Annotated in this window: 64 protein-coding genes, 2 pseudogenes and 1 CRISPR repeat array; of the genes and pseudogenes, 37 read left to right on the top strand and 29 right to left on the bottom strand. The window is 69.4% G+C overall.

Annotation, left to right across the window (positions count from 1 at the left end; genetic code table 11):
* Window positions 1-502 (bottom strand): redox-sensitive transcriptional activator SoxR (soxR, locus tag ND747_RS11830; protein ID WP_251733568.1); only part of this gene is annotated, 502 nt, incomplete at its 3' end.
* A 502-nt stretch (window positions 503-1,004) separates the two neighbouring features.
* On the opposite strand from soxR, the gene galT reads away from it, so the two are divergent.
* Together galT and ND747_RS11820 are read left to right on the top strand one after the other, a co-directional pair.
* On the top strand, window positions 1,005-2,357 hold the full coding sequence (gene galT, locus ND747_RS11825; protein WP_251733567.1) for a galactose-1-phosphate uridylyltransferase: 1,353 nt from the start codon (window positions 1,005-1,007) through the stop codon (window positions 2,355-2,357).
* Window positions 2,358-3,326: 969 nt separating this feature from the next.
* Entirely contained in the window at window positions 3,327-4,511 is a 1,185-nt protein-coding gene (locus tag ND747_RS11820; protein ID WP_251733566.1) for an alpha/beta fold hydrolase, read from the top strand.
* 292 nt (window positions 4,512-4,803) lie between these two features.
* Here the strand turns inward: ND747_RS11820 and ND747_RS11815 are convergent, their stop codons facing one another.
* On the bottom strand, window positions 4,804-5,316 hold the full coding sequence (locus tag ND747_RS11815; RefSeq protein WP_251733565.1) for a toll/interleukin-1 receptor domain-containing protein: 513 nt from the start codon (window positions 5,314-5,316) through the stop codon (window positions 4,804-4,806).
* A gap of 267 nt (window positions 5,317-5,583) precedes the next feature.
* Window positions 5,584-9,837: a DUF3418 domain-containing protein gene (locus tag ND747_RS11810; RefSeq protein WP_251733569.1), complete on the bottom strand. Its 4,254-nt coding sequence runs from the start codon at window positions 9,835-9,837 to the stop codon at window positions 5,584-5,586.
* 436 nt (window positions 9,838-10,273) lie between these two features.
* Here ND747_RS11810 and ND747_RS11805 point away from each other — a divergent pair, with 436 nt between their 5' ends.
* Window positions 10,274-13,189 carry an ATP-binding protein gene (locus tag ND747_RS11805; RefSeq protein ID WP_251733564.1) on the top strand — a complete coding sequence of 972 codons (2,916 nt, stop codon included), beginning with the start codon at window positions 10,274-10,276 and terminating at the stop codon, window positions 13,187-13,189.
* A gap of 83 nt (window positions 13,190-13,272) precedes the next feature.
* Here ND747_RS11805 and ND747_RS11800 read toward each other — a convergent pair whose 3' ends face one another.
* The gene (locus ND747_RS11800; protein ID WP_251733563.1) at window positions 13,273-14,139 is read right to left on the bottom strand and encodes a helix-turn-helix transcriptional regulator; all 867 of its coding nucleotides are present in this window, start codon (window positions 14,137-14,139) and stop codon (window positions 13,273-13,275) included.
* 1,518 nt (window positions 14,140-15,657) lie between these two features.
* Here ND747_RS11800 and ND747_RS11795 point away from each other — a divergent pair.
* The 6 genes from ND747_RS11795 (at window position 15,658) to ND747_RS11770 (ending at window position 21,650) form a co-directional block, all read left to right on the top strand.
* Window positions 15,658-15,894, top strand: coding sequence for a DUF397 domain-containing protein (locus ND747_RS11795; protein WP_163547925.1), 237 nt, complete (start codon window positions 15,658-15,660; stop codon window positions 15,892-15,894).
* A 92-nt stretch (window positions 15,895-15,986) separates the two neighbouring features.
* Entirely contained in the window at window positions 15,987-16,766 is a 780-nt protein-coding gene (locus tag ND747_RS11790) for a hypothetical protein (protein ID WP_251733562.1), read from the top strand.
* A gap of 543 nt (window positions 16,767-17,309) precedes the next feature.
* Entirely contained in the window at window positions 17,310-17,876 is a 567-nt protein-coding gene (locus ND747_RS11785) for a heme-binding protein (protein WP_251733561.1), read from the top strand.
* A 61-nt stretch (window positions 17,877-17,937) separates the two neighbouring features.
* Window positions 17,938-19,236, top strand: a complete 1,299-nt coding sequence (locus ND747_RS11780; protein WP_251733560.1) for an ABC transporter substrate-binding protein — start codon at window positions 17,938-17,940, stop codon at window positions 19,234-19,236.
* Between the two features lie 185 nt (window positions 19,237-19,421).
* Window positions 19,422-20,411 (top strand): malate dehydrogenase, encoded by a 990-nt coding sequence (locus ND747_RS11775; protein WP_251733559.1) that lies wholly within the window; start codon window positions 19,422-19,424, stop codon window positions 20,409-20,411.
* Between the two features lie 147 nt (window positions 20,412-20,558).
* Window positions 20,559-21,650: an effector-associated domain EAD1-containing protein gene (locus ND747_RS11770; protein WP_251733558.1), complete on the top strand. Its 1,092-nt coding sequence runs from the start codon at window positions 20,559-20,561 to the stop codon at window positions 21,648-21,650.
* Window positions 21,651-21,664: 14 nt separating this feature from the next.
* Here ND747_RS11770 and ND747_RS11765 read toward each other — a convergent pair whose 3' ends face one another.
* Both ND747_RS11765 and ND747_RS11760 read right to left on the bottom strand, forming a co-directional pair.
* Window positions 21,665-23,782: a hypothetical protein gene (locus ND747_RS11765; RefSeq protein WP_251733557.1), complete on the bottom strand. Its 2,118-nt coding sequence runs from the start codon at window positions 23,780-23,782 to the stop codon at window positions 21,665-21,667.
* Between the two features lie 257 nt (window positions 23,783-24,039).
* Window positions 24,040-24,975: an aminotransferase class IV gene (locus ND747_RS11760; protein WP_251733556.1), complete on the bottom strand. Its 936-nt coding sequence runs from the start codon at window positions 24,973-24,975 to the stop codon at window positions 24,040-24,042.
* A gap of 171 nt (window positions 24,976-25,146) precedes the next feature.
* On the opposite strand from ND747_RS11760, the gene ND747_RS11755 reads away from it, so the two are divergent.
* Both ND747_RS11755 and ND747_RS11750 read left to right on the top strand, forming a co-directional pair.
* Entirely contained in the window at window positions 25,147-25,611 is a 465-nt protein-coding gene (locus ND747_RS11755; RefSeq protein WP_251733555.1) for an SCP2 sterol-binding domain-containing protein, read from the top strand.
* A 167-nt stretch (window positions 25,612-25,778) separates the two neighbouring features.
* On the top strand, window positions 25,779-25,997 hold the full coding sequence (locus tag ND747_RS11750) for a hypothetical protein (protein ID WP_251733554.1): 219 nt from the start codon (window positions 25,779-25,781) through the stop codon (window positions 25,995-25,997).
* Between the two features lie 40 nt (window positions 25,998-26,037).
* Here the strand turns inward: ND747_RS11750 and ND747_RS11745 are convergent, their stop codons facing one another.
* Window positions 26,038-26,940, bottom strand: coding sequence for a TerB family tellurite resistance protein (locus tag ND747_RS11745; RefSeq protein ID WP_251733553.1), 903 nt, complete (start codon window positions 26,938-26,940; stop codon window positions 26,038-26,040).
* Window positions 26,941-27,302: 362 nt separating this feature from the next.
* Between ND747_RS11745 and ND747_RS11740 the strand changes: the two genes are divergently transcribed.
* From ND747_RS11740 to ND747_RS11730, 3 genes are all read left to right on the top strand, one after another.
* Complete coding sequence (locus tag ND747_RS11740; RefSeq protein WP_251733552.1) at window positions 27,303-27,962, top strand: protease; 660 nt, start codon at window positions 27,303-27,305, stop codon at window positions 27,960-27,962.
* 190 nt (window positions 27,963-28,152) lie between these two features.
* On the top strand, window positions 28,153-28,572 hold the full coding sequence (locus ND747_RS11735; RefSeq protein WP_251733551.1) for an ester cyclase: 420 nt from the start codon (window positions 28,153-28,155) through the stop codon (window positions 28,570-28,572).
* A gap of 146 nt (window positions 28,573-28,718) precedes the next feature.
* Window positions 28,719-29,600: a neutral zinc metallopeptidase gene (locus tag ND747_RS11730; RefSeq protein ID WP_251733550.1), complete on the top strand. Its 882-nt coding sequence runs from the start codon at window positions 28,719-28,721 to the stop codon at window positions 29,598-29,600.
* A gap of 107 nt (window positions 29,601-29,707) precedes the next feature.
* Here the strand turns inward: ND747_RS11730 and ND747_RS11725 are convergent, their stop codons facing one another.
* The 8 genes from ND747_RS11725 to ND747_RS11690 all read right to left on the bottom strand — a co-directional run bounded on the left by ND747_RS11725 (window position 29,708) and on the right by ND747_RS11690 (window position 37,068).
* Window positions 29,708-30,178: an SAM-dependent methyltransferase gene (locus ND747_RS11725; RefSeq protein WP_251733549.1), complete on the bottom strand. Its 471-nt coding sequence runs from the start codon at window positions 30,176-30,178 to the stop codon at window positions 29,708-29,710.
* 127 nt (window positions 30,179-30,305) lie between these two features.
* The gene (locus ND747_RS11720; RefSeq protein WP_251733548.1) at window positions 30,306-30,482 is read right to left on the bottom strand and encodes a hypothetical protein; all 177 of its coding nucleotides are present in this window, start codon (window positions 30,480-30,482) and stop codon (window positions 30,306-30,308) included.
* A gap of 675 nt (window positions 30,483-31,157) precedes the next feature.
* The gene (locus tag ND747_RS11715; RefSeq protein ID WP_251733547.1) at window positions 31,158-32,195 is read right to left on the bottom strand and encodes an ATP/GTP-binding protein; all 1,038 of its coding nucleotides are present in this window, start codon (window positions 32,193-32,195) and stop codon (window positions 31,158-31,160) included.
* Window positions 32,189-32,803, bottom strand: coding sequence for a hypothetical protein (locus ND747_RS11710; RefSeq protein WP_251733546.1), 615 nt, complete (start codon window positions 32,801-32,803; stop codon window positions 32,189-32,191). The genes ND747_RS11715 and ND747_RS11710 overlap by 7 nt, the downstream gene beginning before the upstream one ends.
* A 460-nt stretch (window positions 32,804-33,263) precedes the next feature.
* Window positions 33,264-34,226: an ROK family protein gene (locus ND747_RS11705; RefSeq protein ID WP_251733545.1), complete on the bottom strand. Its 963-nt coding sequence runs from the start codon at window positions 34,224-34,226 to the stop codon at window positions 33,264-33,266.
* Window positions 34,227-34,639: 413 nt separating this feature from the next.
* Window positions 34,640-35,524 carry a PHP domain-containing protein gene (locus ND747_RS11700; RefSeq protein ID WP_251733544.1) on the bottom strand — a complete coding sequence of 295 codons (885 nt, stop codon included), beginning with the start codon at window positions 35,522-35,524 and terminating at the stop codon, window positions 34,640-34,642.
* A complete protein-coding gene (locus ND747_RS11695; RefSeq protein ID WP_251733543.1) occupies window positions 35,521-36,321 on the bottom strand; it encodes an SAM-dependent methyltransferase in 801 nt (266 codons plus the stop codon). Before ND747_RS11695 ends, ND747_RS11700 begins: the two co-directional genes overlap by 4 nt.
* 96 nt (window positions 36,322-36,417) lie before the next feature.
* Window positions 36,418-37,068 carry a hypothetical protein gene (locus ND747_RS11690; protein ID WP_251733542.1) on the bottom strand — a complete coding sequence of 217 codons (651 nt, stop codon included), beginning with the start codon at window positions 37,066-37,068 and terminating at the stop codon, window positions 36,418-36,420.
* 574 nt (window positions 37,069-37,642) lie between these two features.
* On the opposite strand from ND747_RS11690, the gene ND747_RS11685 reads away from it, so the two are divergent.
* Window positions 37,643-39,055 (top strand): helix-turn-helix transcriptional regulator, encoded by a 1,413-nt coding sequence (locus tag ND747_RS11685; protein ID WP_251733541.1) that lies wholly within the window; start codon window positions 37,643-37,645, stop codon window positions 39,053-39,055.
* A gap of 271 nt (window positions 39,056-39,326) precedes the next feature.
* Here the strand turns inward: ND747_RS11685 and ND747_RS11680 are convergent, their stop codons facing one another.
* Both ND747_RS11680 and ND747_RS11675 read right to left on the bottom strand, forming a co-directional pair.
* Window positions 39,327-39,539, bottom strand: a complete 213-nt coding sequence (locus ND747_RS11680) for a DUF397 domain-containing protein (protein ID WP_251733540.1) — start codon at window positions 39,537-39,539, stop codon at window positions 39,327-39,329.
* Complete coding sequence (locus tag ND747_RS11675; RefSeq protein WP_251733539.1) at window positions 39,536-40,405, bottom strand: helix-turn-helix transcriptional regulator; 870 nt, start codon at window positions 40,403-40,405, stop codon at window positions 39,536-39,538. The genes ND747_RS11680 and ND747_RS11675 overlap by 4 nt, the downstream gene beginning before the upstream one ends.
* A gap of 207 nt (window positions 40,406-40,612) precedes the next feature.
* Between ND747_RS11675 and ND747_RS11670 the strand changes: the two genes are divergently transcribed.
* Genes ND747_RS11670 through ND747_RS11660 form a run of 3 tightly spaced genes read left to right on the top strand, consistent with a single transcriptional unit; the run spans window position 40,613 to window position 41,924 of the window.
* Window positions 40,613-40,969, top strand: coding sequence for a hypothetical protein (locus tag ND747_RS11670; RefSeq protein ID WP_251733538.1), 357 nt, complete (start codon window positions 40,613-40,615; stop codon window positions 40,967-40,969).
* Window positions 40,966-41,610, top strand: a complete 645-nt coding sequence (locus ND747_RS11665) for an ATP-binding protein (protein WP_251733537.1) — start codon at window positions 40,966-40,968, stop codon at window positions 41,608-41,610. Before ND747_RS11670 ends, ND747_RS11665 begins: the two co-directional genes overlap by 4 nt.
* On the top strand, window positions 41,607-41,924 hold the full coding sequence (locus tag ND747_RS11660) for a hypothetical protein (RefSeq protein ID WP_251733536.1): 318 nt from the start codon (window positions 41,607-41,609) through the stop codon (window positions 41,922-41,924). Before ND747_RS11665 ends, ND747_RS11660 begins: the two co-directional genes overlap by 4 nt.
* 207 nt (window positions 41,925-42,131) lie before the next feature.
* Here the strand turns inward: ND747_RS11660 and ND747_RS11655 are convergent, their stop codons facing one another.
* The 3 genes from ND747_RS11655 to ND747_RS11645 form a co-directional block, all read right to left on the bottom strand.
* On the bottom strand, window positions 42,132-43,043 hold the full coding sequence (locus ND747_RS11655; protein ID WP_251733535.1) for a phosphotransferase enzyme family protein: 912 nt from the start codon (window positions 43,041-43,043) through the stop codon (window positions 42,132-42,134).
* Window positions 43,040-44,353: an XRE family transcriptional regulator gene (locus ND747_RS11650; protein WP_251733534.1), complete on the bottom strand. Its 1,314-nt coding sequence runs from the start codon at window positions 44,351-44,353 to the stop codon at window positions 43,040-43,042. Before ND747_RS11650 ends, ND747_RS11655 begins: the two co-directional genes overlap by 4 nt.
* Before the next feature lie 100 nt (window positions 44,354-44,453).
* A complete protein-coding gene (locus tag ND747_RS11645) occupies window positions 44,454-44,789 on the bottom strand; it encodes a hypothetical protein (RefSeq protein WP_251733533.1) in 336 nt (111 codons plus the stop codon).
* A 512-nt stretch (window positions 44,790-45,301) separates the two neighbouring features.
* On the opposite strand from ND747_RS11645, the gene ND747_RS11640 reads away from it, so the two are divergent.
* The 9 genes from ND747_RS11640 (at window position 45,302) to ND747_RS11600 (ending at window position 56,787) form a co-directional block, all read left to right on the top strand.
* Window positions 45,302-45,649 carry a recombinase family protein gene (locus ND747_RS11640; protein WP_251733532.1) on the top strand — a complete coding sequence of 116 codons (348 nt, stop codon included), beginning with the start codon at window positions 45,302-45,304 and terminating at the stop codon, window positions 45,647-45,649.
* A 236-nt stretch (window positions 45,650-45,885) separates the two neighbouring features.
* Complete coding sequence (gene fxlM, locus ND747_RS11635; RefSeq protein ID WP_251733531.1) at window positions 45,886-47,112, top strand: methyltransferase, FxLD system; 1,227 nt, start codon at window positions 45,886-45,888, stop codon at window positions 47,110-47,112.
* A gap of 72 nt (window positions 47,113-47,184) precedes the next feature.
* Complete coding sequence (locus ND747_RS11630; protein ID WP_251733530.1) at window positions 47,185-47,376, top strand: FxLD family lanthipeptide; 192 nt, start codon at window positions 47,185-47,187, stop codon at window positions 47,374-47,376.
* A gap of 96 nt (window positions 47,377-47,472) precedes the next feature.
* Window positions 47,473-50,574 carry a lantibiotic dehydratase gene (locus tag ND747_RS11625; RefSeq protein WP_251733529.1) on the top strand — a complete coding sequence of 1,034 codons (3,102 nt, stop codon included), beginning with the start codon at window positions 47,473-47,475 and terminating at the stop codon, window positions 50,572-50,574.
* Complete coding sequence (locus ND747_RS11620; protein WP_251733528.1) at window positions 50,571-51,806, top strand: lanthionine synthetase C family protein; 1,236 nt, start codon at window positions 50,571-50,573, stop codon at window positions 51,804-51,806. Before ND747_RS11625 ends, ND747_RS11620 begins: the two co-directional genes overlap by 4 nt.
* A 15-nt stretch (window positions 51,807-51,821) precedes the next feature.
* A complete protein-coding gene (locus ND747_RS11615) occupies window positions 51,822-52,637 on the top strand; it encodes a thiopeptide-type bacteriocin biosynthesis protein (protein WP_251733527.1) in 816 nt (271 codons plus the stop codon).
* A gap of 203 nt (window positions 52,638-52,840) precedes the next feature.
* Window positions 52,841-53,824, top strand: coding sequence for a hypothetical protein (locus ND747_RS11610; protein ID WP_251733526.1), 984 nt, complete (start codon window positions 52,841-52,843; stop codon window positions 53,822-53,824).
* Between the two features lie 1,090 nt (window positions 53,825-54,914).
* Window positions 54,915-55,961, top strand: coding sequence for a replication-relaxation family protein (locus ND747_RS11605; protein ID WP_251733525.1), 1,047 nt, complete (start codon window positions 54,915-54,917; stop codon window positions 55,959-55,961).
* A 310-nt stretch (window positions 55,962-56,271) separates the two neighbouring features.
* Window positions 56,272-56,787, top strand: coding sequence for a hypothetical protein (locus tag ND747_RS11600; RefSeq protein ID WP_251733524.1), 516 nt, complete (start codon window positions 56,272-56,274; stop codon window positions 56,785-56,787).
* Between the two features lie 188 nt (window positions 56,788-56,975).
* Here the strand turns inward: ND747_RS11600 and ND747_RS11595 are convergent, their stop codons facing one another.
* Window positions 56,976-57,524 carry a hypothetical protein gene (locus ND747_RS11595; protein ID WP_251733523.1) on the bottom strand — a complete coding sequence of 183 codons (549 nt, stop codon included), beginning with the start codon at window positions 57,522-57,524 and terminating at the stop codon, window positions 56,976-56,978.
* 148 nt (window positions 57,525-57,672) lie between these two features.
* Here ND747_RS11595 and ND747_RS11590 point away from each other — a divergent pair, with 148 nt between their 5' ends.
* Window positions 57,673-58,368, top strand: coding sequence for a hypothetical protein (locus ND747_RS11590; RefSeq protein ID WP_251733522.1), 696 nt, complete (start codon window positions 57,673-57,675; stop codon window positions 58,366-58,368).
* Between the two features lie 901 nt (window positions 58,369-59,269).
* The gene (locus ND747_RS11585; protein WP_251733521.1) at window positions 59,270-60,061 is read left to right on the top strand and encodes a hypothetical protein; all 792 of its coding nucleotides are present in this window, start codon (window positions 59,270-59,272) and stop codon (window positions 60,059-60,061) included.
* A 667-nt stretch (window positions 60,062-60,728) separates the two neighbouring features.
* On the opposite strand, the gene ND747_RS11580 is transcribed toward ND747_RS11585, so the two are convergent.
* Entirely contained in the window at window positions 60,729-62,240 is a 1,512-nt protein-coding gene (locus ND747_RS11580) for a recombinase family protein (protein ID WP_251733520.1), read from the bottom strand.
* 634 nt (window positions 62,241-62,874) lie between these two features.
* Window positions 62,875-63,246, bottom strand: a pseudogene (locus tag ND747_RS11575) (SAM-dependent methyltransferase); the annotation flags it as partial.
* A gap of 506 nt (window positions 63,247-63,752) precedes the next feature.
* Between ND747_RS11575 and ND747_RS11570 the strand changes: the two are divergent.
* Window positions 63,753-65,318: an amino acid permease gene (locus ND747_RS11570; protein WP_251733519.1), complete on the top strand. Its 1,566-nt coding sequence runs from the start codon at window positions 63,753-63,755 to the stop codon at window positions 65,316-65,318.
* A 167-nt stretch (window positions 65,319-65,485) separates the two neighbouring features.
* Window positions 65,486-66,778 carry an agmatinase family protein gene (locus ND747_RS11565; RefSeq protein WP_251733518.1) on the top strand — a complete coding sequence of 431 codons (1,293 nt, stop codon included), beginning with the start codon at window positions 65,486-65,488 and terminating at the stop codon, window positions 66,776-66,778.
* A 253-nt stretch (window positions 66,779-67,031) separates the two neighbouring features.
* A CRISPR array of direct repeats spans window positions 67,032-69,122; the repeat unit is 30 nt; unit sequence GTCGCTGATCATCCCTGGAGGGATCGCAAC.
* Between the two features lie 101 nt (window positions 69,123-69,223).
* Here the strand turns inward: ND747_RS11565 and ND747_RS11560 are convergent.
* Window positions 69,224-69,778, bottom strand: a complete 555-nt coding sequence (locus ND747_RS11560; protein ID WP_251733517.1) for an NADPH-dependent FMN reductase — start codon at window positions 69,776-69,778, stop codon at window positions 69,224-69,226.
* A 131-nt stretch (window positions 69,779-69,909) separates the two neighbouring features.
* Between ND747_RS11560 and ND747_RS11555 the strand changes: the two genes are divergently transcribed.
* Window positions 69,910-71,148 (top strand): phosphotransferase, encoded by a 1,239-nt coding sequence (locus ND747_RS11555; RefSeq protein ID WP_251733516.1) that lies wholly within the window; start codon window positions 69,910-69,912, stop codon window positions 71,146-71,148.
* Window positions 71,149-71,184: 36 nt separating this feature from the next.
* On the opposite strand, the gene ND747_RS11550 is transcribed toward ND747_RS11555, so the two are convergent.
* Window positions 71,185-72,141 (bottom strand): biosynthetic peptidoglycan transglycosylase, encoded by a 957-nt coding sequence (locus ND747_RS11550; RefSeq protein ID WP_251733515.1) that lies wholly within the window; start codon window positions 72,139-72,141, stop codon window positions 71,185-71,187.
* 291 nt (window positions 72,142-72,432) lie between these two features.
* Here ND747_RS11550 and ND747_RS11545 point away from each other — a divergent pair, with 291 nt between their 5' ends.
* A complete protein-coding gene (locus ND747_RS11545; protein WP_251733514.1) occupies window positions 72,433-72,837 on the top strand; it encodes a hypothetical protein in 405 nt (134 codons plus the stop codon).
* A gap of 111 nt (window positions 72,838-72,948) precedes the next feature.
* Here the strand turns inward: ND747_RS11545 and ND747_RS11540 are convergent, their stop codons facing one another.
* On the bottom strand, window positions 72,949-74,280 hold the full coding sequence (locus tag ND747_RS11540; protein WP_251733513.1) for an ABC transporter substrate-binding protein: 1,332 nt from the start codon (window positions 74,278-74,280) through the stop codon (window positions 72,949-72,951).
* Window positions 74,281-74,900: 620 nt separating this feature from the next.
* The gene (locus ND747_RS11535) at window positions 74,901-75,683 is read right to left on the bottom strand and encodes an enoyl-CoA hydratase/isomerase family protein (protein WP_251733512.1); all 783 of its coding nucleotides are present in this window, start codon (window positions 75,681-75,683) and stop codon (window positions 74,901-74,903) included.
* A 387-nt stretch (window positions 75,684-76,070) separates the two neighbouring features.
* On the opposite strand from ND747_RS11535, the gene ND747_RS11530 reads away from it, so the two are divergent.
* Entirely contained in the window at window positions 76,071-77,105 is a 1,035-nt protein-coding gene (locus tag ND747_RS11530; RefSeq protein WP_251733511.1) for a class I SAM-dependent methyltransferase, read from the top strand.
* A 49-nt stretch (window positions 77,106-77,154) separates the two neighbouring features.
* Here the strand turns inward: ND747_RS11530 and ND747_RS11525 are convergent, their stop codons facing one another.
* Window positions 77,155-78,315 (bottom strand): HAF repeat-containing protein, encoded by a 1,161-nt coding sequence (locus tag ND747_RS11525; RefSeq protein ID WP_251733510.1) that lies wholly within the window; start codon window positions 78,313-78,315, stop codon window positions 77,155-77,157.
* Between the two features lie 488 nt (window positions 78,316-78,803).
* Between ND747_RS11525 and ND747_RS11520 the strand changes: the two genes are divergently transcribed.
* Together ND747_RS11520 and ND747_RS11515 are read left to right on the top strand one after the other, a co-directional pair.
* Window positions 78,804-79,349, top strand: a complete 546-nt coding sequence (locus tag ND747_RS11520) for a sigma-70 family RNA polymerase sigma factor (RefSeq protein WP_251733509.1) — start codon at window positions 78,804-78,806, stop codon at window positions 79,347-79,349.
* A complete protein-coding gene (locus ND747_RS11515) occupies window positions 79,346-80,188 on the top strand; it encodes an anti-sigma factor (protein WP_251733508.1) in 843 nt (280 codons plus the stop codon). Before ND747_RS11520 ends, ND747_RS11515 begins: the two co-directional genes overlap by 4 nt.
* Window positions 80,189-80,247: 59 nt before the next feature.
* Here the strand turns inward: ND747_RS11515 and ND747_RS11510 are convergent, their stop codons facing one another.
* Window positions 80,248-80,883 carry a hypothetical protein gene (locus ND747_RS11510; protein ID WP_251733507.1) on the bottom strand — a complete coding sequence of 212 codons (636 nt, stop codon included), beginning with the start codon at window positions 80,881-80,883 and terminating at the stop codon, window positions 80,248-80,250.
* A 438-nt stretch (window positions 80,884-81,321) separates the two neighbouring features.
* On the opposite strand from ND747_RS11510, the pseudogene ND747_RS11505 reads away from it, so the two are divergent.
* A pseudogene (locus ND747_RS11505) lies at window positions 81,322-82,137 on the top strand (hypothetical protein); the annotation flags it as partial.

Below are 82,137 nucleotides of genomic sequence, written 5' to 3'. Positions count from 1 at the left end.
GGCGCACGCCCGGCTGAGGCGGGCGGTGGCCGCCGTGGTGGCCATGGCCGGTGCGGCGCAGCGCCGACGGGAAGGCGCGGGCGCCCGGGCCGAAGGCGCCGATCCGGTCCTCGGGATTGGAGATCCGACAGCGGCGCAGGGACAGACAGCCGCAGCCGATGCAGGCGTCGAGGCCGTCCCGCAGGGCGGAGAGCGCCTCGATCTCCTCGTCCAGTCGGGATCGCCAACGGCGCGAGATCACCGTCCAGTCCGCCTTGGTGGGGGTGCGGGACTCGGGTAGCGCGGCCAGTGCCGCGGCCACCTCCTCCAGGCTCAGGCCGACGGCGGTGGCCGCCCGGATGAACGCCAGCCGGCGCAGCACGTGCCGCTCGTATCGCCGCTGGCCACCGCTGGTGCGGGTGGCCGTCAGCAGGCCCTGACGTTCGTAGTACCGCAGGGCGGACGGGGCGAAGCCACTACGCGCGGACAGGTCGCCGACGGTCAACAGATCGGTCGGTAGCATGGCGTCCAGTGTAAAGAAATGAAGTTGAGTTCAGGTTTAGGTTTTCGCGGACCAGGCGACGTCGAACCCGCCGCCAGGACGGGCCGCCGCCGGGGCTGATCGTCTTCGCCGACGCCGACGCCGACGCCCGCCGGCCAACCCGACGCCCGCGGCCGATCCGGCCACCGTCGGCTCGACTGGTAGGTGGCTCCCCTGCGTGCCCCCAGCCGGGGGATGCGGCCAGGGAGTGGTCCACGGGACGGTCGCACTGTGATCCGCGTTGCAGGGTCCGCACCGCTTGGCCCCACCCGGGTCGCATGGCGTGTCGCATCGGGGTCGTTGTCTTCGCGGGCGGTCGCGACCGGCTGCTTCGTCGAGCCGCCTTCTGATCCCAGAGTTATCGGACGACTTCCTGGAGCGATCATTCGAGGATGCTGTCGGGCCCGGCTCAGGCGCGCAGAATCTCCGGGGTGGTCCGCTCAGGCCCGCGTGCCTGCGTCCACCATGGCAGGCTGTCCAAGCGATGGACGACACCACGCATCGGCGGTTCAATCCGCTCACTGGTCGCTGGGTTCTGGTCTCGCCGGGGCGCGTGCGCCGCCCGTGGCACGGCGGCCGGGAGGTACCCGCCCCGCCGTCGCCGGCCGCCCATGATCCGCACTGCGACCTGTGCCCCGGTAACCGACGTGCCGGTGGTGGCCGCAACCCCGACTACCGCGGGACGTACGTCTTCACCAACGACTTCCCCGCCCTGCAACCCGTCCCCGACCTCGCCGCAGAGGTTCCCTCCTCCGCAGAGGTTCCCTCCTCGACCTCCGTAGGGGTTCCCTCTTCGGTGCAGGCCGTCTCCTCCGCCCCGCAGGCCGCCCCCAGCGCCGCCGCCGACCTCACGTCCCCGGTAGACCGCGCCCCCGAGGCCGGCTGCGCTGCGGCGACGACCGCTACCGTCAGGACCGACACCACCGCCGAGGCGGGCAGCCTCGCCGAGGTCGAGCCCGCTGGTTCGGGGCTGTTGCGTAGCGCACCCGCGCACGGGACCTGCCGGGTCATCTGCTTCGGGCCCGACCACGGCCGGGGACTCGTCGACATGTCCCACGCCGAGGTGCGCGCCGTCGTCGACACCTGGGCAGAGCAGGACGCCGAGCTGTCCCGCCGGTGGCGCTGGGTGCAGATTTTCGAGAACCGCGGGACGGCGATGGGCGCGTCGAACCCGCATCCGCACGGCCAGGTCTGGGCCTGCGACGCCCTGCCCGACGAGGCCGCCGTCGAGGACACCCACCAGCGTGAGCACTTCGCCCAGGCCGGCAGGTCACTGTTGCTGGACTACGTCCGCGCCGAGACGACCGCGGACGAGCGGATCGTCCTGGACGAGGAGGACTGGCTGGTCGTCGTCCCCTACTGGGCGATGTGGCCGTTCGAGACGCTGCTGCTGCCGCGCCGCCCGGTCACCCGTCTCGCCGACCTGGACGACACCCAGCGCAGCGGCCTCGCCCATGTGCTCGGTCGGCTGCTCACCGGCTACGACGCCTTGTTCGACTATCCCTTCCCCTTCTCCATGGGATGGCACGGTGCCCCTGGCCCGCATCCCGCCCCGTCCCAGGTGGTCGGCGTGGCACGACCCGAGGCCGTGTGGCAGCTACACGCACACGTCTACCCGCCGCTGCTGCGCTCGCCGACCATCCGCAAGCATGTCGTCGGCTATGAGATGTTCGCCGAGCGCCAGCGCGACCTGACGCCTGAGGACGCCGCAGCCCGGTTGCGCACGGTGATGTCGGCCTCCTGGGACAGCGCCGTCACCCTCCCGCCGTCCGGTCTCACGATGGCGCAGGTCGCCGCGCTGTCGAATGCCACTCCCGGCCCCCTGCGCCTACCGTGACGCCGCACCCTCTCGTCGTCGCGTTCTGACCATTCTGGGGGATGGGGCGAACGGCACGACGGCCTGCTTCCGATGACCACACCACCGAGGAATCCCGCGCCGACGCCGGACCTGCCGAGGCCTGGTGAAGGATCCAGGGCCTCGTTTCTTCACCAGGCCTCGGCAAGATGCGATCAATTCTCGTCGGCGGTCGGCGGTCGGCGGTCGGCGGTCGGCGGTCGGCGGTCGGCGTTGGCAGGGCCGTCGGCGTCGGCGCGTGACGTCCGAAATCGGCTCGAGGTTTACTTCGGGACGCAGACCTCGAGGAACTTCGTGCGGTCTGTCCAAAACTGGCCGTCACGCCATCGGTGTGACACTCCTGGTCGGGTCAATGGACATCGAGTTGCTTTCCGGCCGTGTTCGGGGGCGGCGTTACGGAAAATCGCGGTTGCCGGGTCTTTCTCGGGGAGCTGTGGAGGGTTGTTCGGGAAACAGGCCTCTCGGCGTCCCGAACAAACCTTCACCTGAGGTCGATCGGCTTGGTTCCGTTACGTTTTTGGTTACCGGGCGTGAGTGTTGGCCCGGCTGGGGCTGGCATGGATTGGTGGGACGAGGCGGGACGGGTGGAGTTGAGATGACGCAGAGGTCGGGTTGGGTGGTCGGAGTGCTTGGGGTGCACCTGGAAGGTGGTCCTGGGGCGGGTGGGCGGGCGTCCGCGGGTGGAGCGCAGACGGCACGGATGGGCACGCTCGGTCGGGTGACCTGGAGGGGCGAGGCATCATGAATCGTCCTTCGGTGTGCTGTTCTAGCCCGTATAGGAGTTCTTGAGGCGAAGCGGCTAACATTGCCGCTCTGACCGGGCGGAGACGAGGAGTTGAGACGCCAGTGTCCGTGCGGGGTGGGGTGCGCGGCCGGGGCTGGGGTGGCAACTGGGGTCGAGGTGGCGACGGGGGTCGGCCTGGGCGGCGAGGCCGTCTTGCCCGGGGGATCGTGCTTGCCCTTGCGGTTGTGGCCAGCCTCGTCGGGGTCGTCATGGCGACCGTGTCGTCGGCCTCGTCCGCGTCGACCGGCTCGGCGCTGGTCGCCCCCGAGCCGCTCGACGCCGGCTCGTCGGCCGCCGTCGCAGCCACGCCGGTCGGCGCCGGTACCTCCGGCGCGTCCCCGGCAGTGCGTACCCCCGTCGCCGCATCGCGATCCACCCCCACCAGCCCGTCCGATTCCCGGACGGCTACCGGCTCCGGTGCGTCACCCGCCGCCGGGACGTCATCCGCCGCCGTGGCGCCGCCAGGAACCGGGTCGTCCTCATCCAGCGGAAAGCCGGCGAGCGCGACCCCGGGCGGCGCGTCCCCGGCAGGTGCGACCGCGGCAGGTGCGACCGCATACGGGCGGGACTCGGTGCACCGGTTGGCGTCCGGGCGGACGTACGAGCTGCACAGCGACATCAGGGTCACGCCGGCCTACCGGGGCAGCGCACGACCCTTGGTGATCATGTTGCACGGGCTGCTGAACAACGCCGATCTGCTGCGGCAGGCCTCGAGTGCCGACAGTTTCGCCGACGCCCACGACTTCGCGGTCGCGTACGGGGTCGGCGTCCATGAGGCGTGGAACGCCGGTGGATGCTGTGGGAATGTGACAACCGACGATGTCGCGTATGTCCGGCAGATCGTTGCCGATGTCGCCCGGTTCACCCCGGTTGACCGGTCCCGGGTCTACGTCTGGGGCTTTTCCAACGGCGGGATGCTCGCCGCCCGCATCGCCTGCGAGGCTCCGGATCTGGTCGCGGCAGTCGGGATGGTCGGCGGTCAGGCGCTGGTGTCCTGCCCCGACGTACCGGTGAACATGGTGCATATCCACGGGACGGCCGACGCGACCGTGCCCTGGCGTGGTGGCTGGTCCGACTATCTGACGATGTTCCTGCCCGACGGCGAGACCGAGGCCTCCCACTTCGCGCCGGGCTCGACGATCCGCCACGTCCTGTGGGACGGCGGGCACACCTGGCCCTGGTGGTCGGTCGGTGCCCTGTGGGACTTCTGCGCGCCGTTCTCCCTGGACGCCACGGCGGCCGCGACTGCCACGGCGCCATCTGCGGCTCCCCCCGCCGACGGCTCGGCCGTCGGCTCGGTGATCGGCTCGGCCGTCGGAGTCGAACCCGCCGGCAGGGCACCTGGCCGCTAGGCCGCGGTCTGTGGGCGTTTCCGGTTGCGGTCGGGTGCTGGGGGTGGTTGCGGGCACCTCGTCCGGGATGGTGGGCGGCCACCCGTCACCGGCCACCCGTCACCGGCGACCGGTATGACACACCGTGACCAAGATGACTCCGCAAGGCGGGGCAATCTCGGACGTGTCGATCAATGTGTTCCTTCAACCGGGGTGATCGCGCAATTTCGTCTGCTTCATCCTGGTAGAAGGAGCCATCCGCCGGCCACCGACCAGCCACAGCCACAGCCACCAGCACAGACAACGCACCAGGTCAGGTCGGTGGTTGGTGGGCAGTGCCAGCCACGGGGAAGGGCGGGGCGGTGAGGGGCTTGGCTCGGGCGCCGGTGACGGCGCGATGGGCGGCGGTGAGTACAGCGGCGCGGGCATCCGGGGCGGGAAGGTCGAACAGATCGACGGAAACGACCTGGCCGAGCAGGCCCGGACGTGGGCATTCCGCGACGCGGAGGACGAGCAGTTTCCGCAGCGCACCGGTCGGGTCGGCGCTCCAGGCGCCCTGCCATTCGGCCTGGCCGTAGACAGAACGGGTATAGGCGTCGGAGAGCACCGCGATGGTGCGGGTGGCCCGGCGCACGCCGTTGTGCATGCTGACCACCCAGTTTGACCCGGGGGTGAAGTCCCACGCCTGGACGAGAACCCGATAGCCGGTCTCCTCGAGCACCCAGGAGATCCACTCCGCCCACTGCCGATCCGCCTGGGTGTAGGAGACGAAGAAGTCCCACTGACCGCCGTTGTTCAGGCTGTTCCCGCCGCCCCCGATCGCCATCGTTTCAGTGTGCCATCCGTAGCCACCACTGCCATGTTTGTCTGCGGACACCTGACCCTGGATGCTGCCCGCGAACCCGGGCGACGGGCGGTCGGATATCGGAATGGGACCTCCTGTCGGGTTGCTGTGTCGACAACGGCCGATGATGCGCTCCACCCGCGGATCGTGGCCCGGGCTCACGCCTTCGCCGACCACCAGGCCGAGATCGAGCATGTCATTCCCGTCGTCGAGCTCGTCCGCACCTGAGGACGGTTCTCCGGGGGCAGGTCAGCCGAGCAGGGCGTCGATGGCGCGGTAGACGCGTTCCTCGGAGACGGGGTACGGGGTGCGCAGGTTCTGGGCGAACAGGCTCACCCGCAGTTCCTCGATCATCCAGCGGACCCGGCGGATCTCCTCGCTCGGCTCGCGCCCGGCGGGCACGGTGGCCAGCAGCTCCCGGTAGGCCTCGGTGGCCCGGCCCACCGTCGCGGTGTTGAGTCTGTCGCGGTTCGGGTCGCGGGGGAGCCGTTCGAGGCGACGTCCGATGGCGGTGAGATAGCGGGTGAGGTCGGGCAGGCGGTCGGCGCCGGTGTCGGTGACGAAACCGCGGTAGATCAGGCTGCCAAGGTGGGCGCGGATGTCCGCCACCGCGGGAGCGAACGTGCTGGCCCGCACCTCGCGCACGCTGACCTCGACCGTGTGCGCCAGGCCCAGCACCTCCTGCACCTCGCGGACCACGGTGAACGAGCCGTCCGGCAGGCCGGCGCGTACCGCGGTCAGCAGCGCGGTGAAACCGGCCTCGTCCCAGGCGGGGCCGCCGGCGGCGGCGATCAGCCGGTCGCAGGCGGCGCGCACACAGTCGTCGAGTAGATCGGCGGCGTCGCGGTGCGGGTTGTGGGACAGGGCGAGCTTCGCCGCGTTCGACAGCCGGCCGTTGAGCCCGCGGATCGGCGACGGCACACCGAGCAGCACCAGTCGCCGGGTGCCGGACCACATCGCGGTGCGCTGCTCGGACTCGGTGTCGGTGGCCCGGATGGCGACCGTGTCCCCCTCGTCGACCAGAGCGGGGAACCCGCGTACGACGTGGCCGCCGCGGTGGAGCTCCACCACTTTGGGCAGGGTGCCGATGCCGTCCCAGCTGCGCAAGCCACGGCGCTCGATGCCGTCGGCGGCCGCCGCCACCGCCGCCCGGGTCCGCGGGCGCAGCCGCGCCTTGATCGCGTCGAGGTCCTTGCCCTCGGCGAGCACCTCCCCGCGCGCGCCCTCCACGCGGAACGTCATCCGCAGATGGTCGGGGGCTGCGGTCAGCGTGAGCGCATCTCGCGGAATCTCCGGGCCACCCATCCGGCGCAGCTCGTGTTCGACGGCGACCGGCAGGGGCGTCCCGCTGGCCGGCGAGACGTGTTCGAGAATCGCCCGCGCGTAGTTCGGCGCCGGGACGAAACTGCGCCGCACCACCTTCGGCAGCGCCCGGATCAGCGCCGTCACCAGCTCCTCGCGCAGCCCTGGCACGCCCCAGCCGAACGGTTCGGCGTCGACCTGGTTGAGCACGGCGATCGGAATGTGCACGGTCACCCCGTCGGCGGCCGAGCCGGGCTCGAACTGGTAGGTCAGCGGCAGGGCGAGCGCGCCGATCTGCCAGACGTCCGGGTAGGCGTCCTCGGTGATGGTGCCGGCGCTGGCGGACACCAGCAGCGCCAACGTGAAGTCCAGCTGGCGCGGATCCTCCCGGCGGGCCCGGCGCCACCAGGCGTCGAAATGGCGCACGGAGACGATGTCGGCGGGGATCCGCTCGGCGTAGAAGGCGAACAGCGTCTCGTCGTCGACGACGATGCCGCGCCGACGGGCCCGATGCTCGAGTTCCTCGGCGTCGGCGAGCATCCGCTGGTTGTGCGCGAAGAACTCGTGCCGGGTCTGCCAGTCGCCCTCGACCAGCGCATGGCGGATGAACATCTCCCGGCACAGCACCGGGTCGATCTGGCTGTACCGTACCGGGCGGCCGGTGACGATCGGCACCCCGTACAGCGTCACCCGCTCGTCGGCGAGCACCGCCCCCTGCCGCCGGGACCAGTGCGGTTCGCCGTAGGTGCGGCGCACCAGATGCCCGGCCAGGGGCTCCACCCAGTCCGGGTCGATGCGCGCCGCGGTCCGTCCCCACAGTCGGGACGTCTCCACCAGCTCCGCCGCCATCACCCAGGTCGGCGGACCGGACGGCCGCTGCTGGCGGCCCTTCTCGCTCGACTGCCCCTTGTCGTCCGACTCCTGCTGCTGCGCCCCGACGGCGACGCGGGCGCCCCGGCGGGCCAGCGCCGAACCCGGCCACAGCATGAACCGTCCACCGCGGGCACCGGCGTAGTCGCGGCGCTCCGGGTCGTACCGGCCCAGATGCGAGAGCATGCCGGTGAGCAGCGCCCGGTGCACCGCCGCGGGATCGGCCGCCGGCCCGTCCGGATCCCCGAGGTTCAGTTTCAGCCCCCGGGCGACCGCGGCCAGCTGCCCGTGGACGTCCTGCCACTCGCGGACCCGCAGGTAGTTCAGGAACTCGGTGCGACACATCCGCCGGAACTGGTTCGCCGAGCGTTCCCCGCGGGCGTCACGCAGATAGCGCCACAGGTTCAGATAGGCGAGGAAGTCCGACGTGGGATCGGCGAAGCGGGCGTGCCGTTCGTCGGCCGCCTGCTGATGTTCCACCGGCCGTTCCCGCGGATCCTGGATGGCCAGGGCCGACGCGATCACCAGCACCTCGCGCAGGCAGCCCTGCTCGTCACCGGCCAGCACCATCCGGGCCAGCCGCGGATCCACCGGGATCTGCGCGAGGCGCCGCCCCACCGCGGTCAGCTGCCGCCGTCCCGGTGCTCCTGGCTCCGGCCGTCCCTGCGCCGCCGGCTCCTGTCGGGCTTCGGCCGCGACGGTGGTCTCGGGCCGGCCGGGCTCGCGTTCCGGGCCGGGTTCGGCGGTCGGGACGGCGAAGGCGCCGAGTTCGGTGAGCAGCAGCTCGCCGTCGTGGATCTGCCGGGAGTCCGGTGGGTCGAGGAAACCGAACGTGGCCACGTCACCGAGACCGAGATCGGCCATCCGCAGCAGCACCGATGCCAGGTTCGTCCGCAGGATCTCCGGGTCGGTGAACGCCGGGCGTGCCTCGAAGTCCGGCTCGCTGTACAACCGGATGCAGATGCCGTCCGCGGTGCGTCCGCAGCGGCCCTTGCGCTGGTTCGCCGACGCCTGCGACACCGGTTCGATCGGCAGTCGCTGGACCTTCGTACGCGCGCTGTACCGGGAGATCCGCGCGGTGCCGGGGTCGATGACGTACCTGATGCCGGGCACCGTCAACGAGGTCTCCGCGACGTTCGTCGCGAGCACCACCCGTCGTCCGGTGTGCGGCTCGAACACCCGATGCTGCTCGCCGGCGGACAACCGGGCATACAACGGCACGATCTCGGTGTGTGGACGGTCCTGCCGGGCGAGCGCCTCGGCCGTGTCGCGGATCTCCCGCTCCCCGGACAGGAACACCAGGATGTCGCCCGGACCCTCGGCGAACAGCTCGTCCACCGCGTCACAGATCGCCTGCGTCTGATCCCGTTCCGGTGCCTCCCGGCGGCCCGCCTCGGCCCCGCGACCCGCCTCGGCCCCGCGGCCCCCGTCGGAGCGGCGTCTGCCCACCGACGCGCGGACGCCGCGCTCGGCGGCATCGAGATCGTCCGGATCGTCGCCACCGGCGCCGTCGACGTCGGTCTCGCCGTCCGGGTCGAGATCTGGGAGCAGGGGGCGGTAGCGGACCTCGACCGGGAAGGTCCGCCCGGAGACCTCGATGACCGGGGCACCGCCGAAGTGGGCGGAGAACCGGTCCGTCTCGATCGTCGCCGACGTGATGATGATCTTCAGATCCGGCCGGCGCGGCAGCAGCGAGCGTAGATAACCGAGGATGAAGTCGATGTTGAGGCTGCGCTCGTGCGCCTCGTCGATGATGAGGGTGTCATAGCGGCGCAGGGCACGGTCCGAGGAGATCTCGGCGAGCAGGATGCCGTCCGTCATCAGCTTGACGAGGGTGTCGTCGTGGACCTGGTCGGTAAACCGGGTCTGGTAGCCGACGACCCCACTGCCGGCAGACGGTGCGGGGGTGCCGAGTTCCTCGGCGATCCGGTCGGCCACGGTACGCGCGGCGATCCGTCTCGGCTGGGTGTGCCCGATCATCCCGCGCACGCCGCGGCCGAGTTCCAGGCAGATCTTCGGCAGCTGGGTGGTCTTCCCCGAACCCGTCTCCCCGGCGACGATGACCACCTGATGGTCGCGGATCGCCGCGAGGATCTCGTCTCGGCGCTGTGTCACCGGCAGGGCCTCGGGGTAGCTGATCGCCGGCACGCGCTGCCGGCGACGCTCGACCCGGCTGGCGGCCTGTTCCGCCTCGGCGGCGATCGCGGCCAGCGCCCGCTTACGGGCCGCGGCATCCCGTGTGCGCCGGCTGTCGGCGAGGCGCCGGCCCAGCCGGTGCGCGTCCCGTGGCGCAAGCTCGGCCAACCGGGCCGTCAGCTCCACCACCCGCACCGGCGGCGGGGTGCCCGACGCCAGCCGATCGGACTCGGACGGTGCTGGACTCGCGGCTGCGGTCGCTGCCGAGCCGCTGGATGGGGGACCGGAGGACGAAGAATTCACGGACGGTCCCTCCTCACGCCCTCCAGCCTAGGGCATCACGGGCACCGGCCGGCCCACCGCGCGGCCGATCTCGCCGCCGACTCCGGGACCGTCCGCAGCTGTCCGCCTGCTCGTCCGACGGACCGGCCTTCGGCCTGGCTGTGGATGCCCGTCGAGCGGACCACAGCGGGAGCATGGTTGTCGCGAACGTATCCCCGCGGACGCCACCGGCTGCGGTCGGGTTGTAACCTCCGAGGAGATTTCCGGGTGGAAACCCCGGTCTGATGGTGTCGGAAGGTGACGAGACGGTCACGAATGTTTGGGGCTTCGGCCTCGTCGGGGGACAGTCGTGCGGCCGAGCCGTCCGTCGGCTTCGCTGACCTGCGCGGTCACCGGCCGGCTGCCCGATGCCGCCGGCGACCGGTCGGCCAGCCAGGGTTCCACCGGCGGGGCGTCCGGCCCGGGTCGCCACCGACATCCGAACCACGGCGGCGATGACCGCGGCGGCGAGGACCCTCGCGGCGATGACCATGGCGGGACAGGGCGCGGGGACGGCGTGGGCGGCGCCGTCGGCATGACCGAGACCGCGTTCGGCGCGGCAACGTTGGAGCTGGGGCGGGCGTCGGCCGAGGTCGGGCGGGCACACCGGGCGCTCGACCGGGTCATGACCAGCGTGCTGGTCGCACTGCGGGCCGTCGCGCTCGTGCTCACCGTGTTCTACCTGGTCGCCTGGGACTGGTATCGCGATCATCCGGTGGCCGCGGGTGTCCTGTGCCTCACCGCGGTCTGGCATGTGGTGTTCTGCCTGGTGGGGTTGCGACGCGGGGTCGGGCCGGTCCTGGCCGCGGTCGGTGCCGCGATCGCGCTGCCGCTCGGGGTCGCCGCCGGATCCCTGCTGCCGGACCAGTCGATCGGCGACAGCGGGAACTTCGTGTTCCTGGCCGTCGTCAACGCCTCCGTCGCCGCGGTCTGGGCCTTTCCGCGCCGGGTCGCCGGCGCGACGCTGCTGCTGCTCGCGGCCGGCGTCCTGATCGGTGGCTGGGGCCACAGCCCGCAGGTCTTCACACAGACGTTGCTGCTGCTCGCGGCGCCGGGGCTGCTGGGGATGTCGATCGGCCGGCTGCGCCAGATCGCCCGCACGGCCGACCGGCGCTGGGCGAACGTCGTCGCGCGCCATCGCGCCGAGGCGATCGTGTTCGCGGTCGCCCGGGATCGGCGCGAACGTGAGCGTGTCATCCATGACACGGTGCTCAACACGCTGACCGGTCTGGCCTGGGGCGGCGGGCGGGACGCGGCGCTCGCCCGGCGCCGCTGCGCGCACAGCCTCGCCGCCGTGCAGGATCTGCTGGACCCGGCCGCCGACGCCGGTCCGGCCCTGGCCGAGCGGCTCGCCGAGGTCGTTGCGGAGGCAACCGGGCGCGGCCTGGTGGTCGATGTCGTCGACCGGCTGCACCCCGCCGCCGCGGCTGAGGTCGACGGCGGGGCCGGAGGGCAGACATGGAACGAGCCACCAGGGGTGGTCGGCTCGGCGTTCGCCGGGGCGGTCCGGGAGGCGCTGGCGAACATCGAACGTCACTCCGGGTCCAGCCACGCCTGGGTGGTTCTGGACGGCGGCCCGGACGAGATCACCGTGCAGGTGCGCGACATCGGCCGGGGCTTCGAGCCGGACCTGGCCGACTCCGGGCGACTCGGACTGCGCCGTTCGGTCATCGGCCGGATCGAGGATGTCGCCGGCACCGCGGACATCACGTCGGCGCCCGGGCGCGGCACGACGGTCGAGCTGCGCTGGCGCACCCCGCGCATCGTGCCCACCGCGGACGGTGTGCCGTCCGCGCGCGTCGCCTGGCCCGCCGGCATCAAAACGGCCCTTGGCCGCTGGCCGGGTGCCGCCGGTGGGTCAGCGGCCACTGGTGGGCCGGATGCCGCCGGTGGGCGTCATGACGGGTTGGTGCCGGATCGGCGCAACGTGGCCGCGATCGCCGCCGACCTCGGGGCCGCGTACTCGGCAGGGCTACGCCGAGCGGTCGGACACGTCGCCGCCGCCTGGCTGATGCTCATGCTCGCGCCGCTGCTCGATACCCTGCACTGGGTCCGGGAACCGCTGGTCGCGGTGGTGCTGTGGGTGGCACTCGCGGTGGTCGTCGCCACCGCCGGGAGGCTGGTTCGCCGCCGGCCGCTGTCCGGACGCGAGGTGCTGCTGCTGCTTGCGATCGCCGCCGGGACCGTGGTGGTGGGTGCGCGCAACACCGTCGGCGCCGACATCGTGCGCATCGCCGACTGGCCGCTGCTGATGCTGGCGCTGCTGCTCGCGTTCGTCACCGCATCCCGTCCGGCCCGGGAATGGACCGCCGCGCTGGCCGGTGCGGTCGTGCTGGTCACCGGCCTGGTGCTGGCCCGTGACGGGGGCAATCCGCTGGTGGTCGCCCGGCTGGGCTCGATCATCTACGGCTGCTGCGCGGTGCAGATCATCACGGCGATGCTGGGTCCGCTCCTGCGCCGGACCGGCCTGGACACCGCGCACATCCTGGCCGCCGAGGCCGAGGTCGCCGCGAACGCCGACTCCTCGGCCATGATCCGTCGGGAGCGCCTCGCCTGGTTGGGCACGGTCGAACGGGACGTCCTGCCGCTGCTCGCCGACGTCGCCGACGGACGACGCGACCCGGCAACCGCCGGGGTACGCAGCGCCAGCGCGGCCCGCGCGGCGGGCATCCGCCGGATGCTCACCGGTGGCGGGCCGTCCTCGGCACTGGCCGATCTTGATCCGGTGCTCGCCGACGCCGAGAGCGCCGGAATCAGCGTCGAGATCCAGCGGTCAGGAGATCTTCGTACCGCTCCCGGGCCGGTGCGTGCGGCGCTGGCCGACCGGGTCGGCGAGGTACTCGCGACCGCCGGAAGCGGCCGGGCGATCGTCACGGTGATGTGGTCGCCCGCCGGTGGCAGCGTCTACGTCACCATGCCCTGGCCGGACGAGCTGGCCCTGCCCGACGCGGTCCTCGGCACCGCCGCGACCGCCCCCATCCCGACCAGTGACGACGCCCCCCTTCGGGCAGCCGATACGTCGGCGCGCGCTGCGGACGCGGCCACTCGCGAGGGGGACGCGACCGCTCGAGTGGGGGACGAGGCCCTGCGCGTCGGGGTGGAGGCGGAGGTGGATGACCACTGGTTGAGCCTCGAGCTCACCTGGCCCTGCGTGCCACCGGACGGTGGCGCGGCAGCTGGCCGGACTCCCCGGCGCCTGACGTCGGATCCCGGCCCGGGAGCCTGATCCCCGGTGCCCGGCTCGTGGACCCGCCCCCCGAGGTCGGATCCCGTGGCTCCCGAACCTCGCCTCGGGGGCGCGGCTGCGTCCTACAGGCTGGCGACGATCTGGCGCAGCAGGTCGGGCGTCTCGGCCGGAGTGGTGCTGTCGACGCTGAGGCGGTTGTAGACCTCCATGTACCGGTCGACCTCCTCGCGCTTGTCGAGGTAGGACGAACCGGTGAGCTGCTCGAGGTAGACGACGTCAGGCAGGTCCATCTCCGGGAAGCGCAGGATGGTGAAGGCGCCTCCTTCGGCCGCATGGCCGCCGAAGGAGAACGGCATGACCTGCAGCGTGAGGTTCGGCAGCTCACCGAGTTCGATCAGGTGCTCGATCTGGCCGCGCATCACCTTCGGACCGCCGATCGGCCGATGCAGCGCCGCCTCGTCGACCACCACCCACAACCGCGGGGGATTTGGGCGGTACAGCAGCTTCTGTCGGTTCATCCGTACACTGACTCGTCGCTCGACGACATCACTCGGCAGCCCACTGCTACCACTGGTGATGATGGCGCGGGCGTAGTCCTCGCTCTGCAGCAGGCCCGGAATGAACTGCACCTCGTACGTACGGATTAGCTGGGCCGACTCTTCGAGGCCGACGTACGGCTGGAACCAGTTCGGGAGCACGTCATTGAAGTTCTGCCACCAGCCGGCCGAGTTCGCTTCCCGGACGAGGGCGAGCAAGGGCGCGCGATCGGCTTCCTCCGTGACCTGATAGAAGGTCAGGAGGTCGGCAACGTCGCGTTCTTTGAAGCTGACGCGGCCCAGCTCCATACGGCTGATCTTCGACTCCGACGCCCGGATGTGGTACCCGGCCGTCTCCCGGCTGATGCCCTTCTCCTCGCGAAGTCGACGGAGCTGGGAGCCGAGCAGGATCCGACGTACCGTCGGTCCACTTCCCGGCTGAGCTGTCGTCACGGTCGGCCCCCTCGCCATCGGTCAACGCAAGAGTATGACATCTGATCTTCTTGATCCGGTTGCGTCTCTGGTTCTCATGCCTGATCGACGGTCGCTTGTTTAGCGTAGTGAGTGTTATTTGTATACTCGCTCACGGAGAGTATGTGAGACGGGTGTCCGTCGGCTGGGTCGGATGGCCCGATTGGTGCCGACGGGCGGGCGCGATCGTGGCGTGCTGTGATGCTGCCCATCCGTTCTGTTTCTCTGCAGCACATGAGCGCGGTGGAAGGCTGGCGTCCGGCCTGTTCATGCCACCGGAGTGGCCCCGCGTCGCCCGCCCTCACCTTCCGCCTCCGTTACTGTCCGAAACTGTCCGCGTACGTCTGTCTTTCGCGTCGCGTGCTTCCGCCTGGTCGTCCGCGTGTCGCCGCGGGTCCGTGTCCTGCCCGGTCGGGCTGGCGGCCCGCCGGGACTCCGCACGAGAGCGCGGCCCGCCGTCTGATTGCACCTGATGCCGCGGCGTAACGGGGATGCCCCCGGCACGCTCGGGTAGCCCGCCGCGGGCCGACTCCACGCCGCGATCGCCTCCGGCGGGCGCCTGGGAGGGCCGGCTCGGGTCGGAGTACCGCTCGCGGTGTGGTCCGTTGGACCTGTGGTGCAGGGTCGGCCGACCGGGGTGGTGGGTCAACCAGGTGCCTTGCAAGGGACGGTGTGGTGTGGCGCCGTTCTCCGTGGACCACTGGTGGGCGATCGTTGCGTTGACTGGCGTGATGTCGTGCCCGCGCTCGGTCCGATGCGCTGCCTGTGGGCGTCGAGCGGCGGTCGTGGATGGTCCAAACGTCCCGGTCTCCTGTGGGGCCCCCTGTTCGTGCCGTGCGCGGCCCGAATGCGGACATCCCCCGGCTGCATATACGCGTTTCCCCCAGCCGAAAGATCGGCTGCCCGGCTTCACCCCTTCTGGGGCGATACGAAGGGCTGGCGCGGTCGCGCGATTCCTCACTTTACGGATTTCGGTGGCGATTCGACGGCGGTTTGACCCACGGGCGCCCGCCTTCCGTCGCTCGTCGCCGTTCGCCGCTGCTCGTCGCCGTCCATCGCTGCTCGTCGCCGTCCGCGGCTCGCGGCGGTCCGCGGTCTGTGCCGCCCGGTGCGGCTCGACGGCTGTCGATGTCCTGCGCCCCCGATTCCCCATCTCTCTACGTAGTTCTTTGAGGTCATCTAGTAGTCATCTACCAATCTTCGTGGCTATCTGTGGTGATTTGGGATCCCGCCGTGTGGCATCTGCACGGCGCGATGCTTCCCGTCGATCGCACGTGAGGTTGTCGCACGCACACGCCTCCCGCATGATGCACGTGCACCCGACCGTGCTGTATCGTGAGCCGAAGTTCGTGCAGGCGCACACGCGGTGAGTTCGTGGGGTTGCAAGGGGGCATCCCGGCGCGGCGGCCGGCGGCCTGTCCGCAACAGCGGTGCGGCGGGGCGGACTGCGTGGGGTTAGGGCTCGCCGTCGTGCGCTGCCCTGGGCTTGGGGAGAAACGCATGAGCAAGATCTACAGCGGCATGCCGGCGACTGCGCTTGAGCGCGTGACCTGGCAGAAGAGCCGGCGGAGCAACTCCCAGGGCAACTGCGTCGAGATGGCGAAGCTGCCCGGCGACGAGGTGGCCGTGCGCAACTCCCGTCATCCCAACGGGCCCGCGCTCGTCTATACCCGGGCTGAGATCGAGGCTCTGATACTCGGGGCCAAGGACGGCGACTTCGACAACCTTCTCCAGTAGTCCGCGCCGCCATGTCCCTGCTGACTTCGGTTGTCCCCTCCAGACCGGCACGTGCCCACGCGGCCATGACGGCCCGTCCGAGCGGAGACAGCATGCCCCCGCCCGCCGCGGAACGGATCTTCAACTCCGGTGATCTTCCGTCGCTCTCGCTGCCCGGGGCGGACGGGCTGATTACCTGCCGGTGGCTGCGCGAGTCGCATGTCATCTCCGTCACCGGCGCCGTTACTGCCGTCACCGAGGCCGAGGGCCGGGCCACCGGCGTCCCGGCCAACCTCGGCCTCGGTGACGGTGATCTGAGCGCCGAACGCCGCCGTGCGCAGGTCGGCTTCATGCTCGTGGAGCCCGCGTGGCTGGTGCGGGCCGCGGCCGAGCGGGTCCGCGCGCCGGGGATCGACGCCGTCGTGCTGCACACCCACCCGAGCCCCCCGGGGCGCAGCGCCCTTGCACTTGCGTTCGCCTCGTACCTGCGCAACGTTCTGCGCCGACCGGCGACCGGAGTTGATCCGCGCCTGGCGAACAACGTCGTCACCTCCGGCCTGCGGCCGGACCTGCGCGGCTTCCACGACCTGGTCCGCGTACCCCATCTGGTGACGATCACGGACGGCACGGGCGCGGTGGCCGACACGATCGTCTGGGAGATCATGACCGGGTCCCAGTTCGACGCCTGGCTCGGCGGTGCCCCCCGGCCGGACCAGCAGGCCATCGAGGCGCATCTGCCCGGCCTGCTCCGGCTGCGCGGCCTGCAACGTCTGGGTCGCCTCGACCACCGGTTCGCCGGCGTGCTGGCGGACATTCCTGGCGGTGGCCCACTGACCACCCGGCTGATCCACTGCTTCCCTCGGCTGGTCCTTCCCCTGGCCGCCGCCGCCTGATCGGGCCGGGCCTGATCGGGCCGTCGTCGCGGGCCACCGGGCGGTGAGTCCACCCACACCGTCCCATCACCCGTCCGGGCCAGGGTCGGCCTGGTCGATCAGCTCGCGCCTGGGCCGATCGGGCCAGCCGGGTCCATCGGGGGGCCACCGTCCGTCGACGGACCCGGTGTCCGGCCTCGACGCAGCGGTGGCGGGGGCGTGCCGGTGGGGGCGCCCGAGCGGTGACCGCTGGCCCGTTGGAGCAGTACGGACCGTCCCGCGACCTGCCGGCGGAGCGGCCGCGGCGGACAGGTAACGATGTGATGGCATTATGTGATCGGGGTGGCGTGATCGTCCTGTGTGGACGCGGCGACGGCGTCCCGTCCGATCGGGCGGGGGCGGTGCGGCCGGTGCGGGGCTTTGTGTGTCCTTCCGTGTCTCGTCGCCCACAAGGGGAACCCGCGTACGCAACGGTTGTTGTGCGGCGCGCCTTCCACCACCGGACGGTCGTTGTGGGCCTATGGTCAGGCGCACCGGAACGCCGCTTTATGGGGAGAGTCGCGGATGACCGTATCGCTCGAGGACGCCCGTCGGATCATCGCCGCCGGGGAAAGGTATGCGATTCACCTCGGCCAACCGGTTAACATCGCCGTCGTCGATCACGCTGGGATTCTGGTGGCCCACGTACGGATGGACAACGCCCGGCTGCGGACCGCCGACATCTCGGTCGACCGGGCCTGTGCGGCGCGGGCGTCGGCGCTGCCAGCCGTGCCGGCGCGCCTGGTCCACCACGGCACTGACGAGGGCCCGGCCGAGTGGTCCGCGGGGGGCATGGACGCCGACCCGCCCGACACCGACTTCGAGGCCGATCTCGATTTCGACCGCGGCGGTGGCCACGGTCTGAGCGGTGCTCGCGGCGGTCATGATCGTGGCAGCCATGATCGCGGTGGGCGGGTGGTCGAGGGCGGGCTGGGCCGACACCGGGCGGTGTTCCCGCGGCCGGTCGGCTCCGGGCTCAACGGCGCCGTCCCGCTGTGGCGCGACGGCCTGGTCGTCGGGGCGGTGGGTGTCAGCGGCGGGCCGACCCCGCACGACGAGGCGATCGCCCGGGCGGCCGCCGCCGCGTTCTGAGCAATATCACACCTCACGAAATACCCGTCACCGCACCTGATCAGATGCATAGCGTCGGGCCGTGCCCGATATCACGGTCCGTTTCGCCGCAGCGATGCGGACCCCCCGACGCCGGTGGCGACGTCGGGGGACGGTGCGCGGCGCTCGCCTGGCCTGCGCGGCGCTGGCCTGCCTGAGCGTGGTGTCGGGGCTGGTGGCCTGCACGTCCGGCCAGTCGACAGGGACCCACGCGGCGAGCTGCGTGGGTCCGGGCATCAGCCGGGACGAGATCCACCTCGGCATGATCTACCCGGACACCGGCATCACGGCCTCCCTGTTCGCGACGTTCCGCGACGGCGTCGACGCCCGTCTGGGCGTGGCGAACGCGGCGGGTGGGGTGAACGGCCGTCGGATCGCCTACACCTGGCGGGATGACGCGTCGAGTCCGGCGGGCAACCAGGCCGCGGCCCACAGCCTCGTCGACAACAACGCGGTGTTCGGCCTGATCGAGTCGTCGTTGTCGGCCGGCGCCTCCGCCGATTTTCTGCATGGAGCCGGAATCCCGGTCACCGGCACCTCGCTGGATCCCGACTGGGCCGGGCACGACAACATGTTCAGCTACTCGAACCTGGTGGCGAAGGGCTCATCGGTCTCTACCTGGGGCAGGTTCGTCGCCGACCAGGGCGGGCACCGTGCCGTTCTCGTCCAGTCGGCCTTCTCGCGGACGTCTATGGTGCTCGCCGACGAGATGGAGCACAGCCTGCGCGCGGTCGGCATCCCCGTGGTGGACCGGGTCGACGCGACCAGCCTGATCGCGGTGGCGGCGCTCGGGCAGCAGGTGCGGGCCAGCAATGCGGACGTGATGATCGGCACGGTGACCGGCGCGGCGTTCGCCAGCCTGCTGCGGGCCACCCGCAGCCAACCCTCGAAGCTGCGGGTCATCCTCTCGCCGACGAACTACGACCAGCTGTTGCTGGATCGCTACCGCGACGCCCTGCCCGACGTCTACACGTTCACCGACTACCAGCCGTTCGAGCTGAACCTGCCCGCCCATCGTCGCTTCCTGCAGGGCATGCGGGCCCACGCACCGCAGGTGACACCGCCCACCCAGCAGGCCGCCCTGGCCGGGTGGATCTCGGCCGACATGTTCCTGCAGGGGCTGGCGGTGGCCGGCTCGTGCCCGAACCGGGCCTCGTTCCTGCACGGCCTGCGGGCGCTGCGGGGCTACACCGCGGATGGCCTGCTGCCCGCCGCCGTCGACTTCGTCGCGAACAGCGGGCAGGTGAGCCCGTGCTACACGTTTCTGCGGATCAACCACGACGCGAGCGGCTTCGACGTGCTGCACCCGGCCCCTCGCTGTGGGCAGGAACTCGCCGAATAGCGCGTTCGGGCCCACGGTGTGAGCCGCTAGGTGTCGGCGAGCCACCCGCGCGGACAGCGGTCGGACTAGCATCACTGGCGGCGCGACGGAAACAGCAGCGCAGCTCGGTGGTCCGGTCACGATCGCCCGTCGGTCCGGCCCGGCCCGCCGTCCGACCTCCGGATGACCTGCACCAGGAGATGCCAGTGAGTTCAACGCCCGTCAACGTCACCGTTACCGGCGCCGCCGGTCAGATCGGCTACGCGCTGCTTTTTCGCATCGCGTCAGGCCAGTTGCTGGGCGCGGACACGCCGGTGAAGCTTCGGCTGCTGGAGATCCCCCAGGCGGTACGGGCCGCGGAGGGCACCGCCCTCGAGCTCGAGGACAGCGCCTTCCCCCTGCTCGCCGGCGTGGACGTCTTCGATGACGCCAAGCGTGCCTTCGAGGGCACCAACGTCGCCCTGCTGGTCGGGGCCCGCCCGCGGACCAAGGGCATGGAGCGCGGCGACCTGCTGTCCGCCAACGGCGGCATCTTCAAGCCGCAGGGTGAAGCGATCAACAGCGGTGCCGCCTCGGACATCCGGGTGCTCGTCGTCGGCAACCCGGCGAACACGAACGCGCTGATCGCCCAGACCCACGCGCCGGACGTGCCGGCCGAGCGGTTCACCGCGATGACCCGCCTCGACCACAACCGGGCGATCGCCCAGCTGGCGAAGAAGCTCGGCGTCGCGAACACCGAGATCAAGAAGATCACCATCTGGGGTAACCACTCGGCGAGCCAGTACCCGGACATCTTCCACGCCGAGGTCGGCGGCCGTAGCGGTGCCGAGGCGGTCGGCGATCAGAAGTGGATCGAAGAGGAGTTCATCCCGCGGGTGGCCAAGCGCGGCGCGGAGATCATCGAGGTGCGCGGTGCCTCGTCGGCCGCCTCGGCCGCCTCGGCCGCGATCGACCACGTCTACTCCTGGGTGAACGGCACGCCCGAGGGTGACTGGACCTCCGTGGCGCTGCCCTCCGACGGCTCCTACGGCGTGCCCGCGGGCCTGATCTCCTCGTTCCCGGTCACCTCCTCCGGCGGCTCGTTCCAGATCGTGCAGGGGCTCGAGCTCGACGCCTTCTCCCGGGCGAAGATCGACGCCTCGGTGCAGGAGCTCGCCGAGGAGCGGGAGGCTGTGCGCGCTCTCGGCCTGATCTGACCGATCCAGGCTGATCGTCGTCGAACCGCTGCCCCGAGGGCGCCACGGTGTGGCCCTCGGGGCAGCGGCGTTCTGACCGTGTTTCGAACCCCGAGGCGGCGGACTACACTGATCTTCCGCAGGCCACACACCGGTTCGGGGGAACTCGTGACGCAGAGGCTGACCGAGGCGGAGATCGAGGCTTTGGCCACCATGTTCGACACCCGGACCGGGGCCGTGCAGGTGCTGGAGGGCGCCGGTCTTGGTCGGGAGCAGATCCCGGTTTTCGACGGCTCGCCCTTCCAGTTCTGGACCGAGATCGCCCACCTGCTGCGTAACGGCATCATCGAGGACGGCCGGGTCCGCCTGCTCGCTGCCGCGGCGAAGCGGTTCCCCGCGCTGCCCGCCTTTCAGGGACAGCCGCCGGCGGAGTCCGCTCAGCATGCCGGATCTGGCGGGCATGCGCGGGCCGCCGGCCCGGCGGGCTGGCGGGCACCCACGTGGGGTGCGGCGCCAGGTGCGTCGCGGCCCGCCAGCCTGTTCTGCGTGGACGCGCGCGGCTACAGCTCTCGTGACCTGCACGGCCAGGTCGATGTGCGGGTCGGGGTCCGCGAGGTCATCGACACGGCTCTCGACCGGGCCGACGTCTCCGGTGCCGTACTGCTGCGCCAGGAGAGCGGTGACGGTTGTCTGTGCGCTCTGGATGCCGCGGTTCCCAAGGACCTGCTGGCCAGCGACTTCGTGCGCGAACTGCGCATCGCGCAGCGCCAGTTCAATCGGGTGCGCCAGCCGGAGGCACGGGTGCGGCTGCGACTGGCGCTGCACCATGGCCAGATCCTCCCCGAGGGCGAGGGCGCTGCGGGCGACGCGGTGGTGGTCGTGTGCCGCCTGGCCGACGCGGCTGCGGTCCGCACCGCACTGGACAACCACCCGGAAGCCGAGCTCGTCCTCGCGCTGTCGCCGGACTTCTACCGGGACACGGTCGCCGAAGGGCTGCGTGACCTGGATCCCGCCGACTTCGCCCTGGTCCCGGCAGTGGTCGGCAGGAAGTTCGTCGGGGATGTCTGGGTGACGTTGCCCGGTCACCGGACGAATCCACCGGTGACCGAACAGCCATTGCGGCTCGTACCGCAGCCCGGGGCGCAAGCCGCCGTCCAGGTTGCGCCGCAGCCCGCTCAGCAGACGCCGCCGGCCGACCGGCCGGTGCGGGTGCAGGCCCCGGACGGGCCCCCACCGCCGTTTCCCGGTCGCGTGTTCTGACACCGCCCGGGCGGTCACCGCCGGCTCGGTTCGCCGAGCGTGGCGGTGACGGTGGCGAGCAGGCGACACAGCCCCCGGCCGTAACTGTCGCTTCCCTCGAGGCGGCTCCATTCCCGCAGCGCCGTCATCATGGCGTGCAGTTCGGGCCCCGCGGCCTCGCCGGAGTGCACCCGGTCGATCAGGTTGTGCACGCGGGCCGTCCAGGCCAGTGCCTCATCGCCGGCGGCCCGTGCTCGGCGGGAGGCCTCGTCGATACGAGCGCGCCGCAACATCGGGCGCCCGGTTGCCGTGGCAGCTTCGGCAAGCCTGATCAGCCCGGCAGCCCGCCCGGCGTTGGAGCTGATGTCACCGTAGACGCTCAGTGACCGTCGCCATAGCTCCTCGGCGCGATCCGGATCGGCCTGTCGCTGGGCGGGGAGCAGGGTGCCGTCCCCACGCCGGCCCAGGGTCTGCGCGCCGCCGTTCGGATAGCCGGCCCAGTCCCCGCGAACCAGCGCGATGTGCGCGCGGGTTGCGTCATCGCTCTCTCCGGCCAGCTCAAGGGCGTCCAGCGCCCGTCCGGCCTGGGCGGCCCGACCCACCCGGAAGAGCAGGTCGGCCCGAAGGACCGCACCATAGGCACTGGCCTGGCGGACCGGGAGATCGGCCAACCGGGCGACGAACACGTCCGCGATGACCAGCGCGTCCACTGCCTGCTCCCACAGCTCGCTGCCGCCCGGGCCGCGCAGCGCCCGGGCGGCGACGCCGACGCGCGGCTCCGGCGGTGCGCTCCACGGGGCGAGGTCGACACCGGTCGGCATGCCCGCCTGGACGCCCTGGCCGGGCACCACCGCGACCGGTAGCTCCGAGATGCCGACGTTCGCCGTCGGTGGCCCCTGAACCGTTGGGATGACAGCGGTACCGCCGGCCGATGGCTGTGCCCCCGTGGCGGTCGGGTCGGCGACGAACTCGGGGCCCGGCCTCGTGGAGTGCGGGCGGCCTGCCCCACTCGTGCGTGCGCGAGCCAACAGCCGTGGGCCACCCCGGGCCCGTCCGCGGGCAACCATCCGGTGTAGGCCGTGCGCAGGGCCCCCTGGGCGGGGTCGGCTGCCCGGGATCGCCCAGCCGAACATCAGCGGCGTGGGAAAGCTCCATGGCGCCATCGCGGACGTCGCGAGCGCCGGAAGGACTGCATCCACCGAGCCGGTGATGCCACTCGCCCTGCCTGCCCCAGGGTGATCCACTCCGTCCGGATGATCGACTCGGCCCAGGAGATCCGCGCTCTTCGGGGACGGCAATCCCTCTCTCGCGGCCGGAACGGACGGAGACTGAGCGGCCGGCGACGCCGCTGGCAGTGATGCTCCACCGGGAACCGGCGCAGCGGGAAGCACGCCAGCCTCGGTCAGCCGGGGTGGAGTGGCGGCCGTGGAGACGTCAACATCGGATGCGGCGACAGTCCGGCCGTCGACAGCCGGTGCGGAGAAGGCCGGGGCAGAGAAATACGGAGTGCTGGTGGCCGGGACAGTGTCGGCCGGGACAGTGCCGGTCGAGGTGGTGCCGGTCGGGGAGACGGCCGCGCAGGAGTGGGCGGCAGCGGTGGTGATGCTCGCGCGGAGCCGATGCGGGCGGTGTGCGCCATCCGGATCCCGGGCGGGCGGCGGGGCCGACAGCAGCCGGGCCCGGGCGATCCGGATGCCCGGGATCACCTCGGCGCCGAGTACACAGATGACCGCGGTCTGTGGATCGAGACGATCATGGCGCTGTTCTCGTACGGCCTGCGCCGTCCATGTGGACAGCAGATGATCAGCCGGCGCCGCACCCGAGGCTGTCGACCATCGTCCGGGTGGACGAGCGGCGCCGGCATGACGCAGGCCCGCGCCATCGGGCGCCCAGTTCCGATCGAGTGCCAGCGCCGCCAGCCACAACGCCTCGTGGACGGCGACATGATCGGGGTCGGCGCGATCGTGTTCGCTCAGGCGCAGCTCGCGCAGAGCTCCCTTGGGACGGCCGGCGGCGAGTGCCGCCGCGGCCCGGACGAAATGGCGTTCCGTTGCCGGTGGAAACGGGTGCTGCACGGCCACCTGGCTGGGTTCGACGCGGTGCTGTTCCAGGAGGAGAAGGGCGATCAGAAGCCGAGCTGAGGAGAGCGGCATCGGGCGGTTCCTTCACGGGACGCGGCCATGTGGGACACGGCGGGCGTGACGGGTTCGACCCCGGTAGGGGCCATGGCAAATCCCTGACGGTGGCCACGACGGTACCGGGCATTCCGTCCCGTGAACATGGGTTCCGGCCGATGCATGAAAAGTAGGGGCAACGGTGGATCTGTCTCGAGGAAATGGTTACGAAAAGCGGCCGAAGTGGGGAAGCTAAATTAGCTGACCAAGTGGTGGTCGCTCGCCTGGTGCATTTCCTAGATTGTGTCGTGTGGGATGGCGTGGTAGCGTCTGGACAGTTCTTCGGTAAAGGTCGATCCAGCGAACTGGTGGTCGTCAATGGCGGCCACAGGAGCCAGGCCGCGTGAGTTCGTCACGACCGCGCCGTCATATCGGGCAAGATCTTCCAGTCGCACGGGCGCGCGTGTGCTGTCGGTGGTCCGCTCCAGTAGCGCCATGGTCACACCGGTCAGGCATGGCGCGTCCGGCCAGGTGACGGTCTCGCCGGCCAGAAACCCGATGTTGGTCCTGGCGCCCTCCGCGATGGTCCCGTCGGGCCACGTGAGCAGGGCCTCGTCGAAGCCGCGCCGGTGGGCGAGCCGGGCGTGTTCCAGCTGGCCGAAGGTGCCCAGGTGTTTGATGTGCGGAAAGGGTCTGGTGTAATGCACGGACATCAGCCGCCGAGGCGTCGGCGGCGCGTCGGCCGGTGGCCCGACCACGACGATGATCTCTCCCGGACCGTCCCCGGCGGGATCGGTGGCGATGACGCGTACCGTGGCATCCATCGCAGCAGCGCCGACCGCGGCGGCGGTCACGCAACCATGGGCGGCTCCGACCGGTGCGGTGCCAGGCGATGATTCGGCGGGCAATGCGGTCTGCGGGGTGTCCAAAGCCAGCCCGCCGACGGGGAACCTGGGTGCGTCGCAGGTGTGCGGTGGGCCGGTGACCTGGAGAAAGGCGGCGAGCGCCTGGCGGATTCGCGCACGCACCCGCTCGCCACCCAACGGCTTGCCGTAAAGCTCGCGGTGAGCGGTGTCGAGGCGTTCGAGGTGGAAGGTCAGACCGCGACACCCACCGGCACGCACCTGCAGGACGGTGAAATGTCCGTGGGAGAGCAGGGCGAGCCGCCCCCAGGCCCCGGGAGCGACGGCCTGGCCGTCGACCTCGACGTAGGGCGGCGCGGCGGCGACCATCCCCAGACGATAGCCACCGACACGGCGCGACTTACGCCAAGGTGCCACCAGGCGAGGTACGCCACATGAGTGTTCGCTAGCGTGCAGACGTGCCCGCGAAGCCGGCGGGTGCCTATGTCGAAGGCCGGCACCCGTCAGGCGCCTGGCCTGCCGAAACGAATGGAGCGGTCAATGTCCGACCTTGCCGTCGATCCCACCGCCGACCCGGCCAAGCTCATCACGACGCTGGCTGCCATGTCGGAGCGGGAGGTTTCCGACCTGCTTGCGGGCCCGGCCGGAAACGACGTGCTGGACGAGATCTTCCGCCAGATGCAGGCCAACTTCCGCCCTGAGCTGGCCCAGGGTGAGAACGCGCTTGTGCGGTTCGCGCTCAGTGGCGGCCCGGACGGTGGGACCCGCACATACGAGCTGCGGATCAATGATGGTCAGTGCGCGCTGGCGCACGAGCCCTCTTCCTCCGCCGTCGAAGGCCGGCAGTTGACCATCATGACTGACCGGGTGCGCTTCGTTCGCGTGCTGACCGGCCAGGCCAACGGCGCCAAGCTGTTCCTCACCCGCAAGATCAAGGTGGACGGGGACATAAAGTTCGGCGGCAAGGTGGTCAGCTGGTTCGGTGTTCCGACCCAACAGGACTGACCAGCGCCGCCCCGGCCCCGCCGCATCGGACGCGCCGTCCCGGCCACTCTCGCATTCTGTGTACGGAGAGTATTAGCCTTCGGCTGTCAGGGTGACGGAAGGTCGGGCTGGCCGTTGCCGGGCTACTCGGTGATGCGTCGCTCCGGGACGACGGGCAAGGAGTGTGGATGGTGCGGCTGCTGCTCGACGGGCAGGTCTTCGATCTGCCCGCGGGAACGGATCCGGTGGCCCTGCGCCGCCGGGCCAGCGATGTGATGAGCGGTGCGGCCGGCAACGCCGGGCTCGACCGGATCACCCTCGCCAGCGGCGACATCCTTGAGGTCAACTGGCGGACGGTCGGCGTCGTCGAGGTCGTCGAATTCGAGCCCGACGACGACGCCGACTGAGCCGATGCCGACCGGACCGTGTTCCGGCCGGCCGGCCCGGTCAGAGCGCGAACTCGGCCGGGTCCAGGCCAAGGACGAGTGCGGCCTCGCGCACCACGGCCCGCTCGCTGGCCACGAACTCGCCGTCCACCAGGCCGATGACCTGCCCGAACCGGACGACGGCCGAGGCCTGCGCCGCCCGCCCCCGCACCTTGGCGATCTCGGCCAGAGCCACCGCCCGGCCAGCTTCAAGGTCGGCGGTCAGGCGGTCCAGATGACCCTCGAACAGGGTGATCGTCTCCTGCTCCGGGAACTGTGACAGCACCGGATCGGTTGCGGCATAGGCCCGCACGCCCTCCCGCTCGGCCGGGTCGATGCGACCGTCGGCGACGGTCACCAACGCGCAGATCGCGACCGCTGCGTCACGGAAAGCAAGCGTGCGCAGCTCCTCCCGGCGGGCGAACAGCTGGGCCCGCAGGGACACCAACGACGGCAGCCGCCGGGCTCCACCGATCGGGTCGAGCCCCCGCCACAGCGGCCAGCCCTCGGCCAGCCACCCACGCACCACCTCGGCCATCGACACCGGACGCAGCCGGGTTGCCAGCAGGACGTCCACATCCACCGGGACGAGGCTGTGATCTCCCCACCGCGACGGCGTCGGGATGTCGGTGGGCCAGATCCCGCCGAACAGCACGCTGAGCACGTGGTCCTCGGCCTGTGCCGGGGCCCGGCCCGAGACGCTGCCGTCATGCTCGACCGCGCCGACGAACTGTCGGGACACCACCCGTGGCCCGGCCAACCGGCCGACCAGCCGTTCCAACGCTTCGTCGGCCGATTCGTCTCCCTGCACCGCACCGCCCGGCAGTACATGCCACGCATCGTCGGGCGGCCGGGCGAGCAACACCCGGTGATCGATACGCAACAACAGGCGGACATCAAGATGAACAGCGGTCCGTAGCGGCATACAACGGCCTCCCGGCGACACACAGCACAGTGGGTCTCTCGCTCACCGCATCATTGCGCAGACGGCGTGACAACCACACACAGCGGTGCGTCCGGGTCATCCGCTCGGCCGGGATGTCCGGCTCGTGCCGGCCGCACGGCACGGACGGGAAACCCCTGCAGGATCCGGAGCGTGAACGCCCGGGTGGTGCGAGGCCCGGATCGGGGCAGTCCTGCACCAGGGTGGCATCCGGTGGCAGAACGGTCGGAGGCGCGCCGTAGCGTCGGGACGTACTGTTCGTCCACCTCGACGGTGCCGTGGGCCCGCGCGTGCGCACGCACCGGGCCGGCCGCGGTCGGGGTGCGTGCCACGATGAGGTGTTCGTGAACAAGTTTCTGCTCAGCGTGCACGTCCTGACGGCGATCGTCGCCATCGGCCCGGTGACCGTGGCGGCGAGCATGTTCCCCCCGGCGGCTCGTGCCGCCCTGGCCAGTCCCGGCGACGCGCACGCCGTGGGGGTCAGCCGGGTGCTGTACCGGATCTGCGGGATCTACTCGGCCGTCGGTCTGCTCGTGGTTCTGTTCGGCTTTCTCACCGCCCAGAGCCTCGGTGTTCTCGGTGAGGGCTGGTTGATGGCGGCAATCGCGCTGACCGCCCTCGCCGCCCTGGTGCTCGCCTTCGCGGTTCTGCCCGCCCAGCGCGACCTGATGGACGAGATCACCGCCGCCAGCGTCAGCTCCGTCAGCTCCGTCAGCTCTGGTGGCTCGATCGGTGGCAACCCGGCCGGCGGAGAACCGGCCGGCGCCGGGATGGCCGCCGAGCGGCCGGCCGGGGGTGAAGCGGCCGGCGCAGCCACGCTCGAGGCAGCCCCGCTCGACGGCGAGACGGCTGGTGTCGGGGCCCCCGCGGATGGGGTGGCGGCTGCGGCGGGTGGGGTGGCCCGGAGTCGACGACTGGCAATGAGTGTCGGCATCTTCAACCTGCTGTGGGTGGCCGTCACCGTTCTGATGATCATCCGTCCTGGGTCCACGACGAACGTCTGAGGCCGGCCCTCTGGCGGCGTCCCGTCCGATGAGGTCGGTCCCCGTCCACCGCAGTCCCCGCCCGTCGGGTCACGTTGTTGTCTGTCGGATCGCGTCGGGAACGCGGGATTTCTCCGTCAGGGCAGGCACTTCGGTGGGATGATCGTCGCGGACGTCCCGGTGGGGGCGGGCGACGACGGGGGAGACATCGGTGGGGCAGGCCCTGGACACGGTCAGGCGGGCGCTGGACGCCTTCGACGGCGGCGATGTGCCGGCCGCCCTCGCACTGATGCACGAGGATCTGGTGGTCGAAGCACCCGGCGGGGTGCGGGTCGAGGGCCGGGAGGCCGGCGCCGACTACAGCGCCGCGTTCCTCGCCGCGTTCGGCGATGTGGACGTCGACACGCACATCCTCGCCGAACAGGGCCAGCTCGTCGTCGAGGAGTACACCCTGACCGCGACCCACACCGGAGTTCTGCGGGACCCCGACGGCACCGAGTTTCCGCCCAGCGGGCGCCGGATCACCCTGCGGGTCGTCGAGGTCTACCGGGTGGAGGATGGCCTGATCACCGAGAACCGGCTCTACTACGACCAGACCCGCCTGGCCCGCCAGCTCGACCTGATCGCCTGACGCCCCAGTTTCCGGCAGCCTGTGCCGGTGGGTCGATGTTCGGCGGCTGATCGTCCGGGACATACTCCATCCGGAACCCCGGCAGACCGGACACACCGGGCGGGACGGCTGCCGGGCGGACCCGGGGGATCGGCGAAGGGCGGGACATGCAGTTCGACGACGAACAGGTCGATGCATCCGAGCTGGACGACCAGCGCGGCGGAGGCGGGGGCCTGGGCCGCGGCGTCGCGTTCGGCACCGGCGGTGCGGGCATCATCGGGGTGGTCATCTATCTGCTCGTCACCGTGCTCGGCGGCGGGTCCGGGTCGTCGACGTCCGGCCCGGCGCTGTCCCAGCCCGGCGGTGGGACGTCCGGGGACGTCGCCCAGCGGTGCAACACCAGCGGGGCGATCAACACCTACGACGACTGCTTCGTCCTGAAGGCGTTCAACGAGATCAACGAGGTGTGGGCCGCCCAGTTCAGCCGCGCCGGGCAGACGTACACCAAACCGCGCCTGGTCTACTTCTCGCAGGCTGTGCGCACCGGCTGCGGCACCGCGTCGTCCCAGGTCGGCCCGTTCTACTGCCCGCCGGACCGGCGGGTCTACATCGACCTCGGCTTCCTGGCCCAGCTGCAGCAGGACTACGGCGCCCAGGGCCGCTACGCGCAGGCCTACATCGTCGCCCACGAGGTGGGTCACCACCTGCAGACCCTGACCGGTACGGAGGCGCGCGTCCGCCAGGCGCAGCAGGCCGACCCGTCCCGGGAAAACGCGCTGAGCGTGCAGCTGGAGCTGCAGGCCGACTGTTATGCCGGGGTGTGGAGCACGCTTGCGAACACCGGCGGCAACGTCACGATCGGTGAGGCCGAGCTCGACCAGGCCCTCGGTGCCGCCCAGGCCGTCGGCGACGACCGCATCCAGGCCCGCGCCGGCGACGTCAACCCCGAGACCTGGACACACGGCTCCGCCGAGCAGCGCCGCAGCTCCTTCCTCACCGGCTACCGCGGCGCCACCATGGCCTCCTGCGGCACCGTCCCCCACGCCTGAGCGGAGTTGCCGCCGGCCGTTCGGGGTGGCCCCGGCCAGGCGGGCGGCACTGCGACAGGTGATGCCGCCGACCGAACGCCACCGCGACCAGGTGGGACTGCCGTCGGCTACGTGCGGGCGACGGCACCGAAGATGCTGATCTCCCCGTCTGCCAGCGTCGGCTCCACCTCCGGCCGCCACCGGTGGACGACCTCGATACCGGGATCGAGGATGGTGAGACCGTCGAAGAAACGCGCGATCTCCGCCCTGCTCCGGGGTTGAAGCCGCACCCCGGACTGGCGGATCTTCGCTGTGGCCTCGTGGGAGTCCGCGTTGAGGTCGTTGGTGCCGTGGCTGATGACGAGGAAGCTGCCCGCCGGCAACGGGTCGAGCAGGGTGCGGACGATCTCGAACGGCTCGTCCCCCTCGAGAAAGTGCAGCACCGCGATCAGACAGAGCGCCACCGGCCGGGTGAGGTCGAGGGTCTCGGTGAGCTCCGGGGCCGCCAGGATGCGCGCGGGATCCCGCAGGTCGGCGTGAAGACAGGTCGTGCGGCCCTCGGGCGAACCGACGAGCCGCGCCCGCGCGTGCGCCAGCACGATCGGTACCATCCCCGGGTTGCGCATGACAAGTGGGTACTTGCGCGCCGGAACAGTTGTGAGCAACGGGTGGGCGCACATGTCGGTGTACTGGGCGCGTAGACGACGGTGCTGTTCTGCCTGGAGGCTAGGCGGCGGGTGCGCGGCGGGCTAGCACGTTCGCGATGAGGGTGGCAGCCGCTGGCGGGACGGGCGGGGCTTCGGCGAGTGTTTCGGCGAGCCAGCGTGCCACCGCTTCGGCGTCCTTGCCGTCCGACTCGGCATCGTGGGCACCCCGCGCCCTGGCCGTAGGGCCCGGCGCCACTGTGGGGCTCTTTCCATCCTTGTCCGCCGTGCCGGTCTGCGGTGGCCCGTCCTCCGTCTGCGGTGGGTCGTCACACGAGTCGGTATGGGCCGGACGGCGAACGCGAGACGGATCGACCACAGCACCTCACAGGGCAGGCGGAGATAATTCGGCAAACAAACGCTAACCGGACTATCCGTTGCCGCCAAGAGGATGCATTCCGTCGACAGTCCCCGCCGGCTCCCACGCTTAGATACGATGCCAATAGGAGCATGATTCTTGGTTCGCTTGGGTGGGCGTCGGACGCTGGCTGAGCTGCACCGATGCGCCACCTCGGACCCGCCCAATAAACAGGTAGGCGGATGGGTACTCCGGTAGGTAAGCGGACGGGCGGGTCACGGAAAAACAGACCTTTCGGCCATTTCACCGCAAAATAGACGGTAAAATGTGACGGAGGTCACCAGGAAAAGGAGGCTCTGTCTAGTCTGGTGCCTTCTGGCGGGTTCGTACTCAGTCCGCATCGACGATCGTCACCTGCGAAGGCCGGCAGCCAAGGGTTGTCGACCGATCCAGAAAGCGTTTGATCCGCCACCTTCTCTCCGGACAAGGGCTTCAGGCGGCAAGCCAGGGTGGCCGCACCCTGGGGCCTGGGCCTTTGCGCTGGCTCGATGGAGTCGTGTGCGGGTGGTCGTGTGGTCAGCCGCCGCCGGTGGTCAGTGCGGGGACGGAGATGACGGTGACCTGGATGGTGGAGACGGTGGTGAGGCCGTTGAACATGCCGGTCTGGCCGGCGCCGGTCCAGGTGACGTTCCAGGTGACGGTGGCGGTCACGGGGAACACGCCGCCGGGCTGGTCGTCGGAGTCGGTCTGGTAGGTGTAGCCGCAGTCCGGTGAGGCTGCCTTCGGGTCGCTGGTGGGTGGGTAGGGGGTGCCGGGGCCGGCGCAGCGGACCTGGGTGCCGTCGCCCATCGTCCAGACGGCCTCGGTGGGGGTGGCGACGGCGGTCACCGACACGCCGCCGGCAGCGGCCGTGGCGGAGACGGGCTGCCAACCGGCGGGGTCGAGCCACATCCACGTCGGCAGGCGGATGAGCTGCCGGCCGGTCGGACTCAGTGCGATCTTCGGGCCTTGGAGGCGGAGCTGGTTGCGGGCCTGTTCAGCGAGGGCCCCCGGATCGGGAACGGCAGCCGCCGGAGCGGCCTGCCCGTCCGCGATCCAGACCGGGGGCCGGTAGAGCGCGTCGCGCCACCCGTCGTTGTGGCACTGGTAGACATACCAGGCTCCCGCCTGCCCGTCCGGGCCGGTTGCGACAGGCAGCACCCGCAGCAGCCGCGGCCGGTCGACTGCGGCCACCACGCGGAGTCCGCCCGCACGCGGGGCGGGGCGAAACACCACCGGCTGGATCGGATCGCCGTCGGGCTGGAAGTCGCTGCGGGTGTACGAGCATGTGGCGAGTTCCGACGGGTCGAGCGAGGTGTCACCGGGCGGGCGCACCGCACCGCCGCTGGCCGCACCGCCGTGTGACCTGCCGCCCTGTGGCGCTGGGCGGGCAGCCTCGCCGGGTGGGGGCGGGGGGCTGGCGTTCTGTCCGGCAGCGAGTTCACAGCCTGGATGCGGATTCTGGTCGCAGTCGGTGAACGCATACGGGTCGCGGGCGAAGGCCGGGGAGGCACCTGCGGCGGCCAGCAGGAACAGCATCGCGGTCACCGTCGCCGCGCGCCGGACCCTCAGCATGACCCGAGAGCCTCGACGGCGAAGCGAGTCACTTTCCACGACCCGTCCTGGTGCAGGCGAACCTCGGAGGTGACTGCCCGCCGGCCACCCGGCTCGTCATCGACCAGCGTGCCGTTGGTGTGGTACTGAAGCCAGTTCGTACTGTCGGCGCAGTCGAACACCATCACCATCGTCGGCGCCGCAGCCGGACTGACCGAAGTGACCTTCGGATGCAGCACCGGCGCCCCACGCGACACCAGCCCGTTGTAATGGTCGGCGTACAGGCTCCCAGAGGCGACCTGCAACGCCGACCCGGAGGCGTAGCGCACCAGCTCGGGTGACCTCCAGTTCGACGTGTGGCTGGCCTGCGCCATCGCCTGCCACAACCCGACATAGGCGGCCACCGCCCGCCGCCCAGCAAGATCAGCCGGCGACGTCGGCGACGACGACACCGACGGCGACACCGAGGCGCCCCGTGTCATAGATGGGGTCGAGCTCACGGCGGGTTCCGGCTCGGAGCCATGATCCGAGCTGCACGCACCCACCATCACCGCGACGGCCAGCAGCACGCCGGCCGTCGCCCACCACGCCGGCCGGCAGCGAGCGCGCAGGTCCGAACGAGTAGCCACAGCACCCACCTCGCAGCGTCCGGCGCCGGTCCGTCACCCCTGCAACCCGGACCGTTCCCCTCCATGCGTACCTCGCCGACAGGCCAGTGGGCCGTACCAACTCGGAAGTGAGAACGACAATCCAGCAAAAATTGGCCCTTTATAGCTATATCGTCGCTAGTCCAACCAGAACTAGCGGATGACTCAAAAGGAGCATTCTCTGCTGGCGGACGGGAAATGCTGGCGTCTGCGCACCCAGAGCGCGACACCACAGGGCCCTCGCCCGCCGAACCTCCGTGCCCGTCGGGTGTTCAAGGCCCACCATCGACGCACGCGATGGGACTACTCGTCGAGGGTCGGACCGAGGAGAAGGGCCTCACCCAGATCAGCCGTCGCGGAGCTTCCTGGCCAGCCTGCGGCCAGGTCGGCGTGCAGCCGCCGCAGCCGCGGGAGGAGTCGAGCGCCGGCTACGCGGGTCGGGTCAGCCAGGAGACCCCTGGGGTCCACGCGGCACGGCGAGCAGCGCCGCGCCGAACAAGCTGCGTTCGGCGCCGTCCGGGGCAGAATTGATCACCATGGGGGTGGCGTCGGCGGGCGTTGCGTGGCTATGGGCGGCGCGTTCGATGGCGGCGAGGTAGCCGCCCGCGTCGGCGCGGCGAGCCGTGATCGCGGGCAGCGCACCACCGATCGTGATCACGTCAGGTCCGATCAGGTTCGCCACGGTGGCCAGGCCGATGCCGAGCCAGTGGCCTGCCTCTTGCATCGCTTGCCTTGCCGCGTCGTCTCCGCGGGCCGCCGCCTGGGCAAGATCGACGAGCATGATTGATCCGGGTTGCGGCGAGGCGCTGGTGCGCCGGATTCGCGAGGCGGTGGTACGCAGCTCCCGGTAGCGGCGTAGGACCGCTGGGGCCGCTGCCAGCGCGGTGACACAGCCCGGGGTCGCGCAGGTGCCGCATCGCCGGGGGCTGTCGGGGTCGATGGGGATGTGCCCGAAGGTGTTCGGATGCAGCTGCCCGTTCAGGACGATGCCGGCGTGGACCGTGGCGCTGACCGTGACGTGTGCGAGGGTGCCGGTCCGGCCGCGTCGGTGGTACTCGGCCCAGGTTGCGGCCAGCCCGGGATGGGTCACAGTGACCGGGAGCCCAGGAACCTGGCGGGTGACGTGGTCGTGCCAGGGCGCAGCGGGTTGGGCGGTCACGATCGCGACGGCGTCGAGGTCGGTGGTGGCGATCTCGGCGAGCAGGGCGAGCACCTGTTCCCGGTAGAAAGCGGGCACCTTTCGCGCGGAGCGGGGAATGAGCCGGGGGCGCAACATCTGGACCATCGGATCGGTGGCGGTATCGACGAGGGCGTGGGCGACCTGGCCGGTTCCGATGGAGACCGCGTACACGCGCACCCGATCGGTCTCGCCTACGCGGACAGTCACGCCCGCCAAGGCCGTCATGTGGACATCGTCGGACTCTGCGAGTACGCGACGATCAGCGCGACGGTGATGTGTCTAGCGACCGGGGCGATCATGGCCGTGTTCGTCGCAGTGCCGTGCTGTACCAGGCAGCGAGCGCCCCAGCCAGCTGTGTCCGCTGTGCGAAGGCGTGCTGCGCGGTGGACACCGACCGTGGGCGTGCCCACGGTCGGTGTCCACCGCAGGCTGCTGATCGTCGCCAGGTATTCGGCGCGTTGCCACCGCTGTGGTCTGGCGGGGCTCATCCACCCACCGCCCGGCGGACAAGCCCGAACAGGGAGAGGGCGCTCCTGCGGTCGGCCAACGCGACCGTCCTTGCCCCGGCGCGCGCGGCCCGTCCCATCAGCACCTCTGGGAACGCGCCTCGGCCTGACAGCGACAACTCGACATGCAGGTCAATCACGGTGCGTCCCGACCGCCGTGCCGATGATCGGCATCGTCCCGTGACCGGCCTGGACGATCTGGGCGTAGGCGGCGGGGGCGGTCGTCTCCGCGCCGAGCACAGGGCCGCCGGCCCCGTGATGACCACTACCCCCAGTGACGATCAGACCGAGGTGACGGGCGATCACCCGCAGCTCCCGACGATCGTCCTGGTGATGTGTGGGGTGGTCGACCTCAAGGCCGGCCAGACCGTCGTCGTGCAGGGCCGTGATGTCGTCGGCGGTGAGGGTCAGCCGGCCGGGCCAGCGCGCATACGCAAGCACAGGCACCCCGCCCGCCCCGCGGATCGCACTCAGAGCCTGGCGGGCCGAGGGGAGCCGACGGCGTTGGGGCGGATACTGGCCACCCAGCCAGGCGGGGCTGAGCGCCTCCGCGAGAGTGCCCGCCAGTCCTGCGGCGACCAGTGCCCCGGCGACGTCAGGGATGCCGGGGCGGCGATGCCCAGCCTGGGTCGCCACGTCTTCCCAGGTCAGCGGGTGGCCCCCGTTCTGTAGATCACGGAGGAGTTTGCGGACCTGGCGCTCCTGCTCGTCACAGGTGTCGCCCAGGATGCCCAGCAGGGTCCGGTCGCGCGGGTTACACAGATAGGCCAACAGCGACAGCGGGACACGGTGCACGCCCAGGTCCACCGCGCAGGACACCTCCACCCCCGGCAACAGCGTCAGACCCACGGGCAGCGCTTTCTCCGCCTCCGCAACACCGTCGAGCGTGTTGTGATCGGTCAGGGAAATCACATGCAGGCCCGCCGCCGCCGCCTCCACGGCCAGCTCGCCGGGAAACGCGCTTCCGATCGACCGACACGAATGCACATGAAGATCAATACCGGCGGTTGTGGTCATGCTTTGCGTGCCACGGCGCCGTAGACACTCACTTCCGCGTCTGTCCTCGACACGTCGGGGGTGTCGGGTCGCCAGCGATGCACCGTGGTCACGCCGGGGTCGATCAGGTGCAGTCCGGTGAAGAACCGGGTGACCTCGTCGTGGGAGCGTGCCACTGTGGGAATGCCCTGCTCCCGGTAGAGCGTGGCGACCTGGTCGGCGGCTGGGCTGTGGTCGGCGGTGAGGTGGCTGAGCATGAGCGCGCTGCCGGCGGGCAGCTCGTTCATCAGATGCGCCACGATGGCGTACGGGTCGTCCGCGTCGGTCAAAAAGTGCAGGATCGCGATGAGGGACAGCGCGACGGGCTGGCGTAGGTCGAGGGTGTCGCGGACCTCGTCGGAGACCAGGACCGACAGCGGGTGCCGCAGGTCCGCGTCGAGATAGGCGGTACGACCCGCCGGTGTGCTGGTCAGCAACGCACGGGCATGGACCAGGACCAGCGGATCATTATCGGCATAGACGACACGGGCCTCGGGGGCGATGGTCTGCACGACCTCGTGCAGGTTCGGCGAGGTCGGCAGCCCGGTACCGATGTCGAGGAACTGCCGGATTCCTGCCTCGGCCGCGAGGAAACGGGCCGCGCGGATCATGAAAGCCCGGTTCTCCCGGGCCATCACCGGCACACTCGGCGCGGCATCGAGGACCTTCTCGGCGGCCTCACGGTCCGCAGGGAAATGCTCCTTCCCGCCCAGAAAGTAGTCATACATGCGGGCGGCGTGCGGCTGCCCGACGTCAAGGTCCCGGACCGGATTACTCATATTCCCTTCACCACGTCGACGTCAGAGGCGTGGCCTGTTCACGGCGACACCACCGCCGTGGACAGGCCACGCTGCCGGGAAGAAACGGTCAGAACATCACCCGCGCGGGACCCATTCACGCTCGGTCGGACCGCCACGCGCCCCGACGCCCTGCGGCTCGCCCTCGGCGCCGTCCAGTTCGTCCTCGCCAGCCGGGGCCAGTTCCCCCCTGCTCCCCGCCAGGAGGGACTCGCCGCCTTCCTGCTCCGGCGGATCACCGTTCGGGTCGACGATCTCGCCGTCGCTGCTGTGCAGGGTGAACGCGGGGGCGACGGCCGCCGCGATCACGGGCGCCAGCAGCTCCAACTCCCGCCGCGTGTCCTCCACGTACAGGCCGACCAGCTGGTTCCAGCGGTCCTCGCCCAGCGCCATCCGCACAAGCTCGATGTACGTCGGGACCCGGTCCTCCTCCTGGAAGAACAGCGCGGCCCGTGTCTTCAGATGCGCGGCGGCCTCCGACGGCGGCGGGAACGGCTGGGCCGTCGGGCGCACCTGGTGTCCGGCCAGCGCGAACTCGATCCGACCCCGGCGCAGCTTCCTGCGGTAGTCGGCCTGAAGGTCCAGCAACGCACGAAGATCGTCCAGATCCAGACTGAGCTCCCGGTGATAGAACAACGCCCGGTCAGCGACCGACTCCGGCGCGAGACTGTGCAACTCCAGGTCCAACAGCCCCGCCCGGTAGGGAGCTGCTTCGAAAAACGGCGGCATATAAAACTCCGATCATCGGACGTCAAGAAAGAAAAACGGAAAGGAAGCCTTCGCCTGCAGCAGGCGTACGAGCCGCACCGACGAAAAACGGTGTCCTCCGCAGGTGAGCAAACATGAAGGCCGGGCGGAAACTGGCCGTCGGAACGCCCCGCCCCTGGGCACGGTCAGCCTGCGCGACCGCCCCGGCCGTCGTCGGCCTCAGAGCCGGCCGGCTCGCTACGCCCCGATGCCAGCACCCCACCGGCGTGGATGGGGCGCTCACGGCTCTGGCCCGGCATGTGTCTACGCCGTACCTGTTCGAGGGCCTGTCGCGGCACCCGCACCGGGAGAGGCGGCGGGTCTACCCGATCCGGGTTGTCCTGCCCGACCGGGCCCGACGAATCCGCCATGAATACTCCCCTCGATGTCCAGTGCACGTGCATACGTGCTGGTAGAGCTATGACACACTGAGGTCCATCCCGCGCACAGAGTGAACGCATTCGGCGCACGCGCACTGGATGCGCACCGGGTGCGCACCCGGACCAAACCGGCGGCGCACCGAGCCGACGTCCCGCGGATGAGGAGGAGACGGTCCATGGCAACGGAGCCCACCGGAGCACTCCGCGAACTCAGCACCCTCCTGAAACGGCTCATCCTGCACGCAGGCACGAACAACACGAAGATCGCGGAAAGAACCGGTTTCCCGCGCCAGCAGGTTTCCCGAGCCGTCAACGGCCGAGGCGTACCGTCACCCGACCTCACCGCGGCTCTCGTCGTCGTCCTCGGAGCCGGGGAACAGATCGCCCAGCTCCGTGAACGGGCTGACCTGGAACGAAAAGCGCAGGCCATCGGCGCTGTCCTGCCCGCCTCGAACAGCACGGTCCCACCGAAGGCTGGACGCCACCTACTACCGGCGCTCACAGTGGGTACCGAGACGATGGTGACGGAGGTGAGTCCGGCGGACCGACGACAGACCTTCCGAACAGCCGGCGCGCTCGCCCTCGGCGCGCTCGCCGACGACGTCGCCCAGCGCATCACCACCGCCGACCCCGACCCCGGCAATCTCGACGACGCGGAGGCCGCGGTCCGCGACTTCGCGGTGAACTACAGGACCACCCCGCACGCGGCCAAACTCGCAGCCCTCGCCCCCGCCTGGCACGCCACAGAAACAGCCCTCGACCGACGTGTCTCCCTGACCGTGCGCACCCGGCTCACCCAGGTCGTGGGCTGGCAGGCCTTCTATCTGGGCCTGACCTCGTTCGACCTTGGGGACGACAGGACCGCCCGCAAGATGCTGCGCCTGGCACAGCGCCACGCCAGCGAAGCGGCCGACCTCCTGCCCCTGCACAGCGGACGCCGGTCCGACGTCCTGCTGCTCCAGGGGTCGATCGCCGCGATCCAGTCCAGCGTCGCCTACTTCACCGGTGCCTACGGCGAGGCAGCCGACATCGCCGCGCAGGCCCGCGACGGCGCCCACCCCTTCACCCGGCCGATCCTCGCCGGCTGCCAGGCCCGCGCCGCCGCCATCGCCCGCCCAGACGATGTCGCCCAGGCCCTCGCCGACATGCAGGACCACGTCTGGGACGGACCCCTGCTCCCAGGCCCCAACCCCGGCAACGCGGCCTTCGCCCACACCTTCCTCGCGATCTCCCTCGCCCACACAGGGCGAGGCGACCAGGCCGAGGGATATGCCCGGACCGGTCTGGCACTGGAACAGGCATCCGGACCCGACCACTTCGTGCAGATCGCCGGAAAGTACAACGCCCTCGCCCTCGCCCACCTGCGCCGGCCGCGTCCGGAACCCGAAGGAGCCGTCGAGGCGATACAGCACGCCCTGACGGTGCTCGATGGCCGCCCGACCCGAGATGTGATCCAACGGGCCGGGGAGATGTGGCGGCAGATGGACACCCAATGGTCCCACGTGCCCGCCGTCCACGAGCTCGGCGAGCAGATCCGATCCTCCCGCCTGGCCCTCGAAACCGGCCAGCCCCCGACGGAGACGGTGTAAGACACCACGCCTCTCCCCGGACGCATCAGGGAGATCGGACATGCAACGACGCGACTCATCGATGATCGACACTGAGATGGAGATCCGGGCGCTCGCTAGGTTCGGGCTCACCGGCGCCGATCTGGTCAGCACCGGCACCGAGGCCAAGGTCTACGCCGACACGGCGCAGGTGGCGTCGCTGGTACCTACCCAGGTAAGCCTAAGCTCTCCCCAGAACCCGGCCTACCTGACCATGGAAATTGCTAGATCAACCGAGGAATCCACCGGTCGGCTAACGGTCGAACTCACCGTCGCGTGCACCTGCCACGAACGCGGCCCACTCGGTGGGGGTGAAGCTCAGTACCGGTCCGTCGGGCTGTTTGGAGTCGCGGACGGCTCGGCCGCCGTCCGGGAGTGTGGCGACCTCGACGCAGTTGCCGCCGGTGCCGCCGGAGTAGCTGCTCTTGCGCCAGTGCAACGGCGTGTCGTGGCTGCGTGTGGTCATCGCTGCATGTCCTCCCGTGCGGCTTTGATGATCGATAGGGAGTCGTCGGGTGGGGCGGGGGCGGAGCTTCGGAGTTGGTTCATCCACGCCTCGTAGCGCCGTACCTCGACCGGCTTCTCCAGGTAGAGGCTGCCCGTGGGGGCTTCGATGTAGACCGTTTCGGGTGTTCCGCCGGTGTCCGGGAAGCCCAGGATGGTGAAGCTTGAGATCATGCCGGCGTGGGCGCCCGCGGTGAAGGGCACGACCTGGATCGTGACTGCGGGTTGCTCGGACGCCTCGATCAGCCGGTCGAGCTGCCTGGTCATGATCTCGGGGCTTCCGACGTGGCGGCGGATCACGGCTTCGTCGAGGATCGCCCAGAGCTGGACGGGTTGATCTCCGGTGAGGATCTTCTGGCGGTTCATCCGTAGTTCCACGGCCCGGTCGACCTCGTGGGCGGGTAGTTCCGGGGAGGCCGCGCGGATGATGGCACGTGCGTAGTCCTCGGTCTGGAGCAGGCCGGGCACGAGCAGGCTTTCGAAGGTCGTGATCGTGGACGCTTCGGCTTCCAGGCCGATGTAGACCTGGAACCAGCGCGGGACGAGGTCACCGTAGGAGTGCCACCAGGCGGGCTTGCGGCTCTCCTTCGCCAGCGCCAGCAACGCCTGTCGCTGCTCGGCGTCGGTGACGTCGTAGAGGTCGAGCAGGTCCGCGACGTTGCGCGCGATGAACCGGAACTGGCCGGTCTCCATCCGGCTGATCGTCGGCCCGCTGCGGTGGATGTGCTCCCCGGCCTGATCGACGGTCAGCTCCTTGGCCTCCCGCAGCCGGCGCAGCTCCGCGCCCAGACGTCGGCGCCGCACCGTGGGACCTGGCGTGCTCGCCATCGTCCTCCCCTCTCCTGGTAGCAGTCTGCCAGCCCACCGCCGGGACCGGCCTCCACAGGCAAACGCAAATCGCGTACGTACTTGCGTATGCCACATCAGCAGGCGCATCCTGCCAGTACCGCGCAGCTGACCGTGACCGGAGGCGCCGCGCGGGACGGGTGGCACGGCGAGAGGCCTCCCGTGGGCAACCAGAAGGGAACAGAGGCCATGGACGAACACCGCTTCGTGGTGTGGGACGCGGACGGACGACCGCTCGGCGCGTACTGCGACTTCGATACCGCCCACCGGTGGGCGCACCTGCGCAGGCGACAGGCACACACCCGTCTTCCGCTGACCCTGGACGACCGAGTGGCGCAGGTCAGCCGCCGCCTGTCGCACGCCCGCTGCGAGCTGGTCGCGTGGGCCGAGTTCGCCGTCCTCCCCGGCTGCGACCTGCCCCCACTCGACACGACCGCCACCCTGGCCGAGCACCCCCACCGCACGGCACCGACATGCGTGCACACCCCGGTGATCGGCCACCCTGCGCCCGCACGCGCGCAGACAACTCAGGGGAACCCGGCATGACCCACGACCTGCCGCCGGTGATCCGGGTGGCAGTGGTGCACTTCCCGTCGAACGCCGCCGCCGTTCCCGCCGCCCGTTCGAACACGGTGCGCACGCTCACCGCATGGTCGGTGGACTCGGCCGCCGTCGAGGTCGCCGAACTCGTCGCCTGCGAGATCACGTCCAACGCGGTGAAGGCCAGCCGCCTGGACGACATTGTGGCCCTGCGGCTGACCACCTGCGATGCCGTCCTGACAGTCGAGGTGTGGGACGCCAGCACGGTCCCGCCGGCGCTGTCCGCGCCGCATCCCGACGCCGAAGGCGGACGCGGGCTCGTGCTCGTGGACGCGCTGACCCTGCGATGGGCCTGGTACCTACCGCGCACCGGCGGCAAGGTCGTGTGGGCGCAGCTCCCGGCCACCAGCCACCTGAGCATCCCCACCGACCACACCACCAGCCTGCCGACCCGCACACCCGAGCCCGCACCGGCCCCCGCCACCCCGGTCACCTTCGACCACGACCCCGCGCTCCTGCAACGCGTCCTCGACCGGCTACGCGGCCTCGACGACTGGCACCGACCACCCACCGGTCACAGCACGAGAGACCGCCACCACACCGCTTCCCGCCACCCCGAAGCCCGACCGACAGCCCTACACCGATGATCGATGGCCACGTCGTTCCCGAGCACCTGCGTTCCGTGGTGCTGCTGGCCAGGATGCGTGACCTAACGCCCGCGGATCAGGTCGCGCAGGTGCTCGCCCTGTTCGTTCCCCCGATCGACCCGTCGTCGCGCCGCTGGGTCGCGCTGTGCGACGCCCTCGACCACTACGACCACGCCACACGGGCCGGCGCCGACGACCTCACGACCGCCCGCCACCGGGTCGACTCCGCCGCCTCGGCCGTCCTTGGTCTCGACCCACAACACCCCACCACCAGCAGCCGTGAAGAAACCGGTGACACCCACCCGAGGCCATGAGCGCCAGGAACGAGCCGGCAGGAGAGCCGAACAGAACGCATTACAGGACCGGATGATGGCGTGCACCACCGGACCGGCCGCATGCACATGCGGCCGTGCCCCCGGACAAGGCGAGGCGCCCTTTGATCGAATTGCGACAGCTCTGGACAGGCTGACTCCCATCACAGGATGACGGCAAATTCAATGCTGACGACCGGCGCCAGGTCATTAGAGCGCAGGTCTCCAGAGCCACGGCCGTGGCCCATAGAGGCCGCGTAGACATTGCACCCGTGTCCTCGCTTCGTCGGCCCACTTGTTCTGACTGGCGGCCTGTTGCGCCACATAACAGGCCATCCGCAGCTCCCGAATGTCTCGAAGAACCTCGAAACCGGACCAGGCCGCAACATCGTATCCATAGACGTCGACAAACTCGACATAATCCGATCTTGTAATCCAGTCGAACGAGCTGTATTTGATCGCCGTCGAGACGAGATCCCATTCGCGGGGTCCAACGGAGCACCGCTCCAGGTCAATGAGAACAGTCTCCCCGTCCTCGGTGACAACGACGTTTCCACCCCATGCGTCTCCGTGCACAACAGTGGTGGAAAGATTCTCGGCTAGGCCGTCGTATCGAACGGACAGAGCATCCACCTGGCTGCGCAGCCATTGTCGATCAGAAGCGTCGAGTGTTGTTGCCGCCTCTATTCGCTCCCGTAAACGTGCCATCGGAGACAGGGGGCCCAGCTCAAAATGTCTCGGTGGTGGGAGCGCGTGCAAGGCATGCAAGGCTTTGGCCACTTCGCCCGGCGTCCCGTGCCGGTGACCGGGAAGCTCTTGCCAGAAGGTCACGGCTCGCCCTTCCACGATGACCGGTTGCCGTCCGACCTCGGGCAACACGCGAACGGCAGAGAGGTTGTTCGCTTCAAGCCACCGGGAGACAGCGATCTCCTTCCTTGCTACGGCTTCCTGGCCACGCCGACTGATCCGCACCACGACCCGGCCCGGTAAACGGAAGATGGTGTTCTCACCTTCCCGTAGAAGTTCGGCATCGACCACGGGAATACCTACTTCTTTGCAGGCTTCCTGCAACAGGATACGGATACCCGAGTCCGACGTGCGCGGACGCGACTGAGCATTCATGTCACACCGACCGCCATCTCGATCTTGCGTCGTAGTTCGGCCACCTCGTCGACCATGTCATGATGCTCAGCAAAAACCCCTAGCTCGCGTATATCATCTGCTGCACGGCGAGAATTTATTGTTCCGGCGGCTGCAAGCGCCGCAGCACCCACAGCCGCCGCCTCGCTGGGGTCACCGGTGCTCATCAGAAGCGATGCGAGCTTCGTCTGGCTGATTGCCCTGGACCGGGCAAACGTGGCGCTGTGCCCGGCCACGGCACTCTCAAGCCGCCGCGCCGCCTCGGGGGCGTGCTTGTCATTCCGAATAGCTAGATCGAATATTGAATGGCCGGTATCTCCGGCGTGTTGCGCTAGGTCGTAGTAGGCCATCCACACGGGATCGTTCGCGGGCTCGGAACGTCCGAACTCTTCATCGGCGTGGCCTACAGCTCGAAGCGTCTCCTGCTCTCGGCCGAGCTTCGCCAGTGCGCGTGCCCTCGCTGCGAGGAGCATCGCGCGTTCGGTCGACGTCAGACGCTCTCCACGGATGAACGCGACGTCGATCAATGTCAGGCCCATGTCGGAATCGCCCCGCCAGATAGCCTGCCGTGCCATCGATGACAGAGCTTTCGCTCGAAGATGCCAGTCGCCCGCCTCCTCCGCACATGCGAGAGCGAGCGAGAACATTCGCCGTGCGTCCTCATGCACGTAGGCGTCGAATGCCATAAATCCGGCCGTATGGCCGAGAAATCCCACCGCGACGAACAACTCGTTGCGAAGGTGCTCCGGGCATCGCGCGTTCAGCAGGTTCACGGCATAGCGGAGCTGACCGGCGACCGCCTCACGTACGAATCCGCCACCGTACGTGTGATCGACGTTGCCGAAGAGCGTGGCAGCCATCCGCAGCTTTTCGATTTCGGAATGTCCGACGACGGATGGGGACTCTGTCTCCCGGGCCATCGCCAGGTCTGCGAACGAGCCGGTCGCGACGACAGCACCCACGCCGGCCATGGCGAGTAGAAACTCGTTTCGGTTCACGTCTTCACTGTTCCGCTCCGTGCGACGCGGCCGGCGGAAGCCAAGTTCTCGATCATGCTTGGTTGCGAGGGTGGCATGGAACGCCTGCCGGTAGAGGGCATCCGGCCAGCGGATGAGGCCACGCTCAAGCTTACCGACGTAGTTCGCGTCGATCGCCGTCTCCCGGCCCGTGGCGTCGTAGATCCAGACATTGACCAGCTCGGCCAGCTCTCGGCGAGCCAGCGGCTCGCCTGGCGCTTCAGGCGACTCCGCGCGCAGGCGGGCCGCCCGGAACAGGTGGTTCGGTTCGGGCATGTTCACGTTCCTCCGGGGCGTGTCAGCGGCCCATCATGGCATGGATCTTGACCTCGCCGTGAGTGGTCCCCTACGGCCCGTAAATGATCAATCCCACCAATCATCCCCTTGACATCCCGGCTCCCGGACCTGTCGAGAGCGACGGTGACTGCGTTTTAGTGGACTTGGCCGGGCAGATCCAATCGGCCGACCATTCACTGAAGCGGGAGAGGGCGAGGACGTCATCATGCGGAAGCGCAGCCTCCGAGCCGAGCAGGATGACCTTCGCGACCGCATGCACGCCGCTGGGATGACCCACGCAGAAATTGCCGGCGAGTTCGCCCGGCGCTATCGGTACCGACCCCGCGCCGCCTTTCGTCTGGCTCGCGGCTGGACGCTGGACCAGACCGCTGATCGCCTGAATTCCCTTGCTGCGGACCTCGATATCGATCCCCACGGGAAAGCTCCTATGAGTGCGCCGCGTCTTTGCGACATGGAGCATTGGCCATCCCCCAACCGCGGTCGCCCCACGCCACAGAGACTCGCGATTCTGGCGGCGATTTACGGAACCGGCATCCATAGCCTCCTGGACATAGAAGACCGGGAACACATTCGTCCACTGGACCTGCTGCTGATCGACAGCATGAGAGCCGTCGCCAGACCACCTACGGGCGAGGAAGCAGATTCCGGCAGCACGCCGGCCGTTCCGCATCCCCACATGCGATCGGTTTTGCCGCCGCCGGAGAAGAACCTTGTCCTGTTGGTCGAGGAGCTTTCCAAAGCCCGTGTGACGAGCGTGCTTCTCCATCTGCACCGCGGCCCGACCGCCTGCTGCCGTCAAAGTCCACGACCTGTAGGCAGCGCTGCTGCTGGTGCCGAGAACACTTCGGAACAGCCGACTCCAACTCGCGAATCTTTGCCGAACTGTCGCGGTTTCAGTCACCTCTGTGGTAAATCTCTGGAGGGCCGATGGGGCGGACCTGGGCCTATGGATATCTCAGTCTGACCGGCGACGACAAACAGGAGATCTCAAAGCTGCATCGCCAGGTCACTGTGTTCGCTGACGCCGAGAGCTATACGTTGGCCGAGGTGTATGTTGACCGCAATATGCCGCCGGGCAGGCTCATCCGGCCGGGATTGTCCGTACTTCTTGATTGCCTTCGCGCCCGCGAGGGTTGTTGCGTCATCGTACCTACCTCCGACCATCTTTCGACGTGGGCGGCGATCAGGAAAGCGATTGAGATGGAAATCCAACTGCTGGGCGGAACGCTACTCATCGCGACCGGGCATGCACATGGCGAGACGGGGTCGGGGTAGCGGGCGGGTCGGAGAAGATCACCTTCGTGGGACTAGCGGCGACCGGGAAAATGGCCCATGTGAAGCGACTGGTGAACGATCTGGGCTGTGACTACGTATCCGTCACCGAAATCCTTTGGATTGAGCCAGAGGAAGGAAAGAGGAAGTTCTGATGGCGTCTCTCTATGATCCGTAGCTGCCGGTAGAACGGAAGGCACTACCTCCACCCTCTCCATCGACTCGCTAAGGTGTCCAGCATGATTCCAGTTCGAGATTCAGGAACCCAGGATGCCGCGGCCCTGCTGCGGGCTCGTATGGTGGATGAGCTTCGCGCAACGGGTGACGCGATCATAACGGGGGCTGTTGCAAAGGCAATTTTGAGAGTACCCCGACACCTGTTCGCTCCGGAGGAGTCACTGGAGGCGGCGTACGCCGCGAACGATGCGGTGGTAGTCAAGCGCGACCGAGATGGCGTAGCGATCAGTTCCCTTTCTGCTACGCACATTCAGGCGGTCATGCTGGAACAGGCCGAGCTCGAACCTGGCATGCGAGTTCTTGAGATCGGCTCGGGTGGTTATAATGCCGCGCTGATGCAGGAGCTCGTCGGCGACGGCGGGGCGGTCACATCGGTCGATATCGATCAAGAGATTGTGGTGCGGGCCCGTGCCTGTCTGAATGCGGCCGGCTATGACCGCGTGGACGTGGTGGTGGCCGACGCCGAGGCAGGTGTGCCCGAAAAAGCCCCTTATGACCGGATCGTCGTTACCGCTGGGGCCTGGGACATTCCGCCGGCTTGGCTGGAGCAGCTATCGGACCGGGGCAGGATCGTTGTGCCGCTGCGGATGAGAGGACTGACCCGCTCCGTCGCGTTCGACCGGGTCGATGCGGACGGCAAGGTGAGTCTGACGAGCCGCAGCTACCGTCTGTGTGGTTTCGTTCCCATGCAGGGAATCGGTTCATCTCGCGAGTCGATCGTCAAGCTGACCGAAGAGGTCGGGCTCCGTCTCGACGGGCCGCCGCCGGATTACGATATCGAGGGACTGCGGGAGTCGCTGAACTCCCCGCGGCTGGAGCGCTGGTCTGGCGCAGCATTCGATCTCCCTGACGAGCTCGAACTCTTTCTCGTCACCAATATGCGCCGGGTCGCGTTGCTGCACGTGAATGAAAATCTCATCGCGGACGGCCAATTCGCCCCATCCGCCGGCAGAGGTGTTCCCATCCTGATCAGCGGTGCCAGTTTCGCCTACCGGACAAAGCGTCCGAATGGCGAGATTGGCGGATTCGAGAGTGGCGTCTTCGCTCACGGTCCCGATGCCGAGCGCGTCGCCAATGAGTACGTTGATCTGCTTCGCCGATGGGAGAGGGATCATCGGCGTACCGGCGCGGCTCGCATTCGGTACATACCCAAGGCTGCTGGAACGCCTCTGCCATCCACGGGGATCGTGCCGAAACGGCATGGCGCTGTCGCGATCTCCTGGTCCTAGAATTCCGGGCTCCCCGGCCGAACGTCGAGGGGCACCGGAACCCCACCGCCATCGCCTCGAAGGGAGATCTGTATGACCATCCATTTCGACGAGCCTGCATTGGCTGTCGTTCCGAAGTTGGCGCAGGATCAGGAGGACCTCGCCAGCTGGGACCTGGACATCTCGATCGTCGAGTCGGGGCCGGCCGCAGACCGGCTCATCCGGATGACCGACGACGGCTGCGGCCAGACGTGCCAGTCGGCCTGCTCGACCACCTGTCCGTAGGCGGCGCCCTCAGCGCCTCGATGACCTGAGTCCGCGGCGTCCGCCTGGGCGGCTTCTCTCGCCTGGACGGACGCCGCCTCAACTGCGGAGCGGCGGATGTATCAGCATCTTGACTCCCTGGTGGTGCGCGCGGCAGTCAACCGGCCTGCGACTACGGAAGACGGTCGGTGGCCCGACCTGCTGGGACAGGCGGCTGCGCCGGAGTCGTGGCGCCGGTGGCTGCGTCGGGTGATGCAAGATCCCGACTTCTGGGTTGCGCTGGAGCAGGCCAGCCCGGTCCTGGCACGCCGAGTACGCGAGATCTGCGATGGACAGCAGGTCTCCGAATCTGCGGTGCGCCGGGCAGTGCTGTCAGTGATGCGCTATCTGTTGCGCGCCTCGGGACGCGCAACGCCCTTCGGCCTGTTCGCGGGGGTCGCATCTGCCCGCCTGGCCGACCGCCCCTCTGCTCGGATCGGCGCAGCGCACCGTGCCGTCGCGCGGGTTGACGGTGGATGGCTCACCGCCGTGATCGAACGACTCGAAGCCGACTCGACGCTTCGGCCACACCTGCGGGTCGTGGCGAACAACCTCGTGTTCGAGCGTGACGGCTACTTCGTGTTGGAACACCGCCCGAGCGCAGCGGCTGCCGGCGCACCCACACACGTCCAGGTACGCGCGACCACGCCGATCCGCGTCGCCATGGACATGGCGGACAGGCCCATTCTGATCGGAGACCTCGCGGTCAGGCTTCGAGCCAAGGTCACGCCTGTCCCGTTGAGCGTTGTCGACACGCTTCTGGCGGCCCTGGTGGAACAGCGCCTTCTGATTACGAACCTGCGGCCTGCGACGACGGCAAGCAGCCCTCTCGACCATGTGGTGGGCGTGCTCCAATCGATCTCCGCTGGCGGACAATCCTCCGCGGTGGCCACGATCGCCGCTCAGCTGGGCGGGATCGCCGACGGGTTGCGGGCGCACGACGGCGCGGCCGACTGGGACATCGCGAGCCGACATCGTGTACGTCTCGCCGACGAGATGGCCGCCATCTGCCCCACGGCGAAGCCGGCGTTGGGGGTCGATCTACGCATGGACTGGGATCTGGCCGTCCCCCGTCTGATAGCGGACGAGGCAGCGGCGACGGCGGCGGTGCTGGTGCGCCTGGCCCGACGCCCGACGCTCAGCCGTGGCTGGGATGCCTGGCACAGCCGCTTTTTGGAACGGTACGGCCCGCATGCTCTGGTCCCCGTTCGCGACGCCGTCGACGCCGGGATCGGGCTGGGCTACCCGGCTGGTTACCTCGGGGCTCCTGCTATCGCGAGCACCACACTCACCGAGCGGGACATGAAGCTGCTGACGCTGGCGCAGAAAGCCGCGCTGGGGGGCGAGACGGAGATTCTGCTCAACGAGACCATGATCAATGATCTTACGGTTGTCGATGCTGCCGGCTCCATCCAGCCGACCACCGAACTAACCGTACGCATTCATGCCGCAAGCAGACGCTCGGTGAGCGAAGGTGAGTTCGCACTCGCGATCGTCGGAGTGTCGCGCTCGGCCGGCACGACGACGGGACGATTCCTGGACCTGTTCGACGACGAAGACCATGCGCGGATGTCCGCGCCGCATGCAAGCCTCGCGACCGTGAGCCATGGCGCGCTCACAGTGCAGATCTCGGCACCCACCCGGTACACGACCAGCGACAACGTAGCCCGTAGCCCGCACGTGATGGCCCATCTCCTGTCCCTTGGCGAGTACCACGAGGGCGGCAGCGCCGAGGGCGGGGGGCAGATAGCGCTGGACGACATTGCGGTGACGGCGGACGCCCACCGGATCTACCTGATCTCGATCTCCCGGCGCCAGATGGTCGAACCGGTGGTGCTCAACGCGGTGGAGCCCAGTCGATACGCGCATCCGCTGGTGCGGTTCCTCGCCGAGGCCACGGTCGCGATGAGCATCCCCTGTACTTCCTTCGACTGGGGGGCTGCGGCCGGGCTCCCCTTCCTGCCGGCGCTGCGACACGGGCGCGCGATCCTCTCTCCGGCTCGCTGGCTGCTGGTGGCCGCCGACCTACCCGCCCCAGCAGCCAGCTGGGAGGAATGGGAGCGTCTCCTGGCTTCGTGGCGTGAGCGAGTGAGGCTTCCAAGGGCGATCTACCTCGGTGAGGGAGACCAGCGCATCATGCTGGACCTGTCGGAGCCGGCTCACCGGGCGCTGTTACGCACCCAGCTGGACCGCGCCGGCACCGTCGTCCTGCGCGCCGCCCCCGACGCCGAGGGGGCGGGTTGGATCGAAGGATATGCCCACGAGATCGTCATCCCTCTGGCCGCCGCCGGCCCTCCGACGACGACAGCGCCATGGCGAAAGACCGCCCGGCTGGTCGGTCGCGACCACGGATATCTTCCCGGTTGCGATGGGCGGTTCTTCGTCAAGCTCTACGCCAGACCTGACAGCCAGAGCAGCATCCTCACCCGCCATCTGCCGTACCTGGTGACCGAGTTGGACAAGCAGGTGAACTCCGGGCTGCGATGGTGGTTCCTGCGCTACCACGACCCCGAAGAGCATCTACGCGTGCGACTGGTTGTCCCTGCCGACGAGGCCGCGCCCACTGCCGCCTGGATCGGCGCCTGGACCCAGCGCCTTCGCCGAGCAGGTCTGGTCTCGCACGTCCAGTGGGACACCTGTTTTCCCGAGGCTGCTCGCTTCGGGGGCACGGCCGCGCTGGAAGCCGCGGAGGCGTACTTCGCGGCCGACTCCGCCGCAGCCCTCGCGCAGCTTGCGGCCTCCAGTGAAAAGGACGGCCCCGACGTGCGTGCCCTGACCGCTGCAAGCATGCTCGACATCACGATCGGTTTGATCAGCGATGCCGCCGAGGCCATGACCTGGCTGATCGAGCACACCCGGACGGAACCATCCGCGCCGGCTCGTGCTCTCTACCGGCAGGCCATCGCACTGGCGAATCCGACAGACCAGCGGGACCTGGCCACGCAGCCCTTCGGCACGTCGATCATCTCCTCCTGGACACGCCGACGCGAAGCACTTGCCACCTACCGTCGTGTACTTCGGGAGACCGGCACAGCATCCCCAGCCGTCCTCCTGCCCGATCTGTTGCATCTTCACCACGCCCGCATGGTCGGAACGGACCTGACCGGCGAGCGTGCATGCCTGCACCTCGCCCGCGCCGCCGCACTGAGCTGGACCGCGCGAGCAGGGAGGACATCATGATTAGGTCCGGACCGGACGCGCTGGCCATCGCGGACTCCGTCGCCGATGCGCTGGCCGACCCGCGTACAACGTGGGCCGCCGCGCCGCCATCGGAAGGAAGGGCATGGCCGCAGTCGCTGGCCGGCGGCGCGGCGGGCATCGCCCTGCTGCATATTGAACGCGCCTACACCGGACGTGGCGACTGGCAGACCGCCCACGCCTGGCTGTCCGCCGCCGCTTCGGACGAACTGACCGCGGCGTCCAACGCAGGCTTGTTCTTCGGGGCGCCAGCACTGGCATTCGTCACCCATCTGGCCGCCGGAACAACAGACAGATACCACCGCGCGATCGACCATCTGGATCAAGCTGTCCTCGCGATGACACGGAGCCGTCTGGCCGCGGCGCACACACGGATCGAGCAGGGACAACGGCCCACGATGAAAGAGTTCGACCTGATCCGGGGCCTAACAGGGCTGGGCGTCTACCATCTCCGGCGGCATCCAGACCACCCGATCACCCACGAGCTGTTGTCGTACCTGGTACGTCTTACTGAACCGTTGCCCGCGCGAGGCGAACTCCCACCGTGGTGGACCGACGTGTCGCCCAACGGCGAGCCGAACCCGCAATACCCGCACGGCCACGGGAACTTCGGCCTCGCACACGGCATCGGCGCCGTCATGGCCCTACTCTCGCTGGCCCTGCTCCGTGATCTGCCGACCCCAGGCATCGACGAAGCGGTCGCACGGATCTGCGCATGGACCGACCAGTGGTGCCAGCACGACGCCGGCCCATGGTGGCCAGGGCTCATCACCGTCGACCAGAATCGCGATCACCGCATCGCCCAGGCACTGCGGCCCCGGCCATCCTGGTGTTACGGCATCGCCGGTACCGCCCGAGCCCAGCAACTCGCCGGCCTCGCCCTCGGCGACACGGCACGCCAGGAGATCGCGGAGAGCGCGCTGCTGGCAACGCTGCGGGATCAGACACAGCTGGATCAGCTTGCAGAGATCGGGCTGTGTCACGGAACCGCCGGACTTCTCCAAGCCACATGGCGAATGGCTGCCGATTCCCGCAACCCCCGGATCGCCGCTGAGATACCCAACGTGGCCGCCAGGCTGATAGCCCAGATGGGCCAACCCTCACTCAATCCCGAACTTCTCGACGGCGCGGCCGGGGCTGCACTCGCCCTACACACCGCCGGCACCGGGAACGCCCCGATATCGGAGTGGGACGCATTTCTACTACTGTCCTGATCAGGAGCTCACCACGTGGACCCCAGCCACTGGCACCAGGTGAACATCACGTTTTTTGACTGGGCGAGCGCCGAGAACGTTGCCCTGGCTCACCTTGCCCCCCTGCTGGCCGAAGCCAGCAGCGACGATCTCATCGCATCTTGGTTTTTTGTCCGCAAATCGCCTAACTGGCGAGTTCGCTACCAGTCCCTCCGCCGTACGGCAGTGGCGCAGGAATACATGCAACGTCATCTCGATAAACTTAAAGACGCGCACCACATCCAAGGCGCAACCTTCGTGATCTACGAACCTGAAATTCACGCCTTCGGCGGTGATGAAGGCATGAAAATTTCCCACCAGCTCTTTCATCTCGACAGCAAGCACCTGCTCGCCTATCTCGACAATACCTGCCATCTGCCAGCCAAGAGGCACCGTCGCGAGTTGTCAATCCTTCTGTGCGCGCATCTCCTGCATGCGGCTGGACTCGATTGGTACGAGGAAGGAGACGTGTGGTCACGGGTCGCCGCCCACCGCGAACGACCAGCGCAGATTCCTGACGACCGACGCCGTGCCTTGCAAGAAAACTTGCGACGGCTGATGAGCGTCGACACCGGAAGTCTGACCCGCGAGGGCACCTCTCTAGCCCCTGCCGCAGGCTGGGCCGACGCCTTTGCCGCTGCTGGCACGGAACTGGCTACGCTGGCAGCCGACGGGCGGCTACACCGCGGACTACGCGCCATTCTGGCTCATCACGTTATCTTCGCCTGGAACCGGCACGGACTTCCCCATGCTACTCAGGCCACCTTAGCCAACACCGCCAGAAATGTGGTGTTCGGCGACACCTCCGACTAGGCCGCGAGAAACGGACTTCGATGACGAAGGTCAGCGTACCTCCGATAACTGGAAACGCGCTCGCATGGTTTCCACTGGTACCGCGCCCCCGCCCTCCATGCCTTCCTCTGGCGACTCGCGTTAAACAATTGCAGGACCTGGCCACACAGGCAGCTCACGACGATCGAGGGATACGGGCAGCTGAAGTCTGCAACGCAGCAGCGTTGATCGCCTCCGACTGCGGGGAGTCGGAACTCGCCCGCAACCTGTGCTGGCGGCAGCATGAGGTATTCAACCAGGCGCGGCTGCCGACATCAGTCATCGAGCTTTCCCTCCAGCCGGTCCTGAACCTACCGCGCCAGCTGATTCGCGAGGGTGACGGCGACGGCGCCTACGCAATGCTTCGAACGCTCTACCATGCCGCGCGTAACCGAATAGACACTGTGATCGACGAGCGATCGGTGAACCTTCGGGATATCACCCGCGGCCATGAAGATCACCGAGTGGCATGTGCCGTGATCTGGGCCGCGTTCCTGGCGGATGGCGCCCGCGCGCTCACACAAGCCGGACGCTGGCGAGAGGCCGCCGAACACGCGGCGGCCCACCGCGGAGTCGGCGTACGGCTGCTCGACGGCCGCCAGGTCACCATCCTGGCTCTCGTGCAGGACGGCCAGACAGAGCGCGCCGCGACCATGGTCGAGCAGAGTGCGGCCTCCGAATCATCATGGGAACCGGCCGTTCAAAGCCTGCTACGCGTCTACTGCATGCGCGCGGCCGGCGCTGAGGTGCGCTCCCAGATTCCGCCGATGCTCGCTGCTGTCCTCGCCATGCTGGGCCAGCCAGATCCGCCTGCCGCGGTCTTTCGCGGCCGAACTGGCATGGTCGCGCTCGATCTCGCCGGCGGCCACGACCACCCACACCTCAGCCCACTACGCACAGCATTGATCAACGGCGCATGTGGCGATGCCTACGCAGCCCGGGATGCACTCGCCCACCGCTTGCTGGCCGAAGCCCTGTCGGCCACGGAACGTGAAACCCTGGCCGATCTTGCTCGGGCCTCTGGGCTCGACGCGGGAGCCCTCCCGCACCTGCTGCGCAACGACCTGACCGATGCCTTTGCCATCGCTGAAAATCACCTACGGGAGTGTCTGGGTCGCCATGCCGGCCACAGTCCGTCCACAACGGCGAAGGCTGCAAGCACGGGTTGAGCGACGACGCGACCCACTGCGAACAGCCGTCAGCGGTGCGAGGGATGCCGACGCCGACCTCCACTCAAATGATCTTTGAGCCCCGGTATGGCCCGCGCGGGTATTCGGTCACGCGTACGGCTGGGTGCTGCCATGCGCGGCCGTGCACGGTTCCGCTCATGCGGTCCGCCTCGACCTCGACTTACACGGCAGGGCTCCGACGACGTCCGTCCGCGCCAGCATGGGGCGATGGCCATACGATCTTATTGGGTCGGTGATGGGCATCTGCCAACCCACGATTGCGTTGATGAATCCGTGTGATCTCGAACACAAATTCTCGGGTTATTTGTCTTTAATGCCTTAAATGTCGGCTTGCGGTTCGCCCGCCCATCGGACCACCCGCCCGCCCGCCAGGGGGAAGGCCGATGGGCGACCCGAATATGGGGCCATGGTGCAGGTCGTGCGCCTGTGACGCCCACCCGAGGTTTCTGGATTGGTGTCGTGGGCGGGGTTCTTCCACTGTTGGATGCAGGGCGGCGGAGCGCGGCCGGTCGGTGGTTTGGCTTTGGTCGTGATCGGGGTAGCCCTCTGGGATCGTGTCGCTTTCCGTCGGTATGAGACCTTGTTGGTGCGGTCCTTTCCGCGGTGCCGTCCCGCGCCCGCCACGCCTACCGGGGAGCGTTCACCGGACGCTGACTCACCGGCGCCGTAGGTGGCCACCCGACCAGTCGGGCGCTTCTTTTCTCGCGGGTCGACCGGGACGCCGGTCGCGATCAGTGCCCGGTCGGCCGCGCGGCTGCCGACCTGCTCCGACGACGGCCACACGATCCCTCGCCCGGTGGCCTGCATGGGGCACTCGCGGCCCTCACGTCTCGGCCGGCGTAGCCACCGGGCAGGACCGTGCTTGCCGACGGAGGCTGGCACCCGCCGCGCCGGTCGCGGCAGGGATATCGCTGGCGACCCGTCGAGCTCTCTGGTCTCCCGGGGACGGGCTTGCGCGGTCACCTCCTGCCGGCTTTCGGACCCGCTTGGCCCTTAGTTCCCCGTGTACGCCGCCGTCACGTTCTTCGCCGTGTCTGTCTGACCGTTCCGTTCTTGGGAGACGCCCCGTTTGATCACGAATCCTCCGCAGCAGCGCCATCTTGGCCACCGCACCTACGCCCGGCCGACCGCCCGCACCGTCACCGGAAACGACCATCTGCTCTGGCTGGCCCGCCACCTCACGCCCCGAGACCGCTGGATCACCCGGATGATCCACGAGCATCGGGTCCTGACCACCCACCAGATCGCCCAGCTCGCCTGGACGTCACGCCGCTCGGCGAACATCCGCCTGCTGGAGCTCTACCGCTGGCGGGTCCTGGACCGCTTCCAGCCACTCGCCGCAAGCGGCCTGGCGCCCATGCACTACGTGTTGGACGTTGCCGGTGCGGCCGTGCTCGCCCACGAGGACGGCGTGGACCCGAAGAAGACCGGCTACCAGCACGACCGGGCGAAAGGCATCGCCCACTCCCTGCACCTCGCCCACCGGGTCGCGGTCAACGCCATGTTCACCAGCCTCGTGCACCACGCCCGCCAGCCCGACACCACCGGCACTCTGACCGCCTGGTGGTCGCAGGAACGCTGCGCCGACCACTTCGGCGACATCGTCCGCCCCGACGCCTACGGCCGCTGGGCCCACCACGGCACCGAGATCGAATGGTTCCTCGAACTCGACTACGGCACCGAACCGATGCGCCGTCTCGCCGCGAAACTCCCCGACTACCAGCAGCTCGTCACCGCCACAAGGATCACCACCCCGGTCCTGTTCTGGTTCCCCACCAGCCGCCGTGAGACCGCCGCCCGCCTGGCCCTGACCCGCGCCCTGCGCGAATCCGCCCAGCCCGCCCTGGTGCCCGTCGCGACCACCGCAGCCGACCTCGTCGCACCGGACGACCACCTTGACCCCACCCTCGTGCGCTGGCTACCCCTGCCTACCACCTCGGCCGGCCCCGGCCGCTTCGCCCTGCACCAGCTCGACCGGGTCTGGCCCCACCGCTCCACCCCCACCCCCAGGCCCAAGGACGCCGAGGACGTAGCCGTCCAGCCCCGGCCAGGACGGCTACACCCACCCCGACCCATGCCCCCCACCGGCCAGTACGGGCAGCAAGCCGCCGCCTAACCCCCCAACCCGCTGCTACGACGGTCCCGCCCCACGCCTCCCCGGGCGCGCGGCGGGACCGTCGCCGTTTCCGGGCTCGGGTCACATGGCCAGCGCCTCGGCTTCTCGGCCCGCGTCTTGGACGGTCGGGGCCTCACCCGCCCCGTATGAGGGATAAGGACCCGGCCTACCACCAACCTGTCGCCGGCCCGCGGCGGGTGCCGGTAGGTGCGTTCGCGTCGCGCGGACGGTCGGGCCGCACCCCGCCCGTATTTCCCATGTGAGGCCGACACAGGCCCCACCCCATCCGACGGAAGAGAGGACCTGGACTGTGAACACTGACACCTGGACGCTGGTCGAGGACATCACCAGCCGTGTGCAACACGCTGTCCGCGCCGGCGACCACCCCGCGATCCTGGGCTTGCACGGCACCCGGAACCTGATCCTCACCGACGCCCCCTATCTGATCAGCTGGGCGACCGCGCTCGCGTTCGAGATCCGCGCCGCCGCGCAAGCCCAGAGCAACGCCACCCGCCGCTGGGTCCTCGCCGTCCCCCAGGTCTGGTACGACGACGGCGAGATCATCCAGGCCCGGCCCCTGTTCACCGCACCCGTGCAACCCGACGAGCAGGAAGCGATCACCTGGATGAGCTGCGACGACACCGACGGCATCGACTACGGCCGCGTCCCGTTCACCCGCCGCCCAGGCGGCGAACCGGTCTTCGACGACCCCGAGTACTTCACCAGCCCGATCCGGCCTCTCCAGCGCACCCCCGGCGCCGCCCTGCACCGTCTGCTCACCGCCAACATCCCCGATCTCGCCTCGCACCTGCCCGCCCTGCCCTAACCCACTGCGAGCGCCGAACCAGCGTCACTGTCCGCCCCGACAAGATCCGGATTCTGAGCCGTGGGGCCGGTCCTGGCCCGGTCTGAGTCCGGGTCCGGTCCGGGGTCCGGGTCCGGACCAGCGACGGTCGCACACGGCCGGACCGGATCGGGACCCCATCGCATTTCCTGGCGGAGCAATAAACGTCGCTATTCGATGCCCAGGATGTTGAGCGTCGGCTGGTACTCCGCGATCAGCTTTTCTTCCGTGCGATTCATCTGGCGGCCATCCCGGCACCGAATCACCGTGACGCGCTGGACACGGTGTCGCTTTTGCCGGTCGCCCATGTGCTGCCCCAACCTCGCCAGGATTTTTGTTGACTTTCCCACGTAAAGCGGCCTGTCGGGGTCGGCTCCCCACAGCAGGTAGACGAAGCAGCCGCGCGGGTCGAATTCCTTGTCCACTTCGGTGACGACCAGGTTCGCGACAGCGTTACGTACCCGTGACTCGTCCAGTCGGACCATGCGCGCGCGGGCCCGCTCGGTACGCTCCCGCCGTTCTGTCTCCACGACGACGCGCAGCGCGGCCTCCGCCGCCAGCGCCTTGACGGCCGCCAACTCAGGTGTGATCGCGGCGAGCACGGCGTCGGGGTCGGACACTCGTCCACGGGCGGCGGCTCCGAGAACCGCGATCTTGATGCGTGTGTGAGCGTCGCGAAGGTCGTCGATCAGGTCCCCGGACGACTGCGGCACGCTCACTGTCGCATCCAGGCGCGTAGGGGACGAATCCACTCCGTCGGTCATCGTGCGACGTTAGTACGCCACTCCGACAGGCCTCGCATCTCAGCGGCCGTCGCCGTCGCCGGTGCCTGGCGGACCAGCTCCACAAGGACCGTAGGCTGAGGGGATGACCTTGAAAGTACGTCTGCTGGGTCGCGAGGCAGACCTTGCCCTCCTCATGCGGGTCCTGCCCGCGGGCGACACCCAGGTCGCCCGCGACGAGAGGGGCTACTACCTCACCGCAGCAGCGGTAGACCGTCGGCGCGAGGGCTCACAGTTCCACGAGGCAGCCGCAGAGGTCCTCGCCTCGGTCAACGGCATTGGCTGGTTGAACGACATGGAGTTCGAGGCGATCGAACTTACCGGGACGTATGACGAGGGCGGCCGACGTCATGTCGTGGTCTCAGCTGAAACGATCAGGCTGACCACCCGCGCCGGGATCGTCGTCATGGGCGGCGACGTGGTTGGGTCCGAGCCGCCAGCGCCTCCAGGGCCGCCGCAGGCGGCTGCCGCAGCTCGCAATCCGGCCATCGCCGAGGCACTGGCGATCCTCGGCCGGACCAAGCTCCTTGGGTGGGTCGAGCTCTACAAGGTGTGGGAGATCGTGAAGGACGGCCGCGACCCGGTGGCACTCGGCTGGATGACGAACGCCGAGGCGCGGGCCTTCGGTCTGGCCGCGAACCATCCCGGGATCAGCGGACAAGCCGCACGGCACGCCAGGATGGACGGCACCCCGAACAAGTCCTCGGTGATGGGTCTCCTCGAAGGCCAAGCCCTCATACGACGGCTGGTACTCGCCTGGATCGCGTCGGAGTCGAATTGACTTCGCGCAGACGGTAGCGGACGGCTGCGTCCGCGGCGGCCAACACGCGTTGAGACTGCCTTACGACGAGGCGGGGGCAGTCACGCCGGTTCCGGATCGGGTCAGCAAACCGGCAATCCCAACGCCATTACTCCCGCGGCTGTAGTTAGCAGCTAACAATGAGCAGCCCCAGCGAGATGCTTCAGAACGGGTGGGCGCTCCGCGACAGCCTCCATGCAGCCCAGCGGCCGGCGGAGTACGCACAGCGACGGTGCCAGCGATCTTGACGGTGATGCGTTAGCCCTAGTCAGCGGCCCTCCTCAAGGAGACCGGACCACCGCTGCTCATGCAGTGCCCGTTTCCAGCGGTCGCTGCTCCTCTGGAACCGACTCCGACAGACATACCCCCCTCCCGTCCACTAGCAACACCGGTAGCCAAAGCGGTCGCGTATTTGAGCTGCTACCCCCCAGAAGCGCGTTCGCGCAGGTCAGCACCTACACGCCACGACCCAAGCACCGCCCGACTTGGCTCCCCTGAGCCTGGATGATAGTCGGATGGCCTCTGGTGGCGGACGCTCTGTCCGGCGATCCTAAGGGATCTCCAGGCGGACCCCATCCCATCTGCAATGCATTTCCGAGCAATGCATTCTTGCATTTTCAGGCCAATGCCCTTCGTCTTTCAATTTTCCCTTCCTTCCTCCCTTTTGCCCCCCTCTCTCTCTTGTGGACTTGGCGCCTCCTTTCAATCCTCGCGGGACGGTTAAACGAAAGGCGCCCCGACCTGCGGAAAAGAAATCCAAGAAATGCCGAAGAAAGTCGGCCGAAGGTATTGATTTCGCCGCCCGGCCGGGGGATTATTAGTTATCGGCAGTTGCGCCCGGAGCGCGACGCCAAATCCCCCCTCTTTCCGTGTGGAGACTTTCATGTCGCATGCGTTCTTTTCCCGTGACATTCCGTCGGCCGTTCCCGCCGAGGCCGCCACCCGCGAGGACATGGCGCGCGTCACCGAAGCCGACTGGGCCGCGATCGTCAACCACGCACATCGGTACTGCTGGAAGGTCGACAGCTCCCGGTCCCACAAGCGGGCCGACCGCAGCGCCACCGTCGTCCGTGACGGCCACGCCCCCTACGGCACCGACGACGTGTCCGACGACATCGCCCACGACGCGATCCTGATCTACGCCCGCAGACTCGGGATGATCATCCGTGGTTGTGTCGTGGCCTCCGTCGACGTCACCACCCGGCAAGCCGACCGCTGGCAGTACCAGCCCCACAACGCGGACATGTTCCTTGTAGACCGTGCCACGATCCGCAGCTGGGCAGTCACGGACGCCGCCCAGCGCAACGGCTACCGTCCGCCCCGCCGTGACACCAGCCCCGAAGAGCTGGACGCACAGGTGGAGCATCTGGCCGCAGTGACCTTCCTGTCCGGAGTCAGCCACGTGGTGTTCGCGGTGGCATGGGGGGACGGAGGTGACTTCCCGGTGTTGCAACGGGTCATCGCGGTTGCCGGTGGTGCCGAGGATCTGGGACGTACCGGTGTGTTCGCCATCGTCGCCCAGCAGATGTACGGCGGAAAGTACGGATCACGCCGCTCTGTGATCAAGGTCCGTGACGCTGCGCTCGCGGAAGCACGCGAACTCACCGCCCGCTGCGACAGCATCCGCGACGCTCTCACCGTCCACGACCGGCACCGACGCAGCACCCACGACTGACACGCCGCCCCACCCCGGAGCCTCCGAGCGCCGCACATGCTCGGAGGCTCCACCCATGTCCGCAGCACACCACGACCAGCCCCGTGGACGTGATGGCCCCGCCGTGGCACGGGCCCGTCCGGTCCTCGCTACCGGCGGTCCCGCTGGCCCCGCCGGTGCTGCCGGTTCCCTGTGCGTGGTTTCGGGTTGCTGACCCGCAGACACGGCGCCCGGCGAAGATCGCTGTGCAGAGCGGATGCCCAACGGGTGTAGTCCCGAGGGACTGGCCCATATGGGCCAGTGATCGCTGGCACCGGCCGTGGATGTCACAGAGTCGCAGGTCAGGCCCCTGGTGCGACCGACACGCCGAACCGGCGGCTTTGCATGTTTCCGCTGTGACGTCGCATCCTGCTTCACCGGGGGCGTGCTTGCCGGCACGGTGCCGCGCGCCTCCCAGGCCGCTGGCCGTCCACGTGCGTGCCACCGTCACGGCGCGGGCAACGGCGCCCCCCGTGACGGTGGCACTCCTTCTCCTTGACGGCTCTTCGCCAGCGCCACGCACCCCGGCAGGACACCCCCGCCAGGAAAGGCGGTTCCACGCGCCAGCGTGGTTCTCAACGGCCATAACGGGCAGACACGACGAAGGCCCCCGGCGACGTCGCCGGGGGCCTGTCTGCGGCGGCGTGGGCTACCGGGGGTCGTTCAGGTCGCGCCACACGATCCGCACACGCTGAACATCATCACCCTCGACGGTTCCGTCACCGCCGACGATCACACCGTCGATCAGTTGGGTGAGGATCACCCGCTTCGCCGCGATGTCGTCGCCCAGCGCGTCCCAGCCCACAGCCCCTTCGACCGGCAGCGTGGCGCGACGGCGCGCGCTGGTGTGCATCCGGGTCTGGGTCTCACGGATCTGGCGGACGATGGCCTTGTGGGCATCGTCGTAGGCGTCATCGTTCATCTTCCCCGACGCCCACCGGTCCGCCAGCGCGCTCTTACGGGCCTCCAACGTCGCCAGCTCCGCCGCCACCGGGTCCGCCGTCGCGGCGGGTTGGAGAACCAGCGCGTCCAGGCGCACCCGCACGGCCCGGCTCACCAGATGGAGCAGGAAGCTCTCCCCGATCCGAACCTTGCCCGCACAGCGGCCGTGGCGCCGCTGGCAGTACAACCGCGTGCCGTGCGCGCCGTTCCCGGTCAGCTTGTGCCCGCACGACGCGCAGTAGACGAACCCGGCCAGCACACGCCGTACCTTCTCCGCATCGGTGTTGGTCCGCCGCGCCGCGTCGGTCAGGATCGCCCGGACCTGCTCCCACGTGTCCACGTCCAGAATCGCCGGCCACTGCGCCTCACCCATGACCGCGATCGTTCCCGTGCTGCGCCGCGAGCTGCGGCTCTGGTAGCCGCGCATCCCGATCAGCCGTGGATTGACCATCAACTCCTTCAGCGTGGTGGCATCCCACGCCCGGTACGGACACGGGCAGTCCACCCATGTCCGACGGCCCTTGACGTTGTTCGCGCAGGCCGCCCGGTGCGCCTTCGTCACCGTCGGGACCCCGTCCGCGTTGAGCGTGCGCGCGATGCTCCCCAACGGCACGCCCGCGAGGACGTCCGCGGCGATACGGCGAATCGTCGCGGTCTCTTCCGGAACGACGGCGTGGAAGTCCCGCACCGGCCTGCCCATATGGTCGGTGGCCACGACCGGCCCATAGCCGAACGCCCGACGCCCGCCATGGTGGCGGCCCTGCTCGGCCCGCTGCCGGGCCGCGCGAGACACCCGTTCCGCCGTGCGCTTGGCCTCAGCCCGGTCGATCGCCCCCATCAGATCGACCATGAGATAGCCATCCGCCGTGGTCGGGTCCGCCTCCGAACCCCGCACCGGGATGATCAGAATTCCCTTGGCCTCGAAGAGGTCAAGGACACGGACCCGGTCCTTCGCCGACCGAAAGAACCGGTTCGACGTCCAACAGATCACCGCGTCGATCTCACCAGCGGCAGCCATCGCCAGAATGCGCTCGAACTCCGGCCGGTAGTCTTTCGTCGCCGACAGATCGTTGTCGGTCAGCACGCCGATCAGCTCGACGTCGCCACGCCGGTCGGCATGCGCCCGGATGTCCTCATCCTGGCGGGTGACTCCAGCTTCCAGCCCTTCACGGTCATCAGAGATCCGGCGGTACCCGATCGTGCGCAGCGTGCGAACCACCCCAGAATCGCATGTGCCCGAAGCATCCGACCAAAGGGTGATACCCGCTCTCACGCGGCCCCACTCCCCAGCCCGTGACCGCACTTCGCGCACACAGAGCGATCCGAGACGCTAGGAAGGTGGGGGCAGGGAACGAGGGCCAACCGCGTACCAGCGGGGCACCCACGGCAAACCGTCACCGAAAGATCGAACGGACGGAAGTAGACGATGGCCCCACCGCCCTCGTTCCGGTCGACGTAGTCAACCCAGCCCAACAACGTGGCCATACCCACCCGAACGTCCGCAACATCAACCGTCGCCGGGGAGCCGTCCCGCGGAGCCTCCTCGACGGCAGGCATGGCCCCAACAACGCCAAGAGCACGACGGCCCACGTCGGTCAGCCGGTACGGCCGGATACGCACCAGCCCCCCGCGCAGATCACGGAACCCAGCAGGGCCCTCGACGATCAGGCCGTGCCGGATTAGACTCCCCATGGTTCGAGCATTGAGCTTGTACTCCGACGCGCCGCGCGCCCAGAAGTAGCCGTGACCGAAGCGGTCCGCCCGGTAAAAGACCGAGCCCGCGCGAACCAGGATCAGCGCGCGGCGCTGAAACTCCGACGGCCGTAGAGCCTTGCTGGTGTGTGCATCCATGGGACCGACGGGTCGTTGTCGGTGTAGATCACCCTCGCGTCCGGGGCGATCCCCTGCGCGATCTCGTGCAGGTTCGGGCTGGTCGGGATGCCTGTTCCGATGTCGAGGAACTGCCGGATGCCCTCGCCCGCAGCCAGCTGACGTACCACCCGGCCCATGAACGCCCGGTTCTCGCGGGCCAGCAGCCGCACGCTCGGCAGGGCACGCACGATCTGCTCACCGGCGGCGCGGTCGGCCGCGAAGTTGTCCTTGCCGCCGAGGAGCCAGTCATATATCCGGGCGGAGTGTGGCCGATCGGTCCGGAGCTCGACGGCGTCCCCGGACCCCTCGACTGCGCTCCGAAAGCTCCAGACGCCGCCGTCGTTCGCCGTCATGGGTCGATCAGCTCCTTCCCGGCGCAGCCTGGCCCGGAGGCGGGACCGGGGCCGCCACCGCACGGCCAGGACGCTCCGCGACATAAACGTACCGGGTTTGCCACTCTGCGTGATCCGATATCGCGGTTATGCATCGCCGCGCCGATGGTCGGGAACCGCCGGGCATCGGCGTGCGTCGATCACCGAACCCAGGCGGAGAATCCTTACCAGCGGCAATGCGATTGCCACACCACCGACAAGCCGTTGACATCTGCGCACGGTTCCCTCTTCCTTGACCCTCAAGGTGCTTGGGGGGCGTGCCTAGGGTTCCGCTGGTCTCGGTCGAGACCGGGCCTGGTCCAAGAGGTGCAAGCAATGCCGCCCGTCCTGCTGTGCGTGCCCTGACGTGCACGCCCTGCCGGCAGGAAGGAGCGGCACTGCTCCACGGCGGGAGAAAAGCCCGGGAGACCCACCGTTATCGTCGGTGGCCTTCTGGCCGCCGGCCTCATCCGAGGATTCGGACCGCCATGACGGACACGACCAGCACAGTCTCCGACCCGGTCGAGGCGGCCGATCTCGGCCAGCTCGGGTACCGGCAGGAACTCGAACGCAACATCGGGACGTACGAGTCCTTTGCCGCCGGCTTCTCCTTCGTCTCGATCCTGACAACCGTCTTCCAGCTGTTCGCGTTCGGTTTCAGCTTCGGCGGGCCGGGCTTTTTCTGGACCTGGCCCGCCGTTTTCGTCGGCCAGGTGCTGGTCGCGTTGATGTTCGCCGAGCTCGCCGCACGGTGGCCGATCTCCGGCGCGATCTACCAATGGTCCGCCCGCCTCGGCGGCCGAATGTGGGGGTGGACGGCCGGCTGGCTCATGCTCGTCGCCCAGGTGATCACCGTCGCCGCGGCCGCCATCGCACTGCAGGCCGTCCTGCCGTCACTGTGGTCCGGTTTTCAGTTCGCCGGCGACGACCCGTCACTGGCCTCGAAGTCCGGTTCGGTGAACGCCGTCGTCCTCGGCCTGATCCTGCTGACCGTGACCACGGTCATCAACGCGATCGGGGTCAAGGTCATGGCGATCATCAACAGTGTCGGTGTGACCTGCGAGATCGTTGGCGTGATACTGCTGGTCATCTGCCTGTTCTGGCGCAGTGAACGCGGCCCGGGCGTCGTGCTGCACACCCAGGGACTGGGCGGGAGCAGCGGGTACGTCTGGCCGCTGCTGATCTCCGGGCTGATGGCCGCCTATGTGCTGGTCGGCTTCGACAGCGCCGGCGAACTGTCCGAGGAGACCCGCGACGCCCGCGGCACCGCACCGCGCACGATCGTGACCGCGGTCGTGTTCTCCGGCCTGTTCGGCGCACTGCTGCTGCTCGCCGCGATGTGCGCCGCTCCCACGATCGCCCACGACAGCGAGATGTCCACCGTCGGGTTGCCCTACGTCGTCACCGAACGGCTCGGACCGGTGCTTGGCCGGTTCTTCATCGCCGATGTCGTTGTCGCGGCCTGCGTGTGCACGCTGGCCATCCAGACGGCCACCACGCGCATGGTGTTCTCGATGGCCCGCGACCGGGTGCTGCCGTTCTCGGTGAAGCTCGCCACCGTCTCCCCGCGCTTTCGCACCCCGATCAACGCTGCGGTCGTCGTCGGCGTGTTCGCCGTGGCCGTTCTGGTGCTCAACGTGTTCCAGCCGGCGATGTACACGGCGCTGGCCAGCGTCTGCATCATGCTGCTCTACATCGCCTATCTGATGGTGACCGTGCCGATGCTGGTGCGTCGTTTCCAGGGTTTCCCGAAGAAGGGCGCCCCGAACGTCACCACTGCCGCCGGAAAGCCGCTGTTCACCCTGGGCCGGTGGGGTCTGCCGATCAATATCGCCGCGGTGCTCTGGGGTGTGTTCATGACGGTCAACCTCGGTTGGCCACGCGCTGCCGTCTACAACCCGGTCGGCGCGCCGCACTGGTATCTGCGCTACTTCGCCCTGCTTGCGCTGGCGATCGCACTGGCGGCGGGGGCCGTCGCCTACTGGCGGCAGCGGTACGAGAACGACGCGGTCCTTGCCTCCCTTGAGCCCGAGGTCGAAGCTGAGCCTGCCTGACCCCGCGTCACCATCCGGGCGCTGTGCCGTGCGGCCCCGTTTGTCCAGAGCTCCGCATGGTCTGTGCGAACGCCGCGCTGTTTGCACCGTTCGAGCGGCCTGGCCTGGCCTGGCCCGGCCGGGTCTGCCGTCCAAGGGCCGTTCCGTCCGCGCGAAGGAGCATGTCAATGACTGAACCCGTTGAGCCAGCCGCCAGCCGGGACGAGACCAGCCGGGACGAGGCCAGGTGGGACGAGAGCAGGCGGGACGGAACCGGCCGGGGCAGGAACAGCCGGGAGGAGGCCAGCCGGGAGGGGTCCTGGGCGCAGCAGGCCGAGGCCCGGCTCGGGAGCCGGCGCTGGAAGGAGGAGGTCGACCGGGCCCTGACCCATGGCCTCACCGCCGCCGACTCGATCACCGACCGTGACATCTCGACCTTTGCCCGGGGGGAACTGCCGCACTTCGCCGGCGAGCGCGGCACCTTCCTCAAGTGCCCGTACGTGGAGGACGTCCACGACGTCGGCGACGCCGAGGTCGCCGTCTTCGGCGCGCCCCTGGACGCGGGGACGACCTACCGCCCCGGCACCCGCTTCGGACCGCAGGGCATCCGGCGCGCCACCAACCTGTTCGGCACCTACAGCTACGAGCTGGGCATCGACCTGCGCGAGCAGCTGAACATGGTGGACATCGGCGATGTGTTCACCATCCCCGGCAACCTGGAAAAGTCCTTCGACCAGATCAGCCGGGCGATCGGCCACGTCGCCTCCTGCGGGGTGTTCCCCGTGGTGCTCGGCGGCGACCACTCCATCGGCTACCCGACCGTGCGGGGTCTCGCACCCCACGTCGAGGGCAACATCGGCATCATCCACTTCGACCGTCACGTCGACACCCAGGAACTCGACCTCGACGAGCGGATGCACACCACTCCCTGGTTCCACGCCACGAACATCCCGAACGCGCCGCCGACCAACCTGGTGCAGATCGGCATCGGCGGCTGGCAGGCACCGCGCGCCGGAGTGAAGGTCGGCCGGGCCCGCGGCACCACGGTCATGACGGTCGGTGACGTCGAGCGGGTCGGCATCGACAAGATCGCCGAGGTTGCGTTGGAACTGGCCTGGCAGGGTGCCAAAGCGGTCTACCTGTCGTTCGACATTGACGTCATCGACTCCGGTTTCGTCCCCGGCACCGGCTGGCCCGAGCCCGGCGGCCTGCTGCCCCGCGAGGCCCTCGGCCTGGTCCGCCGGATCGCCGAAGGCGGCCTGTCCGGCATGGAGGTCGTCGAGTGCTCGCCCCCCTACGACTGGGCCGAGCAGACGTCCCTGCTGTCCGCCCGCGTCATCCTCGACACCCTCGCCAGCCTGGTCCGCGTCGGCAGACTCGGCCGCAAACCCGCCACCCGCCGCACCGACGCCTGGGGCCCCTACCCCGACGACACACCCAGCTCGGATGGGGCTTCGGGATCTTCGGAGCCGTCGGTCTGAGGAGGCCGGGGGCATCCCGGCCGTGTGAGGGCTCTGACCGCCGGGGCGGGCTCACTTCCCGCGAGAGGAGCAGGAGAGGCTGGCTTCGGCGGTTCTCGGACGTGGAATACGATCGTGATCGTCGTCAGGTCATCCCAGAATGATCTCCAATTGCAACGCTCTGACCTGCGATGATGCATTACCGCCGGACCGCTGCAAGATCGCACCCTGAAACCTCCAAAACGACCGCTCTGACCTGCACCTTTACACTCGGGTCGCTGATCATCCCTGGAGGGATCGCAACTAGGTGCCGACGCGGTCGGGCGTGCTGTGGACGTTGGTCGCTGATCATCCCTGGAGGGATCGCAACGGGGTGGGCATGCGGACGTCGAGGTGGTGGCGGAGGGTCGCTGATCATCCCTGGAGGGATCGCAACGCCAGACGAAGCCGCCTGCTGCGAAGCTGCGTCGTCGCTGATCATCCCTGGAGGGATCGCAACACGGCGGGCAGGCTGGTGGTGATCGGTTGGCCGCGTCGCTGATCATCCCTGGAGGGATCGCAACTGATGGCGACCGTGACGGCCGCGGGGATGTGCGCGTGTCGCTGATCATCCCTGGAGGGATCGCAACGCTGCGTAGTACCACCGCTGGCGGTACGTCGCCGGGGTCGCTGATCATCCCTGGAGGGATCGCAACTTCCTTGGCTACGTCAGGCCGCGAGAGCGGCAGCGTTCCGGTCGCTGATCATCCCTGGAGGGATCGCAACAGGAACGCCGCTGCCAGGATGTTCGCTGTGACTGGTCGCTGATCATCCCTGGAGGGATCGCAACATCACGATGCCTGTTGGTGTCGTGTCGGTGCTTGTGTCGCTGATCATCCCTGGAGGGATCGCAACGGGGGCCACCCATAGCCGGCCCGCACGCTCCTGCGGTCGCTGATCATCCCTGGAGGGATCGCAACGTGAGGATCGCCGCGTTGGCCTGGGCGGTGGCCACGGTCGCTGATCATCCCTGGAGGGATCGCAACCTGGCCCCCAGCCCGCCGGTGTGGGTGCGCGGCGAGGTCGCTGATCATCCCTGGAGGGATCGCAACCGGCGCCCGCCGAAGGCCGCGATAGGGAAGCCGTTCCCCGTCGCTGATCATCCCTGGAGGGATCGCAACGTGAGCCGCTTCCCACACCAGCAGCAGCGGATGGCCAGTCGCTGATCATCCCTGGAGGGATCGCAACGGGTGGCTCTCGTAGACGTATTGGGCACAAGTCCAGCAGGTCGCTGATCATCCCTGGAGGGATCGCAACACGCTCGCTACCCCAGCGCCGCCGCCACCACCAGGTCGCTGATCATCCCTGGAGGGATCGCAACGCGCCCTGGTGGTCGTCATGACGGCCTGACCCTCCGTCGCTGATCATCCCTGGAGGGATCGCAACATCTGGTTCGTCGCGCCTGAGGCGCGCCATCCGGAGGTCGCTGATCATCCCTGGAGGGATCGCAACAGGTGGAGCTCGGTCCGAGGGGGCTTGACCGAGTCGAGTCGCTGATCATCCCCGGAGGGATCGCAACGCCACGAGGCCAGCCACGACTACCGCCCTATGCTGACCGTCGCTGATCATCCCTGGAGGGATCGCAACCTGCATAGCCGGGCCAACAGCGACTGTGCGTCGGAGTCGCTGATCATCCCTGGAGGGATCGCAACAACTACCAGGACTACCTGCGCACCAAAGCCAGCCCTGTCGCTGATCATCCCTGGAGGGATCGCAACTAGGCGGTCGTGTAGGCGACCAGCCTGCGGAGTTCGCGTCGCTGATCATCCCTGGAGGGATCGCAACATCAGGGCGGCAGAGACGTCCGCGTACGCCCACCTGTCGCTGATCATCCCTGTCGCTGATCATCCCTGGAGGGATCGCAACATCGGCTGGTGGGGGGTGTCGCGCAGACGCTTGATGTCGCTGATCATCCCTGGAGGGATCGCAACCGCTACCGAGTGCGCCCGAGCCGCCAGTGACGATCGTGTCGCTGATCATCCCTGGAGGGATCGCAACGGGCAGGTCGCCGGCCACTTCCGGCGGGGCATGCGACGTCGCTGATCATCCCTGGAGGGATCGCAACCGGGTCTCCGACCCGCGCCCCGGTCTGGCGCTGGGGTCGCTGATCATCCCTGGAGGGATCGCAACTGATGCCGGGCCGTTTCGACCCGAAGACCTTCCTCGCGTCGCTGATCATTCCTGGAGGGATCGCAACTTGCGCCGGTCGCAATCAACGGACTGGCGCCCGTCGCTGATCATCCCTGGAGGGATCGCAACTGGTCCCACCGCCGGAGATCGCCCGCCGCCTGCACCTGTCGCTGATCATCCCTGGAGGGATCGCAACGGCGCCGGACGGCTCGTGAGAACGCCGCTACTACTGGTCGCTGATCATCCCTGGAGGGGTCGGGTCGGGTAGTTCCCTGTCCGTTGGCCAGGGGCCACTATCTACTCGGGCGAGCTGCGTTCGCGGATGTGGTCAACGATGGTGAGGGCGGCGGAGGTGAGGGCGTGGCGGATCGTGTTGTCGTGGGCCATCCCGTCGGCACCGATGACGTCGCGGGGTACGGGAACATTGATGCAGGCGGACTCGATCAGGTCGACAGTGACATAGCGCAGCACGGTGGCCAGTTCGGCGAGCGCGCCGGCACCGCGGCCTGGCGCAGCGATATTGATCCAGGCCGCGGACTTACCGTAAAGATCGCCGGTGCCGACGGTCCAGTCGAGCAAGTTTTTCAAGCTGCCAGGTAGAGCGCCAGCATATTCCGGCGTGCAGAAGACCACTGCATCAGCTCCGGAAATCGCTGCCCGCAGGCCGGCGACAGCGGGATGCGGAGAGTCGTCATCCGCGTCCGGCGTGAACGCCGGCAGCGCCGTCAGCCCGTCGTAGAGCTCGGTCGCGACACCAGGTGGGGATACGGCAGCGAGCGTGCGCAGCGCTGCCGTGTTCGTGGACGCGCCACGGGTACTTCCAGAGATCAGCAGCAGCTGGATCGGGGCCATGATCCCATCTTGCCTTCCGTACGGGCACAGCCTTGCCCCGCCCGTCGTTCCGCATGGGCCATCGAACGGCGGACACCTGCGGGCATCGGCGCCGGATGTCGTGGGGGCCGGGAAGCTAAAGTCCTGCAGTCGTGGACCTCGAGACCGTACCGGCGACCGTGTCCCGGAACCTCGCACACGACCACCTGCTCAGCCGGGTGCTTGCTGCCTACGACCTGGGACCGTCCCCGCGCGCGAAGCTGCTGCACGTCTCGGAGAACGTCACCTACGAAATTACAGAGGGTGATATTGAGGGTGCGGTCGCCCCGGCTCTCGCAGTGGTTGGCGCCGCACTCGGGCCGGAACGTCGCCGCTGGGCGTTGCGGCTACTCCGGCCCGGCTATCAAAGTTCGGCCGAGGTTCACAGCGAACTGGCCTGGATTGCCGCGTTGCGTAGAGACGGGATCGTGCGTACTCCGCCAGTCATCCTGACCCGTTCCGGTGCGAGTATGGTCACTGTTCGTTCACAAAAGGTGTCCGAGGGAGGCGGGGGGTCGGTCGACGCCGATCAGCATGCGGTGCTGTTCGCGTGGGTGGCGGGGCGCTCCCCGGAGACGCTGGAGACCGCCATGTTGCCGGGCGTGTTCGCTCAGATCGGGGAGATCGCCGCCCGATTGCACCGGCATGCTCGGGGCTGGGTCCGTCCGTCGGCGTTCCATCGGTTTGCCTGGAACTGGGACACCACTCTTGGCGCCGCCACCCGGTGGGGCGGCTGGTCTGCGGGCCTGACCGGTGCGCTGGCCAGCGCGTCCGGGCCAGATTCCGGCGCGGCGCATACCGCTGCCTCCGACCCGGATGCTCTGGCAGCGCATGCTCTGGTGGGACGTGCGGTAAAAGTGATACGGAGCCGACTCGAGGCCTACGGTATGGGTTCCGGTCGGTACGGGTTGATCCATGCCGACATGCGCCTTGCGAATCTGCTTTTCCCAGAAGCCAAGATTCGAAACGAACGCGCGGTTGGACCCAGGAAGATCGGCGCAGAGTGGGGGTATCAGGCTGCGTGCGACGACGAGGTGTGTGTCATCGACTTTGATGACTGTGGGTTCGGGTGGTATCTGTGGGATCTGGCGGCGTCGCTGTCGTTCATCGAGCATCTGGATGTGGCCGGGGATCTGGTGGATGCCTGGCTGACGGCGTACCAGCGGCGGCTGCCACTGACGGCCGAGGATGTCGCGATGATCCCGACGTTCGTGCTGATGCGCCGGCTGTTGCTGGTGGCCTGGCTGGGCACCCATCCGCATTCCGACGCGGTGGCGAGCCGCGCCGACTACGCCCGGGACACCTGCACCCTCGCCGAGGCCTACCTGAGTGGACGCCTCCTCGCCGGCTGACGTCACCCAGCGGGGTCGGTGGCAGGGACGCGCGGGTCAGCGCAGGTTGAGGGGGTCGGCGGCGATCTGGGTGGCCTGGGTGGTGGTCAGGCGGCCGGTGGCGACCAGACGGTCCAGGACGTGGCGTTGGCGGGTGCGGGCGGCGGTGAGGTGCTCGTACGGGTCATAGGCGGACGGCGCCTGGACGAGGCCGGCGAGCAGGCTTGCCTGGGCCCAGGTCAGCGTGTCCGGAGTGCGGTCGAAGTAGCCTGCGGCGGCGGTGACGATCCCGTAGTAGCCGTGGCCGAAATAGACGGTGTCGAGATACATGCGCAGGATCTCGTCCTTGGAGTAATGCGCGTCGAGTTTCACCGCGAGGGCGATCTGCTCGATCTGGTCGACGGTGTTGCGCCGTCCACCGGTGTAAAGGAGCTTCACGAGTTGCTGGTCGAGGCTCGCGCCGCCGCGATCACGTCCGCCGGGCAGCGGCTCGGACAGGCCGCGTATCGCGCCTCGTGGGTCGATGCCCTGGTGGGAGTAGAAGCGGCTGTCCTCGGTTGCGATCAGGGCGGCAACGACCCGGCTGGGTAGTGCTCCGCTCAGGGCCGTCGCCCGGTGCTCCGCGGCCTGCGCGGCGACCCGGTTCTGCGCGTCCGCCACTGACGGTGTGACACCGAGCAGCACCCCGAACCCGAGCAGCGCGGTCAGAACGCAGGCCAGGGCCGCCACCAGCAGTCGGCGCACGACCCGTACCCACCGCCGTCCGGCACGCCGGGCCAGGGAGCGGACGGGCTCGGTCGCCGGGTCCGCCGGTTGCGCCCGATCGGCCGGACCTTGTCCTGGCTCCGCTGGATTCGTCGGGTCACGGAGGTCGAGATCGGTCGGGTTCGGCCTGGTGATGGACGTGAGCTGGCCATGGACCCAGTCGCCTGCGCCCACCCCGGCGTTGCCGGTGGTGCTGCCGGGGGGACCCGAGGGACGCCGGGTGCCCTGGGGCAGGGTGTCGTGCGTCAAGCTGTGCCTCCTGCGGTGCTGCGTCATGCGGGGGTGTCGTCCGGAGGTTGGTCTTCAGTGTGTCCAGCCGGCATGTGAACACGCTGTGGACGGGGTGGTCACCAGCCGAGCGCAGTCGTACCGGAATGCCGAAAAGCCTGGATTTCCGGCATTTCGTGCCGCTGTCGAACGGCTGCGAGATTACCTTCGGTGGTATCAGGGTATCCAGTTGTGGCGTGTTCGGAAAATCGCCCCGCCGGCATTGTTCGGAGGCGGGAAGGTTCCCGGTCAGGCCTCCTCGAAGGGATGGCGATGAGCGTTCCCAAGGGATTCAAATATCTGTTCCTGGTGGTCATCCTCGCCTCTGCCGGATTTCTCGCCGCAGCACCGGCCGGTGCTGCGGCACCATCCCCGAAGCCCACCCCGGCGCCGCAGGAGCTGCCGTCCGGCAGTGCACCGACCGAGCCGGCTGACAAGGCGCAGGCCACGAAGCCGCCCGCCGAGAAGGCGGCGGTGACCAGGCCGCCGGTCCAGAAGCCACCGGTGGTTACCCCGAATCCGGCGGAGCGGCATCGGGGCCGGCACTGGATCTGCCGGCCGGGCTACTGGGAGCCCGGTTACTGGATCCCCGGCTTCGTCTGGCACGGGCGCGCGTTCCCGCGGGAATGGCACGACCGGACCTGGCATCCGGCCCAGTGCTACTGGGTCTTCTGGTGATATGACCGGGAGCTGAACACCGGCGGCCGGGGCTTTCGAGTTCGGCCGCCGGTTGCCGGCGGCCGGACATCGGCTGCCGCTGGCTGGGGTATGGGCTGTTCCGGACGGGGGTTATTCGGTGGTGACGGTGCGGCCGCAGCGGGGAGTGGTGTTCACCGGGGTGAAGGTCGCGCCGTCCTTGTTGACCCGCAGATAGTCGTAGCAGGCGGTGGCGGCGGCCAGGCCCTTGCTGGGGTTGATCGGGGTGAGCAGCAGGCCGCCGGCGTCGTAGCGGTCGAGGTGGTGCAGAGCGGCGAGCAGCGCGGCGCGGGTCGGGCAGCGGCCGGCGGCGCTGACTCCGGCGAGCATCAGGTCGGCGCTGATCCAGCCGATCAGGGCGTTGCCCTCGGTCAGGGTCGCCGCCTGCGGTGCGTAGGTGGCCAGGGCGGTGCGCACGCGCCGGTGGGCGGGGGTCGCCAGTTCGAACGGGGCGTAGTCGACGAAGGAGTAGACGTTGGCGGCCTTGGCGCCGGCCGCGGCGAGTTCGCCCTGGCTGTAGGTGGTCTGGTCGCCGAGGATGGCGGTGAGACCGAGGCTGGCGTTACGGGCCGCGGTGACGATCGCGTAGAACGTCGGCGCGGGCACGAAGGCGAGGACGCTGTCGGCGTCGGCCGCCCGAATCTGCTCGATGAACTGGTCTGCGTCGAGGGACCCGGGCGGGACGAGCAGGGCGGCGGCGACCCGCATGCCGGCGGCGCGGGCGCTGGCCTGTGCGGCGCCGGCCATGGCCTGGGTGCCGTCGGACAGCTGCACCGCCACGGTCGCGACGCGGCGCGCCCCGCGGCTGTAGAGAAAATCGCCCCAGCCGCTGGACGCCGGCGTCAGACCCATCGGCCGGGAGTAGCTGAACACGTTCGGCCTGCTCGCCGCGCCGGGATCGCTGACCTGACCGTCGACGACCGGCACGCCGGCGGCGGCCAGGGCCGGTGCGCCGCCGGCGGACGCCGAGCTGAACTGCACGATGCCCAGCGCGTCACCGGGACCGGTCAGAGTGCGCCCGGCGACGGCGTTGCGGGTGGGCACACCATGGTCATCCTCGAGCTGGTAGGTCAGCCGGCGGCCGTTGATGCCGCCGCGGGCGTTCTGCTCGCCGAGGCGGGCGTCGACCCCGGCGCGGAACAGCGCGCTCGGGTCGCCGCCGAGTGCCCCTGGACCGTTCGACGGCGGGCCGGAGTAGACCATGCCGAGGCGGATCGTGTCGCGGTCGACGCCGGGCGTCGTCGGGCACGGATTCGGCCCGCCGTGGGCCACCTGATCGAGCAGGCTGGACCCGGCCGTCGTGGTGTCCCCACCGCCGGACCGGGGTGTGCCGTCGGTGTTGTGCGTGCCGCAACCGGTCGCAGCGAGCAGCACGCAGGTGAACAGGGCCGTGGCCGCGGCGCGTGAACGCCGGTGTCGTCTCATTTTCTCACCCGTCCGTGTGCCGGTCATGCGCCCGTTGTTCGGGCCTGCCGTCGTTCACCGTGGACGGACGTCCTCGCCGAATCCGGGAAGCCGAATTCGGGAAAGTGGCCCGAAGGTGGGGTCGGGTCACGGAGGCCGCCTCGTCACACGGCCGATCGAGAGGCAGCACACGGTAACCGGTGGCTTTTTCGGACGATCGTCAGCCGGCATTCCCGGAAAAGGGGGCTACGCATTTCGGGGAGAGTGCGCGACGGTGCCGAGGGTCCCGGGAGGGGGGCGGGGTGGAACGTCCCCGACGCTTCTCCTGTCGTGTGAGACGTTTCACGGAAAGACAGCTCCGCCGGGTCTTGTCGAAACGAGCATCCGGGTGGCTCCCCTGCCTTGGCGGCACCTGTGGGGGAAAATTATGCCGAGCCGGCATGTCGAGATGCCGGATCCGGCTGCCCTGCGGGTCGGCCCATGCGGATCAACCAGGGGTCCGGCGACGGATGACGGGAACTCCGGTGCAGGTCGGCGGCCCGTCGTCCACAGAGCCGCGGAACGGGGCAAACCCTCTGCATATCGAGAGACGCGGGAAACAGCAAAAAGACCACCACCGTCGGTGGCGGCGCCGGTGGTGCCTACGCGCCGGTGAAGCGGGGCTCCCGGCGCTCGGCCTGCGCCCGGGTTCCCTCGGTGAAATCTGCGGTGTCCCGCAGCGCCGCCTGCTCGGCGGATTCACGCGCGGTGACAGCCTCGATCGCCGGCAGCAGGTCGGCCCACATGGTCGCCCGGATGCTGCGTACCGCCAGGGGTGCGGACGCGGCGATGCCGGTGGCGAACTCCACCGCGGCGTCGCGCAGGTCGGCGGTCGCGACGAGCCGGTCGGCGAGGCCGATCTCGAAAGCCTCCGTGCCGTCCACCCGCCGTCCGGTGTAAAGCAGGTCGAGGGCCTTCTGCCGGCCGACCACCGCCGGTAGCGTCACCGAAATGCCGAAGCCCTGATGCAGGCCGAGGCGGGCGAAGTTCGCCACGAATCGGCTCTCGGGCGTCGCGACCCGGAAATCCGCCGACAGGGCGAGCCCCAGGCCCCCACCGATCGCCGTGCCCTGCACCGCGGCCACCACCGGCAACGGCGCGGCGAACAGTCGCAGCGCCATGCGGTAGAGCGCGGGCGCTCCCTCGTCGGCGGTCAGCGGCGCGGACGAACTGGCACCGGTGAAGTCGGCGCCGGCGCAGAAATGCCGGCCCTCGGCGGCCAGCACGATTGCGCGGACGTCACCGTCGGCGGCGAGTCGCTCATAGGTCTCGGCGAGCGCGCTCACCAGTGGAACGTCGAAGTAGTTGTACGGCGGCCGGCGGAGCTCGACGACCGCGACGTGGCCGGGTCGGGTCTCCACGGCGATGTCCGTGACCGCGCTCATGCGCTCCTCCGAGATCGTGACGGTGCGACCGTCCGACGTTGCTGGTCGCCCGGTGCTTATACCGCAGCCGACGCTTTGCTGTCCGGCTACCTGACCGGTTCGCCCCGACTGCTCGGCACTGGCGTGCGACCATGAATCAGCGTGATAATCGCCCGGGTAGACGTTCGGTGCCGGTGTTCGGCACTGGTGTTCGGAGTTTGCGTGGAGGTGCGGGAGGTAGGGGGTCGGGGATGCCGGAAACATCGGCGTCGCCAGCGCTTTACGGGCCTTTCGGGGTCTGTCAAGGGGGCCTTCTTCCTGCCCGTCCGAGTCGTGTGGCCGGCATTTCGGGGTCGGTCAGGTCATTCGGGTTAATGTGCGGTTCCGCGATCTTCCAAGGAGATGATCATGGATGTTTCGGCGGCATCGGCGGCGTCGGCATCGGCGGCGTCGGTGACTGCACGGCCGCTGGAGGCGACGTCGCAGCTACTGGCCTTATCGCGACCGTCCGCCGGATCCGCGAGGGCTGCCGGGTTCGCGGGAGTCGCGGCCTCGGTCCGGCCCGCGGTGCCGGTGCCAGCGCCGATGGCCGGCTCGGTGCGGCACCGGCAGCTGTGGGAGTTCGGTGACGACGCGGCACTTGCACCGGTCTTCGCGGGTCTGGCGGGGGACCTTGTCCGGGCGGCCGGTGTCACGCCGATGCATCGGGTGCTCGATGTCGGTGCGGGCAGCGGCAACGCCGCGATCGCGGCGGCGCAGGCCGGTGCCGACGTGGTGGCCTCCGATCTGGTTCCGGCGCTGCTCGAGCGGGGCCGCTTGGCCGCCGACGCCCGCGGGATCACCCTGGAATGGCTGCCGGCCGATGCCCAGCGGCTGCCGTTCGATGCCGACACGTTCGATGTCGTGCTGTCCTGTGTCGGCGTGATGTTCGCGCCCGACCCGGTTGCCGCTGCCCGCGAGCTGGTGCGGGTGTGCCGTCCAGGGGGCACCCTCGCGATCGCCAGCTGGACCGCGGACGGGGCGATGGGGCGGCTGTTCGCCCTGTTGGACCGGCACGCCCCCATCCACGAAGGCGTCCCGCCGACCGGGCCGGCCGCATCGGTCTCGTCGGTCGCATCGGCCGCGTCGGCCGCGTCGGCCGTCTGGGGTGATCCGGCCCGGGTGCGCGCGCTGTTCGCGGACAGCGGTGTCCGCCGCCTGAGCACCCACCATCGCACCGCCCGACTGGATTTCGGTGGGTCACCGGCGCAGTGGTGCGCGTTGTACCGGGAGAGTTTCGCCCCCGTGGTCGAGGCATATGAGCGGATCGGACCGGTTCCGAAACGCGTCGCTGCCCTCGACGCCGCTTTGTTGCGATTCGCCACCGATGAGTATCTCGGCCCACTCGGCGGCCCCGGGCGCTACGAGTTCGAGTATCTCCTGCTGCTCGCCGAGCCCCGGTGACGGCTCACCCGAGGGGTAGACGGCTCAGCCGACGGGTAACTGTGAGGCCCTACGGTATGGACGGCCACCACACGGCCTGCGGTGCGGTGGTCTGAGCGGTCGCCGAGGTACCCAGGACGATCCCGGCGGGGGTGATCGCCTGCGCATGGCTGAAGACGCCGCCGGCCGAGGGGAGCCGGCGCAGCCGGCCGGACCGCCAGCGAAAGGCCTGGATCTCCTGGCCGTTCTGGCGGTCCGTGGCGGAGATGTCGCCGCAGACGACCCCGTGATCGTTGAGGCCGCTCACCTCCACGCTGGACGCCGCGTCCGCCGCCCCGGTGGCGTCGTCGCGGCCGTCCTCGATCGGGGTCTGCCGGCCGGACCGCCACAGGAACGCGCCGGACGTCGCCCCGGACGCGCTCACGAGCACCTGACCGGTGCTGTTGATCGTCACCGCGGCGGAGCTGTGCAGGCCCGGCAGGGTGCCCAGGTCGACTGCCCGCCCCCGGCGCCACAGCACCGCGCGCCGCGCGCCGTCGGGGGTGTCGCTGGCGCCGACGATGTCCCCGGCCTCATTGATGGCGACCGCCACGCTGGTGGGACCACCAAGCGTGCCGAGGTCGCGGATCCGCCCGTCGGTCCAGACCACGGCGTGCGACTGGCCGTCGCCGGTGTCGGCGCTGCCGACGATCTGCCCGACCGCGTTGACCGCGGTCGCCGAGCTCGCCGGCCCGCCGAGCGTGCCGAGGTCCACCGCCCGGGTGCCACGCCAGCGCACGGCCCGGATCGTGCGGTCGTCGGTGGTGCTCCAGCCGACGATGACCCCGTCGGGGTTCACCGCCAGCGCGCTGCTGCGGCGACCGCCCTGCTCGTCCGTCCCGCCGAGCAGGTCCAGTGCCTGGTAATGGCCGGCGGACCAGCGGAACGCCCGGCGGTCGTAGTGGCTGACCGCGTCCCCGATGACGACACCGGCGGCGTTGACGGCCACCGGCTGCTGGCTGCCTTCCAGGAAGGTCACCTGGCCGCGCCGCCACACCCCGCCGACGGAGCTGTACGGGCTGTCGCCCCAGACCCCGAGGTACAGGCCGGCCGCGTTGCCGGCGACCAGCGTCCCGTACAGATCCGAGCGCGGGCCGGGCACGGCCACCGGCGCGGCCGGGTCGGTGGGCGGAGCGGGTGCGGCGAACGCCGCGGTGCGGCCGAGGCCGCCCAGCGTCCACGGAGTGCTCATGCTGGTGATCGCGGCGAGGCGGAGGATGGATCGTCTGGTGTCCGGCACGCGTGTCGCCTTCTCTCGGACCCCGATGCCTGGATGGACCCCGATGCCCGGCCGGACCCCGCCGCCTGGACGAGCCCCGCCGCCTGGACGAGCCCCGCCGCCTGGACGAGCCTCCCCGTCCGGCCGGAGGTCTCCCGTGGCAGGGATCTCCTGCGGGTGGACCCTGTCTCGTGGGTGATGTCCGCTTTCCGGGCCGGCCGGTTCTCGGGCCGGCGGGTTTCTCGGGTTGGCCGGTTCTCGGTCGGCCTTGGTCCATGGGCCGCGAACCCGGGTTACTCACCCGGGCTAGTTACGTTAAGAATTCTCATGGTGACGTTCGGTTGTCGGGGTGTCAATGAGCGACATGCTTCGGCGCGTCACATCCCGAGCGCCGATGGTGAGGCTGCGCCCGGTGGGCGGTACGGGTGAACCGGGTCGGGCGATGATGCGTGATGGTGGGCATGCACGGGCGGCGAGGGCGCAACGGCGGGCCGAAGGTCGAGGACCCGGCCGCCGAGTTCGTGCGCGCCGTGTACGCCGAACACGGCTCCGCGCTGCTCGCCTTCGTCACCCGGATGACCGGTGACCGGGCGAAGGCCGAGGACGTCCTGCAGGAGACGCTGCTGCGGGCCTGGCGGCACGCCGGCCGGCTCGACACCGACGAACGGCCGCTGCGGCCGTGGCTGTTCACCGTCGCACACCGCATCGTTGTCGACGAGCACCGGGCGCGCCGGGCCCGGCCGGCCGAGGTCGGGTCGGAGAACCTCGAGTTTCTGCCGGCCGGCAACGAGCTGGACCGGGCGATGGAGAGCTGGCAGGTGGTGGAGGCTTTCCGGGCGCTCAGCGCCGAGCATCGGGCCGCGCTCGTCGAGACGTACTACCTGGGTCGGTCCGTCGCCGAGGCGGCGGCGAACCTGGGAATCCCGGTCGGCACCGTCAAATCCCGGGTGTACTACGGGTTGCGCGCGTTGCGCCTGGCTCTGGAGGAACGGGGGTGGGCGACATGACCAGTGACTGCATGGCCCCCCGCATCGCGCTGGGTGCCTATGTACTGGGTGCGCTCGAACCGGCGGACCGGGCCGCGGTGGCGAACCATCTGGCCGGCTGCGCGGACTGTCGGGCGGAGCTGGCCAGCCTTGCCGGTCTGCCCGGGCTGCTCGGCCGGCTGCAGCTGGCCGACGTCCTCGAACCCGGCGAGCTCGAACCCGACGAGCTCGCCGACGCCGACCTCGACATCGCCGCCGTCATCGATGCGGCCCGCGTGGATCCCGCGGCTCGCCCGTACCCGGCCGCACCCCTCGACGCGGTCGCCCCCGGAGGCCTGGCCGCGGTCGCACCCGGCCGTTCCCCCCTGGTCGCGCGTGCGGGTGCCGAGGCCGAGATGACCCGGCGGATCCTGACCTCGCTGCGGCGGTCCCGGCGTCGGGCGCGTCGACGGGCCGTGGTCGCGTCGGTGGGGCTGCTCGTCGTGGTCGTGCTCGCCACCATCGGCATCACGATCGCGGTCCGACCGGCCGAACGCGTGGAGCTGGCCCGTCCGGCGGGTCAGATGTACACCGGGGCCAGCACCACCAGCCCGGTCGAGGCGTGGGTGTGGGTCGCGGCCAACCCGGCCGGCAGCGCCTTCACCGTGCGGCTGGCGAACGTGCGCCCGGGCAGCCACTGCACCCTGGTCGCCCAGGCCGTCGACGGGCACGAGGAGACCGCCGCGACCTGGGCGGCCAGCTACGACGGCGACGTGCAGGTGCAGGGCACCGCCGGCATCGCCCCGGCGAGCCTGGCCCGCCTGATGATCATCGATGCGGACGGCGGGCGAGTCGTCGTCCGGCCGTCCGGGCGAGCCTGACGACGATCCTTCCGACCGGAACCCGCCGCCCCGGGCTGGTCCTCAGTTGTCAGTTGTCCTCAGGCGTGGCGGGGGCCGTTCAGCCAGGGCATCAGCGCGCCGATCGCAAAACAGACGGCCGACGTGACGATCGTGAGCACGACGTCGACCAGCGTGGTGGGCGACAGCAGCTGCGTCGCGGAGAGGGCGAAAACCCCGAACAGACCCACCGCGCAGCCGGCGGGAACGAACCGCAGGCCGCGCAGCCACCAGGTCGCGGGTGCGGCATGGCGGCCCAGCGGGAGCAGCGCCACCGCCCACAACAGACCCATCAGCACCAGCAGCCCGACCCCGAACAGCCCGTAGATCGAGAACAGCGAACCGTGGACGTTCGCCGTCCCGGACTGGCGGGCGACGGTCTGCAGATCGGCGTCGCGCAGCGCCACCTCGACCGGAACGAGGCCGGTAGCTCGCCCATCGAGATCGCGAATGTCCAGGTCAACAGTCCAGCTAGCCGTGCCGAGGGCCGGGACGGTGGTGTGCAGCCGAGTGTCGTAATCGAAGAAAGTGAGGCCGAGCACAGTGCCGGAAAGGCGAACCGAGTCGATCGGGACGTCCACCCGGCTCAGGTTGCGCACGCCGACAACGACCCGGGCGACCGTGCCGGCGTTCAGGACGAGGTCGCCGCGGCCGAGCGCGTGACCGTCCACCGTCACCGCAAGCTCAACGCGGCCACTCGACTGCGCATGGGCTGCCGTCGGCGACAACAACGCGAGCCAACCAAGGCAGACTGTCAGGCATACGACAATCAGAAAGTTTTTCTGAACCGCCGTTGACGTTGCCACGCATTCCACGAGTTCCCCCGACTCTTCCCCGGCCGGGTTCCCCTGACCCGTGTGGTCCATGTTGCCCCAGATGGGGATCTCCGGCCAGTCTGCTGATATTCTATCGACCGTCGTATGGGTGGGGCTTCCACCGCTTACGTCAGGCGTGCACCACGCGTTTTCAACGGTCCGTGCCGACGACGATCCATCCCGACGAGGATCCGTGTCGACGGGCCGTTATCGCCGTGCTGCCGTTCGCACCCGGGGGGGCGACCTGTGTCTGGCCATCGAGCGGCCAAACGATCGATGTTTCGGGTGTCACGGTCCGGCATGCGCCAGGGCGATCGGTCATCGCGTGGTTCCGTTGCTGTCGTCTTCCTGAGCGTGCTGCTGTTGTGTATCGGCGCCGGCGTTGCCGCGAGTCTGGGTACTCCAGCGGGCGCAGGCACCCCGATCAGCGCCGCCGCGACCGGCGACGCGACCGGTTCGACCGGTTCGACCGGCTCCACCGGCTCCACCGGCTCCACGGGTGCCACGGCTGCCAGCGAAGCGGCGCAGCCGCCCGGCGCTGGCGGCGGTCCGGTGAACGGTGGCTCACCCACCACGGGCGGCGGGTCGAGCTCGACCACGAATCCCCCCGGCGGGGGCGGGAGCAGCGGGGGCGGCACCACGCACACCTCGGCCACCCCGTCAGGGGGCGGCTCCACCACGAGCACCGGCCCGACGACGTCCAATCCCACGCCCGGCACCGGTACTCCGGGCACGTCCACTCCCACCCCCACCTCTACCCCCACCCCCACGCCCACTTCCACCTCCACCACGGGCACGGGCACCCCGAGCGCCGGGCCGACCTCGCCCGGCGTGAGCTGCACCCCGGCCGCGGGAGCGACCAGCGGCTGCCCGACCGTCCCGGGGGACTGCTCCAGCGGCACCGCCTCGAGCGCGGCCGGCTCGACCTGCCCATCCACCGGCCCGACGGTCTGCCCACCGCGGGCCAGCCTGCCGAGGGTGCCGGTGATCACCACTGGCGGTGTCGCCGTCGGTGGCAGCGTGGCCGGTCGGGGTGCCGACGGCTGCGCGCCGTCGCCCCCGCCCTGCCCGTCCCCCCGGGCGGTCCCGGGCGGCGCGGTCGCCGCGCCGCCGAAC

The organism is Frankia sp. R82 (assembly GCF_023716925.1).
In the GTDB taxonomy this organism is placed as follows: domain Bacteria; phylum Actinomycetota; class Actinomycetes; order Frankiales; family Frankiaceae; genus Frankia.
Note: the sequence above shows the minus strand (reverse complement) of the source record. Positions and strands in the feature narration are given on the sequence as shown.

Excerpts from the sequence above, each read along its gene's own strand:
- galT (WP_251733567.1), top strand. The coding sequence starts at position 1,005 with ATGGACGACACCACGCATCGGCGGTTCAATCCGCTCACTGGTCGCTGG.
- ND747_RS11815 (WP_251733565.1), bottom strand. The coding sequence starts at position 5,316 with ATGGCGATCGGGGGCGGCGGGAACAGCCTGAACAACGGCGGTCAGTGG.
- ND747_RS11795 (WP_163547925.1), top strand. The coding sequence starts at position 15,658 with ATGAGCAAGATCTACAGCGGCATGCCGGCGACTGCGCTTGAGCGCGTG.
- ND747_RS11790 (WP_251733562.1), top strand. The coding sequence starts at position 15,987 with ATGCCCCCGCCCGCCGCGGAACGGATCTTCAACTCCGGTGATCTTCCG.
- ND747_RS11785 (WP_251733561.1), top strand. The coding sequence starts at position 17,310 with ATGACCGTATCGCTCGAGGACGCCCGTCGGATCATCGCCGCCGGGGAA.
- ND747_RS11765 (WP_251733557.1), bottom strand. The coding sequence starts at position 23,782 with ATGCCGCTCTCCTCAGCTCGGCTTCTGATCGCCCTTCTCCTCCTGGAA.
- ND747_RS11760 (WP_251733556.1), bottom strand. The coding sequence starts at position 24,975 with ATGGTCGCCGCCGCGCCGCCCTACGTCGAGGTCGACGGCCAGGCCGTC.
- ND747_RS11755 (WP_251733555.1), top strand. The coding sequence starts at position 25,147 with ATGTCCGACCTTGCCGTCGATCCCACCGCCGACCCGGCCAAGCTCATC.
- ND747_RS11750 (WP_251733554.1), top strand. The coding sequence starts at position 25,779 with ATGGTGCGGCTGCTGCTCGACGGGCAGGTCTTCGATCTGCCCGCGGGA.
- ND747_RS11745 (WP_251733553.1), bottom strand. The coding sequence starts at position 26,940 with ATGCCGCTACGGACCGCTGTTCATCTTGATGTCCGCCTGTTGTTGCGT.
- ND747_RS11730 (WP_251733550.1), top strand. The coding sequence starts at position 28,719 with ATGCAGTTCGACGACGAACAGGTCGATGCATCCGAGCTGGACGACCAG.
- ND747_RS11715 (WP_251733547.1), bottom strand. The coding sequence starts at position 32,195 with ATGCTGAGGGTCCGGCGCGCGGCGACGGTGACCGCGATGCTGTTCCTG.
- ND747_RS11705 (WP_251733545.1), bottom strand. The coding sequence starts at position 34,226 with ATGACGGCCTTGGCGGGCGTGACTGTCCGCGTAGGCGAGACCGATCGG.
- ND747_RS11700 (WP_251733544.1), bottom strand. The coding sequence starts at position 35,524 with ATGACCACAACCGCCGGTATTGATCTTCATGTGCATTCGTGTCGGTCG.
- ND747_RS11695 (WP_251733543.1), bottom strand. The coding sequence starts at position 36,321 with ATGAGTAATCCGGTCCGGGACCTTGACGTCGGGCAGCCGCACGCCGCC.
- ND747_RS11690 (WP_251733542.1), bottom strand. The coding sequence starts at position 37,068 with ATGCCGCCGTTTTTCGAAGCAGCTCCCTACCGGGCGGGGCTGTTGGAC.
- ND747_RS11685 (WP_251733541.1), top strand. The coding sequence starts at position 37,643 with ATGGCAACGGAGCCCACCGGAGCACTCCGCGAACTCAGCACCCTCCTG.
- ND747_RS11680 (WP_251733540.1), bottom strand. The coding sequence starts at position 39,539 with ATGACCACACGCAGCCACGACACGCCGTTGCACTGGCGCAAGAGCAGC.
- ND747_RS11675 (WP_251733539.1), bottom strand. The coding sequence starts at position 40,405 with ATGGCGAGCACGCCAGGTCCCACGGTGCGGCGCCGACGTCTGGGCGCG.
- ND747_RS11670 (WP_251733538.1), top strand. The coding sequence starts at position 40,613 with ATGGACGAACACCGCTTCGTGGTGTGGGACGCGGACGGACGACCGCTC.
- ND747_RS11665 (WP_251733537.1), top strand. The coding sequence starts at position 40,966 with ATGACCCACGACCTGCCGCCGGTGATCCGGGTGGCAGTGGTGCACTTC.
- ND747_RS11660 (WP_251733536.1), top strand. The coding sequence starts at position 41,607 with ATGATCGATGGCCACGTCGTTCCCGAGCACCTGCGTTCCGTGGTGCTG.
- ND747_RS11655 (WP_251733535.1), bottom strand. The coding sequence starts at position 43,043 with ATGAATGCTCAGTCGCGTCCGCGCACGTCGGACTCGGGTATCCGTATC.
- ND747_RS11650 (WP_251733534.1), bottom strand. The coding sequence starts at position 44,353 with ATGCCCGAACCGAACCACCTGTTCCGGGCGGCCCGCCTGCGCGCGGAG.
- ND747_RS11640 (WP_251733532.1), top strand. The coding sequence starts at position 45,302 with ATGGGGCGGACCTGGGCCTATGGATATCTCAGTCTGACCGGCGACGAC.
- fxlM (WP_251733531.1), top strand. The coding sequence starts at position 45,886 with ATGATTCCAGTTCGAGATTCAGGAACCCAGGATGCCGCGGCCCTGCTG.
- ND747_RS11630 (WP_251733530.1), top strand. The coding sequence starts at position 47,185 with ATGACCATCCATTTCGACGAGCCTGCATTGGCTGTCGTTCCGAAGTTG.
- ND747_RS11625 (WP_251733529.1), top strand. The coding sequence starts at position 47,473 with ATGTATCAGCATCTTGACTCCCTGGTGGTGCGCGCGGCAGTCAACCGG.
- ND747_RS11620 (WP_251733528.1), top strand. The coding sequence starts at position 50,571 with ATGATTAGGTCCGGACCGGACGCGCTGGCCATCGCGGACTCCGTCGCC.
- ND747_RS11590 (WP_251733522.1), top strand. The coding sequence starts at position 57,673 with ATGACCTTGAAAGTACGTCTGCTGGGTCGCGAGGCAGACCTTGCCCTC.
- ND747_RS11585 (WP_251733521.1), top strand. The coding sequence starts at position 59,270 with ATGTCGCATGCGTTCTTTTCCCGTGACATTCCGTCGGCCGTTCCCGCC.
- ND747_RS11570 (WP_251733519.1), top strand. The coding sequence starts at position 63,753 with ATGACGGACACGACCAGCACAGTCTCCGACCCGGTCGAGGCGGCCGAT.
- ND747_RS11565 (WP_251733518.1), top strand. The coding sequence starts at position 65,486 with ATGACTGAACCCGTTGAGCCAGCCGCCAGCCGGGACGAGACCAGCCGG.
- ND747_RS11560 (WP_251733517.1), bottom strand. The coding sequence starts at position 69,778 with ATGGCCCCGATCCAGCTGCTGCTGATCTCTGGAAGTACCCGTGGCGCG.
- ND747_RS11545 (WP_251733514.1), top strand. The coding sequence starts at position 72,433 with ATGAGCGTTCCCAAGGGATTCAAATATCTGTTCCTGGTGGTCATCCTC.
- ND747_RS11540 (WP_251733513.1), bottom strand. The coding sequence starts at position 74,280 with ATGAGACGACACCGGCGTTCACGCGCCGCGGCCACGGCCCTGTTCACC.
- ND747_RS11535 (WP_251733512.1), bottom strand. The coding sequence starts at position 75,683 with ATGAGCGCGGTCACGGACATCGCCGTGGAGACCCGACCCGGCCACGTC.
- ND747_RS11530 (WP_251733511.1), top strand. The coding sequence starts at position 76,071 with ATGGATGTTTCGGCGGCATCGGCGGCGTCGGCATCGGCGGCGTCGGTG.
- ND747_RS11525 (WP_251733510.1), bottom strand. The coding sequence starts at position 78,315 with ATGAGCACTCCGTGGACGCTGGGCGGCCTCGGCCGCACCGCGGCGTTC.
- ND747_RS11520 (WP_251733509.1), top strand. The coding sequence starts at position 78,804 with ATGCACGGGCGGCGAGGGCGCAACGGCGGGCCGAAGGTCGAGGACCCG.
- ND747_RS11515 (WP_251733508.1), top strand. The coding sequence starts at position 79,346 with ATGACCAGTGACTGCATGGCCCCCCGCATCGCGCTGGGTGCCTATGTA.